Source organism: Paenibacillus piri (genome assembly GCF_004354045.1).
Taxonomy (GTDB): domain Bacteria; phylum Bacillota; class Bacilli; order Paenibacillales; family NBRC-103111; genus Paenibacillus_S; species Paenibacillus_S piri.
Map to the genome: position 1 here is coordinate 115,344 of NZ_SMRT01000006.1, position 115,343 is coordinate 230,686.

The following is a 115,343-nucleotide window of genomic DNA, read 5'->3' on the forward strand; positions in this document are numbered from 1 at the left end:
TAGGAGCAATTACAGGGAAGCCTGCATCAGCTTTTTGTTTATTCAGGTGCCTACGTGGGTGCTGGGATTGGTTGCCGTTCAGCTCGGACTTCTTCAATATCCGAGCCGGTTTCTTGCGTATGCCTCGGGCACCAGCTTTACATACGAATTTTTTGCGCTGCCGGTCGTTAGCGCTATATATAATTTGTATTATCCTTCCGGCAAAAAGCCGGCCTGGAGAGTCGGCTACATCTTCATCTTTGCAGGCTCCCTGACCGGAGCGGAGATGATCATTGAAAAGTATACGGACCTTGTCGAATATATTCATTGGCACTGGTCGATTAGTTTGATCTCCGTCACGGTCACGCTGCAATGTTCTCAATGGTTTTACAGCTGGTTTCTAAAGGGGCGCGCCCGGATTATTTAAGTTGAATAGCTGTTTTATTATTTCTGTCGTCTCAATACGTAATCTTTACAGTCCGGGTAGCGTCGACAAAGTCCACCCTGGCGCCGAGCACCTCGGCCAGCAGCCGGACAGGCACCATCGTATTTTCCCCGATCAGCTTCGCGGGAGTGTCCGTCTTCCGAAGCTCCCCGTTGATGTTAACCTCATTTTTCGTTGTATACAGCGTAACTTTCAAGCTGCCTTTCGTATAGAGGGCGGCACGCTCTTTTTCGTCCCATTCGACCGTTGCGCCCAAAGCTGCGGCCAGATCGCGGATATATAAATAGGAGAAGCCGTCAACGATCACGGGAGTTCGCTTCATCGGAAAGCTGATCCCGTCAATCTGGTAGCTGCTGTCGTCAAGACCGAAGCTGGCCGTCCGCTGGATGGGCACGGTTGAAACGAAATACTTCTTGTAAGCGGCAGAGTCCTTATGCAGCTTGGAGGTGCCGACCTTCGGCGCGGGCTCCGTCGTGAAATCCCATTCTTTAACCTCCGTTGTCGAGCTGCCGTCGCTTTTGGTCACCTGCAGGTTCAGCTTTACATGATAGCTGGCATCCGCCTCCAGCGGCTTTCGCGACATCACGATGACCGCGTGGGACAGATTGGGATCGTTATCGGGCGAATTGACCCAAGTATCGACGGGCCGCCCCTTGCCGTCCAGCAGTTCGGCCCCAAGCAATTTGATCTTCTCTACGGAAGAGCCGTAATATTGGGCCATAATCGGGTAGCCGACCGGGAATTTTCCGTCTGCATGGATACCCAGCGGGTCGGGAGTTTCGTTGCCGTTGAAGGCGGTAGGCACATGACGGTCGCCGGCGGCAGGCGAAACGACGAGCTGCGGCTCAGGGTCGGGTTGAAGGCCGAATTCCAGAATCGTATAATCGCGGACCTTGCCGATTCCGATTTCTTGAATATACGGGTTCAAAAACGGGTTCCGGTGATAAGGCGCATCGAATAAAGCGTCGATCGCCTCGCTGCTCGTGCCGGAAAAATATGCGGCGTCTTCTCCTACGGCCGATGTGTAGCCGAAATAAGCGGCTCGCTCTAACGGTGTTACACCGACAAATCCACTCTTTCCCGCCTCCTGGGTATGAAGGCTTTCCGTGCTCGTATCGCTTTGCTTCACTTTATTGATATCCAGGTAACGGGCATGGGCGGCCGCGCTGGCGTTTAACTGCTCATTCAGCTTGACGGAAGGCAGCCCATGAAGGATGCGGTAATCGTTAATCGCGGCAAGCGTGTCCAGTTGATCGGGACCGACGGACGGATATTGCTTGATCGCATCCTGGGCTACGGTGAAGCTCCACGATTTCTCCAACGGCTGGTAACCCGGAAATTTCAACGAAATTTTTACAAGATTGAGGCCGGGAGCCAAATCTCGGGTCGGAGTATAAGTGAAGGTTCCTTTCGCTTTGTCGTATACGGCCGGTACGCTTTCCCCGTTCACATACATCGCATAGGAAGTCGGTATATCGGCAGTATCGCTTTTGAAATAAAACGTAATCGTCGGCTTCGTAACACCGACTGTTTGTTTGGGGACACCCTCATAGCTATATGAAAACGCGTTGGCCTGCTGCGCCGGAAAGGCGAGACTGACACACCAGATCAATAGCGTCAGCGAAAGTGCTGCCATATAGCCGCGCAGCTTTCGGGACGGATTCATGTTTCGATCTCCTCCTTGAATAAGTTAGGCTAGCCTTGACTGCCGCCTTGTTCAAGTCGTTCGGCGGCATCACTATATTTCGGCAAGTACAGCCTGAATTCCTCTGAGAAAATGTTCCCAATAGTGGCGGAACATTGTCGAATAACCGATGGATGGCCGCGCATATTGCTCATTATGTCGAGAAATGTAATTCCAGAATCGCGTTTTTATGTAATATATATGTAACTTTACGTATAGAAAATCAATAATCGGGCTCAAAATCAATATTACATTGTCATTTATATTGACATTCACATAACATGAGTGTAAAGTGAATTCCAATTATCATCTGCAGGATCGGGGATTTATTGATGCGGCTGCGATAGCCGCCGACTATGAAGGAGGGGATTTCATGAACGCCCGGGAATTGGAGACAGCTGTGCGAAAAATGCCGAAGGTCGATCTTCACCTTCATTTGGACGGATGTGTGAAGCCGGGAACTATTGTGGCGCTTGCGTCAGAGCAGCGCATAACGCTGCCGGCTTCCGGCAAGGAGAAGCTGCTGTCGTACATGCAGGTCGACGCGCATTGCGACAGCCTCCGCCACTATTTGCAAAAGTTTGACTTTACGCTTCGATTCCTGCAAACGGCCGGCGCACTGCGGCGGATTGCCCGCGAAGCTGTGGAACAATCGGCCGAGCATCATTGCCGTTATATCGAGGTCCGATTTGCTCCGCAGCTTCACCGGAGAGGCGGGCTCACCGTGGATGAGGCGATACATTGGGCGCTTGAAGGCTTGAAGGAAGGCGAAAGCCGGTTCGGCGTGAAAGCCCGGCTGATCGCGATTTGCATGAGGCATCATTCGGAGGCGGACAACCGGGAGGTCATTGAAGCGGCGGCACGATTCCGCGACAAAGGAGTTGTTGCCGTCGATCTCGCCGGCGATGAAGCGTCGTATCCGGCCGAGCGCTTCCGCGGTACGTTTGCGCTGGCGCAAAAGCTGGGCGTTCCCGTTACGATTCATGCCGGAGAAGCGGCGGGCCCCGACAATGTATATGAAGCGATCACACGGCTCGGTGCCGTTCGTATCGGTCATGGCGTAAGAGTGCAGGAGGATCCTTCCGTTATGGAGCTGGTCAGGCAGCGAAATATCCCGCTGGAGCTTTGTCCGGTCAGCAATATTCAGACGAAGGCGGTACAGGATTGGCCGTCGTATCCGATCCGCCGCTATTTCGACCAGGGCTTGCTGCTCACGATCAATACCGACAATCCGACGGTATCCGGCACAACCATTACTGCGGAGTATATGGCCATCGCGGAAAAATTCGGCTTTACGCTGTCCGAGCTCGTCAGGCTCGTGATGAACGGCGTAGAGGCGGCTTTCCTGGAGGAGTCGGAGAAGCGGTCATTGCGACTGGAAATGGAGCGGCTGTTCCTCGAAATATAACAGCGTCGTAAAGCCCGGTTCCTTTTATTTTCCCGGAAGGCGTGGTATGATGAATTTTTGTATGACTCGGCAGTATAATCCGTCATAAGTTCATGTTGGCTGGGAGTGCATCATGTGGTCAAGTCAGAAAAAATCATTTACATCATACTAGCTTTGGTTGTCGTTTCATGGGGCTTGAATATTGTGATGGTAAAATATTTGACCGCCTTTATTCCGCCGATGCTGGTGGCCGCCATAAGGATGCCGCTGGCCGGCATCGCGCTGCTTCCGTTCGTTTTTAAAAAATACGGCTTGTACAAGCCAAACGCGAAGGAATGGCTGCTGCTTGGCTTGATCGGGGCGATGTCGATTTTTTTTTCACCAATTGTTTTTGGCATACGGGGTGGTGACTACTTCGGCGACGAATGCTTCCCTCATACTCGGATTAAACCCGCTGACGACCGCCTTGCTGGCGTCCGTTTTTGTCGGAGAGAAGCTTAATTTGAAGTTGGGGATCGGCATTTTGATCGGTTTTGCGGGAGTCGTACTGGTCGTAACGTCCAAATCGGCCGGAGCGTCCGTCGTGGCTTCGGGCTGGGGCGATATGATTATGCTCCTGTCGATGCTTGCTTATGTCATCGGCGGTCTGCTGATTAAGAAGCTATCCGCTTTTCCGATCCCTACCCTTGTCGTAACGGCGTATTCGACCATCATCGGAGGCGTGATGCTGAATGCCGCAACGATCGTTATGATGGGACCTTCCTCCTATACGGACGTTCATGTTACGGCTTTGGCCTGGATCATTATGCTGCTGTCCGCGTGGGGCGCATCGTCGCTCGGCACTTTGGGCTGGAATCACGGAATCAAGCGTCTCGGCGCCAATCGTACGGCTATGTTTATTAATGCAATGCCATTTGCCAGTATGGTTGGCGGCATATTGTTTCTGAACGAAAGGATCGGTTGGATTCATGCTGCGGCATTCGTCATGACTACGCTCGGCATCGTGGTGGGTATGATGAAAACGGGGGATCGCGGACGGCTGCCGCTCAAGACGGCGAAATCGGCCCAGTCCTAATTCCGGTATCAAGCTTTCGCCGGCTTGCTGCAAAATGAATAAAAATACGTTCGTTTTCTGCGGTCGTCATTTGTGGTACACTGGAGTCAATTGGGGCTAATGACCCATGTCGCTCTTAGGTCTCGTCGGATAAAAGGAGGCAGTACCCATGAGTTTCGGCCGTGTCGCAGGTCCGGCGGCAGCCATTATGGCCCCGTTCCTTTTGTTTTTTTATTTGAAAGCGCATCCTCGGATCGACATACTGTTCGTCGCGCCAAGCGGCCACTTTTATATCGTCAGCTCCGTTGCGCTCTTATCGACCGTTATTGCGATTGCGGTCGGCATAGCCGGGGGCCGCGTCAGAAACGTCAAGGTAAGCTTCTTGTCGTTGGCGTTTATTTCTTTGGCCGAGGTATTTGCGGTTCACGGTCTGTCGACGCCCAACTTTCTTATTCATGCGTCCCATCTGCCGGGCGTCGCTTCGCAGCTAAGCATTTTATTGGCCAGCTTTTGGCTGTGGATGTCCTCCTTATCGTCCGATTCGCAGTTAACCTTGTGGTTTTCGCGCGGGAAGGGCGGCCTTATCCCATTCTGGACCGTCGCTCTCGGACTGATCGGCCTCGCAGGGCTGCTGTTCCCTCATATGCTCGACCTCATTCCATTGGATCGCGATCCGCTGAAATGGGTTGCTACGGGCCTGATCGTTACCCTTAATGCAATGACGATGTTCCGCTATTTTCAATCTTACCGGTATTCGCGATTTCCGCTTCAATCGTCAATTTTTTACAGCTGCGGGTGGCTGGTTGTCGCTCAGTTCATTATGGTGCTGGGTGAAACCTGGAAGCTTAGCTGGTGGACGTACCATTTTTTACTGCTGGCCTCGATGGTAGTCATGCTGGCCGGTTTATTCAAGCAATATGCGGCGTCCCGTTCGCTAAGCATGGCCGTCCGAATGCTGTTTACGAATGATCCGATCGAGCGGATTACCGACTGCCTTTCCCCCGGGGTGAAGGCGTTAATACTCGCCACGGAAGCGAAGGATACATATACGGCCGGGCATAATTTGCGGGTAACGCTGTATGCGTTAAGGCTCGGGGAAGAAATGCAGCTGACGCCGGAGCAGCTGCGGGCGCTGTCGCAAGGAACGATTATTCATGATGTCGGGAAAATCGATATCCCCGATGCGGTATTGAACAAGCCGGGACGGCTGACGCCGGAAGAGCGGCTTATCATCGAGCAGCATCCGGTCAAGGGCTATGACATGTGCAGGTCGCTGGGCTTCATGAAGGAGGAGCTTGCCATTATCCGCTCCCATCACGAGAAGTGGGATGGTACCGGTTATCCCGACCGGCTTCGCGGAGAGCAGATCCCACTGCTGGCCCGAATTGTTGCCGTCGCAGACGTATATGACGCGTTAACGTCAACCCGGTCCTACCGTAAAGCATGGACGCACCGCGATGCCATCCAGTTTCTTGCCGGGCATAAAGGGACGCATTTTGATGAGGTCTGCGTGGACGCCTGGATTCGGATATGCGAGCGGGACCCGCAAGTCTATGAATATCCGCTCCATCTTATAAGCGATAAGAAGAGCTATCATTCGCCGCAGACGGATCAGGACGCTATCGTCTCGTAATCGGCTGTATAACCTGTGACAAAACACTCCCGCCGCGGAGTTTTTTTTCTGGCTATTTGCTGCGGATAACCGTTATAATTTTCAGCATAGCTGAACGAATCCGGCTTTTAACCGACAGGACTTGGGTCCGATCGTTGAAATCATATGAAAGCGAGTGAAGCGTGATGAGTCGAGCAGATCGCTCTTTATCCGGCAAGCCGTTCAAACTGCTGAAAAACCGAGTTTGGCGGACATATTCCGGCGGCAAGTTTCTGGAGCAATGGCAGGGAGCGCAGCAGGCGGAGGATACCAGTTTTCCGGAGGAGTGGGTCGCCTCCACGGTCATAGCCAAAAACGTCGGCAGGGAGCATATACAGGAAGGGCTTAGCCTGGTCGCTTTGGATAATGGACAAACCGCCCCGCTGCTCGATCTTATTGCATCCGATCCCGAAGCTTATCTGGGAAAAGCCCACACGGATCGGTACGGTGCGCAGACGGCGGTGCTGGTCAAGGTGCTGGATGCGTCCGAGCGCTTGACCATTCAGGTGCATCCGGATCGGGCGTTCGCAGCGGACGTGTTTCAATCGCAATTCGGCAAAACCGAAGCCTGGTATGTGTTGGGCGGAAGAGCGATCGATGGCGAGGAGCCGTATGTGCTGTTCGGATTTAAATCGGGCGTAACGAAAGAACGATGGCGGGAGCTGTTCGTCCGACAGGATATCGCGGGAATGATCGATGCGCTTCACCGCATTCCCGTGCGGGAAGGGGACGTATTTCTGGTTGAAGGCGGTATTCCGCATGCGATCGGCAGCGGCTGCTTTTTGATCGAGATTCAGGAACCGACCGATCTTACGCTGCGGGTTGAGCGGACGACGCCTAAAGGCAACGCGGTGCCGGATTTGGCCTGCCATCAGGGCATCGGCTTCGAGCGGATGCTCGACTGCTTCCACTACGGGACGCATTCGATCGAAGAAGCCCGCGGCAGATGGCAGAAGACGCCGGTTCTGCTCCTGGAATGCGAGGGAGGCAAGCAGTTCGAGCTGATCGGCAAAGACAGTACGGACCGGTTCCGCATGCATACCATTGAGGTGACGGGCCGGCTGCCTATGGAGGCTGGCGGCAGCTTCGGCATCGCAATTGTCATTTCCGGGTCGGGAACCGTTGCATGGTCGGGCGGGGAGATGGAGATCGGCCAGTCGGACGAAGTGTTCATCCCTGCCGGAGCCGATGCGCTGGCTTGGAGCAGCAAGGGTGCCGGGCCGTTGAAGGTTGTATTATGTTACCCGCCGGCGTGACGAGTGCCCTTAAGTCTGGAATATTGCCCCAAAATTGGCGAAAACCGCCGATTCCGCTGGCGAGCGGGATTGACGGTTTTTTGGGTGTTTAGGAAAGTCAGTATATTTCCGTGTATAATTGGTGGCTCCCCCAAGAGTGAGGTCAGGAGTTGTTTGCACTCTTGGCGAAACCCGGTGGGTACGGGTAAGCGGAAGTCGCTACAGAGCTTTGCTTCACTTTTGGGGACTTAGTTTTAATTTGCCGCGGGCAATGGGGAATTCGCCGGGGCAGGGTTATCCTTGCTCAGTCTGACGGACAAGACGACGGAACCGCCTTTTTTCAACGGATTCGTGTCGCGCAGCTGCGTCCGCAGTCCGACCTCCTGCAGGCCGCTTACATTCAACGTCATCGGGAACGATTCCTGCTTCATCAACGTGCTGTTGCCGTCCTCGATGACATACAGGTCGACAAAATCGGTTTTGTCCTGGCTGACCAGCTCGATGGTCAAAAAGTTATAATCCATTGGCTTGACGGCAGTTTCGATCTCCCCGCTTTTGCGGATATTTTTCGTAATGGTTCCCGCATTAGCGGCAGTGCCCTGCGTTTTAAAATAATCGCGGACATTTGATGCGCTCTGTCCCCAGCCTGAGCCCGATCCAGAAGAGCCGCCCTCGGGTCCGTTGCCGGAGTTCCAGTTTGACCCTCCGGAGCCCCAGTTCGACCCTCCGGAACCCCAGCTTGAGCCGGTCCCCGCTCCTCCCGACCCGGACGATCCCCCGGTTCCCATAGCGGCCTGATCCAGATCAATGGTCGAATAATCGGCCAGCCAGAAGTTTTTCTTCAAATAATTGTAAATACGGTTCAAAATCGTTACGGCTTCCGCCCGCGTCACTTTATCCAACGGACGGAAGTAGCCTTCATTGGTTGCCGTCATAATGCCGGAAGAATGCAGGCTGGCAAGTACGCTGGCCTGGGCGTTGGAGAAGCCGTCCGTGCCGAACTGGCAGTCGGCTATCCCTGTCCCCATAAAGAGCGATGGGAGGACGCCGTTGCTGGTCGAAATTTGCGCATTGGCCGAATCGAGACGGCCGTCGGCATGAACCGCGCTATTATACTCGTCGTCGGTTTTAAATATTTTATAGGGAATATCCTTGAAGCCTGAGACGACGGAGCATACGTCATTCGGCGAGAGCCGGCGGTCGATCATCCGCGTGTCAAAAAACGAATACAGCATATTCGCCAGCTGCAGCCGGTTCAACTGCGTGTCGGGACGGAACGTAAGCTGGCCGTTCGAGCTTAATCCGTACACGCCCCATTGGAACGAAGTGTCAAAAAGCTCCGAGATTTGCTTATACGCCCAATGGTCCTGCGGCACATCCGCAAAGCCGTTTATTTTGGAAATACCCTGTGCATACAAATTGGGCCGATACGTATCGAACAGCTGGTACATCATTTTCGTCCATTCCGCTTTGCTGATCGGATTGCCGGGCCGGAAAGTCCCGTCCGGATAGCCGCTCAAAATCTGCCTCTCCGCCATCAGATTAATGGAACCGATCGACCAGCTGTCTTTTTGCGGGTTCACATCGCTGAACGTGACGGCCGCGCGGGCCGCTGATCCCGGAACCATCCAGACTGCCGCCAACAAAACAAGGACCCCTTTTTTGATCGTGCTGCGAATCTTGCTCATCTCAACAACCTCCAATCTCCCTTTTTATATCGGTCAAATGACGAAAAATGTTTACACGATACGCAAAACTTGCCGGAACTGGCCGCCATTTCAGTCAAAAAAATGCATTTTTCGGGTCAATCCGATTATTTTCCCGATAAAGATAAAATTTTTTGGCTGCAATACCGATATAAACGTTATGGTGAAATGCAGAAAAACGATCATGTTTTGGGGAAGTGTGAATAGGCGGTGATTTTAATTAAGTGATGGTTCGATGCAACGCTGGATGAAGTTGAAAATTGATGAATTAAGGAGCGATACCATTGACACCAATGAAAAAAATAATAAATTACATGCTGCTGTTCGCGCTGTTGTTTTCCTTTATACCGGCACCCTACGCCGCTGCAGCTCCGGCTCCGCCGTGCTTGGATACGGACACTTCCGTTGTCAGCTGTCCTCCGCTGGTGCCCAACTATTTTTTCCCGGATGACGGGGAATTAAAGGGAACGGCCAATATGAAGATTTCAACTCCCGAGTCGGCTGATAACCTAAGCCGCAGCACCGCCAAAATTATGAACTCCGGCAAAATATCGATCGGCGGTACGTTTCAACAGGTAGCGGGCTCGACGATTACGCTGAAGGTGGAGCAGCTCATCCGAACTGGTGACGCTTGGGTCGCACAGCCTAACAGAAGCTCCGTCACAACAGTCGGCGCGGTCAATCTGCGCTTCCAGGTCAGCGATGTCGAGCTGTTCCAGGGCTACAACCGTCTGACGTTTACGGGATCGCAGGGGTCGTCAACGAAAACAGACGTGTTCTATGTTCTCTACGATTCGGCGCCATTGATTAAAAAGATGCAGATCAATTCCAACGGCGAGCTGCTTGATTTGAATGAAGGCGCGAGTCTGGTACTGACGAGAAGCGTGGCATATATTCAAGGTACCCTTGAAAATGCAACGAATTTGACGATCAACGGGGAGAAAGCTTCCGTTCTGGATAACGGCCAATTTTACGGACCGGCGATGAACCTGAAGGCCGGCTTGAACAAATTCGAAATTACGCTATCCAACAACACCGACTCGGTTACGGTGAAGCGGCAAGCGTACTATTACGATAAGGATCACCCTTTTACGAATGTCGAGGTCACGCAGGATGGCGTTAAACAGAGCTTGATCGGCGCAGTGCCTACGTTTACGGGATCGTCCGATATAGCGACGCTGGATCTTGAATTTCTGGCTCCTTACGATACGAAGTCGTATAACGGGGCGAGCCTCGTCATCAACGCCGGTACGCCGTATTCGATTACCGGTGCTACGGAAACGGTTATTACCAACTCGTACGGCGCTCCTGCCTACAGATTGGTTAAAGTAAACGTTCCCGATACGGCGTATCCATTGCAAAAGGATTCGTCGTCGGTGCTTTTGCCAGGCCAACCGGTGAACATTGCGATCAACTTTACTCCGTCGACAGGCGGTACGCCATGGACGGTTATCGACAAGTTTGAGTTCAAGCTCGCTGCCGGCCAAAAGCTGGTCAGGGGCGCGCGTCTGCTGCCGAGCTATGACGGCGTCTCCGCAATTGACAATAATACGCCAAGCATGCCGTTAAACGGAGCGGAAGTGAAGACGGACAGCTTCTATATTGTGGTGGATGCGACGCAGGATTTGGCGGCCGGAGAGCTTAAGGCGGCTTTGCAGCCTGTAGGCGCGCCGATAACCGTAGGCGAGGTCATTGATCCTGCCACGAGTGCGATCAGGAAAGTGGTTGGAACGACTAACAATAACGGACAAGTGTTTAAAATTTCCGGTGTGCCGGAAGGCGCCCAAACGATCGCCTTTTCGGTCGGCGCGAACCCGCCTTCCTATACGGCGAGAGTAACTTATGTATCGAAGCTGTACGTGGAGCTTGACAACTTGTACGACGGGCAGGTCGTTGAAATCGATTCTTCGGTGACCTCGAATAAGATCGTATTGAGCGGCCGGTATATCGGCTTCGGCAGCGATACAAGGGTTAAAGACGAGAATTTGTACGTCAATAACGTCAATAAAACGCCATCGCCATTTGCAACTTATGACCCGACCACCAATGAGTACAATATCAACTCGATGGATTTGAACATCACGCCGTCCGGCCCGCTGTTTATCGGCGAAAACCGGATTAAGATCACAGTGAATTATACCGATGGCGGGACGACGATTTTACGGAATTATGTGAAGGAAGTCAAATTTTATATCGTCGATAAAAATTTGCCGGCGGTTATCGATATCAGGCCGTTGACACCGCCGAAGTCGACAAGGGCGCCGCTGACGGATCCGGTTCGCGCCAACTATTTGCCGCCTTCACCGGAGCTGCAGCTGATCAACGGCGCGTACGTTACGACGCTTGATAAATTCGACTTGTTTATCGAAGGCTCGGGGGCTGACGATGTGACGGTCCGCGAGGGCGCGACCGAGATTTTCAAAATGAACCCGTCCTCAACCGTGCCTGCGCCTAACGCTTATTATTCCAGAGCCGATTTTGACGGAAGCCGCAACGGGTTCAAGATTCGTCTTGACGACGTACTGATTCCGGCCGGTACGCACACGTACACGATCGTGTTTACGAATAATACGAACGGTGCGACGGCTACCGCGACCTTAACGGTACAAAGCCAGAACGTTCCGTACCGCATCCTTTCGCCGGTTGCGAATACGGGCAGCAAAATTATTGTGAACAAAAACTTCGTATTGTTTGATATCGAAGCGGCCGGTGCGAAGGACGTGCAAATTAACGGGAACTCGGCCAATAAGCGCACCGACTTTACGGACCGATTCGTATACACGTTAACAGGGCTTAAACCGGATACGGATAATAAAATTAATGTCGTTATTAAGGGTGCGAGCGCGGATGTGAAGGAAACGATCACAGTCACCTATATGTCCAACCCGGATAAGGGTACGATGTTTATGGAGCCGATGGGCGACAAGCATAACGTATTCAACAAAGCGATACAGCTCACTTTCCCGAAAAACAACGCGCTTCGCCGCAAGTTTGACGGCAAGATCGAGCCGAAGGTCAATTTGTTGTTCGGCATCGCCGATCCCGAGAACGGCAACACCGAGCTCGTCAACGATTACAATCAGGTCGTCGGAACGGATATCGACTCGAGAACGCCGAATACGCCGACACAGTCGCGAATACCGATCGACAGCTCGCTATCCAGCAAATTCGACCCTGATCTGACGAGACATTTTATTCGCGTATCCGATTATTACTGGATATCGGCGGGGATGGGCGAGGCGTCCAAAGTCGGCGCTTCCGACTATAAAGAAGTGACGGGCGGATTGGCGCCGTACTCCACCGAAGGCACCTTCACGCGTTACGACGACCGGAGAAAAGTAGTTCCCAGCGAGCGCGGCGTGCTTACGTTGAAGTACGACGACAGCGTAGTTACGACGGCCGCGGCGGAAGTTACCGTGTTCCTGCTCGATTCGAAAGGCGAATGGAAGAATATCGGCGGTAAAGTCGATGCCAAAGCCAAAACCGTCACCGTGCCGTTCGACGAATTCGGCTATTATATGGTAGCCAAACTGAAATACGGCTATAACGATATTTCCAATCACGGATGGGCACGCGACATTTTACAGGCGCTTCTATCCAAAGGCTATATGCCGGCTTTATCCGGAAACGAGTTTGGGGCTGACGACGATATAACCCGCGGCGAGTTTGCAGGTCTCATCGTTCGTTCGCTCGGTATGAGAATCAACTCGGACGATAACAACACGTTCGGCGATATTTTGCCGGGCAGCAACTCGGCGGCGTGGCGTTACGAGGAGATCGAAACGGCGGCACGCGCCGGAATTATTCAAGGCTTCGACGGCCAAATCTTCGGCGCCGACAGACCGTTGACACGCGAGCAGGCGGCGGTTATGCTGTCGCGGGCGATGAGCCTCACGCTGCCGATGAACGACGACAAGCTGAAGGCGAAGATTGAGAAAGCATTCGCGGACAGCGCTAAAATGGACGTATACGCGCTGCCGTCGATCGATGCGATGAATTCCGCCAAGGTTATGGTAGGCAGCCCGGTCATTTCGCCGATTCCTACCCAGAACAAGCCGCTGATCAACTTCGATCCGAAAAATAAAATGACGAGAGCGCAAGCGGCTCAAATCGCGGTGCGGCTGCTGCAAAAATATGTAAAAGGCAGCCTGCCGGCTAACTTGTCCTAATCGCTGAACGTAACAATCAAGAGGCAGCCCCGGGGTCATGAAATTGACTTGGGGCTGCCTCTTTTTTTGTTTCGAAATGATGCACAGCAAACAGCCCGACTCTGCCTTGCGGCGCAAGGAGAGGTTGGGCTGCCGCTGCAACAGCCCTTCAAGCGGTATCGCTTCAAAGGCTTGCAGTATGTGGGGAGGAACAGCGGCTGTCGCGTTTAAGCTTTTTTCGTGCTGCCTCTGATGATCAGCTCAGGTTTCTGAATCAGCGCGGTCGGGGCGTTATCGCGGCCGTTGATGCGCTGCAGCAGCATATTGACGAGCGTATTGCCCTGCCATATCGTATCTTGTCCGACGGTAGTCAGGCTGGGCCGCGTATTGCGGAAAAAATCCGGATAACCGAACGCAATTAGCGATACGTCGTCAGGTATTTGAATCCCTTTATCGGTTAAAGCGTTTAATGCGGCAATCGACGTAACCTCGTTGGAGAGCAGCAGCGCACTTGGCGATTCGCGTAAAAATAAATCGTTAATAAAATTATAGCTGTTCTCCATATCGCCGGGCGTTCGCAATACCATCGATTCCTCGAATGGAATCCGGTATTCTTCGAGAGCTTTCTTGAAGCCGCTGATCCGCTGCAAATTGAAGGAAAGCACCTTGCCTTTAACGTCCCCGACAACAAGCTTGATGTGCCTGTGGCCCAGGTCGAGCAAATATTTGGCGGCGATGTAGCCCCCTTCAAAATCGTCGAACGTAACATAACAATCGCTGCGTTTCTCGGAATATCTCATGTTGAACACGTATGGGATGCCGGCATTGTCCAACACTTCGTGCAGCGGGTCGTCAATCGTAGCGCCGAGCACAATAAACCCGTCCACCGCATGCCGCATCAAAATATTATCGTACGATTTGTACTCGACACCGGCAGAGGTGATCAGCAGGATGTGATAGCCTTCGCTTTGCGCTTTTTCGGAAATCGCCTTAATGATAGCGGGATAGTTCGGGTTCATGATGACTTCGCTGATTTGCTGTTGAGATACGACCAGACCGAGGATATGGCTTTTCCCGGATTTTAAGGAACGGGCGGAATTGCTCGGGGTATACCCCAATACCCGAATCGCTTCAAGCACCTTATCTTTCGTTTTTGGGCTGACAAGGGGCGAATTGTTAATGACGCGTGAAACCGTAGATTTGGTTGTGTTCGCATATTTGGCGACGTCGATTATCGTAACTCGATTCAATAGTTCACCACCCCTATGTTTTGAAACCGTTCCCAATATGTCAATTATAAAGGGGTGGAATTGACAAATCAATTGCTTTTTACAAACAGGCTTTCACGACTTTTTTGAAAAAATAGTATTGACAATGCAATTTATTATTTATAAAATCGGAAATGTAATCGGTTTCTTGGTACCGTTCCCATCAATGTTTAATAATTAATATTTTATTATAATGCTGTATTTACATATAATCGACTTTAAATTACATAAATCGTGTTTATATTTATCGATTTTAATGGTACCGTTCCCATTAATGTCGAGATGAGGTCGCCATGATCCGCCATGCAGGACTTTGGGCCCGACTCGTGTGGAGAAAGTGTAAGCAATTATAACCCAAGCCAAACTTGGTGCTTATAGTACGTCTGCGTAACGGACGAAGGGCGGATAGAGGAGGGTCCGCGGAGAACTGGCACGTTATGCAGCACATTATCAAGATAATAAGGGAGGTTTACGAATGCATACAAAAGTATTCAAACGTACATGCATTATCTTGACTTCTTTATTCGCTTTAACCGCTTGCTCGCTTCCAGCCAATAAAGACAGCGCTTCACGGAACAAAGGCGAGGACCCGAAGTCCGGCGTTGCCGAAATTACGTTTTGGCATAATTGGTCCACAGGTCCGTCCGGCGATTCCATAACGAAATCGGTCGAAGCGTTCAACAAGTCTCATCCGAACATCAAGGTGAAGCCGGTATATGTAGCGACCGACGGCGGCGATTCGGTTACCTCCAAATTGCTGACCGCCGTTGCAGGAGGGAATCCGCCCGATGTCATGCTGGCAAGCCGCTACGGCGTTGCGGAATATATGGATGCGGTGACCCTGTTGAACGAGCGGGCCGAAAAGGACAAAATTACGGAATCGATGTTCTACAAATGGGCCTGGGACGAATCGATTTACGACGGGAAGCTGCTCGGCATTCCGTATGACGGAACGGCGAGAGCGCTTTTTTACAATAAAGACCACTTCAAGGAAGCGGGCCTGGACCCGGAAAAACCGCCGACTACGATTGCCGAATTGGAGGAAGCGGCCAAAAAATTGACCAAAAAAGAAGGCAATAAGTTTACCCGCTTCGGGTTGATTCCGTGGTACGGGGAAGGCTGGGTATATTCATGGGGCTGGGCGTTCGGCGGCTCGTTCCTGGACGGGAAGGCCGGCAAAGTGACGGCGAACGATCCCAATATTGTAAAAGCGCTTGAGTGGGAAACGAATTTTGCCAAGCAGTATGGCATTCAGGATGTGACAAGCTTCACGAGCTCAGCCGGCACGAATGCGACCAATCCGTTTATTACCGGACAGCTGTCGATGATGGTGAACGGCAACTGGATGATTTCCCAGATCGACCAGTACAACCCCAAGCTCAATTACGGAATCAGCTACATCCCGACGCCAACCGGCAAAGATTTCAACACGTTCGTGGGCGGCCGCGTGCTGATTATTCCGAAGGGCGTAAAAAACCAGGATGCTGCATGGGAGTTTATTAAATGGATGTGCACCAGCGAGGAAGGACAAAGCTTGAAGAAAATTACCGGCGAATTTGCCGCCATTCCGGCCATTAATAAAAAAATGTACGCCGATGACCGGAGACAGGATAAATTTTTGGAGGTGCTGCCTAACGGAAAAAACCGCCCTGTTGTGCTGGCTGGCAACATGATGTGGGATGAGCTGGCCAAAGCGCCTGACCTGGTCAATAACGGCAAGGGAACAGCCAAAGAAGTGCTCGATCAAATAACGAAAAAGGTCAATGACGAAATCGATAAGAAAAAAGCTCAGCAGAAATGACGAACGGGAGGAATGAAGCGGTATGTCGCCAAAGTCAGCGGTGAGCGGAAACATCGAAAGAAGCAGAGCTAAATACGCGTATCTGTTCATTGCCCCCTGGGTAGTCGGGCTGCTGTTATTTTACGCTTACCCCTTGCTCGGCTCCGTCTATTACAGTTTCACCAACTATAATATCGTCAGCGAAACGACCTGGGTCGGTCTCGCCAACTATCGCGATCTTTTGAAAGATCATCTGTTTTGGACCGGCATCAAGAACACCTTGATTTACGCTGCAATCGAAGTGCCGCTGAGCGTACTCATCGGTGTGCTGCTTGCGCTTCTGCTGAACGTGCCTATTCGGTGCCGCGGGTTATTCAGGACTGTGTTTTTCCTCCCTACTCTGGTCCCGATTGTCGCTACATCCATTGTGTGGGAATGGCTGCTGAATCCGCAGTTCGGCCTCGTCAATTCGAAGCTTGACCTGCTCGGCATCAAAGGACCGGGCTGGTTGGGCGACCCGCTCTGGTCGAAGCCGTCTCTCATTCTGATGTCCTTATGGGGAATCGGCAATGCAGTGATCATTTATTTGGCGGGGCTGCAGGATATTTCCAAAGATTATTACGAAGCCGCGGACATCGACGGCGCCAGCGCGTTGAAAAAAGCCCGGCACATTACGCTGCCTTTGTTGACGCCGGTTATCTTTTTCAACATGGTGATGGGCATTATTAACGCTTTGCAGGTGTTTACGCTGCCCTACGCGATCACGTACGGAACCGGGAAGCCGGCCGATTCGCTCCTGTTCTACAGCATGTATCTGTACAACAACGCATTCTTATATATGAAGATGGGCTATGCTTCGGCGATGGCATGGATCATGTTCGTCATCATTATAGCTATCACCTTGTGGGTGTTCAAGCTATCCAGCAAATGGGTTTATTACCAAGGGGACGATTGAAAAAGGAGGGGACGACGCTGTGAAGAAGTCGATTGTAGCTGTGCCTTCGCTGGTTGTTTATGCGCTGCTTCTCGTTTCCGGCTTTCTGTTCCTGCTCCCTTTCTTGTGGATGGTGTCCACCTCCTTGAAGCCGAGCACCCAATTGTTCGTGTATCCGCCTGTTTGGCTGCCGGAGCCGTTCGAATGGTCGAATTATTATAAGGCAGTGACGACCGTACCGTTTTTCGCTTATTTGCAAAATACGGTCATCGTCGCCTGCTGCGCTACTTTAGGGGTTGTCATCTCCTGCCCGTTGGCCGGGTACAGCTTTGCCAGATTGCAGTGGAGAGGCCGGGACACGCTATTCCTCGTCACGTTGGCCGTATTGATGGTGCCGAGCCAGGTCACGATGGTGTCCTTGTTCATCATATTTTCAAAGCTTAATTTGGTAGGGACGTTTTATCCGTTGATTTTGCCCAGCTTCTTTGGGGCTCCGTTCTTTATATTCCTTATGAGACAGTTTTTTAAGCAGCTGCCGAAAAGCCTGGAGGATGCGGCGAGAATCGACGGATGCTCCGAAATCCGGATTTATACGCGCGTTATGCTGCCCTTATGCCAGCCGGCGATATTGACGATTGCGTTGTTCCAGTTCATGCACTCGTGGAACGACTTCGTAGGCCCGCTCATTTATTTGAGCGATGAAAGACTGTATACGCTTCAGCTCGGCTTGCAGCAATTCAAGCAGGCCTACCATACGGAATGGAGCCAACTGATGGCCGCCTCCGTATTGGTCGCGGTTCCGATCATCGTGTTTTACTTTTTTGTCCAGAGGTCCTTTATCCAAGGGATTACCTTCGGGGGCATAAAAGGATAACGATAAAAAGGATGGAGGAAGTAACATGACAAAAGTAAGCTTGAGAGAAAAGATGTACGGGTGTCTGGTCGGCGCCCATGTGGGTTCCGCGATGGGAGCTGCGGTGGAAGGCTGGAGCTATCAGGAAATTGAAGAAAAGTACGGGACGCTGGAGCAGCTGCTTCCTTATCACCATTACAACAACGGCTGGATTCGCGAGCCCGGCACGACGGAAGACGGCATCGAAAGACAGAAGCTGATGATTACAGCCATTATTGAAAAGCAGGACAGAGTGGGCGCCGAGGATGTCAGACAAATTTGGCTTCGCGATATTAAACCGATTTCCGCGGGAAAAGTGTCGGAGCCGTTCGAGGCGACGCTGCTGGCTATGGCCAAGAGCGGAATTCCGGCGAGAGATCTCGGCAAATATTGCGATTACGCGGGCTTGAACAGCTTCTCCCGTTCATGCCATCCGATCGGCCTTATTAATGCGGGTGACGAGCAAGGGGCGGTGGCCGACGTTATGGAAGTCGGACAGTTATACCAAACCTCCAACAGCCGCGGTCTGAAATGGGCGTGCGTAACAGCTGTAGCCATTGCCGCGGCAGCCAAACCGAAGGCGACGGTCGATACGGTTCTCGGTTCGATATTCGACTATTGCGATAAAGATCAAGTGGTCAAGGAAATTGACAGGGAGCTGAAAAGAACGCAGTCCTGCCAAGATTTCCGCGAATTGCGCGCAGCTTTTGACAGCGTGTACAGCGGGTGCGGGATCCCTTACGCGTTCAGCTCGGCGAACGAAGTCGTAACGAAGGCGGTCTGCATTTTCCGGATGGTCGGCGGCAATTTGAAAGACGCCATGGTAGCCGCAGTCAACATGGGCCGGGATGTCGATTGCATCACGGCGGTTTCGTCGGGCATTTCCGGCGCATTAACCGGAGCGGACAGCGTCCCCAAGGAATGGATCGGGCAGACCGATTATGCGACAAGCATTAATGTGTACACCAATTCGCAGCGAACGATCCGGGAGCATGCGGACGGCTTGTACCAGGCTTATATTGCCAGATACGAAAAAATAAAGAAAGTTTACGAAGGAATGGCCATTTAAGGGAACGAATGCCCCGAGCGCGGTACATGGCTTGGGGCAATTTCATTATAGTAAAAAATTCCATTACGGTACGTTTGCTTTTTGGATGGAGGCGTGGTAAGATGAGTGTAATCAAATACGTGAGACCTGAATTCACATATTGTTAAGGGTTATCATTAGTTGATGGAACCTTTTACAATATGTGAATTTTTATTTTGACAATAAAAGGATCATGTTAAATTTAATTTTGGAGGTATGTAACATGCAAACAGGAACAGTAAAATGGTTTAACGCAGAGAAAGGCTTTGGCTTTATCGAAGTGGAAGGCGGCAACGATGTATTCGTTCACTTCAGCGCGATCACAGGCGAAGGCTTCAAAACTTTGGAAGAAGGCCAACGCGTTGAATTCAACGTGGTTCAAGGCAACCGCGGCCCTCAAGCCGAAAACGTTGTAAAACTGTAATTACTTGGAACAAAACACGAACTGCCCTTAACATCGGTTAAGGGCAGTTTTTTATTTGTCCGGCCATAGCTAACGATAAGGTAACTTATAGACAAAGCCCCGGCAGTTCATTAGTATGGTAATTGTAAGCCGTTACGGAAAATGACGGCATCCCCAATTTAAACCGCAGTCAGGAGAGAGAATCCATGTCCCAAGATTGTATTTACTGTGCAAAAGATGAAAGACAGGAAAAGCTGATGATTGAGATCGGCCAGCTTCGCGTGTCCACGTTGTTTTTGTTCCGCGAGCAGACGTACAGAGGCCGCTGCATCGTCGCGTTGAACGAGCATCAGACGGAGTTTTTCCATTTGTCCCAGGACAAGCAGGACGCTTATATGCGCGATGTAGCGCAGGTGGCGAAAGCGATCGAGCAGGCGTTTAATCCCGGCAAAATCAACTACGGCGCATTCGGCGATACCATGCCTCACGTTCATTTCCATATCGTGCCGAAATACAAGGACGGAGCGGCCTGGGGGAAAATGTTCGAGATGAACCCTGCGGAAAACAAGCAGCTCACGGATGAAGAATACGAAGAAATGATCGGCAAAATTAAACAGCACCTGTAAGTCGAGGCAAAACTCAATACGCTTACGAAGTAACTTTCCGTTAGGAGGAAAATAACCCATGGTCTATACGGCAAACAACCAAAGATACGAGACTATGAAGTACCGCCGCTGCGGCAGAAGCGGGCTGAAGCTTCCGGCGATTTCGCTCGGGCTGTGGCATAATTTCGGCGGCGTGGACGTGTATGAAAATGGACGGGCGATGCTGAGACGAGCTTTCGACCTCGGGATTACGCATTTTGATTTGGCGAACAATTACGGTCCGCCTCCCGGCAGCGCGGAGGAAATGTTCGGCAAGGTGCTTCAGAGCGACTTCGCTCCTTACCGCGATGAAATCATTATTTCGTCAAAAGCCGGCTACTACATGTGGCCGGGGCCTTACGGCGAATGGGGATCGAAGAAATATTTAATTTCAAGTCTGGATCAAAGCCTGAAGCGGATGAAGCTGGATTACGTCGATATTTTTTACCATCACCGTCCGGATCCGGATACGCCGCTGGAAGAGACGATGGGCGCGCTCGATTTGGCCGTTCGGCAAGGTAAGGCGCTCTATGTCGGGCTTTCCAATTATAATGCGGAGCAGACGAAAGCTGCTGTACGCATCTTGAAAGAGCTGGGGACCCCTTGCTTAATACATCAGCCGCGATATTCCATGCTCGACAGATGGGTTGAAAACGGATTGCTGGATGCGCTCGAAGAGGATGGCGTAGGAAGCATTGCATTTTCGCCGCTGGCCAAAGGCATGCTCACCGACCGTTACCTGCACGGCATTCCGAAAGATTCCCGCGCGGGTGGACAGAGCGTGTTTTTGAAGCCTGAGGATTTGACCGATGAAGTGATGAATAAAATTCGCAGTCTGACCGTCGTCGCGGAAAAACGGGGGCAAAAGCTGTCGCAGATGGCGTTGGCCTGGGTGCTGCGCGGCGGCGGGGTAACCTCTGCATTGATCGGCGCAAGCCGGATCAGCCAGATTGAAGATGCGGTAAACGCTCTGAACGGATTGGAATTCAGCGCGGACGAGCTGGCTGCCATTGAAGCGATCCTTAAAGCATAACGCCCGGTTAAATACATGACTATATAAACAAGAAGTTAATATTCAATCGAAATCGCAGGCGTGCCGATCGTCATCCGCGGCCGCTCCGTTTTCGAATCCCGATGAACCGCCGTTTGGAGGTTCATTTTTTGTTCGCCGCGGCCGGCCGTTTCGCGGATTTGCGGGGAATAATAGGAGACGCTCACACTGCCGGCGTCCTCATAACGTCCAATCTCCCGCACATGCAGCTGCCGGGCGAGCGGGGCTTGCAGCCACGATCCCGGAGCTTCGTAAGCTGTAGCCGGCGTTCCCTGGATCATCACATTCCAATAGGGGGTTATACCGATCGCCTCGAGCTCGCGGCTCAGCCGTTTTTGAACCTGCGCGATCCCGGCTGTATTGTGCCCGCCGGCGGCTTCCGCGCTTATGACAAGCTCGGTGGTGCCATCGGCAAACCCGATCCATAAAAGCGTCGTCCCGATTCCGTCCGCTTGGACGGCCGAAGCTTTATACAGCAGCTGTCCTTGAGCCGCAGATATTTCCGCCGGGCGGCTGCCGGAACGGTCCAGCTCCAGCTGTGCGCGAAGCTGCTTGCCGATCCGCTCGAAATCGGACGAATCCGTATAGCTGCGGTAGCTGCCGGTATGCTTGATGATGACCTTCCGGTCGGCGGCGAGAAGCTGGTCCGCCAAGGGCAGGAGCAGCTCGATATCGTTATTTGCAGCTGTGGCGTGCACTGCCCATAAGCCGCCGGCAATTCCGGCAGCAAGACATACCGCCACACCATATTCCAGCAACCGCTTCATCGCATTCAACCCCCGGCATCAAATCTATGAATCTATTAAAACAGCATTCACAGAATTGTGCGGATATATACCCGTACCGGAGAAACGTGTACATTTTCTGCAATGGCGACAACAGCGCCAACCGGATAGGTTGGCGCTGTTTGGGGAAGACCGCGCTCAAACGGCGCGATCAGGTTACTTTTTGGTGATTTAATAGCAAAGGCAGCATCTTCGTATGTTTAACCATCTCGGACTGGCAGAGCGGGCAGAGCGGGCTTTCCACAAGGGAGAAGTTTTCCCGCATCCAGCATGAACAGCCTTCATTACTGCACATCCAAACTGATGTTTGTTCTTCCTGAATCGGTTCCGTAGCTTTTTTAGAGAAGTACAAGACGAACCCTCCTTCGGTTTGTGCGGTGCGAATTCCAATATGGGGACGTTGGCGATGGTCAAGAGCCGGAAATCGATCGGCCCGGTCCTTGAATGGATGTCCGTGTTGGACGTGATGCGTAGCCTTTTATATATACGTTTGTAATTACTGAAAAAGAACTGCCCGGATGAGCAGTTCTCTTCCTCGGATGAAACTGAATTACAGTTTCACAACGTTTTCAGCCTGGGGTCCGCGATTGCCCTGGACCACGTCAAATTGCACGCGTTGTCCTTCATCAAGGGATTTGTAGCCTTCCCCTGTAATTGCGCTAAAATGAACGAATACATCTTTGCCGCCTTCGACTTCAATGAATCCGAATCCTTTTTCCGCGTTGAACCACTTGACTGTACCTGTTTCCATCTTCCTAAAAACCTCCAATAATTGTCTTCATTTGATTATGTATGAACAGCAAATTCACACATTAGAAAGAGTGCCCAAAAATCCGGAAGGATAACCCTTTCTAATCTCTAAATTCGTATTTCGGAGGTGTTAACCAAACCATACCACATTTTAGAAAATAGCACAATTAATTAGCAGCATTTGAAAATTCATCCGAACCTTTGTGCGGCCAGGGGACATCGGTATGCAGACGGCTTCGCGAACTCGATCCCGATGTAAAGGAGCGGCCGCGGATCACTCGGCCGGCTTCTCCTCTTTCTTGCGGTCGCTCAGTTGAATGCATCCCAGGAACGGGGTTAATACCGCCCCCAAAACGACGAACACCAGACCGATACGAAATACGCTGTGCAGCGAATCGACCAAAGAAAATTTCAGAATCGGGACGATCTGTCCCACGATTGCCCCGGGCAGCTGGGCCAATGATTCGGGATTCAATAGCATGGAATATAAACCTTGCGGATCGGTATGGATTTTGGCAATCATCTGTTCGGCGAAACCGCCGGCTTGGGCAGGCAGCTGCTGCAGAACCGGCACCAGCTTGTTGGTCAGCTCGAGATCGGAACGGTAGTTCATGACGGCGCCGAGCACGGTCATGCCGAAGGTGCCGCCGATTTGCCGGAAAAATTGGCTGGATGATGTCACGACGCCGAGCTCCGACTTGGGGAAGCTTTCCTGCAGCGCCAACGTCAGTATGGGCATGACTAACCCGATGCCGAATCCGATCACCATCATATAGATGGAGGCGGTCAATTTGGACGTATCGATGTTCAAATTGCCCAGCAATAAAAAGCCTGACGCCATAATGATCATGCCGACGGACATTTGCAGACGAACGCCGACTTTTTGCACGATTTGTCCGCCGAGGACGCTGGCGACAATCATCGTGACCATCATCGGCGTCATCACGGTGCCGGAGGCGGAGGCGCTGATCCCGACGATGCCCTGCATAAACAGGGGAACAAACATGATCGCGCCAAACATCCCGACGGACATGAGGAAGCCGATGCCGTTAATGATCGAGAATGTCCGGCTTTTGAACAGCCGCATCGGCAAAATCGGTTCGTCCGCTCTGGATTCAATATAGACAAAGGCTACGAGCGAGACGAGGGAGACGCCGATCATGCCAAGCACCTGCCACGAGCCCCAAGCGTACTGTTTGCCTCCGAAGGTAAGCGCGAGCAGCAAAGGTACGACCCCGATAATCATCGTGATCATCCCAATGTAGTCGAAGCGAATGGGACCGGTCGAACGTACGCTTTTTAAGCCGAGAGCGATGAAAATGACGGCCAGCAAACCTACGGGCAGATTGATGTAGAACACCCAGCGCCAATTCAGGGAGTCGACGATCCAACCGCCTACCTGAGGGCCGATGACGGAGGCGAGACCGTAGATCGCACCGAAGACGCCCTGCCATTTGGCGCGCTGCTTGCCGGTAAACAAGTCGCCAATAATAATCATCGCCATCGGCATCATAATGCCGCCGCCGATACCCTGCAGCGTACGGTACCATATGAGCTGGGTCATCGATTGCGACATGCCGCAAAGAGCGGAGGCGAGCATGAAAACGATAAGCCCTGTAACATAAATGGCTCTTCGCCCCAATAAATCGGCCAGCTTGCCGGCAATAGGGACGACAGTCGTGGAACTGAGCATATAAGCGGTCGTCAGCCAGGCCATAACGCTCAAGCCGCCCAGTTCGCCGACGATCCGAGGCATTGCCGTGCCGACGATGGTGCCGTCCAATGCGGCGAACAGCATGGCGATAATCAAGCCTGTAATCAAAAGGGAGCGGTTGGTTTCGGATCCTTTCGTCATAGGTTCCGATGGTTGCGAAGCTTCCGTATCCATAGGCAGTAACCTCCTGTTCTGCATCATTATGGTTTCCCGGTTCCACTGCCGCCATTCAGCCCGTAAAATAGCGCAAAGAGGCAGATGTTGGAAAACCGCCGCGGGAGCTGTCTTCTCTGCCGTAACAATGTTTGGTAAGATGGGATAAAAGGATTCCGACAGTGAGGCAAACATGACAAGATGAAATGCAGGTGGGGGGCAAATGATGTACGGCGGACGAGGGAATGGACAGATCCGGGCGGAGGACGAGCAGCGTTGGGATCAGGAAGGTTATGCCAGCAGCTGGGAGCATTATGCGGATGAGCTGCGCCTGTTCGATTGCAGGCTGGAGCGGCTGTATGAGAGCAGAAAGAGCCGGATGGAGGCTTGGCAGCATGACCCTTACCAGGGCATGTTCGTATCGGAGGACGAATTTATCGGACTTATCCACGAGACATCGGACGGCTGGACGGATGATCCGGAGGCGAGGGTCCGGCTTGGGCGGTTGGAGGCGGCGGTAGCCCGCAGGCTGGCGCTTAGCGAGCGGGCCGGCACGGAGCTGCCGTTATTGACGGCCGCCCGTGTGTTCGGCCTGCAAAGTCTGGAGCGCGAGCTGCTTGTCGCCGCCTTGGTGGTCGAGCTGGATCGCAAATACGAGCGGATATTCGGGTATTTGCTCGACGATTTGACCTGCAAGCAGCCGAATGTCGGCCTGCTGCTTCAGCTGCACTGCCGGGACGCGGCCGCATGGAGCCGCGCCCGGACGGCATTGTCGCCGTCGGGGCCGTTGGCGACCTATTTTTTCAGCGGCGACGAGGCGGATGCCGCCCGCTCGCTGCTGTCCAGGCCGGTCAGGCTGGACCGGCGGATGGCGCAGTTCCTGCTCGACGGGTACGCCGCCGAGCCGTCGGAAGCGGCAGCGCGCGTAACGCAGCGCTGCGGGATGGATGCGCGGCTGGAACCGCTGCGCATCGATCTGGAGCTGCAGCGGCAGCTCCGGACATTCGTCGGCGGCGTATATGCGCCGGAGCGGCAGGCCGCACGCAAGCGGCTCGCCCTCCAGCTCTGGGGGCCGCCGGGCGCCGGCAAAAAGCTGCAGGTGAAGCACTGCTGCCGCTCCTTCGGCAAGCCGGTGCTGTTCGCCGATGCCGCCGGCCTGCTGCTGGAGGAGCAGCCGTTCGCCGAGCTGCTCGCCGACGTGCTTCGCGAAGCGATTCTCCAGCAGGCCGTGCTTTGCTTCACGCATGTGGAGGCGCTGTTTCCGGAGGAGCCGGATGCGGCGGCGCGTCAGCGTCAACGCGTGTTTTTTCGCGGCTTGAACGGCTACGGAGGGCTGCTCTTTTTGCTCGCCGATAAGCAGCTGAAGCTCGCCGCCGAGATGAAGGACCGGTGGGTCGTCGATATCGAGCTGAAGGTGCCGGAAGGCGATGCGCGCGAAGCGCTGTGGTCGGCCCTCGGCTCCGAAGCCGGCCTCGACGGAACCGGGGCGGATTGGCGGCTGATCGCCGACAAGTTCCGGTTCACGCCGGGCCAGATCGGACAGGCCTTTTCCCAGGCGCAGGGCTTTGCGGAATGGAGCGGCGGAGGGCAGGCCGGCAGCGCCGGCGGCGTCGACGAGCAGGCGCTGTACAAAGCCTGCGCCATGCAGGTGCAGCACAGGCTGGAGAAGAAGGCGACGCGCATACAGCCGAAGTACGCCTGGGACGATATTATACTGCCCGCCGAGCAAAAAGAGCAGCTGCGGCAGGCCTGCAATCAGATGAAATACCGCGGCATCGTGTACGGGCAGTGGGGGTTCGAACGCAAGCTGGCTTACGGCAAAGGCTTGAGCATGCTGTTCGCCGGGCCTCCGGGGACGGGCAAGACGATGTCGGCGCAGGTTGTCGCCCGCGAGCTGCAGCTGGAGCTGTACAAGATTGATTTATCGCAAGTGATAAGCAAATATATCGGGGAAACGGAAAAAAACCTGCATGAAATTTTTCAAGAGGCCCGCCTCAGCAATGCGATTTTGTTCTTCGACGAGACCGACGCGCTGTTCGGCAAACGGTCCGAGGTTAAAGATTCTCACGATAAGTATGCCAACATCGAAACGGCCTATTTGCTGCAAAAGATGGAGGAATACGACGGCATTTCGGTGCTTGCGACCAATCTGCTCGGCAATATCGACGAAGCGTTCATTCGCCGCATCAATTATATTATCAAGTTTCCGTTTCCGGATGCCGATTACCGCGAAATGATATGGCGCTCCATGTTTCCGCAGGAGGCTCCGATCTCGGCGGATGTCGATTTCCGGCTCATCGCCGGAAAATTCGCAATCGCGGGGGGCAGTATTAAAAATATCGCCGTATCCGCCGCCTTTTTGGCCGCCGATGCAGGCACGCCTATCGGGATGCAGCATTTGCTGCAGGCGATCAAGCATGAGCTGATGAAAACGGGGCGGCTGCTGACCAAAGAAGAGCTGGCCGTGTTTTAATGGCGGAGCGGGGCAGGACCGCGATCAATCAACGGACCAGCGCGGCATCCGTCCGCTGCTTGGCGGCGAAGGCGGGAACCGCCTCCTCCGACAGCGGCTTGCTCAACAAATAGCCCTGCACGATATCGCATTTCCATGCAGCGAGCCGGTGCAGCTGATCATACGATTCGACGCCTTCGGCGACGACGTGAATGTCGAGATCTTGAAGCAGCCGGATAATCGATTGGGTAATGCGTCCTTCGTTATTTTTGCAAATATCGCGGATAAACGATTTGTCCAGCTTGACGAGATGAAGCGGCAGCCGGCTCAAATAATGGAGCGACGAGTAGCCTGTACCGAAATCATCCAGTGCAATGCGGATGCCGAGCCGGCTCAGCTCCTCCAGCCGGTCGTTGGCTGAATCGATCGATGCAATCAGCATGCTTTCCGTAATTTCCAGTTCGAGCAGCCGGGGAGGCAGGCCGGTTTCCGACAAAATCTGCGAGACCAGCTCGGGGAAATGAGTCTCGTTGAGCTGTAGGGCCGAAATGTTGACGCATATGACCGCATCGGGGAACGCAGCCTTAAACAAGGTGCCGTGCAGCTCACAGGCACGCCGCAGCACCCACAACCCGATGGGCACAATCATACCGTTCTCCTCTGCGATCGGGATGAATTCGCCGGGCGGGACGGCTCCCAACTCCGGATGCCGCCAGCGGAGAAGCGCTTCAAAGCCGCGCACCCGGCCTGTCTGCATCTGGAATTGGGGCTGGAAATGGAGCTCTAGCTCATTGTTGGCCAAAGCCTGCTGCAGTCCCTGTTCCAGCTTAAACCGGTACAGCTGCTGCTGAAGCAGCTTTTCATGGTAGATCATCGTATGGGAGTGACCTTGCTCTTTCATATGGCGAAGGGCCGCATCCGCATGCTGGATCAGCATCTCCGCCGTCTCCTGTCCGTTGTAGGCGGCAATGCCTAACAGAGCGTTGATGTGAACGGGGCGATTTCGGACGATAACGGGCTCGGACAGCTTTTGTTGAATATGGGACGCCTGCGAGAGCAGCCGCTCCGGGTCGGGAGAGGCCGTCAGACTGCATATCAGTTCATTCTCCCGGATTCGGGCGACGAAGCCGCGGGGCAGCAGGCTTGTCAATCGCTGGTATACGCTCTTCATCAGATCGTCAGCGAACGGATAAGCGAGTTGAACATTGCTGATATGAACGATGCAGACCGCATCCGTCGTTCCCGAGTGGTCCAGATAATGCTGCAGCCGTTCGACGGATGCTTTGGCATTCCATGGGTGGGCGGCCAAATCCCGGAAGTACGAACCGGTGTTGTGCCATTCAACGATGAAATGGCGGAAACCTGCAGTAGCGAGGGACGATATGATCATCATCGGCAGAAGGAAATGACTGGCGATGGATACCGTAACGGGGACTGGGAGCATGAGGCTCCAGGCGAAGCTCGCCACCGCAATGGAGGCGCCGAACAGCAGGTCGGTTCCGAGGGTCGTGGGGATGATTCCGCGCTTCTCCAATTCCTTGTAAACAACGCCCAGGATCGCACAGGTTGCAATCCCGCCCAAGCCGGGCTCCCATCCGGCCCCGCCCAGCAGAACCCGGTAGCCCCCTGCGAACACGACCGCAAGCAGGGCCGAGCGCCACCCTCCGTAAGTACCGGCCGCCGCCACCGAGACGTTTCTCAAGTCAAGGATGACGCCGTCTGCCACGACAAGCGGAATTTGCATCGATATAATACTCGAGATTCCGAACGTCACCCCCAAAATCATATCCTGCAGTTTTTTGGAAAGTTTCATGGCATGTGGACGCAAGTGGTTAATTAACACAATGAAAATGGCGATATCCGTAAAATTGCGTATAAAGCTGGTAACAATTTGCAGCCAAGACACGGTTTCAGCCCCCCGGATTTATATGAAGCGTTCCTCTTCGATGTCTTTTCTTTCTTCCATTATGGATCAAGAGTATGAGGAAAATTACCCGGTAACCATTTAAGCGATGTTAAATTTTCACATAAATACCAGACCCGGACAAGAACGGGACGGTTCCCCTCCGCTATCTTACAAGGATCAACGGCTTCGCCGTCCTTAGGGACGAGCGCGTTTATCAATGTTGTGCGAAGCAAAATATATAATCTTGTGCTTTCAACAAAAAAAGCCCGGCCGCTTCCCTGCTTATCGCGAGAGAAGTTAAGGCCGGGCTTAAGACGAAGCGTTTTACATAATCTCGAACTTGTAGCCGACACCCCATACCGTCTTAATATGCTTGGGCTGCTTCGGATTAAGCTCAATCTTTTTCCGCAGGTTGGTCACATGAACATCGATGGAGCGGTCATTAACGAACGAATCGATGCCGCGGATGGCATTGATGAGCTCGTCGCGGCTGAACACTTTGCCCGGATAGCTGTAAAACAGCTTCATGATCTCAAACTCGGAGAAAGTTATGTCCACCGGCTGGTTTTGCACAATCAGCGTGCGGCGGTCCATATCGAGCTCCAGCCACGGCTCCGGGAGATGGGCCGCAGCTTCCCTTGCAGGCTTGGCGGCTTCTGCCGCGTCCGCGGGCAAATTTTCCCGGGACAGCCGCGTCTGGGAACGCCGAAGCTGGGCGATAATCCGGGCTTTCAGCTCCTGCATGCTGAAGGGCTTGCTTAAGTAATCGTCCGCACCGGAAGACAGTGCCTGAATACGATCGGTCACCTTGTTTTTCATGGAAACGATCAGGATCGGCACGGGAGTCCGGTTGCGGAGCAGCGAGCACAACTCGGCACCGTCGACGTCGGGCAAGATCAGATCAAGCAGAATGACATCCGGTTTGAATGCGTCCAGCGCATGAAAGCTGTCATGTCCCGTCTCCACCCGATGCACGACGAAATCTTCCTCACTCAAATAAAGCTTCAGCATTTCTCCAATAATCGTATCGTCTTCGATAATTAATACTCGCGGCATTTCAGACACCCCAATGATTGATATATTAAATTATTAATGGTCTGAAAGCTAATACTTTGCTAATATTTTCATACTTGCTTGACTAATTTTATTATATCTTGCCGAATTCCGTACGTCTATAAGCGGGAGTGTTAGAATGTTTGGATTTTGTTAGCGACAATCGCCGTATCAATCGTTGCACATACTTCCACCAAGGCCGATTCCAGACTTTGCGATAACGGTTCGCAAGCCGACAAACGTTGTTCCTCGACCGCCAGCTCGAACGCATAGGCCGCCTCAAAGACGCTTTTCATGCCGAGGTTGCCCGCCGCACCTTGCAGCGAATGGGCAAGACGTCTTGCTTCGGCGAATTGCTGAGCCGTTACAAGCTGTCTGAGCTCCTTCGCCGTATGTTCGTGCTGCTTGCGAAACAGCAGGAGGAGCCTGAAGACGATCTCGACTTTGCCGTCCAACCGCTGCAGCGCATCCTGCATATCAATGCCCGCCCAGGCAAATGCATCTGCCTGAGGCTTCAATTTCGACGGAATGCCGGCTTCGGAGGCGGCCGCCGCCTCGCTGCGAGGCAGCCATTTCGACAAGACGGCGAGCAGCAGCTCGGGCTCCAGCGGCTTGCTTAACAGATCGTTCATCCCCGCCTGCCGGCACTGGTCGTCCCGGACTGACGTCGCATCGGCGGTCAGCGCAATGATCGGGAGCTGCTGAAGCCGCGGATTCCGGCGAATTGCCGCCGTCGTTTCCAGACCGTCCAGTTCCGGCATATGAATATCCATCAGAATAAGATCGAATGTTTCGTTGCGCAGCAGCTCCAGCGCCTCCAGGCCGTGACGGGCTCCGGTTACGGAAAGCCCCAGCTTTTCCAGCATAGCTGTCGCTACCGTCTGATTAATCATTTGATCCTCCACCAATAATACATGTCCTTCAAGACTTCGAACATTCGTTCCCCGGCCGGATGGTTTGTCAGCGGAAGCTGGTTCGTTCAAACTGTGTTCCTGCAGTGCCGCTATTGTCTGGTACATCTCCAATCGGCTGACCGGCTTGACGAGGATCGCATCCGGCCTGTGAGCCTTAGGCAGCCGCTGCAGCGCGTCGCGCCCGGCCAGCGTCGTATATGCGATGGTGAGCGCTCCGCGTCCGTATGCCGCCTGCTTCATCTGCAGCCATATATCTTCACCGTACATATCTTCGGCTTCCATATCCAGCAGCAGCGCATGTACCGGCCGCTCCACGCCGTCCAGACGGCGCAGGGCGTCCGTCCAGCTTGGGGACACGTCCGTCTGTACGGACAAGCTGTTGATCATCATGGATAAATTTGAACGCACGAGCGGCGAATCCTCGACAACGAGAATCCGGAAATCGCCATGGCTTCTGGTCAAAGGAAACGCGCGTTTGCGCGAAGGATCCGGGCTTTCAAACCGGACCGTAAACGAAAAAGTGCTGCCGAGGCCCGGCTCGCTCTCGATCGTTAATGTGCCGCCCATCATTTCAATCATGCTTTTGGAAATGTTCAAGCCGAGGCCCGTCCCCCCGAATTTCCGGCTGGTTGACTCGTCGGCCTGCATAAACGGCTGAAACAGCCGGTTTAATTGCTCCGGCGTCATGCCGATTCCCGTATCCGTCACTGCAAAACGGACAGCCGCCATGCCGTCCTTATGATCGACGATCCGAATCAGCAAAGTCACCGCGCCTTGATCCGTAAATTTGATCGCATTGCTGGTCAGGTTCAGCAAGATTTGCTCAAGCCGCAGCGGATCTCCGATCAAAACGGCGGGGATGCCGCCCTCCATCCGGATCGCCATATCGATCGGTTTGTGGCCGAGCAGGACGCTCAACGTGCTGCTCAGCTTGCGGACGGATTCATCCAACTGGAAGTTGGCCCGCTCCAGAGTCAGCTTCTTTGCTTCGATTTTGGAAAAATCCAAAACATCGTTAATGACTTGAAGCAGCGTTTGGGCCGAGCCTGTAATCTTGCTCTGATAATCGCGCTGAATGTCGGTCAGCTTCGTCTGCTGCATCAAATAAGAAAGACCGGTAATCCCGTTAAGCGGCGTTCTGATTTCGTGGCTCATGCGGGCGAGAAACATGCTTTTAGCCAAGCTGGCGTTGTCGGCGTCTTCTTTGGCCTGCATCAATTCCGTCTGCGTCCGCTTCTGCTCCATAATGTCCCGGACAATGGTGGAAAAGAAAGGATCTCCGCCGTCCGAAGGCTTATGCGCGACAATGACCTGAGAGGTCACGATGCCCCCGCGGTCGGTCATAAATTCGGTTTCGCCCTCCCAGTGCCCGCATTGCTGGGCTATGGCAAGTCCTTCCGCCAGCTGAATAGCCGTATCGGCCCGCAAATATTTGCCGAGCCGGCGCGATTCGCTGTCCAGCGTATCGATGCCGAGCAGCCTTTTGCCCGCCGCATTGATGTAGAACATATTGCCCTTGAGGTCGAATGAAGCGATAAAATCTTGGGCTGCGTCCAAAATGTGCAGGAGCCGGTTGCTCGTCTCCGTCGCATGGAAAAACACGCTCATATCCCGGGCGAGCATGACGTAACCTTTGACCGAGCCGTCGGAGCGCGTCATCGGGCTGACATTCAAATTAATCGGCAGGCGCGTCCCGTTCGCGCGGATATAAATCCATTCCTGATCCATTTCCATATTTCGTAAAGGTTTCGCTACAAGCACGGAGCAATCCGGTTCGACCGGAATGCCGAGATCGACGGAGTAGGCGCTTGCCCGCTCGCTTAGCTGCACCGGATCATGCCACAGCAGCGGGGTTTCCGTGTGGATCACATCCCGTGCCCGGTAGCCGAGCATGGTTTCGGCCATCGGACTAAACTTGATGATCCGGTAGTCGCTATCGGTTATGATCATCGCCAGCTGGTTGGAATGGATAAAAGATTCGAAGGGCTCGAACAAATCGCGCAAATTTTGCGTCATATCGTTAACCGATACGGACAGCAAGCCGAGTTCATCACGGCTGTTCGTTTCTATGGCCGCCACGGACAGGTTGCCTCCGGCTACGGCTTTCGTTACAACCAGCAGCTTGTGAATGCGCCGAATGATCATCGTGTTGAAAACGAAATAAATCAAGCTTGCCAATACGAACTCCATCAGGGCGATCAATCCGACGGTGGAGTAGAGCAGCGAGTTAAGCGGCTTTTCCATACTTGCCTGCGGGATATAAAGCAAAAGATACCATTGCGTGTTAGGCACTTTGGCATAAAACAGCAGCAGTTGTTCCCCTTGAAAGCGCACCATTTGAAAACCGGAGCCATTCTCGATCATTTGCTGGTACACAGGCAGGAGATCGGGGAAATCTCTTAAATAATTGCGGTTCAAGATCGTTTCTATATTTTTGCTGTACAGGACGGTAGAGTCGGATTGTATCAGGATGACGCGGTCTTTTAAATCGGGATTGTCCGTTTTCAGCTGACTTTCAAATAAATTTCGGGCATCGTACACAATTTCCAGCAAGCATGATACGGTGCCGTCGTCATTCCAAACCGGCAAAATCAACGTTACGATATAACCCCCGTCTCTTTGTCCGAAGAAAGGATCGGAGATGCGGCCTTGCCCGGCAAGAGCGGCTTGGAAAGCCGGGTTATCCGATACGTTAAACATTTTTCCGTTCGTTAAGGTCAGGTTTCCGCTCAGATCGGCGATGCCCGCAGAGAGATAGGCGGTGCCGGCATATGCGGTTTCCTGACGCAAATAAGTCAGCTTTTCTTCAAGCGTGCCGGTCCGGATAATGGGGGTGCGGCTGATGACCTTGGCTTCCGCGTAGCGGACGGCAAACCAATCGCTCAGACGGCTGGACGTGTCCTGGACGGCCGAAAGGTTTTGCTGCTCGATGTACGAACGCATTTTGTCTTTTGCCATTGAATAGTTCACAGCCCCCACAACGCTTAAGCAGATTGTCGTAATGGCTACGAGCAGCAGCACCCATTTAATGCGCAAGGAGCTGGTCATATGGTACCTCCCGTAGTTCGGTATTTTGTTAGAAGGCACGGGCGCAATTGTTTATGAACTGTTAGAGAATCTTAACAAAACTAAATATATATATCGGAAAAGATTTAACGAATGCTTACTATAATTTAAAGAGCACGGTGAATTCATGCCCGCTGGAACCGAACTTTTATAAAGAACGCAGCTTCAATAAGTATAGCATGCGCATCGGCGCGAGGGGGAAACGGTTATGAAGTGGACGGTCGGCAAAAAGCTGTTTATGTCTTACATGGCGATTTTGGTTATTATGGCGCTGGTCGGAATATTGAATTTAAAGAGCATGAACCAGATGCAAAAAAATACGTCGGAAATTTCCCACGTCTGGTTGACGGGCACTGAAATCGCAAGCCAGGTCGATTTTTCGCTGGAGCATATCCTCGCTCTTACTTATCAAATGGGCATGGAGCCGGATGCGGCGAAAAAAGCGGCATTTTCCAAGCAAATGGAAGAAACGTTCGATACGATAGACGCGAAGCTGGCGGAATACAAGGAATCGTTGGCCGATGCGGAGGACGAACGCAATGCGGCCAAGCTGACCGAAAGCTGGAAAGCGTTCAGAGAAGCCAACGCATTGTCCAAAGGTCAGCAAGGAAACGCGAAAACCTCGGAACAAGTATCCAAGACGTTCCAGGAGGTCAGGAATGATGTCGCTGTGATCGTCAAATTCAATCATGAAGGCGCATCGGCAGCGGAAAAGAACGGTGAATCCCTCTATCGGAGCAGCTTGATCCAGTTTATCGGTCTGCTGATCGTATCGATCCTGTTCGTGGTCTTCACCGCTTATGCGGTTATACGAGTGGTTTCCAGGCCGATTCTGAAGGTTGCCGATGCGCTGGAAATGATCTCGCACGGCAATTTGACGGTTAAAGCCATACATACGGCATCCAAAGATGAAATCGGAAAGCTGGTCGCATCGGTAAACCGGGTAGCCGGCTCGTTGAAGGAATCCGTCCTGCACATGCAGGAAGCTTCCAATCAGGTGGCGGCTTCCGCGCAGCAGCTGACGGTAAGCTCGGAGCAAAATGCGCAGGCGGCGGAAAACGTGGCGCAATCAGTCATGGAAGTTGCCAACGGATCGGAAAATCAGGCGGTGAGCGCGCTGGAATGCGGCAGAGCTATGGATGAGATGACGATCGGGATTCAGCGGATCGCCGAAACGACGTCGGAAGTAGCGGAGCTGTCCGATGAAGCGGCCAAGCGCGCGGAGGAAGGCAGCAAAGTGATGAGGAACGCTTCCTCCAAAATTCAATCCGTCAGCTCGACCGTGGAAAAAGCAAGCGGCATTATTAGAAAGCTTGAAGAACATTCGCAAAATATCGGGCGCATCTCCCAGCTTATCGGAGAGATCGCAAATCAGACCAGTCTGTTATCGCTTAACGCCGCGATCGAAGCGGCGCGCGCCGGAGAACACGGAAGCGGCTTTGCGGTAGTCGCCGGCGAAATCCGCAAGCTGTCTACGCAAACGGCGAATTCGATTCAGGAAATTAATGAAGTCATCGGCGGGATCCAGGAAAACACGCAGCAGGCAGTGGCCACAATGGACGAAGGGTTGTCCGAAGTCGGCGGCGGGTTGAAGGCTGTGGCGCATGCGGAGGAAGCTTTCGGCCTGATCGTCAGGTCGACCGAGGAGGTCATGCGCAAAATTCAGGAGGCTGCGGCCTGCGCGCAGCAAATGTCGGCCAGCTCGGAGGAGGTCGCCGCAACGGTGACGAGCATGGGCGACATTGCCCGGCAAAGCGCCGGTCTGGCACAGACGGTTGCCGCAACGTCGGAAGAGCAGCTGGCCTCCACGCAGGAGATTACGGCTTCCGCCGGCATGCTGTCCAATATCTCGCTCGATTTGCAAAACCTCACGATTAAATTCCGTGTTACCTAACCGCATTTCATTCGCAGTTTCGCTGTTCAAAAGGCGGCCTATTCCCGGCAGGGAGGGGCCGCCTTTTCGATTAGGCGCACATAGAAGCGGGATTTTTGTGATCTTTTACACAAAACGCAATATTTTGTCCAAGATAGGAGGTAAGTCTTATATTAAAGTGTAGTCAACATGTGAAAATACAACTATAATAGAAAAAGATTCAAGAAATTACGACATAGTTAACACAAAGTCAACATGATTCGTCAATATAGCCGACAATAAGGCATTAGGAGGGATTACCTATTGGCGATTATACCGTTATTGCCGATGTCGGCGCTTCTCTGCTGAAGCTGCTGCGCGAGCAGATGACGCCGGATCCCATCCCGCAGCCGGAGTTGATCGGGCTCGCATCGCCTGCCGACAAGGGCGATCTCTACCTTTCCTTATATTTGTACAGCATTAAAGAAAGCGGAGACAACCGACAGACGCGCATGATAGCCCGGGGAACCGGCGAGATTCAATATCCGCCCGAGACCGTGGACCTTTATTATTTGCTGACCGCATATTCGGCGGCGGAGCTGCAATCGCGCGTCATGGACGAACACCGGATACTCGGCAGAGCGATCCAGGTGTTGTACGATAACTCGATATTGCGCGGATCGTCACTTGTCGGGACGTTGGCTGATCAAGGCGAGGAAGTGCGCATCGTCATGGATGCGCTGTCGGGGGAGGCGCTGACCCGCATGTGGAATTTTGGAGACGTTCCTTACCGGCTCTCCGTCGGTTATGTGGCAGGCCCCGTCAATATTGACTCCACGCGGATTAAAACGACGAAGCGGGTAACCGAACGCGATTTTCGGATTCAAGGATAGGAGGATTCGAGTTGGAGCATGTCAGAATAGCGAGGCTGAGGACGAAGGTTTCGCTGGTCGTTTGTTTGGTGGATGCCTTTACCTCGGATCATCCGCATGGCGCGAACATCTCCGTCGTTCTCGAAGGGTCGCTGTCCAAGCCGATCGTCACTTCCAAAGGAACTTATATCTTTACAAACCTGCAAGCAGGCGCTTACGGGCTGCGCGTGAACGCGCAGCATTATTTCGAAGAGCGCCGTCCTATAGAAGTGGGCCTTGAGAATACGCTGGTTCATGTTACGCTGTCGCCCCGTCCGTCTTATCCGTTTAAAGAGAAGGATACCTTATTGCGCGTCAGCGTCGGCAATGAAGAAGGCCAGCCGTATGCCAAGGCTCTTCTGCATGCTTCTGTACAGACGGAGGATGAGGCTAAGGCAAGGCTGGCGCAGGACCGGGCGGAGCCGGGGGCGGACGAGCTGGTCGTCGGCTCGGTTACCGGAGTCATCAGCCCGGGAGACCGTTATTTGATTCGCGGCCGGGGCGCCGAAGCCGGGGAAGAGCTTTGCAGGATCGCTGAAGTACTGGAACACCGGCGGAGGCTGAAGCTGGACCGTCCGCTTGCCGGAAGCTACACGCGGGGGGCGCTGCTGCTCCCGGCGATGCAGACGCAGTCGGACGAGCAGGGCGAGGCGGTAGTCGCTTTTTCCAACTGCAGGGCGAGAAGCTTTAACGTGAAGCTTGACATTGTGCACGGCGGCCGTTCGCTTTCGAAGGAGGTGAATGTCGCGGAGGGCGGTACGACAGCTGCGGGCAGATTGCAATTCTAGCTTCGATGATCCGACATAACGGGCACAGCTCCTATCGAGCTTGCCGACCGGGAAGGGCAGAGCAGTACATAACTTTGTTAGTAGATCGGATTCATCCATCTTCTATAAACCATAAGCAGAAAGGAGAGAACTGGTTTTGTCGTTAGCCTGAACCTGTCCCGCAAGCGCGGGAAGGAAGCGGACGGACGAAACCGGGGAACAATGGCTGAGTATTTATCACCGGGAGTCTATGTAGAAGAATTCGACAGCGGCGCGCAACCGCTGGAAGGTGCAAGTACGAGCACGGCAGGCTTCATCGGTCTTGCACAAAGAGGGGAGATCGAGGGCGTTCCCCTGCTGATTACAAGCGTAGCCGATTTCCATCGCAATTTCGGCAGCTATTTATCCGAAAATGCGTTCGGGGACTATCGCTTTCTGTCCTATGCGATAGAGCATTTCTTTCTGAACGGGGGCTCGCGCGCATATGTGATGCGTGTGGCGCCATCCGATGCCAAACCGGCCTCGAACCAAGGCAGCGCGAACAAGGAAGCGGCTCTTCTGCAGATTGCTTCCAAAAACCCGGGCACATGGGGCAACCAGGTGCGGGTCGTGCTTGTTCCGGCCAGCAAAGCCAAGACGCAAATTCTCGACATTGTCGGAACACCGGGCGAATCGGTGCAGTACCGCGTCAAAAACAATGCGGGCTTCAACGTCGGGGACGTCGTCGCCTTCGAAAACGGCGGCAGCAAGCAGTACAACCGTGTAGTCTCTTCGCTTGACAACATCATCGAACTGGAATCCGTGCTGGAAGGCGAAGCGGATGTCATCGACACCAATCTATTGCCTGCAAAAGTGCTCACCACCTGCGAATTCACCATGCACGTATTTTACGGGGATGAAGCGGAAACTTTCGAGAGATTATCGCTTAACGTTTCCGCAGCCAACCACGTGGACAAGATCGTAAACCGCTCCAATATTATCAGCGTCAAAGATTTGAGCCTGGAAACCGATCTGGGCGCCGTGCCTCCGTTCGAGGCGCTTTCCGGCGAGAAGGAAGAAGCCGGCAAATTCCAGATTTCCCTGTTTAACGGCAGCGACGGCTCCATCGCGAATTTATCCGCCTCCGACTTTATGGGGGTTGACCGCGGTCCCGGCAAAAGAACCGGCATCCAGTCGTTTATCGACAACGACGTGGTGAGCCTGATGGCTATCCCGGGCGTGACCGACCCGAATGTGCAGCTGTCGCTGGTGGCGCATTGCGAAAATCTCGGCAGCCGGTTCGCGATTCTCGATATTCCGCGCGAGAAAACGAAAGTGGCCGACGTGATGACGCACCGCAACATTTTTGACAGCAACTATGCGGCGATGTACAACCCTTGGCTGCAAGTGTTCGATCCGCTCGACAAACGCAATATTTATATTCCGCCGTCAGGCTCCATGGCAGGCATTTACTCCCGTTCCGACCAAACCCGCGGCGTGCAAAAGGCGCCAGCCAACGAAGTCGTCCGCGGCTGCGTAGGCTTGGACTGCCAGTACAACAAGGGCGAGCAGGATATTTTGAACCCGCAGGGCGTTAACCTGATCCGTCATTTTGCAGGCCAGGGCATTCGCGTATGGGGCGCGCGCACTTGCTCCTCTAACGGTTTGTGGAAATACGTCAACGTTAGACGGCTGTTCATTTTCATCGAGGAATCGATCAAGAACGGCACCAACTGGGTCGTGTTCGAGCCGAATGACGAGCAGCTGTGGGCCCGCGTACAACGTACCATCGAAGCATTCCTGACCCGCGTGTGGAGAGACGGCGCGCTGATGGGCAGCAGCCCTGGCGAAGCATTCTACGTGAATATCGGCCGCAGCACCATGACGCAGGACGATATCGATAACGGCCGGCTGATTTGTATTATCGGCGTTGCGCCTGTAAAACCGGCAGAATTCGTCATCTTCCGGATCACTCAGAAAACTAGAGAGGAATAGGTCCTCTCTAGTCGTCCGTGCCATAGACGGGTAACGATCAGAACGAAAGGGGAAGCGGTAAATTATGCCTGGCGAGCGTAAAGATCCATACAGAAATTTTCGATTTAGGGTTGAGGTAGAAGGAATACAACAAGCGGGCTTCAGCGAGGTGTCCGGATTCGACGCATCGTTGGCCGTGATTGAATACCGTGAAGGCAATGAAACGATTACGCCCCGCAAGCTGCCGGGGCTGGCGAAATACGGTAACATTACCTTGAAATGGGGCGTTACCGATTCATTGGATATGTACAACTGGATGCAGGAATCGATTCAAGGAAAAATAGCGCGCAAAACCGTCACGATCATCGCGATCGACGAAGAAGGCGCCGACGTGGCGACGTGGCAGGTTATCGAAGCGTGGCCATCCAAATACACGGCTCCGAATTTTAACGGAACAGGCTCGGAAGTGGCCATCGAATTCCTGGAGCTGGCGCATGAAGGCATGACCCGCACGAAGTAACAATTGCATCGGGGAACAAGAGAAGGAATGAAGCGGTCATCGCTCTTCTTATCTCTTGTTTTCCTGCTTATGCGATAGGATTGACAATGGCCGTCGGCTATCCTTTTCGGGCCAAGCTGATGTTGACTTTATACAGGCGAGATGGAAGGCCGAAGCCGTTTCGCATGGATGCGGTGGAGGCATAACGAAAAAAAGATTTTAGGAGGGTGCGCGAGTGGCTTTTAAAACGGAATACGAATTTGAGCTTCCCAGAGGCTATGTCGACGATAACGGCACATTGCACAAAAGGGGCATTATGCGGCTGGCGACGGCGGCAGACGAAATTTTACCGATGCGCGATCAGCGGGTACAGCAAAATCCGGGTTATTTGACGATTATACTTTTGACCCGCGTCATTACGACGCTTGGCGAATTGAGAGCGATCGACACCCGTGTCATCGAGAAATTGTTTACGGCGGACTTGGCGTTTTTGCAAAATTTTTACCGGGAGATCAACGAAATGGAAGTGCCGAAGGTTCACACCGCATGTCCGAAGTGCGAGCATGAATTCGAGGTCGATGTATCTTTTATCGCAGGGATGGAGGAGGCATAGCGGGTTATCCCATTGACAAGATTTACGAGGAGGCCGGGTTTATCGCTTATTACTTTCACTGGCCGCATGATGAAATCATGTCGATGGAGCACCGGGAGCGGCGGAAGTGGTGCGAGGAAATTTCGCGGATTAACCGCAGCATGAACGAGGACAAGCCCAAAGATAACCCGTTTGACGTATTTAATAAGAGGTGAGCAAGCAGATGAGCATTCCGTCTAAAACATACGATGTCAGTGCTGCGTTTCGATTTGTGGTGGAGCTGGACGGGTTGTTGGTCGGCGGCTTTTCGGAGGTGACCGGGCTTCAGGCAGAGACGGAAGTGATGGAATACAGCGAGGGCGGCGTGAACGATTACGTTCATTACTTGCCGAAGCAGACCAAATACCAGCGCATCGTGCTGAAGCGGGGAATCACTCAGGCAAGCGAGCTGTGGGATTGGTATGAAGGAGTCATCGGCGGCAAAATAAAGCGGAAAAGCGGCTCCGTCATTTTAAATAACCCGGCGGGAAAAGAGATTTGCCGGTGGAATTTTTTTGAGTCGTACCCGGTTAAATGGATCGGTCCGAAAATGGATGCCGCCAGCACGGGCGTCGCCATTGAAACGATCGAAATTGTGCATAACGGATTGAAGACGATTTTCAAGAAATAATCGGGCAGGGGGGGCATTCATGAAATCACGGCAAACGTATAACCCCCGGAAACAAGCCCGGAAAGCAAAGGATGCTTCTGCCCGACCTGAAGCTCGAAAGAGTAAAGTTCAAGCCGAAGAGGACAATAATTCCACGGTTAAAACAGCCGGACCGGATGCGGGCGGCGGTGCGCTGCTCAGACGGCGGTTCGCGGACGGGATAATCGGTAAATACGGTTTTGCGCGGAGCGACTATTTAGGGCGCTTGTCGCTCACCTTCCGTGAGCGGGAAGCGGCTCGGGCGGGAGTCCGGGGCAATCGAGACACCGAATGGCGTTCGATCGTCGCCCGGCTCCAGCAGCAGTTGGATCAGCTGCAGCGCTCGGGTGCGCAGCATACCGTCACGTATCGGGAGACGGTGCATCGGCTCGAGCGGTGGATTCGCCAATATGGCGGTGAGCCGGAGGAACGGATGCGTCCGCGCTATCGAGCCGAAGCCGCTTATATGGAAGCCGGCAGTCATGGCACGCTTGCGCAGCGTAAGCAATTGAACGAGACTACGGCGGATAGCGTGCTGCCCGGACAAACGATAAAACCTGTGCAAGGGCGGCGCATTCTCAGTCAGGATCAAGAACCGGAGCGGGCCTATGAACAGCGGTCGATTCATGGAGAGCTGCAGCCGCAAGGCCCGATGCAAGAACCTGCACAGCAGAAGCAGCGGGGGTACGGCGAGGATCGGACATCAGAACAGCCGCAGCCGGAGAAAAGGCGAGGCCGGCCCAGGAAGCAGCCGCAAAGCGAAGAACCGGTGCAGAGGCAAGCTAGGGGTCCGGAGCAAGGACAGGCCTGGAGTCAGGAACAAGCTCAAATTCGGAATCAACAAGATCAGAACCTGGATCGGGATCAAGGATCGGTTCCAAGACAAAAGCGAGTGCAGGATCATGAGCGCGATCATCAACAAGGAAGTCCGGCACAAGCTCAAGAGCAAGGGCAAAAACAGGGACGAGGGCGTAAGCGGGAGTCCGAACAAGCGCGGGGCGCGGAGAACAATCGCCGTCCCATGCAAAGTCAGATGCCGGACAAGGCTCCGGTAAATGAGCAAGCAAAGGAAATAAAGGTTAAGGACGTAAACGATGAACGGGTTAAAGGAATATTGCGGTGGCCCTTAAATCCGGAAGACGGCCGACCGATGGTACGGCATCGCAGCGGGCAATTGAGTCCTGGCGGACAAACAACCGCAGAGACAGCGCTCGTCCATGCAGGGATCAAGTCGGCACGCGGGGGTATCGCAGCGGGCGTTTTACGATGGGAGTCAAGCCGAGTTGACGATAGCGGGCAGGATACATCCGTTCGTTTCGCAACGGGACGAATAAATTGGCGCCCTGTACCTTCTTCCTTCCCAAACAACAACCGGCTTCCCGCATTGCGTCGGCGCACAGCCGATGGCGATGAAATGTCTCAACTCGCCGGAGAGGCGTTAAATGACTCCGGGCAGTCAGCAGTCGGACGAAGGCCAACGGCATTGATAAAGCACCAGCATCGTGCGGGAAAGGTTGGGATCAACCAGCAGCCATGGGAGGAAAGCCGCGCTTTCCGGGGCGGGCCGCTTTCAGGACAACACGGGTTGATCCCGTCGAACCGGCTTGCATATAGCAAACTAGGGATTGCGCGCTTGCCGGACCGGGATGGACGCGTGGGCAAGCGGTCATTGTCAAATCGCCGTTCCAAAGACGGCGCCTATGGCGGGCAAGCGGCTATTCTTGAACAGAGGCCGATGTTTACGGGCTTGCGGAAGCCGGCGGTCGTCGGAGCGGATTGGCAAATTCGCCGGCAGCACGGAAATGAACCCGGACAACCGGGGAATAGAGCCCGGAGGCTCGCATACAACGGTAGCGGCGCCAAGGAAGAGCAGAACAGGTCCGGGATGTTGGATCCGAATGATGGCATCGTACCTAAGCGGCACGAACCGCTCTTATCCGGGACTTATCGCGACTTATGGATTGAACGCCGGACAGAAGCCCGGAGACGGACAACCTTCCGCGGCAATCAAGCTTATTTTGGGATGAAGGCTGCCCCCGGGATGCGCGCAGCGCAAGCGGCAGAAGCTGTGCGACCGAGGATACCGCAAGGCACCGAAGGAAGCGGCTTGATTCAACGGAACGCAGCAGGCGCTGAGCGGCCGACGGATAACGATCCGACAAGAGCGCTGTACATGGCCGTTATTGGCGAAAGCAGCGGCTCAAGCGCCGGGTCGCCAACGGCGTATCGCTTAGCAGACGATGCGGCAGTACTGAGGCTGCCTAAGCGAGGCGGGACGAGTCCGGGAGCGGGTCTCCTCCGCCTGCTGTCGGAGGAAGGCGTGGCTCCCGCAGGGTCCGGTTTGGCGCTGATGCTGCATCGGACATGGCAGCATGATGCAGCATCGGCAAATCGGCCGCAGAGCATGCTGCGGCCGGATGAAGGCGGCAGCGGCGCAAACGCTGCCGGAGACGGCATCGTCCGGCGGCGTAAAGCGGCCGGACGGCGGGAAACGCAGCCCCGGTGGGACGAGGGGCTGCACAAGCGGCAAGCGGCTGCACAGCGACCGCAGCCGCTTGCCCGGGCGGAACAGGCGCTGCTGCGGCGCCTGCCGGCAGGACTGCCGGCCATGGAGCGCTCGCGCTTTGCGGCGGAGCGGATTTCGGCCGGCACGGCACTGCAGCGGGCCGGGCATCGAGCCGGCCCGGCTGTTCAACGCAGCGCTTCGGCTGCCGGATTTGAGCGGCCCGCTGCGGGTGCAGCCAGCCTTGTGCGGCGCACAGCCCCATCAGCCGAAGCGGGTCGTTACGGCCTGCATGGCGATGGCGCTTCGTTCAATCCGGCCTCCGCGCTGCGTGATTGGAACAGGCAGTCGGCCCGGTCGATAAAGACAGCTGCAGATGCAAGCGAGCCATTACGCCGGCAGAGGCCGACGTCCCCGATGGCAGGCAGTAACTTAACCGCATTCGGTTGGGCTGGACGGACGTCACCGATTTCCGAGAAGGCCCCGTATCCGATGTCGTTCGGGAATGCGGCGCGAATTGTACAGCGGTTTATCGGACAGCCGGCCCCGCTGTATACGGGCTCTGTCTTCCGGACAAGCGTCCTTATGGAAGGAAGTCAGGCGCAGCAACGCGACGTATGGTTCGCCGATCGTCCGGGAGCATCTCGTGCGTCAGCCGGCGTTGAACCGACGGGAAGTATCGCTGCGGCGCAGATAATGATTAATCGGGCGGCATTATCCGATAACCGCCCATCGTTCGCCGGGAGCCGGTTTGCGGGCTCCACATCGGCCACATGGAGAGATACAGGCGGCCGTCCTGTCAGTCGCTCCGTTGAGCTTAGTGCCAATGGACTTGGAAGCTTGATAAGCCGATCAGCGGCTTTGCCTGCAATACGAACGACCAACGGCCCATTGTCCGTATCCGGCCGGCGAGCGTCAGCTGCCTCTGACGCCGGGGGGGATGCAGCGGCATTATCGGCTGCGCGGCAATCGGTCGGTCCGGGATCAAAATCGCCGATAACCGGAACCTTCGGGGGCGGCGGTCGGATGGCAAACGTGACATCACGTGCTGGATATGACATAGGCGGATTGAATGTCCCCACATCGGCTATTATTTTGCCGAAACGGCTTGGTTGGACCCGCGAGCAGTTGGGCTCGAATGGAGCCGCATTGCGGACGCTCTCACGGGTTGCACGGGCTGCACTACCAGAGGTATCACAGCGAGCCTTGGGGGTAACATTGACCGGGGCTTCGCCGCGAGCGCGGCTGCTGCGATCGCCGCCGGCGATTGCGCATCGAAACGAGGCGCTGCCAGTGGCGACGCCTACGGCAGCAGCGCATCAGCAGCAGCCGACATCGCCGTCATCGGTATTGCGGCGATCCGGCCAATCGGCGGCGCCGGCGGCAATGACAAGGCAAGCGCAGCCGCAGTCATCGCCGTCATCGGTATTGCGACGATCCGACCAATCGGCGGCGCCGGCGGCAATGACAAGGCAAGTGCAGCCGCAGTCATCGCCGTCATCGGTGTTGCGGCGATCCGGCCAATCGGCGCCGGCGGCAATGACAAGGCAAGCGCAGCCGCAGTCATCGCCGTCATCGGTGTTGCGGCGATCCGACCAATCGGCAGCGCCGGCGGCAATGGCAAGGCAAGCGCAGCAGCCGACATCGCCATTATCGGTGTTGCGACGATCCGAACAATCGGCGGCGCCGGCGGCAATGGCAAGGCAAGCACAGCAGCCGACATCACCGTCATCGGTACTGCGGCGATCCAACCAATCGGCGGCGCCATCGGCAATGGCAAGGCAAGCGCAGCAGCCGACATCACCGTCATCGGTGCTGCGGCGATCCGAACAATCGGCAGCACCATCAATTACAAGGCAAGCACAGCAGTTGCCAGCATCATCTGCGGCACTGCAGCGGACGCAGCGGTTAGCCTCGACACCGATGGATTCGCCGCTTGCAGGTACCCTCGTGCAGAAGGGACGGGCACTGTACGGAGGGGGCAACATTGCACTGCGAAGAAACGACGGACTTGCGAAAACTCCGGGACATATCGCCGCAATGCCGGTTTTGACGGCTTCGGTGACCGGCAGTACCACGCCGCTTTCCCGTAAGCCGATGGTGCTGCAGGCTGCCGGGACGGGTGAAGCAGGTCCAGGCGGCCGGACAGGCTTGCGCGCGGCATTGCACTGGCAGGCGGAGCAGGCACGCATGGACCGCCTGCGGCAGTCCGCGGCCGGCGCAGCGGCGGCTCCCGCTTTGCCGCTGCAGCGGAGCGCCACGGGCTCCCCGCTGCGGCTTACGGCGGCGAGCCTGGCTCCTGCCGCCGGATCAACCATCGCGGCCCGCACGGCAGGCCGCGCCGCTCCCGTAGCGGCGGAACGCGCTGCGAGCCTCCTTGCCGCGGGCAGCGCCTCGCGGCAGCCGGCAGAGGGCCCGTTGGACCCGGGCCCCGGCTTGCTCCAACGGCAGGCCGCTCAGCCGTCGCCGCTGCTCGAGCACAAACTGCTGCCCGAAGCAGGCAGGGACGGCTACGAAGACGAGACGCTGTCGCCGAGCATGGACGTGCTGAGGACGCATCGGACGCCCGAGGAACGTCTTGCACAGCCTCAGTCCATGACGGAACAGCCGATCCAGCCAAATGAGCTGAGCAAAGAGCAGATCAAGGAACTGATCAAGCAAATTCCGCAGCTTGATGTGAACAAAATCGCCGATAAGGTCGCCCGTGAGCTGGAGCGGCGGATGCGGTTCGAACGTCAGCGGCGGGGCATGTAAGCCTGAGGGAACGGATGAGGTACCGCATAATCGCCTGTTCGTGCGAAGGCTGTGCTTCGCCGGGATGAGAGTACAAGCTTTTTCACCACAAGCTTTGCACAGGGAAGCATCCATATTTCAAGCGGCATTTCAACAAGAGGGGAATCCTGTGTACACTGCAGCGGACGAAGAAGCTGCTTACCGCGGCATCGCCGTGTGATAAATCGCGAAGGAGAGGTGAACCGCCGATGGCACTCAAAAAAGCAATGATCATCGTAGATAAAGGGAGCAGCAAAGAAACGGTCGAAGTGCTGTTTAACCCGAACGAATACTCGCTCGATACGAGCAACAGCTATTCCTGGGACAACGTTCCCGGTCTTTCGATGCCGATCGGCCAATTTGTCAGCGGCGGTACGACTTCGTTGTCGATGGACATTTTTTTCGATACGTATGAGAAAGGCACGGACGTCCGTGAGTATACCCGGAAAATTTCCGGGCTGCTCGATGTGGATAAAGATTTGCACGCCCCGCCGATTTGCCGGTTTGTATGGGGTTCGCTTGATTTCAAAGGCGTTGTGCAGAAGGTCAACCAGCGCTTTACGATGTTTCTCGATTCGGGGATTCCGGTGCGCGCGACCTTGAAGGTGACGTTTCTCTCTTGGTACAGCAAGACGGAGCAGCTGCAGCAAATTCCCCGTCAATCCGCCGACCGTACGAAGCAGAAGCTCTTGAAGCAAGGGGAGCAGCTATGGATGATTGCCTCCCATGAATACGAGGACCCGGGGCTGTGGCGGGAAATTGCCGATGCCAACGGGATCGATAACCCGCTGAAATTGCAGTCAGGACGCAGAATAACCGTGCCAAGGCTGGAGTGATTGTATGGCAGAGCTGAAGCTTGATTCCGCCTCGTTTACGATGGGCGATTTGGAAACGAAATACAAACTCTTTTTTGCGCCGAGCTTTGAAATTGCGGTTGACGGGAGCAAAATCCCGGATGCCGTCGCCATTTCCGAAATCCGCGTCGAGAACAGCTTGCAGGGCGTCGCCGATTCGTTCTCGTTTCGGGTGACCAATGCGTTCGATATCGTCAAACGCGATTTTTTATGGGATAACATCTTTTCTTTGGGCAAAGCCATCGACATTAAGCTCGGATACGTCGACAAGCTGACGCCGGTGTTTCAAGGATACATTACATCTGTGACCGCCGAGTTTACGGAGGACGGCACCCCCAGCCTGATCGTTCGGGGAATGGACGCTTCTTATTTAATGATGAAAGGCGCCAAGTCCAAGTCGTGGGCAAAAAAAAAGTATAGCGATATCGTGACCGAGATCGCTCAGGCGCACGGACTTAAAGTGCAGGTGGACGCAACAACTATGCAATATGAAACCGTGTCGCAAAATCAGATCGACGACTATCATTTTATTCAATATTTGGCCGATCTGGTCAATTACGATTTCTTTTTAGTAGGCAAGACGCTGCATTTCCGCAAGCCGCTGACGGAGATGACGCCGGTCGTTACGCTGGACTGGGGCACTACGCTGCGAAATCTATCGATCGATATGAACATTGCCGAGCAGATTACGGGAGTGACCGTACGGGGATGGGACAATAAAGAATTGAAAGTCATAGAAAGCAAAGCCACTACGGTAACGAAGCTGGGCTCGAATTCGAAGACCGGCAAAGACATTATGAAAGCTCAGGGCGATTATATCGAGCATGTGTATACGAATATCGACTCCGTGTCGGAGGCGAAATCGCATGCCGAGGCCCTTTTTAATAAACGTTCGATGAAGCTGATCAGCGGTCAGGGGGAAAGTGTGGGCATTCCCGAAATCCGCTCCGGCCGCTACTTGAAACTGGACGGTGTCGGCAAACGGCTGAATCAGCCTTACTATATTATAGCGGTAACCCATATTTTGGACGAAGGCGGTTATGTGACCCGATTCCAGCTGGGAGGCAATGCGGTATGATGAATTACCCTGATTATATGCTGCGAGGGATGTCGGAGCCCGTATTTCCGAAAATCGACGGTGTCATGGTCGCGGTCGTGACGAACAATAAAGATCCCGAAGGGCTTGCCCGGGTCAAGCTGAAGCTGCCTCTGCGCGAGGCGGAAACAGAGACCGATTGGGTGCGGATCGCTACCTTAATGGCCGGCAAAGACCGGGGCAGTCTGTTTATCCCGGAGGTCGGGGATGAAGTGCTGGTCGCTTTCCATTTGGGCGAAATACGCCAGCCATTCGTGATCGGCACGCTTTGGAGCAAGACGCAGCCGTCGCCCAAAGGCAACGATAAAAACAATCTTCGCAAATTCAAGTCGCGTGCCGGACATGAGCTGGAATTTGACGATGACGATGCGGACGCGAAGGTTACGATCAAGACAAAGAAGGGCCAGACGATTGTTTTTTCGGACAAGCAGGATACGATCGATATTCATGAGCAGAGCGGCAACAATGCAATACAGATCAAAGGCGCTTCGGCCAATGAAATTACGATCAAAAGCAGTACGTCGGTCATCAAGCTGAACGCCACGGGCGATGTCAGCATCGAAAGCTCCAAGGCTATAACGTTAAAATCGACGCAGGTCCAGATCGAAGCCTCCGCGACGATGGCCTTGAAGGCGGGCGCCTCGCTCGATATTAAGTCGGACGGAATCATAACGATGAAGGGCAGCATGGTCAAAATTAATTGATGCCGGGAAAACGGCGGAGGGGGATCAACGCATGTCGGAAGCTTTTCTCGGAAGGGGCTGGAAATTTCCGATACAAGTCGACAAGGCGACGGGACGTATACGCATGTCGGAATATGAGGAGGATATCGCCGAGGCGATCCGAATCATTCTCGGCACCTCCCATGGCGAACGCGCAATGCGCCCGAATTTTGGCTGCGAGGTGAACGAGTTTGTGTTCGGACAGACGGACGACACAACGCTTCGATTGTTGGAAAGCAGTATCAAAGAGGCGATCCGGGCCTGGGAGCCCCGGGTGCACGAGGTCGATGTCACCGCTGTCCCCGACCGGCAGGAGCATGGCAGAGTCAATATCGGAATCCGTTATTTGGTGCGGACGACGAATAACTTGTTCAATCAGGTATACCCGTTCTATATTCACGAAGGCTCGAACTAAATGGGATAGCTCTAAAAGTCAGGCGAATAATCTTGACTGCGCAGCAGGCAGTTATTCATCGGACTCCTAAAAGTCCGGTGAACTATTTAAGTTGAACCAAAGAACATCCGAGATAAACCTAATGAAATGGAAAAAGGGAATGGTCTTGCAGGCGAGTTTTGGCTTTGAGTTTTTTCTAGCCGGAGGCCTATAAGATCAAGGAAACTCAAAACAAGATGCCTGAAGCTGCAAGACTATCCCTTTTGGAATGCAATGGACACGCTTTATTGGTTCAACTTATATAGTAATGCGGTGAAAAAATTTCATTATTTCGTAAAAGGGACGAGGCACGATCATGACAATGCGGACAGAGAGGGGGTGGATGCATGCAGCCTCCCAAAATTGATTCAAACGGGATTCAGGATCTGATTGCCCGGATGAAGGAAATGGCGCCATATTATACGCCCGAATGGCGCTTCTCGCCGGAGGACCCGGATCCGGGCACGGCGCTGTTTCTGCTGTTTGCCGAAATGTTCCAGGAGAACGTAAAGCGGCTCAACCGGGTGCCGATGAAAAATTTTATCGCCTTCATGAATTTGCTGGACGTTATTCTGCTTCCTGCCCGTCCGGCCAGCGCTTTCTTGACGTTCCGGCTGAATGCGGGCATGGCCGATCCGATTATGCTTCCGGCCGGAACGCGGGCGTCGGCCGCAGCGGCTGACGGCGACGTGCTGTTTGAAACCGAGCGTGCGCTGCTGTTAACGCCGGCGATGCTTACGGCAGCCTATTTATCGAGTCAAAAACACGACATGATCGTGCGGATACCGGAATCGTTTACTGCTGCATCCAACGCGGGAACGGCTTCCCCGACCGCTCTGTTCGAACTGCGTGAAGCGGATAATTTGCAGGAGCATGCGTTGTTTTTGGAGCACGGGCAGTTGTTTCTGCTGCAGGAGACGGCAAGCATCGAGTTGGAGATCGGCCACTCGCTGCGCAAGCATGATGAAACTTCGCTTGGCCGCCAACTGGCCGATTCGCGACAGGTGGAATGGCTGTATGCTGCGGCTGACGGATGGAAGCTGTTTGACCGCGTGGAGTTGAAGGGGGATCGGCTGCTGCTGCTGAAATCGCAGGCGGGCGAGCTGGTGGAAAGCGAAGTCGACGGCCATGCGGGCCGCTGGATCCAATGCCGGATGAAGCGGGGCGCGCAGCACAGCGGCCTTCCGACATTGGCCGACCAGCAGCTGGAGCTGGATCGTATCGCGGTAAAAACCGATTACGCGGACAGCTTGGATCATGGCGGCATTTCACCCGATGTGATGTTTTATAACGATGTGCAGGCGGACCCGGACGGCTTTTATCCGTTCGGCGATTTGTTCGCGCCATACGGAACATTTTATATAGCCAGCCGTGAGGCGTTAAGCAAGCTGGACGGGTTCATCACCCTATCCTTCGGGCTGAAGGCCATTCCGAACCGGTTCCAACCGGAGACCGTACAGCCGGTGGACTGGAAATTGATTATGAAAAAGTCCAAGTTCGACAAGCGTGACGTACCGCTTGTTTCCGTTGCCGAGGTGCTGTGGGAATATTGGAACGGCAGTACATGGGCCCGGCTCAATACCGGTAAAGAAGCGGAGCGGCTGTTTTATCATCCGGGAGAAGAGCTCAAGCGAATGGAGGTTACCTTCCGCTGTCCGCAAAATTTGCAGGAGGTATACGTCAATTCGCAATTGAGCTACTGGATTCGGGTTCGCATTCTGCATATCGAAAATATGTATGCGGCAGAGCCGGTCTATTTATCCCCATGGATGGAGGATGTGAAGCTGACCTATCGGTATGTCGATCGGAACTATTCGCTTCGGCGCTGTCTGACCTTAAACAACACCGCATTTGTCGACAGAACCGCACAAAGCCGCGGACATGGCGAAGCCTTTGCGCCTTTTACCCATTTGGAGAGCGATTGTCCGAGCCTGTATGTAAGCTTTAACGCTCCGCCCGTCAAAGGGCCGATCTCCATGTACGTGTCCGTGCAGCAGCAACGGCTGACCGAAGACGATATTCCGTTATTGGAATGGCAGTATTTGAGAACGGGTTACGGCCACGGAGGCAGTTCTGCTGAATGGTCGCCTCTCAAAGTTATTGACGATACGAACGGGCTAACGCGCAGCGGGACGGTTCAGTTTGCCGGCCCGGCTGATTTTGCTCATGCGCGGCGATTCGGGACGGAAGGCTATTGGGTGCGCATCGTGAACCGAGACGGCAAGTATGACGACCGCACCGGCGCCTATGCGCTGCCTGTTGTGAACGGTATGTATATCAATACGGTTGCTGCGCTTCAGCAGGAAACGGTTGTCGGTGAATATCCGGACCCGCGGCCCGGGGATATCGTTTCCGAGTTTCAGTTGAGTCGTATGCCGGTCGTATCGGAAACGGTTTGGGTGGATGAAACGGGTGTGATGACGGAGGAGGAAGTGCTGCGGCATGCGGAACAAGGAACGCTGGATATGGATGTCGTCCGCGACTCAGAAGGCCACATTCAGCGACTGTGGGTGAAATGGCTCCCTGTCGGACATTTGGCCGATTCCGGAGATAAAGATAGACATTACACAATAGACCGTGTGTATGGGCGCATCGGCTTCGGCGACGGCATTCATGGTATGGTTCCGCCCAAAGGCGGTCTGGAACAGATTAAAGTCCATTATAAAGTGACACGCGGCCGAGCGGGCAACGTAGAGGCCGGACATATCGTTCAATTGCAAAATACGATCGCTTTTGTGGAAGGAGTGGCCAATCCGGAGGCAGCGGCCGGCGGATGCGATGCTGAGCACCAAGAATCGGCCCTGCGCCGCGGTCCGTGGCAGCTGAAGCATCGGGGGCGCGCCGTTACCGCCGAGGATTTCGAGTGGCTGGCGCGTGAGGCGTATCCGAACATTGCACGTGTGAAGTGCCTCGCCAATTACAATGCTCTTGTTAAACCGGATATCGGCTGTATTACACTCGTCATTTTGCCGCAGGAGGGCGTCGGCGGCTTGGCCGCTTTCTCCGAGCTGAAAAAGCAGGTGGAGAAATACATCCTGCAGCGCGCATCCAATCTGGTCGCTTTGCCGGAACGCATTCAAGTCATTCAGCCGGCCTTCCTCGAAGTGTCCGTCATCGCGAATGTCGCCGTACAGGGGCTGGAGGCTGTTGTTCCTACGGAATTGGAGGCAATTGAGAAGCTGCAGAGGTTTCTTGATCCGCTAAACGGCAATTACGACGGAACCGGCTGGCAAATTGGCCAGGAGATTCATATGTCGATGTTTTACTCGCTGCTGAAATCGATTCGTTCCATCAACCATGTCGAGAAGCTGTATATGACCGTTGAGAAAGTTGAGGATGGCGTCCGTACCGAGCTTGACGTGAATCGCCTCGAGCCGCTGCTGCATGGCATCGTCATCAGCGGCAGCCATAAGGTGATCGTCAATGCGATATAGACGGTAAACAGCATATACCCGCAATTGCCGGCGGACGGCACAAGCTAAAAGGTTGTCCAAGCAATCAGACGGCTGTCTTCGGCCGGAAAGCCGCAAATCGGCGAAACGTGTGATAAGGAGGTGAAGTCCGATGCTGCCTGTTCCGAATTTAGACGACCGTTATTTTGAACAGATTGTCCAGGAAGCGCGCAAGGCGATACCGAAGCTGATGCCCCAGTGGACCGATGAAAACGCGCATGATCCCGGGATTACGCTGGTTGAGCTGATGTCATGGATGACTGAAGTGCAGCAATATTATTTGAACCGGATTACGGAGAAAAATGAACGCAAGTTTCTCAAGCTGCTGGGCATCCGGTTGCGGGAAGCGGAGTCCGCTATAGCGGAGGTCGCCTTTACCGGCATTACCCGGCAGAAGGCGCTGCCCAAAGGAACGAAGCTGATGGCGATGGACCAGCCTTTTGAAACGGCGGAGACGGTACAGCTGATTCCGGCCCGGCTGGAAAAGATCATCGTCCGCACCGATGCGGCGGCAAGCGATTACACCTCCTCGAACCATAACGCCGGCATTGCCTACTACGCGTTCGGGAACGAAGCGAAAAGCGGCAGCAAGCTGTATATCGGCTTCGATCAGGCGCTTCCGCAGCATACGGATATTTCGTTGGCTTGCAAGCTGTTCGACGATTATCCGGTCCGCGTAGGACGAGCGGCAACCGGAACGACCCGGCTTACTTCATCCGCACAGGTGTCCTGGAAATATTTTGGCGCCGGGGAGGGAGAGAGTTGGCTTCCGGTGGAGCTCGTCAGCGATACAACAGTGCAGCTGTCGCAGAGCGGAAGGCTCGTGTTTCGCATCCCCGCGTCCATGCAGCCGATGCTCGTTCATCCCGCGAATGACCGGAGACGCTATTGGATTTGCTGCACGCTGGAGCGGGAAGGCTACGAGCTGTCTCCCAAAATCGAGCAGCTGCATATAAACGCCGTAACCGCAGTACAGCGGGAAACCTGGAGCGAAGCGTTCGTCTTCCCAAGCTCGGGAGAGGCCGGCATGCGGTTGGAAATCGCGGCGAGCTTGCCGTTTTATGGGTTAACGACGGTGCAAGTTCGAAACGATGACGGCGATTGGCACGATTGGGTGCCGGTTATGGGATTGTCAAGCTGCGGCCCGCAGGACCGCTGCTACGAGCTGCATAGGGATTCGGCAAGCTACACCGTCACGCTTGTATTCGGAGACGGAATTCACGGCCAAATTCCGGCAGCAGGCGAGCAGCGCGTCAGGTTGATTGCCCATGCAGCCGAATTTGAACTGGACCGTTGGATCGGCCGCAGCAACGGGCTGCCGAATCAGGAGTTCGAGGTAGAGCGTTTGCGCAGCTGTCTGAGCGAAGGGCTGCAGCTGCAGGTCGGACGGCCCGTCCCCGGCAATGCGGAGCTCATATGGGAAGATTGGACAAAAGTCGATGACTTCGACCATTCAGGCTCCGAGGAACGGCATTATGTGCTGGATGTCGCTAACGGTATCATCCGGTTCGGCAATAACGAAGAAGGGCTCGTCCCTTTTGCGGCGGATACCGACAATGTGCGGATCATTGCGCTGCAAACGGGCGGAGGCCTCAGGGGCAATGTGAAGGACGGGCTTATATCCGAGCTCGTGACGAATGATCCGGAGCTGCTGGCCGCGCAGGTGACCAATCCGTTTCCGGCTGCGGGAGGAGCCGAGCGGGAATCACTGGAGGAGGCCAAGCTCCGCGTAAGAAAAGAACTGCATACGCCTTACCGCGCCGTGACCGGCGAAGATTATGAGGCGATTGCCCGCTCGACGCCGGGAGTTCGCGTCGCCCGCGTAAAGGCGATCCCCCTTTACCGTCCGGGGATGAAGGATGAGCCGCATAGCAAAGCGCCCGCCCAAATGACGGTCGTGGTCGTCCCGTACAGCGAAGCGGCACAGCCCAGGGCGAGCGATGGCTTTTTGCAGACGGTTCGCGAGCATCTCCAGCTTCACCGGCTGCTGACAACGGAGCTGCATGTCATTCCCGCGGAGTACATTAAAATTACGGTGCACGCCGTAGTTGTCATGGAGCCGCATATGAAGGGGGAGACAAGGCGGATCGTTCGCGAGCTTGAAAGGCTGCTGCATCCGCTCGATCAAGGGAACGGAGCGCAAGGATGGGCGTTCGGACGCGCCGTGTATAAGGGCGACATTTATGGTGCGATCAGCCGGATCAAAGGCGTCGTCTACGTACAGGATCTATGGATCGATTATGAGGGAGCCGAGGCCCGTAAAGACGCCAGCGGCGACATTATGATCCCGCCTTACGGCTTGGTCATGTCCGGCGAGCATGAAATTGAATTAATTAGCAAGACGGATATTTAATGTGATGAACCATAGAGCCGGGAGGCCGGCAGGGATAAGGGGGTGATCACCGTGCAGGAGCCTTTCCAATTTTTCTCCTTTAATAAACGGTTGGACTGGGACAAAGGAAGCCTCTATAATCTTCGGATAATGGAGGGAGGCATGGCCATTCATCAAACCGAGAAATACGCCGTGTACAAGGTAGTTCGTTCCGCGGACATGAACGGGCCCGAAGAGGTGATGGATTTTACGGTCGGGCAGGGCGGCAAGCTGATCGTATTGGATGGCGAAGCGGCCGTCTGGTCCTACGATGCGGAAAATCGCCACACGGAGCTGCTGCTCGGCAGAAACCACCAGTTGTTTACCGGGGATGGGCTGCTGGCCGCAAGAGGTGATACGCTGTTTGTAGCTGATCCGGTCAGCGAGCGTCGCGTGGCGGCCTACTCCGTCTCGAACAGCCAGCTGCTGTGGGCGGTGGAAGCCTGGAAAGATCGCCCGTTGTATCCGTTGGCCGTTGCGGCTGACTCGCACAAACATCTGTATACGGTCATTCCGCTGGATATAATTATTGGAATGAATGGAAAAGAAGAGGTTCCGGAAGGAGGGAGGATCGGGCTTGTGCAGTGGGATGCGTCGGGCGAAGCGGTTCGCATATTCCAGCACGACTCATTCAGGCTCGACGAACGGGCGAATGCGGAGCAGCTGCGCAGGAGATTTTATACAGCGGTATCCGAAAAGGGCGGGGTCCATTTGTTCGATGCCGAGCGCAGGCGGTATATCGCGTTTGACGGCGAAGGAGCGGTTACGGCCCAATTCGGTATCGATCCGGAGGGGACGTACGCCGGGCTTTCCATTGATACGAATAATTATATTTATATCGGAGACAGCCGGCATATCGGAGCGGACGAAGAGGACGAGCGGTTTATTTTGAAGCTCGGGTCGCAAGGCGGCATCGAGACCAGAGTGCCGGGCTATCGCGGGCGCACCGATAAGCTTCTGACGGATTCAAGAAACCGGATGTACGTATTGAACGGCGAAACGGCGGAAATTACGCTGCTGGAGCTGCAGCAGCGAACACTGGAGCTGGAGCATACCAGGCTGCCCGAGGGAATTTATTTATCGGCGGCGCTGGATACGACGGCTGCGGAGACCGAATGGCATCGTTTCCGGCTGGACGCGCAAATTCCCGAGGAGACGCAGGTCCGTATTTCCTATTACGCTTCGGACCGGAAGGAGCTGCTGCTTCACGGGGAGTACGTCGATTTCAGCCAATATTTGACCGATCCCGGCATACCGCTTGCAGACAAGCTGGGAGCGACCCGGGAGCTGTGGTCGGAGCCGATCGTCAATCCCCGGGATGCGCTGCTGATGAACGCACGGGGCAGGTATTTATGGTTCAAGCTGGACGTAGTGGGCAGCGAACGGCAGTCGCCGGTGCTGCATAAGCTGCGAATTTATTTTCCGAGACAATCGCTGTTGGCCTACTTGCCCCCCATATACCAGGAGATGCAGGACGATAGCCGGTTTCTGGAACGGTTTTTATCGTTGTTCGGCACGTTCTTTCAGGATATGGAGGAGCAAATCGATCATATTTCCCGATATTTCGATCCCGATGCCGTTCATGGTCATTATCTGGAATGGCTCGGCACGTGGCTGGCCGTCTCCGAGGACGAATCGTGGGGCGAAGCCAAGCTGCGTCAATTGATCAAGCAAGCGCCGGAGCTTTACAAGCTGCGCGGCACCCGCCAAGGCTTGTCGCGGATGCTCCGTCTTTATACCGGCTCGGAGCCTTATATCATCGAATATTTTCAAATGAAGCAAATGCAGGAAAGATCCGAGCTCAAAGAGCTGCTTTCCCATCTGTATGGCGACAACCCGTATGTCTTTTGCGTCATGCTGCCGCAGGAATGCATTCAAACCGATAAACAGCGGTTGATTATCGAGTCGATCATTAACGATCAGAAGCCGGCGTTTACCGACGGCAAGCTGACGCTGCTGCAGCCGTGGATGTACATGGATATGCATACGTATCTGGGAATCAACACGTATTTGTCGGAGCCGACGCTGCTTACTTTGGACCAACGCTCGTCGATGCCATACAATACGGTGCTGATCGATGTCGAGCGGGATAAACGGATGGATATTCATACGCGGCTCGGGCTGGATTCGGAACTAGAATAATCGCGACGTTGGAGAATATGAATCAAAGTAAAGGAAGGCGAGGGATTTCGATGAAAAAAACACGCTATTATCCGTTTGAACGAAACCGTTATTTTTACGGCAAGCTGCTGACTGTCCGCGATTTTGAGTCGGAGCAAAAATATTTTAACGACAAGCGTCGGATGATGAACCGGCTGCTGCATGGCGTAGGGGTCATTACGGGACTGCAGGTAATCGCCGTCGACGATAAATCGGTTTCGGTGGAGATGGGGGCGGCGATCGATGCGCTGGGGCGGGAAATTATCGTTTCCTCGCCGGTTACCCTGAAGCTGTCCATGATGGACGGCTTTACGAATAATGAATACGCGAAAAACGTATACCTTTGTATCGCCTATGATGAAAAAGGCAAGGAACCGGTCCATTCCGTAGCGAACGCTGCCGTCCGCTCCGATGAGATCAGCGAATACAACCGCGTGCTTGAAAGCTACCGGCTGTTTATCCGCGAGGAAGCGCCCGACCCGTCCTTGTTCGCGCTGGATAGCGTGATGGAGCAGACGAGCGTACTGTATCAGGATTCGCAGGTCCGCGTGCTGCAAACGACGCCCCGCTACGTCAATCCGGGCCAATTGTTCGAAATGATTCTGAAAGTGGAAAAAACGCTTCAGGCCCCTAAGGTGGTTTTGCAATGCGAGGCGGCCGGAGATCAGGTGGAGCCGGAAGACAGCTCGCCGGTGACGTTCAGCGAGCCGCAGGACCGGCAGGAAACGGAATATGAAATCAAGGTGCCGCTGCGGGCCGGGCGTGTGTCCAAAGGCAAAAGCAGAGTCGGCATCAGGCGGGATACCGCGGTGCTGCGCATCGGCGACAAGCAGGTCAGTCTGTCTGCGGCGAGCATGAACGAACTGAGCATCATCAGCGGCTCCGTGCAGGAGCAGTGGCTGGACGATTATGTTAACCGTTCCTTGGAGGATTCCCTGGAGTCTCCTTCCGAGCCGTGCATTTATTTGGCCAAAATCAACCTGCTGCAGATGGGTCCGACCTATATTATCGAGAAGGTGGAGCCGGTTCCGTTCGGAGAGTATGTGTACAACGCTACCGCCCTGCATAAGCTGGGACTCCATGAAGGAACATCCTCTTCGGCAGCCGGTCCTATCGTAACGAAATCGACGGTAAGAAGCGTCCCGGCCGATCGCGAGCCCGAACTGACGGTGACCTACAACCGGAACGACAACGAGCTTTCGTTCGACCTCGGTTTGCCGGAAGTACGGACAGGCGAAGAGCTGAGGACAGGCGTTGTCGATATCCCGGTCTCTTCTTTCAATAAATTCGCCGTCTCGCCATTCGGAAAAGGCGGCAAAAGCTATGTCTCTGCCGAAATCGAGCACGGCTTTGGCGCGGGGAATACGTATATCGTAACCGGTCTCGAGGAAGTATCCGACGATTACATTTCCGATATTCTCAGCAACAGCGAGCGCGTATACTACGGCGCCGCAGACGTGTTTAAGGGCAGTGAATATGAGCAGCACGGGCCCGATGTGAAAATCGGCACGATCGTGTACCCGCGCAAAGGAACTTTCCGCATCGGGGTGCGGCTGCAGCAGCCGACGGAAGCGACGAATATCCGGGTTCGATGGTGGGCGTACCAAAAGCCGTCCGAAGCGGAAGACGCCGGCGCGAGCGTCGAGCATTCTGTGTTGGAGGCGGCCATCGGCAGGGAGGAATAACTTTGTCGTCGGCTTGCAGTCTGCTTTCGAAAATGGTTAGGCCAAACGATAGAAATTTCGAAAATCGGAATTGATCTAAACCTTCTCATGTGCCTGCAGCTAGATAATAAGCCATTCTGAAGAGGGGCTTTCCATTGGCAGAAATGCCGATCATGGGAAGGCCCTCTCTTTTTCGAATTGATTCGCGCCTTTTACGAAAACATTCGAGGATGGCTTCCGAAATTCCAAGCGAGATAACAACATTGTCATACTCCCTCCCCAACATCGCGCGAGCGTCATGTATGTACGGGATACCTGCTTGCAAAACCGGGTTCTTGCGATATACCGGAAGGGACGGTGAAGCGTCATTTCCGCGCGTTCCGAATTCCTCTGCCATCGTCGTCCTGCCCGGCTGCCGGGCATCGACGATCCCAGTCGGCCAGCAGCTCTTTGACGCGGGGCGCCGTCTTAAGGATGAACGATTCTGCGATAGCATTGGTAATGTAAGCGGGTTCTACGCGCGGTTCCTCGCACAGCAGGTCGAACCAATGGATCGTCCTTAGCCGCCAGAAGTTGACCTCATCTGCAGAAAGAAAAGGAGCAAACGCGAATACAGGGGTGGATATGAGCTTTTCCCATACACGAGGCGTCCATAGCTTTGTTTTATAAAGCGTAAAGTCGATCTGGTCCGTGTCTTTATAATAAGTCCGCCTGATTTCCTGTTCCGGAACCCCGTCGCGCTCCGCCGTCTCCTTAAATGGTTTGTACACGTCATGAAGCCAAAAGTAATCGGTAAGCAGGTGGGCAAAATACCCGCGCACAAACCATTTCCACTCGCCCGTGTCGTTACGCAACATGTGATCATTGTAAATTTCCTGTACGGATTCGAAAGACTTACCACTGCTTTCAATGCTGAGATGGGTTTGTTTTTTATGCTCCCGGGTAGTGCCTTTTCGCATATGAATGGCGTCGGGCGCAATGCTTCCGAGTAAAAATGAGGCCGGGACGTCTTCGTCGTCAACATAGTTTACTGCTACATGAAAATGAATCATTGGCAATGGCATGAATGCTTCACCTCGTCATTATAATTAAGCAAAACCGGCGCTGCACGGGGTTAACGATTAATCCTGTGTACCGTTAATAGGCTTGAGTATTTTATTTTCCTCTATTTATGATCGCAAAACGCACTCGCCCATACAATGACGGCATGCTGACGGTTAACTGTGAGCCGGATGACATACATTTAGAGTGCTTGTCATAAAACAACCCGGTCATTATTCGCATTGGGCAATGAAATAACGAGAAACTCGAGGTCAAAACTGCTTTTATTAAATACTTGATGCAACTGCAAGGGGGCGATTTCGATGCCTTCATGCTGTTGAAGAATATGCTCAACGCCTTCAATCTCCATGTGCATAATTCCGGATAAAATAAAGAAGAATTGACGGGCTTTATGATGAAAATGCCTGACTTCGCTAGTGCCGGGAGGCATTCGCTCATGGATAATACTTTGCTTTTCATCGTTGACAAGCCGCCATCCGTCGCATTGCGTTCCCCAAGTATAATGCTCCGCATTCGCTCTACTGATCATTTTACTCCCGCCTTTACATGAATTATAGGGATCTTGGAATATCGTGCGGATAATTTTTCTTCACTTCCGATACAGCTTTGGAGGAGCGATATTTTAACGCAGCAAGAACATGTTCCGGGCAGGTCGGATAGGAGCCGTTCATTGCGATCATCTCCGTTCATTAATAGGTATATGATCTTTTTTCTGGTAAACCTATCATAGCTTATACTGGAAAAAATTACATCTTTTGTTTCGGATGACGGACCGTTCCAGGCCGTTGAAATAAAGGCTGCATAAACCGTATACCGAAGCTGTAGCTTCCCGGCGAATTACAAGGTAAAATATAAATAAATGTCGAAATGCGGGGGGAGAACGGATGGAGGGGAGCAGGCTGAACCGGAAACGGACGAGATCGCGTTATGGACAGGCTCTATTGGGGATTATTTTGGCGGTGGCGCTGCTTCAGCCGTCTTCCACTGCAGAGGCCGGACTGTGGGATCGGATGCAGGATATTTATCAGCTGCCGGAGCAAATGAACACGCTGCAAAAGGAGTACGATGCGGCCAGGCAGCAATTGGACGAGCAGAGGGACAAGCTGAGCGAAGCGGTCCGGCAGTCCGCGCAAATGCAGGAGCGGCTGCTGGCCCAAAATCAACAGCTGCAGCAGCAGAACGAAGCGCTGCAGCTGAGACTTCGGATCATGGAGCAAACCGCTGCAGACAAGGCCGCGAGTACGCGGAAAATGACGACGATCGCCGTCACGGCGGTCATTTTGGTGGCAGGGTACTTTTTAGCCGGCCGTTTCATCCGGGTTACCGTATGGAAGCGGCGCAAACGCGAGCTGCGGCGGTAAGCTCCAGTTCCCAAACCATACCCATACCATAAGCATGCAGCCGGAGATTAGAGAGGGAGCGTGGAGCGTATGGAAATTACTTACGAGCAGGCCGGACAAATAACAAGGCTGGCTGTACTGGCCTTGGGTGCGGAGGAGTCGGTGCATGTCCTGCATCCGAATCAGATTGTCGCCTTCCAGGGCGAGCCCTCCCTGCGGGAAGATTCGCTGATGAAGCTGTCGGGCATGTACAGGAAGAAGCGCATGCTCCAATCGCGCATCCGCGGTCCGGCTCGCTTCATGCTGGGATTGCCGGAAGGCTATTGCTTGGGAACGGTTGACATACAAGCGGAGGACGATCTGCTGTTCGAATTCCGCCACGTCCTGTTTTATACGGAAGGCATGAGCTTCCGGACGCATGTGCAAACCGTTCGCAATGCCATCATGACGCGCGATTTGATTAAAATGCGGTTTCAAGGCCCGGGGACGCTCGGTCTGCTGACGGCAGGCCCCATATATCCGGTCGAACTCGATCCCGAGCAGCCGCTTTATGTCGATGTCGGCTGTCTTGTCGCGTATCCGCAGCATGTCCGTTTAACCCCCTGTGTGTACGGAAATGCCTTGGCGAGCCAATATATGAATTATCACTGGGAGATAAAAGGCTCCGGGACGGTGCTGCTTCAGCCCTGCAAGCCCGACAGACAATTGGATGCCCACATGGAGAGCGACAGTATGATGCGGCGCATATTAAGAGAAGTGATTCCATTCGGCGGCATCTTTATTAAATAAGGCGGCGGAGTGCCGGCCTCAAATGAGAGTGAACTCGTTCAGCTTTGCTGAACATCGGGGAATCAGATGGGGACTCTACCCCACCTGCTTCAAGGCCTACCTTAGAGGTGGGGGTCTTAACCCGATAAAGTCGTAATCGGATAAACAGAACCTTCCCGCCAGCAGGCCGGAAGGTTCTGTTGTTTACTGTAAAGAAAATGTAAATATGCTGCTGCTTTGCACAGCCTTGCCAAACGCGATCGTTCTCGATTGGGGGCGGCAAAGCCTTGTGCCCTTTCGGATGAACCATTGCGCCCGCTTAAAAAAACTGCATGTTACCGATAGCTATAAGATTAAGGCTTGATCGGAATGATTTCCAGCTGCGTTACCGCATTTCCATTGCTGCGATGGGTGAGAGTAAACAGGAAGTCGTCCTTGTAGTAGCTGTTTGTATAGCCTCCGGCAAGCGAGGGCTGCTTAAGCTCGAGAATGTGGTATCCCGCAGCATTCGGTTTGGCCGGATCGGCGAACGTCTCAACAACCGGCTGAATAAGCGACAGCGGCTTGCTTCCCCACAGCGTAACTGTCGTAACGATGGCTTCCTTCGGATTCATCGGGGTCGTTTCCACGTTAAACGACATCTGATAGTTCGGATAGCTCAGCAGCAGCTTGGCGGTTTCCGTATTGGCCGCCAAGGCGGAGGCGTCCGCGCCGGATGCAGGCTGAGCCGTCGACGCTCCGGGCGTGCCTGCTGCGGAAGCGCCCGCAGCAGGCTGGGCGGTCGGCGCCCCGGCAGCGGCAGTCCCGGCAGCGCCAGCTGCGCCAATTCCGGCAGCAGCGTTTGCCGCCCCGGCGGCGAAGCCGCCTGCAGCAGCGGAGCCGCCGCCAGCTGAGCCGGTTGCACCGCCAGCGGCGGCACCATCCGACGTAGCCGGCAGCCCAAGCGGATCGGGTTGGCCCAGCATCGTAACCTCGCCGGGCTTGCCGAGCAGGTCCTCCAGCTTTTTGCTGGATAGCCCGATAAAGCCCTGCAGATGAACGGTGCCGCCTGCGAAGAACGTCTTCAGCAGCGGAGCGCCGTCGGCATCGAACAATGTGCCGACACCGTCGTAGGCGCCATTTTTGAAATCGCCCTTGTAGACGAGCTTGCCTGTCTCATCCATCGCTTCCCCGGCTCCCTGATAAGCGCCGTTCAGGAAGGAACCTTTGTATAATGACGTGCCTTTGGCGCTGAAGGCCGTACCTTCGCCATTGTACATTCCTGCCGCAAAAAAACCTTTATACTTCAATAAGCCGTTGTCGTAAAACTCGGATCCTTCGCCCGAAAACCGGCCGTTTTTAAACTGGCCGTCGTACAGAAGTATCCCTTGGCTCGTAAACAGCTTCCCTGTTCCGTTGTACTCCCCAGCGGCAAACTCTCCCTCGTACAGCAGCGTACCTTTCGCATCGAACAGCTTGCCCGCCCCGCTGTAGCGGCCTGCGTTGAAGGCGCCCTCGTATTGCAGCGCTCCGTTCGGGTAAAACAGTTTGCCTGCGCCGCCGAACAGGCCGTTTTGAAATTCGCCGATGTAGGCTACCTTTTGATCCGGTGCATATAAAGTGCCTTGACCGTTGTACGCATCGCCGACGAACTGGCCTTTGTACAGCAGCCGTCCCTGCTCGTCGTTTAACGTGCCGTTCCCGTTTTTTTGCCCCTTGTCGAACTCGCCCTCATACAGCAAGGCGCCCTGGCTGCCGTACAGCTTCCCTTGTCCGGTGTACAGCCCGTCGGCCAAATCGCCGACATATCGGGAGCTGCGTTGTTCGTCGACGATTTTTGCCTTTCCCGAGAAAGCCGTCGTTTTAGGCGTGTTTTCCTGAAGCACGGGTATACGGCCGAGCCATTTATTTAGCGTCGCGGGCGGTCTAATAAAAATAAAATAGATGAGCACGAGCAGAGCGAGGGAGATAAACAACAGCAGTCGTTTGGAAACGTAATATTGGCCAATCAGCACATAATGACGGAGCGAGGTTTCCCGGGTGCCGAGTATCGCTTTCAGCAATTCCTGGAACTTCTTGATGAGAATGCCGGGAAGCTTTTGCGCTTCGCGCACCGGCTTGAGCAGCTTGGTAATAATGGGGTTTACGACCGGCTTGAAAACCGATTCAAGATTTTTCACTAGGCCATTCATTAACGATTCACTCCCGCTACCGAAATCGCCTGCCTGAGGCAGGACAGGGGACACTTCATGGAACAAACAGAAAGCCGCAGCAGCAGCTTACGGCACCTGGATCGTAGCTTGTCCCGGATTAACAATCTGGATGACGCCGCCCCAATTGCACATGCACTTGGAACTGTTGTTCAATGCCGGCATATTGGCGATCTGGACGGTCGGGGAGCCGGGCGCCCACGGCGCTGCAATCACCGGCACGCAGGGCATTTGCACCAGCACGCCCTTGTTGGCAGCCGTCGCCGCCGCAACAGTCGGATTGGCCATCGATTTGCACATGCCGAACGGCGTAATATTCATGATCGGCTTGTTATCCATAATGTTCGCGATCGGCATCGAGGTCATGACGCGGTTTGCCGGAAGCACCATTAACGTGCCGGGAGCCGCTCCAAAGCTGCACTGGGTCGAAGCGCCGCCACAGACGAGAATACCCACGGGATGCACCGCCTTCGGGGAAATATTTCAACTTCATTATAAGGGCAGGAGGACGCTGAATTGGCTGGCTGAAAAACGGACATATAATTGAAACGTTAATTCAATAGTACTAAAAAATGCCCCTTGCGGCAATAAAATCCTTTTTAGGACTAAATTCGTTCTTTTTCGTCGTTATTTTCCAAAAAGAGGGTGCGGTATCCCTGTAAGTATTGTACTATTAAACTATGTAAAGTCAGGTTTCGGAGGGATCTATTTTGAATGTCGCAAAAGGGGTCGGACGCTTCCTCGCGCTGCTGCTCCTGCTGAATCAGCTGTTTGTCGTCCCGGTATCCGCGGCGCCCGGCGATAAGGGCAAGGAGCTGCCGCAGCAAGAAGCGGTCCGATTAGGCGTCAAAAGCAGTCAGGATCTTCGCGACGCGAAAGCGGAAGTGACGAAGAAAAAGGCCGAGCTCGTCCAGGCGCAGTATGCGGTAAAAAGCGCGGAAGCGAAAGATGCGGGCCTGTTTGCCAAACCGAGAAATTTGAGCCAGGACCTGCAGCTCCGGATGAAAATTCCCGAGGCGCGCAAGCAGCTGCTCATTGCGGAAGAGACGGTGAGGAGCAAGACGATTTCGGTGCAGTTTGAGATGGAGAAGCTGTATTGGAGCGCTGTGCAGAGCATGCTTGCCGAAGCGGCGGCGCGCAAGCAGTTGGACGGAGCCATGAGATCGCTCGACGGCATCAGAACGATGCAGAAGCTGGGCTTGGCCGATCAAGCGGCCCGGGAGCAGGCGGATAAGGCGGTGGAGCAAGCGGCTTCAGAGCTGAAGAAGTCGCAGCTGGCGTATAAATCGGTCCGGCTGGCTTTGGGGGAAAAGACGGGTCTCGATCTGGAAATGGGCGTGACGCTTTCCTATGAGCAGGACTATGCCAATCTCAATCAAGCGATGCTGGAGAAGTACACCTCCCGTGCGGAACAAACGAACCTCGGCTTGCTGCAGGACCGCGAAGAACGGCGGCTGGCGGACGAGAAATTCAACGTGAACCGAAAGCTGTACAGCGCCAAGTTCGGCGATGCGCGGATGAGGGTGATCGAGAGCATGTACCAGATGAAGGATATGGATTACGACCTGTTTATGGCAAGCTACGACGAGACGTTGGAGAAGATCCGCGAGGATTGGGAAGGCTGGGTATGGCTCGGCATTATCCCGGTTCCAAAATCGCTGATTCAGGGGGAATATGACGGGCTGCGTTATTTCGACGATTTGCGGCAGTCGCTGCCGATTTCAATGATGGACCGGAATAAAGCGATATTGAAGGAGAAAGAAAGCCGGCAAAACGTTATTTTGGAAATCCGCCAGTCATATTTGGATGCCAAAGGGGCGGAAGAAGCTTACGCCCAGTCATTGCGGGCTCGCGACAAGGCGGTGGACGAGGCGGCCGCGGCTTCTAACAAAATAAAGCTGGGGCTATTGAAGCAGGATGAGCTGCAGAAGCTGAACGAGGTGCGGGAAAAAGCGGAGCAGGCCGTTACGGCAAGCTGGCTCGGCTATAAGCTGGCGTTGGGCAAGCTGAATGTCGATTCGGGCGGCGAGGTGGAGCGGACTTATAAAAAAGGCGTGCTGCCGTATCGCGAGATTGATGACGGATTGGCCAAGATCAAGCCTCCGCAGCCGGAAAAGAAGGGGCCCTCCCTAAAATGGGAGCTGAAGCCGTCCGTCGGCGATCTTTTGAGCGATTTCTCGGTGCAGGCGGATAAGAAGCTCGGGGCGACCGACTATGCATTGTTTACGGCCGAGGGCAAGCCGATCGGTCGGAAGAAACCGATCCATAAGCCGCTGCGGCATTTGAGCGTCATGTTCAGTCAGCCGGACAGTTTAAACATCGCGCTGTTTAAGAAGAACGAGATCGTCGCGGAAGGGGCGCTGTCAGGCTACGGAACGTCCGGAACCGCGACGCTGGATAAGTCGGGCGGGCTTGCCGCTATGCCTGCGGTGAAGGAAGCGGCAGCGGCGCAGGCTTCGTCTGCACCGCAGAACGGGGCGGGCGGTACCTTGATCATCGGTACGTACCGCATACCGCTGGAGGCGTTGACGCCGGAATTGTACAATACCGCCAAAGCAACGATGACAGCGTCGGGGCAAGGTGTTTTTTATAAATCGGAATTATCCGGAGGCGCGTGGATTTCCGCCGACAGCGTGCTGGACCTGAAAGCGTTGGAGGACGCGAACGGTCCGGCGGCCGCAGCGTCGGACAAAATCGCGGCGCTGAAGCTGACCGTCGAGATCAACCCGGCCGGAACGATATCGCCGCTGCTGACGGCGGCGCAGCTGACGCAGGAAATTGAGGCATTGACGAAAGAAGCGGAACGGTTGAAGCAGGCGAAGGAAGAGGCCGAAGCGGCGAATAAAGCCGCGGATATCGCCCGGTTGTCTGTTGAATGGGAAGATGCGAAGGCGCAGCTGGCGCTAATGCAGGCGCTGCAGAGCGGAGACCAGCAGGCGGCGCTGAAGCAGATCGCACTGGTGCATAACCCTGACGCGCTGGTGCGGCAGCTAGAGGCTGAGGCAGCCGCTGGCTCAGCCGGCGGAGCGGGAGGCAGCACAAGCGGCGGCGCAGCGGGAGGCAGCACAAGCGGCGGCGCAGCAGGAGGCAGCACGAGCGGCGGCGCACCGGGCGCAGCAGGAGGCAGCGCAAGCGGCGGCGCACCGGGCGCAGCAGGAGGCAGCGCAAACGGCGGCGCAGCGGGCGCAGCAGGAGGCAGCGCAAGCGGCGGCGCAGCGGGAGGCAGTGCGAGCGGCAGCGTGAGCGCCGCCGTGTACGAGCAGCGCCAGCAGGAGCTGCAGGCGAAGCTGCAGCAAGCGCTCGCTGCAGGCGACGCCGCGGCAGCAGCGGCACAAGCCGGTCCGCTGGCCGAAGCGGCGCTGCGGCTCGCGCAGCAGCAGAGCGGCGCAGCCGACAGCGTCGCTGCGCTGCAGCAGGCGAAGGGCAAGCTGCAGGCTGCGCTTGCAGAGGCGCAGCAGCGGGAGGATGCCGAGCGGGTTGCGCAGCTGCAGAACTCGATCGCGGCTCTCGACGATACAGTGCTGACCGTACAGAAGCAAGAGCTGTTTATGCAGCTGGATGCGCTGCAGCTGCTGCCCGCTCAATTGCTCGGCGATGCAGCGTCGGATGGCGCGAGCCTGCCGGAAGGAGTGAGCGGCGCGATAGCCGACAAGAGCCGGCAGCTGCTGGAGCAGCTCAAGCAAAAGGAATTGGAGAAATATACGCCGGAGCAGCAGGCGCAGTTGGCTGAAGCCGCAAGTGAGATCAAGCAGGCTTACGGCGCTGCGGCGCAAATCATTCCGGTTGAACAGGTGCTGTCTCCGGACCTGCCGATTCGATTCGAGGCGCCGCCCGTGCTTATTGGCGGAAATGCGTTTTTGCCGATAAGGCCGGTTTCCGAAGCGTTCGGCGCTGCGGTTATCTGGGACGAAGCGGCGCGGACCGTTACGGTCAGCCATGAAGGCGGGACGGTTGTATGCACGATCGACAGCCCTGCCGCTTATGCGGACGGGGAGGAAGTAACGCTGGATGCGTTGCCCGCGTTGATAGCGGGGAGGACCTATGTACCGCTCCGGTTTATAGCAGAGACGATAGGACTCCAGGTGGAGTGGAATGAGACAGCCAAGACCATACTGATTTCCTCGCATTAATCCAATGTAAAGAGCTTTCGAAAACGAGGCGATAAGAAACCGATGAAAAAGTATATTGCGGCTTTGCTGCTCGTGGTGATATTGGCAACGGCGGCAGGATATTACGTATACGATAACCGCGACGTCGTCGCGAGCTCCCCCTTCCGTCGGGATTTGCCCTTCGGGAGCATGTCCAATGCGCTTACCGATAAAGAAAACAATCTGTACGTGATCGACAACTCGAAGAAAACGCTGGTTAAGCTGGGTCCCGACGGCAATGTCGTCTATACAGTGGGGGTGAGCGACGGGGCAGGGGAAATTTACCAGTTCAATGAACTGGCGGCTGATAACGAGGGTAACTTGTACACGGTCAAAACAACTCTCGATTCTTATGGCCTCACTGTCAAGGCGGAGGAGATTATCCGCTTTACCCCGGAGGGGGAGCAGGATCAATCCTTTTTCCGCAAAGATTACGCGAATAAATCCGAGCGCAAACGATACAGGCTGGGCAGCTTGAAATCGTTGAAGGTGAGCGACGGAATGCTGTCCTTTTTTGTGGACGACTTTAACCAGGTAACGCTATATAAAATGGCTGTCGGCGGTACGGAGCCCGCGCCGGTATTTGCCGCCAAGCTGCCCGAAGGGAAGTATGTGGCGGGAGCGACGGGCACGAAGCTGGGACAAATTTATGTTACCGCTCGGAGCGGCGAAATTTTCCGCATGCTGGAGGACGGGCGTCCGGAACTGATTTACCCGTTGCCCGGGATTGACCGCACCAACAGAAACTTTCCGGAAAAGCTTTTGCTGGACGGTATGGGTCGCCTGGTTTACATCGACTATTACGGTGAAACGATCAGCAGAATTGACCCGGCCCATCCTTATATTGTAGAGGCTCTGCTGACGAAAGAGACTGCAAAGCAGCATGACATGCAAATTTCATCCGATAACATGCCGGCGGTCTCGATCGGTGCCGACAACAGCCTGACCGTGGTGCAGGAAGGGAAAATATTGCGTCAGCGCTCCGACGGATCATTGATCGGGAGCGTGACCAACGGGACCTACTCCGCACAGACGATGCGGCACAAATGGTTCGTATGGGCAATGGCGGCTGCTGCGCTGCTGCTTGTTGCCTTTGCAGTCAAGCTGCTCTATTTCAACATCATGAAACGAAGAGCCTCGCTTATTTTGAAGCAAATGATCGTGTTCGTTCCGGTTATTGTAGGCTCCATGATAGTGCTGTCCTACTTTATTTACACGAACTTTTCGCAAAAGCTGGAGGACGAAACGATTCATGAGCTTTCATTGCTCGCGCGGAACGGCCGCAATTTAATCGACGGCAACAAGCTGGAGAAGATGAATTCCCCGCTCGATTACATGACCAATGACTATAAAACGTTTCGCGAAAAAATGGACTCGGTCTTCGAGGAAGTCGAGGACTCCGGGAGCAGAGGCTTCTACAGGGCGCTATATAAGGTTGAGGGCGGCTCCATTTACCGGATAATCGAAGATGCGGACGATGTGAACATGTTTAACCCGTTCCCGTCGACGGACAAAAACCGGGAGGTCGTTCAGCAGGGCAAAATTGTAACGGACCAATGGCAGGATGAAACCGGCTTCTGGATTTATGCGCTCGGACCGATTTATAACAGCTCCGGGAAAATCGTCGGGATTTTTGAAACGAGTAAAAATATGGAGGGCATTCTCCAGCACAGGCGCGAGCTGCTCCACAACATTATTCAAAATATAGCGGTCATTACGCTCATTCTGCTTTGTATTTTTATGCTGATGACCTATGTGATGCTGTCGTCGATTCGTAAGCTGCGCAGCAGCGCTGTCGCCATTTCCAAAGGAAACTGGGATACGGTGGTCGATATCCGTACCCGCGACGAGGTGTCCGACCTCGGAGACAGCTTCAATGTGATGGCGGAGCATATCCGGGGCTATATCGAGAAGGTTACCCGCGTCAGCGAGGCCTATTACCGCTTTGTGCCGCAGCAATTTTTGCAATATTTGGAGAAGGACAGCATTCTCGATGTTCAGCTGGGCGATCAGGTCGAGCAGGAAATGAGCATTTTAATCGTAAATATCCGCTCGTTTTACTCCATGTCCAAGAGGCTGACACCCGAAGAAAATTTTAATTTTATCAATTCGTTTTTGAATCGCTTCGGCCCCTATGTCCGTAATCATGACGGTTTGATCAATAAATATGCCGGTGCCGGCTTTATGGCTTTGTTTCCGAATGAAGCGGAGCAAGCGCTGCTGTCCTGCCTCGGGATGAGGAAGGAGCTGGAGTTGTATAACGTGCACCGCGCCAGATCGGGATACCTTCCTATCGATATCGGTATCGGGCTCCACAAAGGACCTCTGCGGCTCGGCATTATCGGGGAGGAGCTGCGGCTTGAGGGCAACGTCATTTCCGACGATGTCAATCTGGCCAATGAATTGGAGAAGCTCACCGAGCCGCTGGGCGCGTCGATCCTTGTTTCCGATTTTATTATCCGTTCGCTTCAGGATCGTGAGCTGTTTCAATACCGCAGTCTCGGCATGATCCGGGTGGAGGGGAAGGAGGAACCGCTGCAGCTGTTCGACGTATATCACGGCGAGCCGGACACGACCCGAGCGTTGAAAGAAAAGACCAAAGCGTTATTCGAGCAGGCTGTACTGCTCTACCAGGTCGGCCGCTTTTACGATGCCAGGGAAGCGTTCGTGCAGGTCATCAAGATCAACCGGCAGGATAAAGCCGCCAAGCTGTATTTTTATTTATGCGATGAATATTTCCAGAACGGTACCACAGAAGATTGGAACGGCACCTTGTCGGTTTCATAGCTTGAGGTAAAACGGGGGAGAACCATGGAAAGTATTAACGTTGTTCTTATGGAAAAGGAAGAAGAAGCGCGGAAGGTGAGCGAATTTTTCTTGTCGGAGCAATCGTTCGACGATCAAAGGCATACGCCCGGAGAAATCGATCATTTTCACAACAAGCCATTGGAAAGCTTGAAATCGGACAATCATCAGCATTGGTATGCGGCTATTCCGACAGGCGAAATTGTCGGAGCAATCAGCGTGACCGAGAATGAGCATCGAACCGGCGGTTACTTATGGGATTATATCGTGGTGCGCAAAGATTACCGGAAGCTCGGCATTGCAACGCGGCTTTACGAGACGATGCTCGCTTTCGTGAAAGAGCGGCGCGGGCGCTATATTTTGACTTACACTTGCGATTTGCAGGAGTACAGCACCATCCGGCGTATTTTCAAAGAGCGGGGATTTGAGCATATTGGCAGTTATCCCGACTATTATTATGAAGGGGAGGGCCGGATGGCCTTTCTGAAAAAGCTGTAGGATGCTGCAGCCGGTTATGCTTCGGGGGATATTTTACATAGATAGGACTTGATGAAGGATGGGGACCCTGTTTCGATGGCTCGGACTGCGGGCGGAGGATTCACGTAAGCTGTGGGTGATGCTGCCGGTGTTTTATTGCGGCGGGATTGCCGAGCTGCTCAATTATACGGCTTTTATGGCGCTATTCAATCAACGCTTCGGGGTGCAGTTTATCCCGTTCGTTTATATCGCGGAAGCGGTCATTATGCCGCTGGAAGGCTGGTTGTTGGCGAAACTGGCCGACAGACTGCCCAAGGCGAAGCTGATGCGCACCTTGTATTTGATGATGACCGGCCTGCTGCTGGTGAACGGGCTCATCCTGCTGGCGTTCAAGCTGGGAGGAGTCGATTACAGGTTTTATTATCCGATTTTGTTTATATGCTCGAATTTCGTTGTACGTCAGCTTACGCTGCTGCTGTGGAGCACGGCATTCGACTTATGCCCGACACAGCAAGCCAAGCGGCTGATGCCGATCTTTGTCGGTTCGGCGATGGTCGGCGGCATTACGGCCGGCTTTATTGCGCAGCAGGTGACCCGCTATTGGGGTACAGAAGCCGTTTATTTGCTGGCGCCCTTCTTCCTGCTGCTCGGGTTATGGAATTTCCGCAAAGCGATCGCCCGATATTTGGCCCCGCTCGCGATCAGGGACGATGCAAGAGTTGGCGCCCCGGAAGCGGGTGCGGGGGTGGCTGCGGAACAAACCTCCGGAGCGCATTTCAGGCAGATGCTCCGCAATCCGTTTCTGATTTGCGCGGTGGCGCTTATGACGCTGATGCCGGCGCTCTACTTTTTGATGGAGTACCAGTATTTCAGCACGACACAGCGCATTTTTCATGAGGAGCGCGATTTGACTGCCTACTACGGCATGATTATTACGCTGCAGTTTACGATGGCGCTAGTGTTTCAAACATTCGCCGGCCGGCTGATGAACTGGCTTGGGGCGAGCAACATGCTGTTGGCCATAGCCCTTGTATTTATGGGCGGTTTCGGGCTTACCGCGCTTTTTTCGGATACGCCGTTCGGGCTTGCCGTCGTATCGGGAGCTTATGCCGTCATTTACATTCTGCTGTATTATACCGCAGAGCCGTGCTACCAGCTGTTTTTCAAAATGCTGCCCATTTCGCAAAGGGACGGCGTCCGTTATGTTGCGCAGGGGATCGCGGCATCCGGTGGAATTTTGTTAGGCGCGCTGCTGTCTTTGCTTCATTCGCAGGGCCTGCTGGACATTCGGCCCCAGGCTATCGCCGGAGTCGGCTTTGCCGTGCTGCTGGTGGCTGTCGCTTGGTTCGGCCGCAATCTGTACATTAAGGAGCTGGTCAAAAGCGTCCAGTCGTTCCGTTCCGATCTTTCGGAAACGGTCGCTTCTTTTCTCGGGGGGATGCGCAGCACGAAGGCGCTGCAGGGCGTGCTGGAATACCTTGACGATCCGAAGGACGATGTGCGCGAGGTGGCGCTGGAGATGATCGGCCGGGCGAAAGATTCCTCGTTTCTGCCCAAGCTGATCGAGCTTATCCGCGACAAAAATCCGCGCATCCGGATTGCGGCGCTGCGCGCGATGAATTTGCAGGGAGCAGCGCTTCAGGAGCTCGTGCAGGTCGCTTCCCTGCTGGAGGACGAGGAGCCCGGCGTACGGGTGGAATGCGTCAAGCTCATCGCAAAGGCGCAGCATTTGAAAAGCCAGGCGCATTATTTTATCCGCATGAAGCTGCTGGACCCGCATCCGCAGGTTATTGCGGAAGGGATTAAAGCGATCTATGCGCTGCAAAGCGAGGAAAGCTACCCGGCCTGCGACGAAGCGGTCGTGAAGCTGCTCGATACGGGCGGCGAATGGGCCGTGCAGGGCTGCCATACCATTGCGGATCTGAAGCTGTACGCGTATACCGATTGGATACTGTCGCTGCTGGACGATCATCGTCCCGCCGTCAAGGTAGCTGCCGCCCACTGCCTGGGGAGGCTGCAGGTCGAGGAGGCGGTCGGCTCTCTGCTGCTCATGTATCCGGCGGCGGATCAGGAGCTGCGCAAGACGATTGTCCAAAGCTTGATCGCCATGGGAGACAAGGCGGTTCCTGCACTTATGGAAGGGCTGCAGGATCCGCATCCGTTCATCTGGGATGCCAGTGTCGCCGCCTTGTCCGATCTGCTGTCCGATTCGCAAATCCGCGATACGCTGGTTGAGGCGTGCGTGCAGCGGATGCAAGGTTCGAGCCGGGAAAAGGCGCTCTCCGCCGCAATCCGCCGGCTCGGGATGGATGGGCTGGCCGATTTGGCCGCACAGCGCTACAAGGAAATACGGCTGGCGCTCAGCAGCGCCGCCTGGTCGGTTTTATCGAAGCTGGCGGATGAGCGCGTAGTCGCAAGCGTGCGGGAAACGGTGCAGGACGATAACGAAGAAATCCGCGAGAACGGTCTGGAGGTGCTGGCGGAAGGGCTGGGCGACCGGAGAATCGCTTATGCGCTGCTCGATATGCTGAAGGAAGGCAGCGAAGCGGGCGACGGCGAGCAGGACGACCCGAAAGCCGTCCTGGAGCATGCACGGCGCTGGTCGGATCATTGGCTGCGCGAAATCGCGGTATATGCCATAAAAAGAGAGGAGCAGGACGGATTGGCCAGTGAGCAAAAATTGTTGACGATCCTCGATAAAGTAATGTTTCTCAAGCAGGTATCGCTATTCACCGACGTTTCGGTTGATGAGCTGGGGCTGATCGCCGGCATAACACAGGAGGAGGTGTACCCGGACCAGACGTATTTGCTGCGGCAGGGGGAAACCAATTCCAGCATGTATTTGATTGTAGAGGGTACGGTGGAGCTGAGCAGCGTCTCCTCCGGCGGCTTGGAGAGCACGCTTGGCGTGCTGGGGCCAAAGCAGGCGATCGGCGATACGACGGCGTTGGATCAGGCGAAATCGTCCGTTACGGCCCAAGTTATTTTTGACGAAATCAGGGTGCTGTCTGTACGCGGGGATAGCTTGGAACGGCTGGTGCGGCTGTATCCGGAAATTGGCATCGGCCTGCTGCATGCATCAAGCGCCCGGGTTCGCCTGCTGGAGTCGATGCTGACCAAGATGGGGTAATGCGAACAAGAAAGCGGGGGTCGCTGTGAGCAAGCAAGTCATGGTGGAATTGAAAAACGATCTGAACGAGCTCGTTCGTCTGCGTGAATGGTTCAGCGAGTGTGCCGGACCATTATCCATCGATCCGAAAACATTGTTTCATTTGAATCTCGTTTGCGATGAACTGATCACGAATACCATCGTGTATGGCTATAAAACGGCGGAGGAGCGTCAAATCCGGGTGTGTCTGACGGTTGGCGAACAGGCGATTGAGCTGGTGATTACGGATGACGGCATCGCTTTTGATCCGTTATCGATACCGGAAGCCGATACGAAAGAGGCTCTCGATGACCGGAAAATCGGCGGGCTCGGCATACATTTTGTCAGAGAAGTGATGGATGAAGTAACGTACGAACGGACCGGGGATCAAAATACGATTCGTTTAAAAAAATACGGGCAGCGTCCCGCAGAGGCGGAGGGTTCGGCATGAAGATAACAGAGCGTGCGGTTGGCGATGTGGTGGTACTGGATATTCAAGGGAGGCTTGATGCCAATACTTCCGGCACCTTGGAAGCCCAGTTTATGAATTTGATCGGACAGGGACATACGAAGTTCGTCTTCGGCCTCGCCGGGCTTGACTATGTAAGCAGCGCGGGGCTGCGCATCCTGCTTACGGCCGCCAAGAAGCTGAAAGCATTGAAGGGAAGTCTGGCGCTCGTACAGATGACAGACAATGTGAAGGAAGTATTCGATATGTCCGGATTCAGCGCCATTTTTACGATTTACGGAACTGAGGCTGAGGCGCTTGGCGCGATCGGTTAGTGTCGGAGAAAGGATGCCGAAAGGCGGTGACGGAAAATGAGTGATTTTCCCTATGGATGGCTGTTGGCGGTTATCGTGCTGCTGCTCGTATTGGCCGGTGCGGAGTGGAGGCGGCGCGAAGCGGTGTTGGAGCTGCGGCGGACGCATCAATTATTTGAAGTCAGCCTGGAAATCAACTCGACGATTTTGAAGCAGGATCTGTTGAAAAAGATCATGGACACAGCCTCCCTGGTCACCGATGCGGAAGCGTCGTCGATTATATTGGTCGACCCTGAAAAAGGGGATCTGTTCTTTGAAGTCGCGCTCGGAGAAAAGGGCGATGAAATCCGCGAGATCCGTCTGAACATGGGAGAAGGCATCGCCGGATGGGTAGCGCAAACGGGCGAATCGGTGAAAATCGACGATGCGGCCCGCGATTCGCGCTGGTCCTCGAAGGTAGCGAATCGGGTCGATTATCCGACGCGCAACCTGCTGTGCGTTCCGGTAATCAGCAAAGGAGCGATCATCGGCGTACTGCAGGTGCTGAACAAGCGGGACGGCAAGCATTTCAGCGATAAAGACTTGCGGCTGCTGCAGTCCGTTGCCTCTCCCACTGCGGTTTCCTTGGAAAATGCGATGCTGTACGATGCGTTGGAAAAATCGTTAAGGGCATTAAGCGATACGGTAGCGGCGAAGGAACGGATGGAAAGCGAGCTGCGCATTGCGCGTGACATCCAGATGGGCTTTTTGCCCCGCGGGGTTTCATCCGGTACTTATGCTCCTGTGAACGGTATAGATGAATCCGGCCGGCTCGGGTCCGAAGGCAGGACAGTGAATGGCGATGCTGTTGAGCGACTTTCCAGAGAAAACGCCGAAGCTGCTGCGGAAGCACCGGTTTGGGCGCCCGCAGCAGCAGGGCAGCAGACGATTCCGGCCAATGTGCGCTCCATCATCCGTCCAGCCCGGCAGGTGGGCGGTGATTTCTATGATTACTTCACGCTCGGCGGCTCGAAGCTTTTTTTCGCCTTGGGCGATGTATCGGATAAAGGGATTCCGGCGGCGCTCTTCATGGCTGTGACGATGACGCTGATCAAAGGAAAGATGACGCCTGACATGACGCCGGGTCAGCTGCTGACCGAGGTGAATGCCGAGCTGTACAAGGAGGAATCGTCGATGTTTGCGACGATTTTTTGCGGCGTGCTGGACATGCAGTCCGGCCAGCTCCAATTCAGCGACGGCGGACATTGTACGCCGTACATCATCCGCAGCAGTGGTGACGTCGAGCCGCTCAAGGGCAAGAAAGGGGTGCCGCTTGGCGTCATGGAGGATATGGAGTATGCCGATAACACGGCTATGCTGGAAACGGGCGAGCGCATCGTGCTTTATACGGACGGGATTACGGAAGCGGAAGATTCCGGGCTCATGCAGTACGGCAGCGCGAGGCTGCACGAGGTGCTGAACGGGTCGGGGGAGACAGCCGGAACAGACCGGTTGACGATACAGGAGCTGATGGAGCGAATACTGCAGGATGTCGACCGGTTTACGGCGGGTGCAGTCCAATCGGACGATATCGCGATGCTGCTGATTGAACATCAGGATCAGTGACAAAATCGTGTGAAAAAAGTGTCAAATGGCATATTCTGTATGCCGCCGATATGCTATAGTGGAGTTACTGGCAATCCGGATATTTACGAAGCTGGTCTTCATGAAAGCAAAGTGAAGGCATATGAAGCGAGTTTTGCTAAAGCAAAACCTTTAGGAGGTGCAACATGCCCATCCATCAACCGAGACAAAACGGGAAATTGTCCGCGGCGGCCCGTATCCAGCGAAAGGCAGAGACAACGAGGTCCGGGGCGGGTCAAGCGCATGCGCCGAATCATCCTCATCAGGTTACGGCCGCCGGTATTATGAACCTGCACGGATCGATAGGGAACCGCAGTGTGCAGCGGATGATCGCAAGCTCACAGACGCGTCTGCCGATTCAGGCGAAAATGTCAGTCGGACCGGTAGGCGACCAGTATGAGCAAGAAGCGGATAAAGTCGCCAGCCAAGTTGTACAGCAGCTGCAGATGAAGCCGACGGCGGAATCGATCCAGCGCATGGAGCAGCCGGAAGCAGAGGAGGAAGAGCTGCAAATGAAGCCGACTGCGGAGACGATTCAGCGCATGGAGCAGCCGGAAGCAGAGGGGGAAGAGCTGCAGATGAAGCCGGTGTCGGAATCGATCCAGCGCATGGAACAGCCKGAAGCAGAGGAAGAAGAGCTGCAGATGAAGCCGGCGGCGGAGACGATCCAGCGCATGGAGCAGCCGGAAGCAGAGGAAAAAGAGCTGCAGATGAAGCCGGCGGCGGAGACGATCCAGCGCATGGAGCAGCCGGAAGCAGAGGAAGAAGAGCTGCAGATGAAGCCGGCGGCGGGATCGATCCAGCGCATGGAACAGCCGGAAGTAGAGGAAGAAGAGCTGCAGATGAAGCCGATGGCGGAGACGATTCAGCGGATGTCGAATCCGGATGAAGAGCAGCTGCAGATGAAGCCGTCCGACGGCAGCGGGTTTGACGTGACATCCTCTTTCGAGCAGCGTATTCAGGCGAAAAGCGGTGGCGGTGCCAAGATGGATTCGACTACACGATCCGGAATGGAGCAAGCATTCGGAGCTGACTTCAGCAACGTATCGATACATAACGATTCGGAATCGAATGAGCTTAACCAGGACATCGGAGCGCAAGCATTTACACAGGGGCAGGATGTATTTTTTTCAAGCGGCAAATACGAGCCTTCAAGCCCTCAAGGTCAGGAGCTGCTGGCTCACGAGCTGACCCATGTCGTGCAGCAGCGAGGCGGATAATTTAACCATATTCAGCACTATTGTGCATAACGAAAAGAGACGCTTACACGGCGTCTCTTTTCGCGTCATGGTACTCTACTGCACTGCTTGCAGACGATGTGGTTAGCTTACCCTACCGTGCAAGCTTGTTTATAGCCGTGCTATCGGTCGCCTTAATTTTGCGGATAGTAGTTCGCGGTCTGACGCGGCATGGGCTGTGCTTGCGATTGCTGAACGAATCCGTTCATTTGTTGGACCACTTGCTCAATGCGCTGCTGCGTTTCGCTAAGGCGGCGCTTTTGCGCATCCATCTGCATATCAATTTGCGCTTGCGCCTGCTGAAGATCCTGCTGCACCTGCATCAGCTGCTGCTGAGCTTGGCGGACATTTTGCGTGAAGGTGCTGAGACCTGAGGCGGTTAAAGCCTGTTGCGCCATCTGAGCCTGCTGATTTTGGTACATTTGCTGCTCTTGAAGAAACTGCTGGTACGACGTATTCATCGACGACATGGACGTAAACCTCCTGAATTATGTATCGTGGTCAGTACATTGGGCCAACCGTATTACCTTGTGAAAAGCCGGCCTTCTTTATGCATCGCTTGCGTTTTTGAGCGAATCTCCGCTGAATCTTGTTTCCAGCAGAGGAAGCTAAACGACCGACAGACTTCCGCTTGAGCATCAGTCATTCACGAAAGCTTTTAGCATAAAAAAAGGTACTGCGGCTCATATTACTTGTAAATGGATGGGCAAGGGAGTGAGCAGCATGGAAGAAAACGAAAACAATACGCATCAAAACGAAAATTTGACAGATGAGCAGCAGTCCGAATCCGCCCGCAATCGGGCGAAGTTCAACGCAGCGAACGAAAAGCTGTTAGAGGACCAGCTGCAGGTTAGTGAGGACAAGCTGTTCGATTATGTTCCCGGCGAAGAATAAATAAACTGAAACATAAAGGAGCCTGCTCCAATGGAGCAAGCTCCTTTATGTTTTTATGCCGTTGCATACTTTAAAAGGCGGCGGCTATATCCTGCGCTCTGCGAATCGCATCCTGCTTAATTTGCTCCTTACGATCCGGATACTGGTTGTGTCCTTCAACGAAAATCCCTTCGAACGACGGAACCCCGAAAAATTTCATAATCATGCTCAAGTGCCTATGCCCAACCTCCATCTCGGCTGTCGGTCCTTCGGAATATACGCCGCCGCGCGCTTGAATGTGCAGCGCTTTTTTGTCGGTCAGCAAGCCGACGGCCCCCGTGTCCGTATATTTGAATGTTTTGCCCGCGGTGCAGATCGAATCGATATAAGCTTTCATAATCGGCGGATACGAAAAATTCCACATCGGTGTGACGAATACGTATTTATCTCCCGCCACAAACTGATCGGTCAGCTCGGCGATCTGCGTCACCTTCGCCTTTTCCTCGCTTGAAAGCTGCTCCAGGCTTTGACCCGACCGAAGCTTCCCCCAACCGCTGAATACATCGGCATCAATATGCGGAATATTCAGGCTGTATAAATCCAAAGTCGTAATTTCATCGCCTGGATGAGAAGAGCGGTAAGCGTCGATAAAAGCTTTGCCGACCGCCATGCTGTATGACGCGGTTTCATCATGAGGATGAGCGGTAATGTAAAGTAATTTGGCCACTTTTGGTTGTACCTCCCGTAACGAATGAATAAATAATGAATTATTGAAGCAAGCCCATGACCCGGAAGAACACATATTCGCCGATGTGATCGGACCTCCGGCTTATGACCTTCAAACAAAGTATGTCCAAATCGGATCGTCCCATTAAGAATAAACAGCCTATTAATATTGGCAAATGCATAAAGTGTTCGGCAGACAGGAGTCGTATTTCGGAATCTATGATAATAACATGTAAGGAGTGGGTAAAAAAAGATAAGCGTGCCGGAATAAAAATTGACATCGCATGGAGGAGGTTAGACAGTTATGATTGAATTTCGCAACGTAAACAAACATTACGGACAGTTTCACGTGCTTAAACAAATTAATCTAACCATCCGGCAGGGCGAGGTTGTTGTTGTTGTGGGACCGTCCGGCTCCGGTAAAAGCACGCTGCTTCGCTGCATCAACCGGCTGGAAACGATCACGGATGGCGAATTGACGGTGCATGGCGTCGAGCTGCATAACAAAAAAACGAACTTCAACGAGCTGCGGCGCAACATCGGGATGGTGTTTCAGCATTTTAATTTGTATCCGCACATGTCGGTGTTGGACAATATTACGCTGGCGCCGATAAAAGTGGGCGGGGTGCAGAAGCAGGAAGCGGTGCAAATCGCCATGTATTATTTGGAAAAGGTCGGCATTCCCGAAAAGGCGGGCGCTTATCCGTCCGAATTGTCAGGCGGTCAGCAGCAGAGGGTGGCGATTGCAAGAGGATTGGCCATGAAGCCGAAAATTATGCTGTTCGATGAACCGACCTCCGCACTCGACCCGGAAATGATCGGCGAAGTGCTCGAGGTTATGAAAGCATTGGCGCATGAAGGCATGACGATGGTGGTCGTAACGCATGAAATGGGGTTTGCGCGCGAGGTGGCGGACCGCGTGGTGTTTATGGATCAAGGGCAAATTGTTGAGGAAGCGGCGCCTGTCGAATTTTTTAACAATCCGCAGGAAGAACGGGCCAAACTGTTTCTCAGCCGTTTGCTGCAGCATTAAAAATATATCGGAATCGGAAGGAGCTTGAGCAATGATGAAAAAGAACAGGCGGATCGGCATATCGTTCGCACTGACGATCATGATGATCGTACTCGTATTGGCCGGCTGCGGCAGTACCGCGCCAGCCCCCGGACCGGGAACGGACGCCTCCAAATCCAACGGCGGGGCGGATTCATCCGGCCAAGCGGCGGCCAGTACGCTGGATGCAATCAAAAAACGGGGAAAGCTGATCGCCGGCGTGAAATTTGATACGAAGCTGTTCGGCTTGAAGGACCCCGGGTCGGGTAAAGTAGAAGGCTTCGATATCGATTTGGCCAAAGCTTTGGCCAAGCAAATATTGGGCGACGAATCCAAGATCGAACTGAAGGAGGTCACTTCGAAAACGCGCATCCCGATGCTGAATAACGGCGATATCGATATAATTATCGCTACCATGACGATTACGGAGGAGCGCAAGAAGGAAGTCGAATTTACCGACGTTTATTTTAAAGCCGGGCAATCGCTTCTCGTGAAAAAAGGAAGTCCGATCAAATCCGTTGCCGATGTGAAAAAGGGCGTTAAGGTGCTGGCGGTCAAAGGCTCGACCTCGACGACCAACATCCGGGCGAAATCTCCGGAAGCGACCGTTTTGGAGTTTGAAAACTATCAGGAGGCTTTTACCGCTCTGAAGGCAGGGCAAGGCGATACGCTGACGACGGACAATGCCATTTTATACGGAATGGTGAAGCAGGATCCGAATTATGAGGTAGTCGGCGGAACGTTCACCGATGAGCCCTACGGTATGGCGATCAAGAAAGGCGATACGACGTTTGCCTCTTACGTGAATGATTTCTTGAAATCGCTCCAGTCCAACGGACAGTATGAGAAGCTGTATGAGCAGTGGATTGGGGAAAAGCCGACCAAATAATGCGCATTCACGAAAGATGCGAGAGGAGCCGCCTCGCCGCGGCTCCTCTCGTTTCCTAAGCGAGGGAGGTGCCGCTTCGATATGGATAAGTTGAAGTTCGAGATTTTATTTAAATACGGGGATATGTACTTGGAAGGCTTCTGGAATACATTGCAGGTCAGCCTGATCGCGCTCGCGGGGAGCTTTATACTCGGCACGCTTATCGCCATTATGCGGATAGCGCCGCTAAGACCGCTCAATTGGCTCGGTACCGCATTCGTCGAGTTTATTCGCAACATACCGCTGATTCTGATCGTCTTTTTCTTTTTTCTGGGCCCTTCCGTACTGGGCGTTCCGTTGAGCGGCTTTACCGCGGGGACGCTGGGGTTGACCATTTATACGGCGGCTTTCATAGCGGAGGCCGTGCGTGCGGGCATCCAAACCGTACCGAAAGGACAAACCGAGGCGGCGCGCGCATCGGGGCTGACCTACAACCAGGCGATGCGGTTCGTCGTACTGCCGCAGGCGCTCAAAATCGTCATCCCGCCGATCGGCAATCAATTTTTGAATCTTGTCAAAAATTCATCGGTGCTGAGCGTCGTGGCCGGACTCGATCTGATGTATTACGCCGATCTGATTTCGACCAAGTCGTTCGTGACGTTCAGCGTCTACATTTTTGTGGCGATGTTTTATTTGGTTATTACGATTCCGCTAAGTATCGGGCTGTCGTATTTGGAGAAGCGGATGGCGCGGGCTTAACACAGCCGTATGCAGAGCGGTATGGTTCGGCTGTTGGTGAAGCTGCAGCAACCGATTGAATGCGTAACGGGAAACTTTACTTGCGGACGCGGTATCCCGACTCGATGAGGAGGTGGCACGATGGATTTTGCAGGCGCATATACCGGCGATCATTTGTGGTTTATGCTGCAAGGATTGGGAGTGACGTTGAAGGTTGCGCTTATCGCGATTTTGTTCAGCTTTATTATAGGCTGCTTGCTCGGAACGATCCGCTATACGAAAATTCCGGTTTTATCCCAGCTTACGGCTCTTGCGGTGGAAACGATACGGAACCTGCCGCTGCTGCTGATCATTTTCTTTACGTTTTTTGCGCTGCCGGAGGTTGGAATCAAGCTGAGTGTCGTCAACGCGGCGATCGTTGCGCTAACCGTGTTTGAGGCGGCCATGATATCGGAAATCGTAAGAAGCGGCTTAAAGTCGATTGAAAAGGGCCAGATTGAAGCTGCACGCTCATCGGGTCTCACCTATCTGCAGACGCTCTGGCATATTATACTGCCGCAGGCGCTGCGGCGGATGGTTCCGCCGATGGTAAGCCAGTTCATCTCGCTATTAAAGGACACTTCCTTGGCGGTCGTCATTTCCTTGGGAGAACTCATGCACAATGCGCAAATTATTAACGGGCAAAATGTAAATTTTGTCATCCCGATATTATTGCTCGCTGCGGTGATGTACTTTATCGTCAACTATTCCCTGTCATTGGTGGCGCGGCGTCTGGAGGCGCGGCAAGTATAAATATGAGCCTCGGCGGGAACAGTCAAAGAACCTGGCGGATAGCGCGGCGGCCGCCCGTAAGCGAGTCGGGGCAGACGGTTAAAACAGCGTCAGCTGCACCGGCTTTTCATTAGCATCGGCCTTGCCGGAAGTGCTGTCGATTGTCATCTGTGGGGCTCTGGCGGCACCTTTCCTCGACTGCAGGCCATGCCGGTGAAGCAGAGTCTCGATTCGCCGCATGACGGGATCGCGGAATTCGGCCGGCGCGGAGCCAGACGCCTGGTACAGCCTGGCGTAATCCCCGATAAGCCGGGGATAATGGCGCTGCAGCGTTTGAAAAAACCAAACTTTGACGGCTTGAGTGCTTAACCGCAAATAGGATGGCATAACGAACTGGGCGCCCGCGGCCGATACGGCCCGAATCAAATCCTCCAGTGCCGCTTGATCGTCCGTGATATATGGCAGGATGGGAGCTGCGAATACCCCGGCGTCCACACCCGCATTCCGCAGCTGCTCGACCATGTCCAGGCGCTTGGCCGGAGAAGGAGTCGAAGGCTCGAACTGCCGCCAAATGACCGGGTTTAACGTGCTGATGCTTACGTTTACCGTAATGGAAGACAAGCGTTGGAGAATGTCCAGATCCCGCAATATAAGCGGGGAACGGGTGGTGATCGTTACCGGAATTTGAAACTCCGCCAATACCTCCAGACATCCCCGCGTAAGCCTGGCCTTGCCCTCGATCTGCTGGTAAGGATCGGTTGCGGTGCCAATCGCAACTTGCCCCAAGTCGGAAATGCCCTTCCTGCCGCGGAGCCGCTTCAAGATCTGCGCGCGCAGTACCTCCGGAGCCTGCTGTTTCAGAAAAATATGATGTTGAAACGTATCGTCCGTATCCACCCCGAGGAACGAATGGGTGGAGCGCGCATAACAAAAACTGCAGCCATGCTGACAGCCGCGGTAAGGATTAATGGACCAGTCGAACGGCATAGAGGGTGCTTTCACAGAATTCAGAATCGTTTTGGCTGTCATCGGCTCGTACCGGACGGCCGGGCGTTTGTTCAGAGACATGAGAAGGGGTCTCCTTTAATGGATGGGAATGTATGTTCGTATTTTTAGTGTACCAAATGAGCATCATGAAATCAACCTTGCATCGGCTGCTTTAATTTTTGCGCATCGCCGTTGAATGCGGTCCGGTTGGGCCAGGCCCCCTATAGGCCTTCGTCAGCAGCCTGCTGACGGATGTGAATTTATGCATGTTGCGCCCGCCGCGTATCGGCCGCCCCCCTGTTGACGTTAAAGTCGCGATAATGATCCTTGTGTTATAATGGAGGCAATCGCTTGTGACTGCAGCAGGGGGGAGATCATTGGAATTCTCTAAAGTATTTATCATGAATATTTGCATTTTGACGACGCTGACCTATACCGCGATGCTCGTTCATAAATATGTACTGTCGCAGGCTTCAGGCCTTTTGAAATACGTATTTTCGGTTGTGCTTGCCATAGGCGCCGGATGGTTAACGATGTATTTCAGTTTTAATCTCGGCCCGGATATTAAATTTGATCTGCGGTTTGTCCCTTTGATCATTTGTACGCTGGCTTATTCGAATCCGCTCACGCTGCTCGTGATCGGGGCCGGAATTGGCGCAGCTCGCCTGACGTTCGGGCTGCAGAGCGCCGCTTGGGCGGGCTGTTGGAATCTGGTGCTGCTCGGTGTGCTTTGCATGATTTTAAATATTGTGCTGAAGCGGGTCGGCTGGCGCTTTTGGGAAAAAATGACGGTCATCATTGTCTCGGTCAATTTGATGAATTGCTTGAATGTCGCCATGCTCGGCACGATTCCTTTTCATTTATTTGTAACGGACATCGCGCCGATTATTTTGCCGATCAGCATTGTTCTAAGCGGCTTTTTCGTTTTTATGCTGAGAGATTTTCAGATCGAGCGGCTGCGGGTGGCCGAGCTTCAATTCGCCCACGATTCGCTGCAAAAGCAAACCGATCAACTGATGGAAGCGCGTCAAGCATTGGAGGAGAAGGCCGGCCAATTAATGCTCTCCTCTCAGTACAAGTCGGAGTTTTTGGCCAATATGTCGCATGAGCTCAGAACACCGCTCAACAGCATTATCGCGCTTTCGCAGTTTATTAGCGATCAGGAGAAGCCAACGGGAGAGCAGTCGGAAACGTCCGAATACGCGGCGATCATCCACGCTTCCGGACAAGAGCTGCTGCGGTTGATCGACGATATACTCGATTTGTCGAAGGTCGAAGCCGGACGGATGGAAATATTGAATGAAGAGGTCATTATCAGCGAGGTGACCTACGTACTGCAATACCACTTTCGCCATATGGCCGAACAGAAGGGGCTTCAGTTTACGGTACAGCTCGAACCGGAGCTGCCCGCTTTCATTTATACGGATGCGCTGCGGCTGCAGCAAATTTTGCGCAACTTGCTGTCCAATGCATTCAAGTTCACGGCAACCGGCAGCGTCAAGCTGCATGTGTGGAAGCCGGAGCGGGAGCAAACAGGGCATCCGGGCAGCTGGATTGCCTTCTCCGTTCGCGATACCGGAATCGGAATAGCGGAGCCTATGCAGGAGCCGATCTTCGAGGCATTCCAGCAGGCGGACGGCTCTATTAGCCGTAAGTACGGCGGAACCGGGCTCGGGCTGTCGATCAGCCGCGCATTGGCGGAGCTGCTCGGCGGGTATTTAGAGCTAAGCAGCGCGGCCGGAGAGGGGAGCACCTTTACGTTATTTTTGCCTTACCGTTAACGGCAGTCATACGCGCCAATTAACCCTCGTTCTGCTGCAATCCGAGAGCAAATATACGCTTCCGCTGTGGCTTGCGATTTTAGCGCAGGAGAGTGTAGCCGTTCCGTGGTCGAGGATATTAGCGGCAAATGTACTTCCATCGGTGAGACAATCCCAAAAAATATGTAAAGCCGCTTCCAACTCCATTATATCAATGGGGATGGAAGCGGCTTTTCACATGCAATTTGCAGCGACAGCGTAGTTCACTTTATGGATCCGGCTGCCTCTTGCAGGTTGTGGATGAGCCGGTTCATTTGCAGAAGAAGCTGTTCATATTGTTCTTTGGAGAGGCTGAAATGCGGAATGCAGGTTTCCGGGATGCACACGGCTTTTTCTTTCAGCTCCCGGCCTGCCTCCGTTAACCGGATCTCGACCCTGCGTTCATCCGATTTGGACCGCTGCCGCGTTAGTAAGCCGGCATCCTCCATTCTTTTGAGCATAGGCGTTAGCGTTCCCGAATCCAAATATAACCGGTCTCCGATTTCTTTAACGGTACATGTCTGCTGTTCCCATAAAACCATGAGAACCAAATATTGAGGATACGTAATCCCTAATTCGTTCAAAAACGGACGGTACAAATTCGTAATTTCTCTGGAACACGCATAGATCGAGAAGCAAAGCTGGTTATCTAGCTTGAGCAGCTCTTCCCGGTTCATGCCAACGGCTTGCCGTCCAGCAATGTTTGAATATCGGACTCGATCTCCGCAGGTTCCATTTTGGCGGGGTACTGCTTGACGACGCGGCCTTCCCGGTCGACCAGAAATTTGACGAAGTTCCATTCAATATCGCCCGTATAATATGGGGCCGGTACGTTCTGAACGAGATATTGAAACAGAGGATGGGCCGTGTCCCCTTTGACGTCGATTTTCGCGAAGAGAGGGAACGAAACCTGATAGTTCAGCTCGCAGAAGCTTTTAATTTCTTCATTGCTGCCGGGCTCCTGATTCATAAACTGGTTACAGGGAAAGCCCAGTACGGCAAAGCCCGCATCCTTATGAGCTTCGTACAGCTGCTGCAGCCCTTTATATTGCGGGGTTAAGCCGCAGCCGCTGGCCGTGTTTACAATAAGCAGAATGTTTCCTTTGTAATCGGAAAGGGACGCTTCGGCGGAGTCGATCGTTTTCACAGAGTAATCATATACGGACATCGTAATACCTCCCAAATGTTTGATTAGCGCGGTTGATAATTAATGCTGTAAAATTAAATTGTGCACAATCTATTTATCCGTGATTAATATACCACCTGCTTCCTTGTGCGTCAAATTTATTTTGGAAAACCCGTCCGACCCTTGCTATACTAGTCATAAGGACAATTGGAATGGGGGAGCATACTTGGACTATATTCGCATAACAGACATTAATGATCCGTATTTCCGGCAAATGCACGACCTGATGAAGGCCGTTTTTCCGCCGGAGGAAGTGCTTGAATTCAGCCTCTGGGCCGGTCCGTTGAAGGATCCGGGAATCCGCGTATTCGTCGCTGTGCATGATGGAGAGGTCGTCGGCGCAACCGAATACCGCTACTATGAAGACATGCAGGTCGCCATGACCGACTTTACGATCATCGGGCGCGAGGGGCTGGGCATCGGACCGTTTTTGGCCAAAAAACGGATGGACGAAATACAGCAGCTGGCGGCAGCCGGAAACGGCGCACCGCTCGGGATGTTTGCCGAAATTTATAATCCGTATTTGGCGCAGGATCACAGCTTCGGCGGGGTAAAGCCGATGAACCCGTATGTACGCAGGGAGGTGCTTGCCCATCTCGGTTACCGGAAGCTGGATTTTCCGTATGTCCATCCGTCCTGGCATAATGACGGCGCTGCGGTGCAGGAGCTGGATCTATGCTTTATGCCGTTTGGCGACGATGCTTTTGAAACGGAATCGATTGCGGCCGAGCTCATTACGGACTTTCTGGAACGGTATTACTCGGTACTGCCGAACAAGCCGGACGCATGGTACAAGATGGTCGATGAGCTGAAGCCGCGCGGCCCGGTACGTCTGCTGCCGCTGTAGCGGCCCATACGCTAAATATTGCCGACGATACAAAAAAAGGCGTCCCGCATGGAAATTCCATGGCAGGGCGCCTTTTCAGCCTTATGGTTACCGCACGTTATTGATAAAGGGCGTCTTTTCCTTCAGGACATACGTCATTTTGGAAGGAACGGTTTGCAGCAGCCATTGGTCGAACGCATCCTTGTACATGTCCGCCGTAACTTCGTATACGACCGTTTCCGCAGGCGATATCGTAATGCCTTTATCGTTTTTCACCGCTTTGGATACGGTAATATCCGCGTCGAATTTTACTTTGGCCGTTTTGCCGGATGCGGCGATCGTATTTTCCTTGACATTGATGCTGTTCAGCTTGATGCCGTCGCCGCCGGTGACCGACATTGCGGCTTGGGTAAAGCTTCCGCTGCGAACGACATTGTCGATCAGCCGGCGAATTCGCTTTTGCGGGTCGTTCTCGAATTGAATTTGAATCGAGCGGTCCGCATCGTTCCAGAGCACCTCGGCGCCCGCCGCTTCGCTGACGAACCGGAGAGGCATGTACGTATTGCCGTTCTCGAGCGATGGCGTTACGTCCAAATAATACATGACATCGTTGACCAGAGCGGTTCCGCGGTTAATCGAAAGCGAGATCGTCAAGCCGCCCTTGACGGCCGTAGCCATTTGTTTCTCCGCATCCCACGCTACATGAAAGCCTAATTTTTCAAATAAGGCCCGCATCGGAACCATCGTAAACCCGTCTTTGATAAAAGGCTGCTGTTCCCATTGCTGCAGCTCTTGCTGCACATATATGTGAACGGATGATGCTTCCTCGGCGCCGGCGCGCGAAGGAAGCACTGTGATCGCCATAGACCATAACATCAAACCTGTAAATAACAAACGGAATTTGTTTAATTTAAGCATGTCGGCACTCCTCCTGATTAAATCCATTCAATTCAGCCGAAGAACGGCAATCGATCTCCGGTTACTCATGCAGACAAGACAAACACCTAACCATTCCCATGCTCTTTACAAGCCAAAATTAACAATTCCACAGCGGCAGCCGAAATCCTTCTTTCGGGTATCGTCCAAAATATGCCAACTGCCGGCTTCGTTCAAAAAATCGGGTGCAGCGACGGGAAGACCAGGTTGACGGTTTCCCTTTTGCCGAATTTTTGGTATCTTGTCAATAGCAGCTTGTGCGGCAGCAGGTAAAGAGCGAAAGGAGCATGTAAGATGGAAGCACCTTTAGTGTCGGTCATCATTCCGACCTATAACAGGCTCGGGTACGTTTCCGAGCTGATCGAATCGCTGTGGAGACAGACTTACCGCCGTCTGCAGATCATTGTCGTGAACGACGCAGGCGAACCGGTCGACGCGCTTACGGAGCTGTATCCCGAGCTGAACATCACGGTCGTCGAGATGGAACGAAACCGGAAGCATGTCCACGCCAGAAATCGGGGATTGCAGTATGTGCAGGGCGACTGCATCCTGCTGTGCGACGATGACGACCTGCTCGTGCCGACGCACATCGAACGGATGCTGCATGAATTAGCCGATGCGGATCTCGTTTATTCGGATGTCGAAATTTTCGACTTTATCCTACAAAATAATACGCGGCAGGCGACGAATCGTTTCGTCTTCGCTTATGAACATGACGTGGCGGCGATGCGCAAATTTTCCACCTTCGTTTCCTCCGGCTGCTTGTACCGGCGGGAGCTGCATGATCATCTCGGTCCGTTTGACACGGAAATGTACCATTACTGGGACTGGGATTTTTTCCTCCGATCGGTTGAGCATTTCAGAGTGAAGCGTGTTCCGGTGGCAAGCGCTCTGTACGCATTTTCCCAGCAGGGGGGCAATATGTCGGGACAGCACGAGGATATGCGTCCTTATTTGGATAAGCTGTCCGCCAAGCATCGGCTCGGCGAGCTGCCGACGAAAAATTTTTTCGTCCTGCTCGAGGAGCCGGAAGTCAGCAGCCGCAAGGCGGCTACGGAAATCGTATGGGACGGCGAGCCCGTCGTTTCGAGGCTTGCGTTAAAGCTCATGCGCGAGCAGGCGGAGGAACACGGCTAGCTTGGACGAGTTGGTTGCAATGTTTTTCAGGGAGGGAGCTTATGAGTTTGGTAGGTACGATGGAGCAGGCGGAAACGCTGCTTAAAACATATTATGGCTACGATACATTCAGGGACGGACAAAAGAAAGTCATTGCCAGCGTGCTGGACGGGCGCGATACGCTCGGGATTATGCCGACAGGCGGAGGAAAATCGATCTGCTACCAGGTGCCGGCGATGATGCTTGCCGGCACGACCATTGTCGTCTCGCCGCTGATTTCGCTGATGAAGGATCAGGTGGACGGACTCGACAGCATCGGTGTCCCGGCCACCTACATCAACAGCTCGCTGTCGTATGCGCAGGTCGAGCTGCGCATACGCAAGGCGAGCCAGGGCGAATACAAGCTGCTCTACATCGCGCCCGAGCGGCTGGAGTCGGAGCGGTTCGTCGAGCTGCTGGCCAATCTCGCCGTGCCGATGGTGGCGATCGACGAGGCTCACTGCGTTTCGCAGTGGGGCCATGACTTCCGCCCGAGCTACCTGGCGATCAGCCGGCTCGTCAGCAGCCTGCCGCAGCGGCCGATCGTCGCCGCGTTCACAGCGACAGCGACGGACCAGGTGCGCGAGGATGTCGTCAAGCATTTGCAGCTGCGGGAGCCACAGCAGTTCGTCACCGGCTTCGCGCGTGAAAATCTCGCCTTCACGGTCATCAAAGGCGAGAACAAGCGGGACGTGATGCTCGACTATATTCGCTCGCATCAGGATGAGGTCGGTATCGTCTACGCGGCCACCCGCAAAGAGGTGGACAACTTGTACGAGCTGCTGCGCAAGCAGAAGGTGCCGGTCGGCAAATACCATGCGGGCTTGACTGACAAGGAGCGGGCGGTGGCGCAGGAGCAGTTTCTGTACGACGAAGTGCGGGTCATGGTCGCCAGCAACGCCTTCGGCATGGGGATCGACAAGTCCAACGTGCGTTATGTGATTCACTACAATATGCCGAAAAATATGGAAGCCTACTACCAGGAAGCGGGGCGCGCGGGGCGTGACGGGGAGCCAAGCGAGTGCATGCTGCTGTTCAGCCCGCAGGATATTCATATTCAGAAGTTTCTGATTGAGCAGTCGATCGGCGATCCTGAGCGGCAGGCCCAGGAATACCGCCGCCTGCAGCAGATGGCCGATTACTGCCATACGTCGCAGTGCTTGCAGCGCTATATCGTGCGCTATTTCGGCGACGACGGCGAGGACTGCGGCCGCTGCAGCAGCTGCAGCAGCGAGCGGCAGCTGACGGACATTACGCTCGAGGCGCAAAAAATTTTCTCCTGCGTGCGGCGGATGCGCGAGCGGTTCGGCGCTACGACCGTCGCCTCGGTGCTGAAGGGCTCCCGCAACAAAAAGGTGCTGGAAATGGGCTTCGACGAGCTAAGCACATACGGTCTGCTGAAGGACCGGACGGAGAAGGAAATCGTCGATCTGATCCAGCTGCTCGTCGCCGAAGGGTACCTGCTGATCACCGAGGGCAAATACCCGGTGCTCCGGCTGCAGGCCAAAGCGCAGGCGGTGCTCGCAGGCAGCGAGAGGGTAGAGCAAAAGCTGCGCATCCGGCCGGAGCCGGCGGCACGCGAGGTCGAAGCGGACTTGTTCGACGAGTTGCGCAGGCTGCGTTCGGAAATCGCGAAGCGCGAGGGCATTCCGCCGTATATCGTGTTCCCCGACAGCACACTGCGGGAAATGTGCGGCGTCAAGCCGACCAATCCGGCGGCGATGCTCAAAATCAAAGGCGTCGGAGAAGCGAAGTTTTTCAAATACGGCGCGTATTTCATCGAGTTTTTCAAAAACTATAACGGATAGAGGTGCGCAAGGCCGTGGCCAAGCAAAAATATTACGTCGTATGGGAAGGTAAAAAGCCCGGCATCTACACTTCGTGGGCTGAATGCCAAGCGCAAACGAACGGCTATCCGCAGGCGCGGTTCAAAGCGTATGAGAGCGAGGCCGATGCGAAGGCCGCGCTGGCGCGGGGCTGGAAGGCTTCCTTCGCCGGCGCGGCCAAAGCGTCCGCAGCTCCCGGTACGGCTGCCAAAGCTAAAGGAGCCGCGGCGAAAGCCGCAGCAAGCGGCGTATTGCCGCCGCAGGTTGTGCTCGACAGCATTTCTGTCGATGTGGGCAGCAAGGGCAACCCGGGCATCGTCGAATACAAAGGTGTCGACACCCGAACCGGCGAAGTTATTTTTCAACATCCGCCGATTGCGAAAGGAACGAACAACCTGGGGGAGTTTCTGGCGATCGTTCATGGGCTGGCTTATTTGAAGAAGCAGGACAGTTCGAAAACAATTTACAGCGATTCGGTCACCGCTATCAGTTGGGTACGCAAGAAGGAAGTGGCCACCAATCTGCCGCGCGATGCGTCGACGCAGGAAATATGGATGCTCGTCGATCGTGCGCTGGCTTGGCTGCACGCGAACAGCTACAGCAATAAAATCATCAAGTGGGACACGAAAGCATGGGGTGAAATTAAAGCCGATTACGGCAGAAAATAGCCGGATCTTGATCCGATTACGACTTTATCGGGTTAAGACCCCCACCTCTAAGGTGGGCCTTGAATCAGGTGGGGGAGAGTCCCTATCTGATTCCCCGATGTTCAGCAAAGCTGAACGAGTTAACTATGACTAAATTCGTGCAAGAGAAACAGAGCATTCACAAGGAAAACGAAGAAATCCCGGCTTTGTCTTAGCCTATTGTGCTTACAACCCTGTCAAAGGGCGAGAAAAACCGTCTCAAACCGTTTATAATCGAGGTCAGTGAGCATCGGCCCCGGCAATCCTGAGAGTGGAGCGCCAACAGATAAAAACGGAATAGGAGAGGGTTTTTCTTGTTTTTTCAGTACATGAAGCAAGGTTTCTTCGGCAATGTCCGAAACGATGTCTTGTCGGGCATTACGGTAGCTTTGGCGCTTATTCCCGAAGCTATCGCATTTTCGATTATGGCCGGTGTCGATCCGATGGTAGGCCTGTACGCTTCCTTCACCATCGCCATCACCATCTCCATTGTGGGCGGCCGGCCGGGGATGATCTCCGCGGCGACCGGTGCGATGGCTTCCTTGATGGGACCGATCATCGCCAAGTACGGACTCGATTATTTGTTTGCGACGACCGTATTGACCGGTGTGCTGCAGTGGATTTTAGGCGTGTTCAAGGTCGGGCGGTTTATTACGTTCGTGCCGCATTCGGTGATCGTCGGCTTCGTGAATGCGCTGGCCATTATTATTTTTATGGCGCAGCTGCCGAATTTTATTGGCCAGTCGTGGCCGATGTATGCGATGGTTGCGGGAACGCTGGCGATTATTTACCTGCTGCCGCTGGTAACGAGGGCTATTCCTTCCGCACTAACGGCGATTATCGTGATCACAATTATCGCGATGGCAACCGGAGCCGATGTGCGAACCGTAGGCGATATGGGAGAGATTAAGCAGGCGCTGCCGCTGTTCCATATTCCGCAAATCGCCTGGACTTGGGAGACGTTGATCCATTTGCTGCCCTATTCGTTGGCCTTGGCGATCGTCGGCTTGACCGAATCGCTGTTGACCGCCACCATCGTCGACGAGATGACGGAGACGAAAAGCAATAAAAACCGCGAGGTGCGCGGTCAGGGCATCGCCAATATCATCACCGGCTTTTTCGGCGGAATGGCTGGCTGCGCGATGATCGGCCAAACCGTGATCAACGTGAAATCGGGCGGCAGAACCCGGCTGTCAACGCTGGTGGCGGGGGTGTTTCTGCTGTTTTTGATTATGGTACTCGGCAATATTGTCAAGCAGATCCCGATGGCCGCTTTGGTAGGCGTTATGTTCATGGTGTCGATCGGGACGTTCGATTGGAGCTCTTTGCGGATATTGGGCAAAATTCCGCGTGGCGACGCTGTCGTCATGGTGCTGACGGTTGCGATCGTGGTTGCGACATCCGATTTGGCCATCGGCGTCGTCGCGGGCGTCATTCTGAGCGCGCTGAACTTCGGGTGGAAAATGGCGCAGCTTCACTGCTATAACGAAACGGACGAGCAGGGACGCAAAATTTACCGCATTTCCAGCCAGCTGTTTTTCGGTACGATGGCGCATTTTATCGAGCTGTTTCGTTATTCGGCGGACCCGGACCACGTTGTCATTGACCTGAGCGCTTCGCATATTTGGGATCATTCAGGCGTGACGGCAATCTCCAAGGTAAGGCAAAAGTATGAAGCCCAAGGAAAAACCGTAACGATTACAGGGTTGAACCATGAAAGTCAACGCATCATGGACAAGGTCGGAATAACCGGTACGACTTCGAATCATTAAATGATGAAAAAGCAGCTCCACAACCGTTGCCGACGGGAGGGACGCTGCTTTTTGGCGGCACACTTAGCTTATTTATCGTGACGGTCAATATGCAGCCGGGGCTCCGTATTGGCCGTTGTATCCTTATAAATCTCCTGCTCCTGGCTTTCCAAGGGCAGGCTGACCAGCTTCCATTCCGTCTGTCCGTTAGTCGGATCGAAAGGAAACTCGTCGCCGCGCTTCAGCGTCTCCTCGCGGCCCCATTCATTTTCATAAACGCCGGTTGTTTCGACTTCTTCACCGGATACCGGCTGCATACGTTTGTCCTCTGCCATCGAATGCCCTACCTCCTTCTTTTTTAACGAAAATAGTATGCCCTCCTTTTCAAGGAACTATGAAGTGAAGTATGATAACGAGTATATGAATCATAGGCGTTTATTTTGGAAGCCCGTTGAATTAGCGGCCAAAGAAGCGGGGACGCGCCAAGATTAAGGAGCGCAGCCCGGCAGGCTTGATTGACCGGATTTTCACAAGCAGCTATGAACTGCAGATGGAGGAATTGAAGCAAATGGCATTATGGGGGACGATCGTAAACGCGGCGGCGATCATTGCCGGGGGACTGCTCGGGCTAATGCTGCATCGGATGCGCGAGGGGATACGAACGACGGTCGTTCAAGGCATCGGCATTGCGCTTATGGTGCTCGGCATCTCGATGGCTTTGAAGTCGGCGAATTTTTTGCTGGTCGCCGCGAGCTTGGTCGTAGGCGGAATTGCAGGCGAGCTGCTGCAGGTGGAGCGCGGGTTGGAGCGGCTTGGCGGCCGGCTGGAGCAGGCCGTACAAGCTTTGTCCGTGCTGCTGCATAAGCGGGGCACAACGCCGAACGAGCAGGGACAACCGGCTGACGGACAGCGGATTGGAAGGAACAAGCAGGGACGGATTGCGACGGGCTTCGTCCATACAACGCTAATTTTTTGCGTTGGCGCCATGGCGATTTTGGGCGCGTTGGACGGCGGACTTCGCGGACAGCACGACATTCTGTATACAAAGGCGCTGTTGGACGGATTTTTGTCCATTATATTCGCTTCGGCTTTGGGTGTCGGCGTGCTGTTTTCGGCGCTTCCGGTTTTTCTGTATCAAGGCGCGATCGCCTTGTCCGCATCGGGAATTACCGGGCTGATCGAGCCGTCGCTGCTGAGTGAAATCATTTCCCAGCTCACGGCGGTCGGCGGCATTCTTATTATCGGTCTCGGCATCAATTTATTAGAGCTGCGAAAAATTAACGTAGCTAACCTGCTGCCTTCGCTGCCGGCAGCGGCAGTAGCCGTACCTCTCGTTCATTGGACGATGGCGTGGTGGACAGGGGGTTAGGTTGCTTTGCGGCGCGGCTTTCAAGGCATCTGGCTAGGAAGCGTTCCAACTTGTGACAAAATGACGTTCGCCCAGCATAATATAGGGGTAGAACGTTTTTTGCGGTTACGCGTTTAGTTTTGCGGCGGCGGATCATCGCCGCTTTGGATTACGAGCAGCAGTCCGCCGCTAATCGTGATCGTGCCCTCGGGCTCCAGCAGCACGTTGCTGATACCAAGCGACTGCCCGAGCGACAGTGCAGCATCTTTTAACGGATATTGGAAGCCTTCCAGTGTAATGCCAGTCACCTCAAGGCTGAGAGGCAGCAGCGAAACATGCGGGTACCGGCCGCGTTTAAGACGCCATGGCGCCCAGCCGTCGATCGCCGCAATTTCATTATGCTCGTCCACGATGGTGCAGCGGACGCCGGCCTCAACGCCCTTGCGCAGCAGGTGGAGATTGGCCAGCGAATGATCCCAGCGTGTGCCGAGGACGCCGCACATCACAATTTCCGAAGGCCGGCGGTCCAGCGCATATTGAAAAGCCATTTCCGTGTCCGTCCAATCCTTCATTACCGGATCGCAATCGATATATTGCTTGCTGGCGGCTTTAATTGCTGCCGCTTCGGCGCTCGTTACAGAATCGAAATCGCCCAATGCCACATCCGGCGATAATCCTTGGCGAATGAGGAAAAGCGCTCCGGCATCGGCACCGATTAAGAAGTCTTCGGGCTTAAGCATCCGCAGCGCCCAGACGCCAAGGCGGCCTCCGGAAAAAATGACGATTCGGGAAGAGGCGTCCATGTTTGATCAACCGTCCTTTCATAAATATATGCGGCAAACTCTGATCGGAACGCGCATGAAGTGATTTGATTATAGCAGGTTTATGCGGGAAGAAACCAACTTTTGTTCCGGTTGGAGCAGGACGATTGTTTGAGTTGTTGAATAATGGGGCAATAGATATTAGAAACGAGCGTTGGGCAAACTTAGATAGAGCGGTATTCAAGGGAACAGGTAAAGTGGAGGGGAATATGAAGCAGCGATTTACTAATTTGGATAACGTCGCGAACAAGCAGTCGGTTATGCACGTGTACAAATGGATGAAAAAGAAGAAAAAGATGTCCCGCGCTTATTGCATCGAGCATCATTCCGAAATTAAGCAGCATTTTTTGAAGGAAAACAGTTCAGCAACAACGATCACATGGATCGGTCATTCAACGTTCTTGATTCAAGTGGGGAAGTTGAACATTATAACCGACCCGGTTTATGCCAAAACGATGGGGATCCGCAAAAGGCTGACCGAACCGGGTATCCCGATTACCGAATTGCCGCCTATCGATATCGTCCTCATTTCACATGCTCATTACGATCATCTTGATTTTGCCACTTTGAAGCGAATAGGCCGCAACGCCGAGTACTTGCTTCCCATGGGGTTAAAGCGGTTGTTTAAACGGAAAGGCTACCATCATGCCACGGAGCTGTCCTGGTGGGACAGCAAGCGGATTGGCGGAGTCGAGTTCACGTTTGTTCCGGCGCAGCATTGGACAAGACGGACGCTGTTCGATACGAATACTTCCCACTGGGGCGGATGGATCATCCAGAACGGGGCGAACGGGGAAACGATTTATTTTGCCGGGGACAGCGGATATTTTAAAGGATTCGAGCTGATTGGAAAAAGATTCTCCATCGATTATGCGCTTCTGCCGATCGGCGCCTATGAGCCGGTATCTATTATGAAAACAGCGCATATGTCGCCGGAGGAAGCGGTAAAATCGTATGTGGATTTAAAGGCGTCATCCTTTATACCGATGCATTACGGCACGTTCAAGCTGGCTGACGATACGCCGGAGGAAGCTTTGGCCAAGCTGCAAGCCGAGTGGAGGCGGCGGGGATTGAATCGGGAGCAGCTGAAGGTGCTGCTGCTGGGGGAAACCTTGATCCTCTAGCCCGGACTGCGCATTACCGAAGCTGCAAAGGGGGCTGTTCCATAAGGGTATCAACCGGTGAGGCAGTCCCCCCAAATATGCAAAGCCGCCTCCAGCACCACTATATCAGTGAGTGGGGATGGATGCGGCTTTTGACATGCATATTCATATCATAGTGGGCGGGCTGAAAATTCAAGAAAGGCTTTTGGGACATAGCTTGACCGAAGCTGCAAAATCCCGAGCCGCGCACTTATGCGCGGTTCGGGATTTTTGACGGATGCGAAGCGCGTTATTGTTTACTTCGGTTTCGTTCCTCGGTCATTTGCTTCCAGACCGATCCCGCCGCTTCCTCACCGCGTTCGATCCGCTCCAGCGCGATTTGCGCCTGCAGCTGAACCTCAAACTCAGGATCGCTCGCAGCCTCGCGCAGCGCATCTACGGCAGTTTCATCGCCCGCTTCATACAAAAACCGGGCGGCGCGCCAGCGAACAATTTTGTTCTTGTCGCGCAGCGCTTCGATCATCGGGCCGATCGCTCCCGGATCGCCCAGGTCGGATAAGGTGTCGCCGGATGTACGGCGAACCGCCGGCGACGAATCCTTCAGCGCTTCATACAGATAAGGCAGTGCCTCCGGATGCTTCAGGTCACCCAAGTAAACGACTGCCAGCCGACGGATGGACACATTGCTGTCGGAAAGAGCTTTGGCCAGCAGCGGCAGCGCCTGCAGGTCGGGCTCCCAACTCTCCAGAGCGGCATAGCGGATTTTCCAGTCGGGCGAAGCGAACTGTTCTTCAACCTCGCTGGCGGACAGCGGAATCGACCTCGCCGTAGGGGATTTCCCGTCCTGCGGCGCGCCACCTTGCTCGATAGCCGACTTAACCAGCTCATCGAGCCGTTCCTGCGGATAAGACGCCTCCAATTCGCTGACGATCTCGGCGGCGATCTCCTCCGGCTCGCCGTAGCGCACCCCGAATTCCTCCAGCTTGCGCTCGCGGATCATAGTCGATCCTGCGGCGCTTTGCACGGCATTCGTAAAGCCGGCGGGCAGGCCCAAGCGAACTTCCTGATCGCCGCTGCGGACACGAACCTGTATCGGGATGCCCCGATACATTTGGACGAGCACCTGCGCCTCGCCGAAGCCGGCCGCCGGGGTTATAGCCTGCGCTGCCGTCGGATCGGCGCCGCGATCGGCTTGGAGCAGCTGCCGGGCCGCAGCCAAAATCGCGGCCCAGTCGGCACCGGGCTTGCGATCCAGGGCGATAAAGTCGGCCGTGCGAAATACGCTGCGCACGCCTTCGATAGCCAGCAAGCCGTTCAACGGCTCCGGTGCGCGGCCGGTTTCGTCCGCTTTGAAGGTTTGTCTGACTCCCCGCGGGAGCATCTCGTCGACAGTAAGCTTCATGGAGTTGGGACTCGGCGTCGGTTCTATAGAAATAAGCTTCATAAGGAAACCTCCAACACAATATTCACACGAAAGTGGCGGTCAATAGAGTACGGAATCGTATTTAGCTTATCATATTTCCATTCAGGAGGAAAATGGCCGGGAATGCAGCTTTACGCTCAGCACCATTCCCATCGCCAGCATGTTCGTCATCAGCGAGCTGCCCCCATAGCTGACGAAAGGCAGCGCAATGCCCGTCAACGGCATAAGGCCGACATGCATGGCGATGTTTTCAAATATTTGCAGGGTGAACATCGAAATGACGCCGATAATTAAATATCTTCCTTCGACATCCTCGGTATACATGGAAATTCGCACCATCCGGTAAAGGAAAAAAAAGTACAACAGCAGCAGCAGCGAACAGCCAAGAAATCCGAATTCTTCTCCGATCACGACAAATATCGAATCCGCATAGCTGTACGGGATATATCCGCCGCGAATAAACACCCCGCTCAAAAAACCTTCGCCGCTTAACTGACCGGTTCCAATGGCGCGGATCGAATTGACGACATGCCAGCTCCGGTCCGGGTCGGCCAAAGGATCGAGAAACGTCTGAATGCGCTGCAGCTGATGAGGTTTAACGATGGCCGAAAACAGCTCGAATTGAAAAAAATAGAGCAGCGTCATCCCCGTGATGAATGAAGCAACGGCAGTGACACCTATCAAAATATGCTTCCATTGCAAATTTCCAATCCAGAGTACGCCTATAAAAATACATAAAAATACGATCGAGGTGCCTAAATCCGGCTGCTTCAGCACCAGATAAAAAGGGATGGCGGTCAGTATAGCGGCGGGAATTAGTTCAGGCCATAGGCGAATCGGCAGTCCGCCGCGAGGCTTCAGCCATTTGGACAAAGCCATAATAAGGAACAGCTTCATCAGCTCCGACGGTTGAAATGCGAAGCCTCCCAATGAAATCCAACGCTGGGAGCCGTTCAGATTCACGCCCTTGAAGGAGACAAGCAGCAGCAGCAAGATGCCGACGCCATATAAAATATAGGAGAAATAGTTAATAAGGACACGGTAATCCAATAAACTTAAACCGATCATGGGGATAAACAAGACGCCGAAGGTAATCAAATTGGTTTTATGCAAGCCTTCATAGCTCGTTTGAAAGGTAGCGCTGTATATAACAATCGTGCTGAAAGATAAGAAGATGATTAGTATGAACAGGATCGGAACATCCAGTAGTTTAAGCTTGTTAAGCATCGTTTTCAACTCCGCTCCTATTGATGTTATTTCTGGAAAAAGACGAGGGCCCAAATAAAAACTCCCCGCGGCGCAAGCAGGGAGACGGAGCAAACGCTGTAGAACTAATACTTCGGCCTTCAAGCGGAAACGAAAAGTCCTGCTTGCGCGCAGCGCTACAAGCCGAGCAATATTTTGGCGATCGTGAAATATATAATAAGACCGGTGCCGTCCACCAGCGTCGTAATAAAAGGTCCCGAGATGACGGCGGGGTCCGCTTTCAGCTTGTGCAAAATCAAAGGCAGTACGGCAGCGACGAAGGATGCCCAGATGACGATGGCCAGCGCGGTTACACCGACGACAAGTCCGATGTTCGATTCAACCCCGAGAATGAGAGCCCGAATATAGGCGATCAGCGAGATCGTGGCGCCTGTCATGAGTCCCGTCGTGACTTCTTTTCGAATCACCCTGAAAATGTCGCGGAATTGCACCTCGCCGACGGCCAGCGCCCGTACAAGCGTAGATACGGTTTGAGTGCCCGTATTTCCACCGGTACCGATGAGCAGCGGAATGAAGAACGACAGCGCGATCACCTCGGACAGCGTATCCTCGTAATGTCTGAGCACGGTTCCGGTATACGTTTCCGCCACAAATAAAATCAACAGCCAAATAATACGTTTTCTATAGAAATGAAATACCGATGATTTGAAATACGTACCCGTCAACGGCTGACTGCCGCCCAGCTTTTGTATGTCCTCCGTCGCTTCCTCGTGAATGACATCAATTAAATCGTCTACTGTAATGACACCGATTAAACGGTTTTTGGCATCGATGACGGGGAGGGCAACCAGATCGTAGCGGGACAGCAGCTCGGCCGCTTCCTCCTGCTCCATCGACGCGGGCACCGAAATGACATCACCGCTTACAATGTCGGATAACAAAGTTTTGGGCTCCGCTAAAATGATGTTTTTTAAAGAAACGACGCCGACAAGCTCGCCCTTGTTGCCCGTAACATATACATAGGACGTAATTTCGGCTTCATGCCCGATTTTTCGGATATGCTGCAGCGTTCGCTCGATCGTCCACATGCTGCGGGCAGCGATATAATCGATCGTCGCCAAGCTTCCTGCCGTATGCTCGGGGAATGTCATCAAGGTTTGCAGCTTGCGCCGGTAATCCTCCGGGAGCAGAGCCAGCAGCTTCTCCGCCTGATTGCGGTGGATGGCCAGCATCATATCGGCAACCACATCACTTGACATCTCGTTCAGCACCAATGAGGTCTGCTTTTCCTCCAGTTGATTCAATATGCGATACTGCAGCACCGGCTCCAAATATTCGACGATTTCGGCCGATATGTCAGGGGGCAATAAACCAAGCAGCTGGAGCTGTTCCGCCGGATCGAGTTTTTCTACGCAATTGGCCAAATCAAACGGTTGAAACGATTCGACGAAAGCGATCACGGAAGCTGGATCGGATTGCGCCAGTAACTGTTTCATTTCGTCGATGGAGATCATTCGGCTCGACTCCCTCGTGATTGTTTTTCTATATATAAGAATGGTATTCCTTCGGAATGATTATGCATGTCTTATTTGGTTAACTGCCGAGGATTTTTACGAATGCGTGTGTGTATCCGCTGCTCCAACCGTTCATAAAAACGAACGATGGAGAGCAGTGTCCGGTTGACCCGGGACCATCTGGTCGCTGCATAATGGATGATAAATGCGCACAACATGCCGTTGACCATACCGCCGATTATATCCAATGGATAGTGCACCCCAACCCATACCCGGGAAAACCCGACGCAGACGGCCAACATGAAAAACACCCATCCGATCGGTCTGCGATTCAACAGTATGACTGCTGCAATGACAAAAACGCCGGTTGCATGATTGCTCGGAAACGATGAGGTCGCTTTATGGGCAATCAGTTGAACAACGTCATGCCCGATAAACGGACGATCGCGGAAATAAAGGAGCGACCACATTTTACTGACGCCAAACGCTGCGCAGGCGGCAATAGCCGTCTCCAATACCATCAGCCGGTTTCTTTCCGAACGGGTACATCCATAGATCAGCAGGGCAAGAACGAACAAGTAAACGGCTTGCTCCGCGAAAAAACGCATCAGCAGGTCCATGAAGCCGCCTTGTCCCGCAGCTGTATTAATAAATTGAAACAGTTTGTAGTCGAATTCGGTTAGCATGAATCTGTACTCCTTCAAGCCGGGCATGATCATGGACATCGCTTCATCCAATCGCAGCAAGCGGTCGAATGCGGGCAAAAGTCACGGCTGACGATCCCGGGAAATACTTAATAACATACCGGTGCTTACCATACAAAGAATCAACGAAGAACCGCCATAGCTGACAAACGGGAGAGGCACGCCAGTAATAGGCAGGCTGCCGGTCACGGCGCCGAGATTAAGCAGCGCCTGAATGGAAATCATCGCGACGATGCCCATGCCGAGCAGCATTCCGAACGGCTGCTGGCACCGGGCGGCCGCCAAACAGCCCCGCCATATAAACAAAATAAAGACGAGAATGAACAACGTCCCCCCGATGAATCCCCATTCCTCGCCAATGACGGCAAAAATAAAATCGGTATGGGCTTCCGGCAAATAAAGAAACTTTTGCACGCTTCCGCCGAGTCCCGCACCGGTAAGCCCTCCGTGCCCTAATGCATAGAAAGACTGAATCAGCTGATACCCGGATTCGGTCGGATTTTCGAAAGGATCTAAAAACGAAATGAGCCGCTTCAGCCTGTAGCTTTTGCTGACGGCCAAATAGATAAACAGCGGGATCAGCCCCAGGCTGAGCATGAAAAGGTGGCGCCAATCAAAACCGCCGATCGATATGATCGTCGCCGTTATAAAAAGCAGGATCAGCACAGTCCCGAAATCCGGCTGCAGCATAATGAGCAGGAAAATAAACCCGACTACGATCAGGATGGGGAGCAAGCCTTTTTTAAACAGGCGGGTTTTATCGCCTTTTTTGCTGATGAGCGCGGCCAGGTAGACGATGACCGACAATTTGGTGAATTCCGCCGGCTGGAGAGCGATTCCTCCTACAATAAACCATCTTCTCGCTCCGTTGGCCGAGGCGCCGGCGATGAGTACGAGGATGAGCATAAGCAGTGACGCTAACAATAAATACGGCGCGGTTTTTTGCCAAAACGAGTACGGTATCCCGGTAAACAACAGCATCAAGCCTAATCCGATAAAAGCAAACAGACCTTGCTTATAGACGTAATACGAAGCGCTGCTGTGCTTGTAGACCGCCATGGGCGAGCTGGCGCTAAATATCATGATCAGACCGAAGCCGACAAGCAGAACCGTTATAATCAGCAGCAAAAAATCCAAGCGGCCCCTGTTGCCGTTCATCTTGTGAAGCACCTCCCAAAAGCAGCGTCACAGAATGGCTTAGGCCGCTTTGCCGCCGGTTGCTGCCCGTAGGCGAATCCCGTCATTGAGTTGACTGATTTCGGACGGCGTCCCCGTCGGGCGGGCTGCCGTATCCTTTTTTACCCGTTAAGGTCAAGACGTTGTTTTTCCATTCATAGGTGTCCATTCCGGTGCCTCCCGCGCCCAGTGACCAACCGAGCATAATCTCGGAAATGCCGTCTCCGTTGTCGTCGGCCACCCGGACATAATCAATTCCGTATCCGATTCCTTTCGCGTCGCCAACGATCCTCCATGCCGCATCATGCTGTTTCAGCACGGAGGCTCTCAAGCTTTTTTCAGGGCGGGAGCTTTCTTCATATACAACGACAGCCTCGTCAACCCCATCGCCGTCCACGTCACCGAATGAAACGGCTTGGAACTTATCGCCTTGGCGCGGGATCAGCAGCCGTGCTCCTTCAGGAAGCAAGGCTTGGAGTGCGGTATGGAAGCTGTCCTTCGGGACGCTTTCATGCGATACGGGGGGCTTGATCAAATCGATGGGAGCCGCGGGCATTCCGCATCCGCCGGTCAACCAGATTACTGATATGATAATTCCCGCCTTAAGCGGCCTGCTGAGCATAAGTTTCGCCTCGCTTGTCACAAACCTGTATTTATTTTATAAGGTTAAGAGACGGAAAGGGTTATGAAAAAGTTAAATTGTTCCCAGCCTCACGCGGGGATCACAATTTCGACCTTTGTTCCTTTTCCCGACTGGCTGATCAGCTTCAACTGTCCGCCATGCAGCTTGATAATTTGCTCGGATATGGAGAGCCCCAGCCCGCTTCCCGCTGTATGGCTGGCGCCTTTGTAAAACTTTTGGAATACATGCTCCAAATCCTGTTCCGCGATGCCTGCTCCTGTGTCCTCAACGGTCAGAACAACATGCTCCGGGGTCGAACGGGCATCCATCGTGATCGTCCCGCCGGGCTCGGTAAATTTAAGCGCGTTATCGATCAAATTAATGAGCACCTGCTTCAACCGGTTTTCGTCGGCATGAAGAAGTGGGAGCGGCTCTTCCGCCCGCACCTCCATGGCAATGCCCTGCCGCGCAGCTCTCGGAGCGAGCTGCTTGCCGATGTGATGCAGCAGCGGTCCGAGCTGAAGGGGGGCGAGGTTCAACGTTATGCGCCCGTTAACCAATTTGGAAAAGTCCAGCAGCTCATCGACGAGCTCTGTCAGCCTGTCCGCTTCGGCTTCGATAATGTCGAGCCCTTCGGCGAAGTCGCTCTTGCCATGTTCCGCATCGGCTTTCAACGTTACCGCCCATCCTTTGATCGACGTTAGCGGTGTCCGCAGTTCATGGGAGACGGATGAAATAAAATCATTTTTCATACGTTCGTTGCGCCGTATTTTAGCTGCCATCATCGTTAATATATCGGCCAGCGTACCCAACTCGTCCTGATACCTTTTCTTTACGGTCACTGTAAAATCGCCTTCGCTCATTTTGACGGCGGCCAGCTTCAGCTCGGTAATCGGACCGGTTATTGTTTTTGAAACAAGGACGCCGAGCACGGCGACGATGGCGACAACGCCAAGGCCGGCGGCGATAAAGATGACGGAAATTTGGCCGATGGCAGCGTTCGTCCCGGTGAGCGAGGTTACGAAGCGGACAGCGCCAATAACGGTTTGGTTGGCCCGCAGCGGGTAGGCGACGGCCAGAACGGGTTCATGCGTGCGCGGATCATGTCCGGTCCAGGATCCCGCTAACCCGCCGAACGCTTCCCGCACATCCTCAAAATCGGCCGCATTGACGCCGGCACGCAGTCCTGCGGAATCCTGAAGCAGCCTGCCGTCCGCGCCGATAATTTGCACTTGAGCCGACGAATGCTGCGAAAATCCTTTTAATAACCGTTCCGACTGCTTCTCCAAGTCTTCATCCGCAAAATATTGATTGAAAAAAGTGGCGGACAGCTCAGCCTGGTTCATCAAGGTTCGTTCGATATTGGAATAGTAATAATACTTGACGAAAAAAATAAGAAAAAGCTCCAGGATCAGCACAGTGATCAAAATAACGACAATATAGCTGCCGACCAATCGTTTTTGGATTCCGGGCAATTCAATCGTCCTTTCTCCAGCGGTATCCGAGCCCCCAGACGGTTTCAATCAGCTGCGGATTGGAATCATCGTCTTCCAGCTTTTCCCGCAGCTTGCGGATATGAACATCGACTGTTTTCGTATCGCCGATAAAATCTTCTCCCCATACAAGATTCATCAGCTCGTTGCGGGTTAGCGCCTTGTTCGGATTTTGCACAAAAATTTTGACCAGCTGGTATTCCTTCGGTGTCGCTTCAATTAATATATCATGCTTAAACAGCTTGTTCGCATCCAGATCAATCCGGATCGGACCGGATCGGAGCACATTCATTTGCCGTTTCACCACAGACTGCGTGCGGCGCAGCACCGTACGGATGCGGGCCACCAGCTCCAGCGGGTTAAACGGCTTTACAATATAATCGTCGGCGCCGAGCTCTAGCCCTTTGATTTTGTCCAGATCTTGGCCGCGCGCCGTTAGCATAATAATGACCATATCGGGATCGGTTTCCCTGAGCCTGCGGCAAATGTCAAAGCCGTCCATATCCGGAAGCATAAGATCCAGCACGATCACGTCAGGACGTTCGAAGGCGATCTGCCGCAATGCCTCCCTGCCTAAAGCGGCTTCAGACACTTTAAAGCCGTTTCTGTCCAAATTAATCGCCACAAAACGTCTAATGTGGTCGTCATCTTCAATGATCAGCACTTGATTGCGGTATGACGTTTCCATAGCATCCTCCTTAAAGCCTTGGCCGATATAACCCGTTTCTTCGTGATCATACCATACGAAGCGCCGCAGCGCATAACAAGCCTCTTTTGTTTAGCCGAGCAGGCTTTGCGCCGGAACGGCAAAAAAATCTCTCCATTATATAGAGAGATTTTTTAAAAATATCCGGAACGACAAACGTTGCGGCTAGTCTTTATCAACCAAATTGCGGTGAAGGTAATTGTCGTCCAATGTTTTCGTAAGATCAAAAACGGTATGCGCCAAATCGAGGTTTTCAAAAACATGCTCGCACTGATCTTTATAAGCCATTTCTTCTTCAAAATGGGACATATAGCGTTCGATGAGCTCGGGCGAATCGCCTCGTTCTTCTTCGCGCTTCAGGATCGTTTTCTTGTCGGCATAAATAAAAATGCGTACGGCATTCGTGTCATACAGCTTCTTCACGGCCTCGGCGCCAAACCGGTTAAGGATCAAATAAACGGCGCCATGCTTGTGCAGCGTGTTGGCGATGTCCTGTCCTTTAACCCCGTAATAATTGCCGTCGATTTCGATAACCTCGATAAATTCGTTGTTCTTTTGTGCTTCGGCGAAAACATCGCGCGTTACAAAGTGATAGTCCTGACCGTCTACTTCCGCCGATCGGGGTGTTCTTGTCGTGTACGATATTACCTGTTTCATGCCAAGCGTATCGCCTGACATTTGGGCTACCGTTTTGCGGCCTGCTCCATTGGGACCGGTAAAAATAAAAATAACGTCATGTTCTTTTAATTCGTACATGGATACCCCTCCTTGGTTTTGGTAGGTTGATACATAAGCGGCGTGTACTTCATTTTACCTGTTTTGGTTCTGCAGGTAAAGGTACTTTACACGATATTCGCACCGGCAGCTCTGAACGCCGTAAAGCGTACGAAGCGGAAGGAGGGGAACTGCCGGTGCGGGCGGCAATTACCGCCCGCGGCGACCGCGCCGGCCGGCGTCGCCGCCCTTGCCGGGGCGAGGCTTGCCGCCGGTGTCAGGGCCTGCGCTGCGCCCGTCGTTCCGGCCGCGCCCGCCGCCGGCTGCTCCGCCGCCGCGACCGGCTTCGCCGGAAGCGGATCGCGCGATCCGCTGCGCTTCGCGCTTCGTTGTCCACACGCCTGCGTCGCGCCCGCGGCGAGCGCCTGCTTGCGCGCCTGAAGCGCCGCGCTGGCCTGCGTCGGAGCGCCGCTCGGCCGAGAAGCCGGCGTCGCGGTCGGCTTCCGCGCCGTCGCGCCCGCGGCGAGCGCCTGCTTGCGCGCCTGAAGCGCCGCGCTGGCCTGCGTCGGAGCGCCGCTCGGCCGAGAAGCCGGCGTCGCGGTCGGCTTCCGCGCCGTTGCGCCCGCGGCGAGCGCCTGCTTGCGCGCCTGAAGCGCCGCGCTGGCCCGCGTCGGAGCGCCGCCCGGCCGGGAAGCCGGCGTCGCGATCGGCGGTCGCGCCGTTGCGCCCGCGGCGAGCGCCTGCTTGCGCGCCTGAGGCGCCGCGCTGGCCCGCGTCGGAACGCCGCCCGGCCGGGAAGCCGGCGTCGCGATCGGCGGTCGCGCCGTTGCGCCCGCGGCGAGCGCCTGCTTGCGCGCCTGAGGCGCCGCGCTGGCCCGCTTCGGAGCGCCGCTCGGCCGGGAAGCCGGCGTCACGATCGGCTGCCGCGCTGTTGCGCCCGCGTCGAGCGCCTGCTTGGGCGCCGGAAGCGCCGCGCTGGCCCGCGTCGGAGCGCCGCCCGGCCGGGAAGCCGGCGTCGCGATCGGCAGCCGCGCCGTTGCGCCCGCGTCGAGCGTCTGCTTGCGCGCCTGAGGCGCCGCGCTGGCCCGCGTCGGAACGCCGCCCGGCAGGGAAGCCGCCGTCGCGGTCGGCAGCCGCGCTGTTGCGCCCGCGCCGAGCGCCTGCTTGCGCGCCGCGGCGTCCGCGTACTGCTGCGCTATGCTCGCCGCGCGTGCTCAAATCAATCGGGTCGTCGCTTTCTGCGGCCCGCCGCCCAGCCACGGCTCTGCGTCCGCTCGTCCGGGCTTCGCTCAGTTCGCCGTCGGCTTTGACCGTCCGCCGCGGCAGCTCCGCGTTAATGCCCCGCTCGATTGCCTCGAGCGTCCCCTGGTCGCGCTGGGCGACCATTGTGACGGCCATTCCGCGCTGCCCGGCTCTGCCGGTCCGCCCGATGCGGTGAATGTAGCCTTCCACATCTTGCGGCATATCGTAGTTGAACACATGGGTGATTCCTTCGACATCCAGACCCCGGGCTGCAATATCGGTTGCAACGAGCAGCTGGATTTTCGCTTCGCGGAAACGTTTCATCACCTGTTCGCGCTTGGCTTGCGTCAAATCGCCGTGCAGCTCATCCGATGCGTAGCCCATTTCCTGCAGCGCCTGGTTTAATTTGGTTGCACGCAGCTTCGTACGGCAAAATATCATCGCTAAATACGGCTTGTATTCGTCGATCAAACGGACGAGCGCCTCCTGCTTGCCGCGGTCGGTCGTTTTAACGGCGATTTGCTCGATTTCCGTCAAAGTAACCTGCTTTGTTTTTACTTTAATTTCCTGCGGCGTCCGCATGTAGCTTTTAGCCAAATTGCGGATAGGTCCGGGCATCGTCGCCGAGAACAGCAGCGTCTGCCGTTTGGGTGAGGTTTGCACGATAATTTCTTCGACTTCATTTAAAAAGCCCATGTGCAGCATTTGATCCGCTTCATCCAATACGAGGGTGGACAAACGCTGAAGCTGAACCGTACCTCTCCGCAGGTGATCGAGAAGTCTGCCGGGCGTGGCGATAATCAGATGGATGGCGCCCTCCAGCTTTTTAAGCTGACGCTCCACATCCTGGCCGCCGTAAGCGGCCAGCACGCTGACGTCTTTGAGCGGCGCCCATCGATTGATCTCGCCGGTTATTTGGATTGCCAATTCACGAGTCGGCGTCACGATCAGCGCCTGCGTGTAATTTTTTTTGGCGTCGATAGTTTCCAGAATGGGCAGCACGAATGCCAATGTTTTCCCGGTTCCCGTCTGCGCCTGGGCGATGACGTCGTCGCCGGAGAGCACGACAGGGATCGCTTCCTTCTGGATCGGAGTCGGCTCCGAATAGCCTTGCCGGTGCAAAGCCTCGGCAAGCTCCGGACTGATACCGAGTGAGGCAAATGCATTTTTCATAATGGTATTCTCCTTATCTTCCGTTCATTCCATTCGATGTATTGCATGAATAAAATTTACGTGCTATTTCCAGGCTGCTTCGCTGGGAAGCGGCGTGGTTCTACCTGCATTCTACAGGAAGCCGGAGGAAAAAGAAACCAACAGATCCACAAGAAAACCCTCTGCGTTTCTTCATATATAATATGAAGGAAAACAGAGGGGCGGCAGAGCCGGACTTGGCTGCATCGGGAGGCGAATGTTTATGAAATCGACAGCATCTACTCCGAACGGGTAGGCAGCGTAGGCTGCGTGCCGAAAATATGCTCGGACATCGCATCGAATTCCGGGATAAAAGGCTTGAGATCGTTGCCCTTCCAAGCTTCCTGCGCGATCGTATTCAACGTGTTAATGTAATCGCGGTTGGCCGAAATGTACACATCGGATACGGTAGGCTGCAAGGAACGGATTTTCTCGGCGATTTTCTGCTTGAACAAATGCGTAATGTTGGCATGATGCTGAACGGTTTCATAGGAATTGACGCCGGTCGCGAGCTGTCGGGGATCGGCCTTGTCGTTAAAAGGCTGGGTCGCATTGTACAAGCCGCGAACCGTACCCCCGTTGTTCGTTTCCCGCGGGGAGCTTTTGGTGCCGGCCGCCGTATTGTCGATCGTGATCGCGACGTATGCCGTATTATCCGCCAGCATCACGATCGCGCTGTTGACGCCATTCATCGCGGCGACTTGATCCGACAAAAACTGGCTCATATCGAGGTTGGAATGCTTATGGGACACGATGGTGTACTGCTGCGCCGTTTGATAGGCTCTCGAGCTGTCCTGCGGGTGAGCGCCGCGCTGGCTGCCGTAGTTGTTGGCGCTGTTGTAGTCGTACCAGCTGAAGCATCCGCTTAGAGCGGCCGCCGAGCTTGCACATACAAGCGCAAGACCTATCCGCTTATACCGCATAAAAAAACCTCCTTACTCTGATCGCTCCGAATGTGCTTCGCTGCCTGCTTTCAGCCGAGGATCGGCCGTTGGCAGATGAGAAGTTCTACTGTGTAGGATTCATCAAAACGGGGTAAATATACGCGCCGTCCAAATGTCTTTTTCGTGCATAAAAGTCATTGTTTATGGAAATAAAATACGAGAGGCAGAGTTAAAAAAACCAATGGGGGCGCAGGATTGAGAACAATTTGTGAACTTCTCCAGATTCATTGACAAAAAAGGGGTACGTATTTATAGTTAATTATGGTGATTAGGTTCATTGACAATATATGACCTTTTGTTCGAAAAATATTAGCTTTGAGGTGGGATTGATAAGATGAATCGATGGCAAAATCTGTGGCGTTTCATCCCTCTTTTCGGGTTGATGATGTTACTGTTGACAGGGTGTGGAAGCGATACGATTTCCGCCTTAAGGCCAAGAGGACCAGTAGCCAGAGATCAGCTGTTCTTAATGAAGCTGAGCCTGGGGATCATGGTCTTGGTTGTGTTGGTCGTGTTCGTTATTTACATTTATGTGCTTGTACGCTTCCGGAAGAAAAAGGGCGATAAAGATATTGTTCCGAAGCAGGTGGAAGGCAGTCACACGCTGGAAATCATCTGGACGGTTATTCCGATTATTTTGCTGCTCATCCTGGCAGTCCCAACGGTCAGCTACACAGTCAAGCTTTCGGAGAACCACATCGAGAACAAAGATGCCGTACATGTAAAGGTAACCGCGCATCAGTTCTGGTGGCAGTTTGATTATCCGGAACTGGGGATTGCAACGGCTCAGGATCTCGTAATTCCAACAAATAAAAAGATCGCTTTGGAAATTACGTCTGCGGATGTCGTTCACTCCTTTTGGGTTCCTTCACTGGGCGGCAAGCAGGATACGAACGTAGGGATGACCAACATCATGTATCTTGAAGCTGATGATGCCGCCGTGTTTTTAGGAAAATGCGCCGAGCTGTGCGGAGCTTCGCACGCCTTGATGGATTTCAAAGTCATATCCAAGAGCGATGCGGATTTCAATGCCTGGGTAGATAAATTGAAAAAGCCTGCCGCAATTCCTGCCGATGCGAAAGCCGGCGAGCAAGTATTTAAAGATAACTGCTTGTCCTGTCACGCGGTTAATGCGCAAGGGCTTGGATTCGGTCCTAACTTGAACGGGTTTGCATCACGTGAAATGATTGCCGGCGTTCTGCCTCGCGGTAAAAATAACGATCAGAACTTGCACGACTGGATTGTCGACCCGAATTCGGTGAAGCCGGGCACGAAAATGCCTGCGTTCGGTCCGACGGGTGCGAAGCATCTGGAAGAACAGCAAGTGAAGGATTTGATTAAATATTTGAACGCTCTACAATAATGAACATCTTGGAAAAAAGGAGGTAAATACGTTGGCTCACTCTCACGATAGAAAGCATTACACCGGACTCATGGACTGGCTCACTACCGTTGACCATAAAAAGATCGGTATTTTGTACTTGCTATTCGGAGGATTTTTCTTCCTGCTTGGCGGTATTGAGGCGGTATTGATCCGGATTCAGTTGATGTATCCTGATAATAAGATTTTTATCGGCGATACGTTCAACGCATTAACAACGATGCATGGCACAACGATGATTTTCTTTGCCGCCATGCCGATTATTTTTGCTTTTATGAACGCGGTCGTTCCGCTTCAGATCGGTGCGCGCGACGTTGCATTCCCGTTCGTGAATGCGCTTGGCTTATGGTTATTTTTCTTCGGTGGTGTCATGCTGAACGTCAGCTGGTTTCTGGGCGGAGCGCCTGCCGCCGGCTGGACGGCTTATGCGCCATTATCCACTATTGTTGACAGCTCGATTACATATCATGGTGTAGACTTCTATGTTCTCGGTCTTCAAATAGCGGGTCTGGGCACGTTAATCGGGGGGATTAACTTCCTCGTTACGATCATTAACATGCGTGCTCCAGGGATGACTTACATGAGAATGCCGCTTTTTACATGGACGGCGTTCATTACTTCCGCGCTCATTTTGTTCGCTTTCCCGGCGATTACTGTCGGATTGGTTCAGTTGATGTTCGATCGTTTGTTCGACGGAGCCTTTTTCGAAGTCAGCAGGGGCGGTAATCCGGTGCTCTGGGAGCATATTTTCTGGATCTTCGGTCATCCCGAGGTATACATTTTGATCCTGCCTGCCTTTGGTATCATTTCTGATATTGTAAGTACTTTCTCTAGAAAACGTTTGTTCGGATACAGCTCGATGGTATTTGCTACGGCGTTGATCGGATTTTTGGGCTTCATGGTTTGGGTTCACCATATGTTCACAACAGGGATCGGACCCGTCGGTAATGCGATCTTCGCGATTGCCACGATGGCGATAGCGGTTCCGACCGGGGTTAAAATTTTCAACTGGTTGTTTACGCTGTGGGGCGGTCAAATTACGTTCACAACGGCCAACACGTTTGCAACGGCATTTATTCCGACGTTCGTTATGGGCGGTACGACCGGGGTCATGCTTGCGGTTCCGCCAGCCGACTTCCAGTACCATGACACCTACTTCGTCGTAGCGCATTTCCACTACGTTATCGTAGGGGGCCTCGTACTCGGCTTGTTCGCCGGCATGTACTACTGGTGGCCGAAAATGTTCGGCCGTATGCTGAACGAGAAGCTGGGCAAGGTTCACTTCTGGACGTTCTTTATCGGTTTCCATATGACGTTCTTCCCTCAGCATTTCCTGGGCTTGATGGGTATGCCGCGCCGCGTATTTACTTATCAGCCGGGCGTCGGCCTGGAGCAAGGCAACCTGATCAGTACCTTCGGCGCTTTCCTGATGGGTATCGGTACGATTGCTTTCATCATCAACGTCATTGCAGCGGCGCGTTCGCCGAAGAATGCTCCTGCGGATCCGTGGGATGGCCGTTCCCTGGAGTGGTCGATTCCATCGCCTCCGCCTGAATATAACTTCAAGCAAACTCCGCTTGTTCGCGGATTGGACGCTTTCTGGAAGGAAAAAATGGCGGGCAACAAAGAGATGACGCCGGCCGAACCGATCGGCTCGATTCATATGCCTTCGCCATCGATTTTGCCGCTAACGTTTTCGATCGGATTTTTCATTGCAGGCTTCGGCTTTATGTACCATAACTATGTTGTGGTCGCTATCGGCGGCGTGATCATGCTGGGCAGCATGTTCCTCAGATCGGTTTACGATGATCCGGGATATCATATCGAGCCGGAAGAGCTTGAAGATAAGGGGGTTAAGGCATGAGTGCACATCATGAAGTAGGTGGCGCCCTGCCGCCTCATGCGGAAACTGCAACGATGGAAGGCAAAAATAAAGTGTTGGGCTTCTGGCTCTTCCTTGGCGGAGAGTGCGTATTGTTCGGTATGCTGTTTGCCTCATTCATCGCATTGCGCAATCAGGTGCCGGACGGTCCGACAGGACAGGAAATATTCCAATTAAGCATCGTAGCCCTGTCGACCTTCATTTTGTTAACAAGCTCCTTAACGAGCGTATTTGGAACTATGGCATTGCACCGCGGCAATTTGAAATTGCTGAACCTCTGGATGATCATTACCGTCGTGCTTGGCTTAGCGTTTCTGGGCTTGGAGATATATGAGTTCGTTCACTACGTGCATGAAGGCCATGTTTTCTCGAAGAGCGCTTTTGCCACCTCGTTCTATACATTGGTGGGCTTCCACGGGGCGCACGTGGCGTTCGGGGTACTGTGGATTTCGTTGTTGATTGTTTCATCCATGAAAAAAGGCCTCACGGTAGTAACGGCGCCTAAGTATTATGTAGCCGGCCTGTACTGGCACTTTATTGACGTGGTATGGGTATTTATCTTCACCGTAGTGTACTTGTTGGGGAAGGTGGGACCATAAATGAGCAGCCATCAGCATACATCGGATGCCGGAAAGCGGCATAAGCTGGAAGGACCTAGAAATCACTACTTGTCTTACATCGTTTCGATTTTGTTGACGATATTG

92 protein-coding genes (2 of these 92 cut by a window edge) are annotated in these 115,343 nt (G+C 54.0%); 59 read left to right on the forward strand and 33 right to left on the reverse strand.

Translation table 11 applies throughout. The features are described 5' to 3' along the window. A protein-coding gene (locus tag E1757_RS14755) for a CBO0543 family protein (RefSeq protein ID WP_133229337.1) crosses the window boundary here: on the forward strand, nucleotides 1-406 show its 3' portion. The gene continues 74 nt to the left of window position 1, outside the view; only the last 406 of its 480 coding nucleotides appear in the window; the start codon falls outside the window, past its left edge; its stop codon occupies nucleotides 404-406. Nucleotides 407-437: 31 nt separating this feature from the next. Here the strand turns inward: E1757_RS14755 and E1757_RS14760 are convergent, their stop codons facing one another. Then, nucleotides 438-2,090: a stalk domain-containing protein gene (locus E1757_RS14760; protein ID WP_133229339.1), complete on the reverse strand. Its 1,653-nt coding sequence runs from the start codon at nucleotides 2,088-2,090 to the stop codon at nucleotides 438-440. Nucleotides 2,091-2,400: 310 nt separating this feature from the next. Here E1757_RS14760 and add point away from each other — a divergent pair, with 310 nt between their 5' ends. The 5 genes from add (at nucleotide 2,401) to E1757_RS14780 (ending at nucleotide 7,456) form a co-directional block, all read left to right on the forward strand. Beyond that, a complete protein-coding gene (add, locus tag E1757_RS14765; protein ID WP_246079205.1) occupies nucleotides 2,401-3,516 on the forward strand; it encodes an adenosine deaminase in 1,116 nt (371 codons plus the stop codon). Nucleotides 3,517-3,630: 114 nt separating this feature from the next. Then, complete coding sequence (locus tag E1757_RS36210) at nucleotides 3,631-3,996, forward strand: DMT family transporter (RefSeq protein WP_220446504.1); 366 nt, start codon at nucleotides 3,631-3,633, stop codon at nucleotides 3,994-3,996. After that, nucleotides 3,902-4,570, forward strand: a complete 669-nt coding sequence (locus E1757_RS36215) for a DMT family transporter (RefSeq protein WP_425464843.1) — start codon at nucleotides 3,902-3,904, stop codon at nucleotides 4,568-4,570. The genes E1757_RS36210 and E1757_RS36215 overlap by 95 nt, the downstream gene beginning before the upstream one ends. Nucleotides 4,571-4,718: 148 nt before the next feature. Next, nucleotides 4,719-6,182, forward strand: a complete 1,464-nt coding sequence (locus E1757_RS14775; protein WP_133229341.1) for an HD-GYP domain-containing protein — start codon at nucleotides 4,719-4,721, stop codon at nucleotides 6,180-6,182. A 164-nt stretch (nucleotides 6,183-6,346) separates the two neighbouring features. Further along, complete coding sequence (locus tag E1757_RS14780) at nucleotides 6,347-7,456, forward strand: type I phosphomannose isomerase catalytic subunit (RefSeq protein ID WP_133229343.1); 1,110 nt, start codon at nucleotides 6,347-6,349, stop codon at nucleotides 7,454-7,456. A 233-nt stretch (nucleotides 7,457-7,689) separates the two neighbouring features. Here E1757_RS14780 and E1757_RS14785 read toward each other — a convergent pair whose 3' ends face one another. Further along, nucleotides 7,690-9,123: an S-layer homology domain-containing protein gene (locus tag E1757_RS14785; protein ID WP_133229345.1), complete on the reverse strand. Its 1,434-nt coding sequence runs from the start codon at nucleotides 9,121-9,123 to the stop codon at nucleotides 7,690-7,692. Nucleotides 9,124-9,434: 311 nt separating this feature from the next. On the opposite strand from E1757_RS14785, the gene E1757_RS14790 reads away from it, so the two are divergent. After that, nucleotides 9,435-13,310: an S-layer homology domain-containing protein gene (locus E1757_RS14790; RefSeq protein ID WP_246079217.1), complete on the forward strand. Its 3,876-nt coding sequence runs from the start codon at nucleotides 9,435-9,437 to the stop codon at nucleotides 13,308-13,310. 206 nt (nucleotides 13,311-13,516) lie between these two features. On the opposite strand, the gene E1757_RS14795 is transcribed toward E1757_RS14790, so the two are convergent. Then, complete coding sequence (locus tag E1757_RS14795) at nucleotides 13,517-14,539, reverse strand: LacI family DNA-binding transcriptional regulator (protein WP_165972125.1); 1,023 nt, start codon at nucleotides 14,537-14,539, stop codon at nucleotides 13,517-13,519. A 493-nt stretch (nucleotides 14,540-15,032) separates the two neighbouring features. On the opposite strand from E1757_RS14795, the gene E1757_RS14800 reads away from it, so the two are divergent. The 7 genes from E1757_RS14800 (at nucleotide 15,033) to mgrA (ending at nucleotide 21,330) form a co-directional block, all read left to right on the forward strand. Beyond that, complete coding sequence (locus E1757_RS14800; protein ID WP_133229351.1) at nucleotides 15,033-16,358, forward strand: ABC transporter substrate-binding protein; 1,326 nt, start codon at nucleotides 15,033-15,035, stop codon at nucleotides 16,356-16,358. A gap of 22 nt (nucleotides 16,359-16,380) precedes the next feature. Continuing rightward, nucleotides 16,381-17,292: a carbohydrate ABC transporter permease gene (locus E1757_RS14805; RefSeq protein WP_133229353.1), complete on the forward strand. Its 912-nt coding sequence runs from the start codon at nucleotides 16,381-16,383 to the stop codon at nucleotides 17,290-17,292. Between the two features lie 19 nt (nucleotides 17,293-17,311). Further along, nucleotides 17,312-18,145, forward strand: coding sequence for a carbohydrate ABC transporter permease (locus E1757_RS14810; protein WP_246079206.1), 834 nt, complete (start codon nucleotides 17,312-17,314; stop codon nucleotides 18,143-18,145). A 25-nt stretch (nucleotides 18,146-18,170) separates the two neighbouring features. Beyond that, complete coding sequence (locus tag E1757_RS14815; RefSeq protein WP_133229355.1) at nucleotides 18,171-19,232, forward strand: ADP-ribosylglycohydrolase family protein; 1,062 nt, start codon at nucleotides 18,171-18,173, stop codon at nucleotides 19,230-19,232. 241 nt (nucleotides 19,233-19,473) lie between these two features. Further along, a complete protein-coding gene (locus tag E1757_RS14820) occupies nucleotides 19,474-19,674 on the forward strand; it encodes a cold-shock protein (RefSeq protein WP_133229357.1) in 201 nt (66 codons plus the stop codon). A 185-nt stretch (nucleotides 19,675-19,859) separates the two neighbouring features. Then, nucleotides 19,860-20,279, forward strand: a complete 420-nt coding sequence (locus E1757_RS14825; protein ID WP_133229359.1) for an HIT family protein — start codon at nucleotides 19,860-19,862, stop codon at nucleotides 20,277-20,279. A gap of 58 nt (nucleotides 20,280-20,337) precedes the next feature. Beyond that, the gene (mgrA, locus tag E1757_RS14830) at nucleotides 20,338-21,330 is read left to right on the forward strand and encodes an L-glyceraldehyde 3-phosphate reductase (protein ID WP_133229361.1); all 993 of its coding nucleotides are present in this window, start codon (nucleotides 20,338-20,340) and stop codon (nucleotides 21,328-21,330) included. Nucleotides 21,331-21,365: 35 nt separating this feature from the next. Here the strand turns inward: mgrA and E1757_RS14835 are convergent, their stop codons facing one another. The 4 genes from E1757_RS14835 to E1757_RS14850 form a co-directional block, all read right to left on the reverse strand. Beyond that, nucleotides 21,366-22,115: a YwmB family TATA-box binding protein gene (locus tag E1757_RS14835; protein ID WP_133229363.1), complete on the reverse strand. Its 750-nt coding sequence runs from the start codon at nucleotides 22,113-22,115 to the stop codon at nucleotides 21,366-21,368. A 169-nt stretch (nucleotides 22,116-22,284) separates the two neighbouring features. Further along, on the reverse strand, nucleotides 22,285-22,485 hold the full coding sequence (locus tag E1757_RS14840) for a cold-shock protein (protein ID WP_133229365.1): 201 nt from the start codon (nucleotides 22,483-22,485) through the stop codon (nucleotides 22,285-22,287). A gap of 198 nt (nucleotides 22,486-22,683) precedes the next feature. Further along, nucleotides 22,684-22,884 (reverse strand): cold-shock protein, encoded by a 201-nt coding sequence (locus E1757_RS14845; RefSeq protein ID WP_133229367.1) that lies wholly within the window; start codon nucleotides 22,882-22,884, stop codon nucleotides 22,684-22,686. 273 nt (nucleotides 22,885-23,157) lie between these two features. After that, nucleotides 23,158-24,738, reverse strand: coding sequence for an MDR family MFS transporter (locus E1757_RS14850; RefSeq protein WP_133229680.1), 1,581 nt, complete (start codon nucleotides 24,736-24,738; stop codon nucleotides 23,158-23,160). 235 nt (nucleotides 24,739-24,973) lie between these two features. Between E1757_RS14850 and E1757_RS14855 the strand changes: the two genes are divergently transcribed. Then, nucleotides 24,974-27,223 (forward strand): ATP-binding protein, encoded by a 2,250-nt coding sequence (locus E1757_RS14855; RefSeq protein WP_133229369.1) that lies wholly within the window; start codon nucleotides 24,974-24,976, stop codon nucleotides 27,221-27,223. 28 nt (nucleotides 27,224-27,251) lie between these two features. Here E1757_RS14855 and E1757_RS14860 read toward each other — a convergent pair whose 3' ends face one another. The 3 genes from E1757_RS14860 to E1757_RS14870 form a co-directional block, all read right to left on the reverse strand. Continuing rightward, nucleotides 27,252-29,108 carry an EAL domain-containing protein gene (locus tag E1757_RS14860; protein ID WP_133229371.1) on the reverse strand — a complete coding sequence of 619 codons (1,857 nt, stop codon included), beginning with the start codon at nucleotides 29,106-29,108 and terminating at the stop codon, nucleotides 27,252-27,254. 324 nt (nucleotides 29,109-29,432) lie between these two features. Then, nucleotides 29,433-30,164, reverse strand: coding sequence for a response regulator transcription factor (locus E1757_RS14865; RefSeq protein ID WP_133229373.1), 732 nt, complete (start codon nucleotides 30,162-30,164; stop codon nucleotides 29,433-29,435). 131 nt (nucleotides 30,165-30,295) lie between these two features. Next, complete coding sequence (locus tag E1757_RS14870) at nucleotides 30,296-34,123, reverse strand: response regulator (RefSeq protein WP_133229375.1); 3,828 nt, start codon at nucleotides 34,121-34,123, stop codon at nucleotides 30,296-30,298. A gap of 226 nt (nucleotides 34,124-34,349) precedes the next feature. Between E1757_RS14870 and E1757_RS14875 the strand changes: the two genes are divergently transcribed. From E1757_RS14875 to E1757_RS14955, 17 genes are all read left to right on the forward strand, one after another. After that, nucleotides 34,350-36,035 carry a methyl-accepting chemotaxis protein gene (locus E1757_RS14875; protein ID WP_133229377.1) on the forward strand — a complete coding sequence of 562 codons (1,686 nt, stop codon included), beginning with the start codon at nucleotides 34,350-34,352 and terminating at the stop codon, nucleotides 36,033-36,035. 320 nt (nucleotides 36,036-36,355) lie between these two features. Then, nucleotides 36,356-36,886 (forward strand): Pvc16 family protein, encoded by a 531-nt coding sequence (locus tag E1757_RS14880; RefSeq protein WP_484217463.1) that lies wholly within the window; start codon nucleotides 36,356-36,358, stop codon nucleotides 36,884-36,886. Nucleotides 36,887-36,897: 11 nt separating this feature from the next. Then, a complete protein-coding gene (locus tag E1757_RS14885) occupies nucleotides 36,898-37,692 on the forward strand; it encodes a hypothetical protein (protein WP_133229381.1) in 795 nt (264 codons plus the stop codon). A gap of 201 nt (nucleotides 37,693-37,893) precedes the next feature. Then, nucleotides 37,894-39,645, forward strand: a complete 1,752-nt coding sequence (locus tag E1757_RS14890; RefSeq protein ID WP_133229383.1) for a phage tail sheath family protein — start codon at nucleotides 37,894-37,896, stop codon at nucleotides 39,643-39,645. A gap of 64 nt (nucleotides 39,646-39,709) precedes the next feature. Continuing rightward, a complete protein-coding gene (locus E1757_RS14895; protein ID WP_133229385.1) occupies nucleotides 39,710-40,144 on the forward strand; it encodes a phage tail protein in 435 nt (144 codons plus the stop codon). A 214-nt stretch (nucleotides 40,145-40,358) separates the two neighbouring features. Continuing rightward, nucleotides 40,359-40,736, forward strand: coding sequence for a phage tail assembly protein (locus E1757_RS14900; protein WP_133229387.1), 378 nt, complete (start codon nucleotides 40,359-40,361; stop codon nucleotides 40,734-40,736). A gap of 20 nt (nucleotides 40,737-40,756) precedes the next feature. Continuing rightward, complete coding sequence (locus tag E1757_RS37070) at nucleotides 40,757-40,930, forward strand: DUF6760 family protein (RefSeq protein ID WP_342774570.1); 174 nt, start codon at nucleotides 40,757-40,759, stop codon at nucleotides 40,928-40,930. Between the two features lie 8 nt (nucleotides 40,931-40,938). Further along, nucleotides 40,939-41,385, forward strand: coding sequence for a phage tail protein (locus E1757_RS14910; RefSeq protein WP_133229389.1), 447 nt, complete (start codon nucleotides 40,939-40,941; stop codon nucleotides 41,383-41,385). 19 nt (nucleotides 41,386-41,404) lie between these two features. Then, entirely contained in the window at nucleotides 41,405-46,660 is a 5,256-nt protein-coding gene (locus E1757_RS14915; protein ID WP_133229391.1) for a hypothetical protein, read from the forward strand. 227 nt (nucleotides 46,661-46,887) lie between these two features. Further along, the gene (locus tag E1757_RS14920) at nucleotides 46,888-47,514 is read left to right on the forward strand and encodes a CIS tube protein (RefSeq protein ID WP_133229393.1); all 627 of its coding nucleotides are present in this window, start codon (nucleotides 46,888-46,890) and stop codon (nucleotides 47,512-47,514) included. A gap of 4 nt (nucleotides 47,515-47,518) precedes the next feature. Further along, nucleotides 47,519-48,610 carry a phage late control D family protein gene (locus tag E1757_RS14925; RefSeq protein ID WP_246079208.1) on the forward strand — a complete coding sequence of 364 codons (1,092 nt, stop codon included), beginning with the start codon at nucleotides 47,519-47,521 and terminating at the stop codon, nucleotides 48,608-48,610. Further along, nucleotides 48,607-49,332 carry a phage baseplate assembly protein V gene (locus E1757_RS14930; protein WP_246079209.1) on the forward strand — a complete coding sequence of 242 codons (726 nt, stop codon included), beginning with the start codon at nucleotides 48,607-48,609 and terminating at the stop codon, nucleotides 49,330-49,332. Before E1757_RS14925 ends, E1757_RS14930 begins: the two co-directional genes overlap by 4 nt. A 31-nt stretch (nucleotides 49,333-49,363) precedes the next feature. After that, nucleotides 49,364-49,765 (forward strand): GPW/gp25 family protein, encoded by a 402-nt coding sequence (locus E1757_RS14935; protein ID WP_133229395.1) that lies wholly within the window; start codon nucleotides 49,364-49,366, stop codon nucleotides 49,763-49,765. Between the two features lie 365 nt (nucleotides 49,766-50,130). Then, a complete protein-coding gene (locus E1757_RS14940; protein ID WP_133229397.1) occupies nucleotides 50,131-53,217 on the forward strand; it encodes a baseplate J/gp47 family protein in 3,087 nt (1,028 codons plus the stop codon). A 130-nt stretch (nucleotides 53,218-53,347) separates the two neighbouring features. Further along, entirely contained in the window at nucleotides 53,348-55,588 is a 2,241-nt protein-coding gene (locus E1757_RS14945) for a putative baseplate assembly protein (protein WP_133229399.1), read from the forward strand. Nucleotides 55,589-55,729: 141 nt separating this feature from the next. Continuing rightward, nucleotides 55,730-57,748, forward strand: a complete 2,019-nt coding sequence (locus E1757_RS14950; RefSeq protein WP_165972126.1) for a phage tail protein — start codon at nucleotides 55,730-55,732, stop codon at nucleotides 57,746-57,748. 50 nt (nucleotides 57,749-57,798) lie between these two features. Continuing rightward, on the forward strand, nucleotides 57,799-59,451 hold the full coding sequence (locus E1757_RS14955) for a hypothetical protein (RefSeq protein ID WP_133229403.1): 1,653 nt from the start codon (nucleotides 57,799-57,801) through the stop codon (nucleotides 59,449-59,451). A 344-nt stretch (nucleotides 59,452-59,795) separates the two neighbouring features. Here E1757_RS14955 and E1757_RS14960 read toward each other — a convergent pair whose 3' ends face one another. After that, nucleotides 59,796-60,494, reverse strand: coding sequence for a zinc dependent phospholipase C family protein (locus tag E1757_RS14960; RefSeq protein WP_133229405.1), 699 nt, complete (start codon nucleotides 60,492-60,494; stop codon nucleotides 59,796-59,798). A gap of 191 nt (nucleotides 60,495-60,685) precedes the next feature. Further along, complete coding sequence (locus E1757_RS14965; RefSeq protein WP_133229407.1) at nucleotides 60,686-61,021, reverse strand: cupin domain-containing protein; 336 nt, start codon at nucleotides 61,019-61,021, stop codon at nucleotides 60,686-60,688. 355 nt (nucleotides 61,022-61,376) lie between these two features. On the opposite strand from E1757_RS14965, the gene E1757_RS14970 reads away from it, so the two are divergent. Together E1757_RS14970 and E1757_RS14975 are read left to right on the forward strand one after the other, a co-directional pair. Beyond that, nucleotides 61,377-61,853 carry a hypothetical protein gene (locus tag E1757_RS14970; RefSeq protein ID WP_133229409.1) on the forward strand — a complete coding sequence of 159 codons (477 nt, stop codon included), beginning with the start codon at nucleotides 61,377-61,379 and terminating at the stop codon, nucleotides 61,851-61,853. A 69-nt stretch (nucleotides 61,854-61,922) separates the two neighbouring features. Continuing rightward, nucleotides 61,923-62,621, forward strand: a complete 699-nt coding sequence (locus E1757_RS14975) for an AIM24 family protein (protein ID WP_133229411.1) — start codon at nucleotides 61,923-61,925, stop codon at nucleotides 62,619-62,621. Nucleotides 62,622-62,953: 332 nt separating this feature from the next. Here E1757_RS14975 and E1757_RS14980 read toward each other — a convergent pair whose 3' ends face one another. Together E1757_RS14980 and E1757_RS14985 are read right to left on the reverse strand one after the other, a co-directional pair. Beyond that, nucleotides 62,954-64,771: an MORN repeat-containing protein gene (locus E1757_RS14980; RefSeq protein WP_133229413.1), complete on the reverse strand. Its 1,818-nt coding sequence runs from the start codon at nucleotides 64,769-64,771 to the stop codon at nucleotides 62,954-62,956. An 87-nt stretch (nucleotides 64,772-64,858) separates the two neighbouring features. Beyond that, the gene (locus tag E1757_RS14985) at nucleotides 64,859-65,245 is read right to left on the reverse strand and encodes a DUF4280 domain-containing protein (RefSeq protein WP_133229415.1); all 387 of its coding nucleotides are present in this window, start codon (nucleotides 65,243-65,245) and stop codon (nucleotides 64,859-64,861) included. Between the two features lie 254 nt (nucleotides 65,246-65,499). On the opposite strand from E1757_RS14985, the gene E1757_RS14990 reads away from it, so the two are divergent. From E1757_RS14990 to E1757_RS15025, 8 genes are all read left to right on the forward strand, one after another. After that, on the forward strand, nucleotides 65,500-68,919 hold the full coding sequence (locus E1757_RS14990; protein ID WP_133229417.1) for a stalk domain-containing protein: 3,420 nt from the start codon (nucleotides 65,500-65,502) through the stop codon (nucleotides 68,917-68,919). A 42-nt stretch (nucleotides 68,920-68,961) separates the two neighbouring features. Further along, the gene (locus E1757_RS14995) at nucleotides 68,962-71,724 is read left to right on the forward strand and encodes an adenylate/guanylate cyclase domain-containing protein (protein ID WP_133229419.1); all 2,763 of its coding nucleotides are present in this window, start codon (nucleotides 68,962-68,964) and stop codon (nucleotides 71,722-71,724) included. Nucleotides 71,725-71,748: 24 nt separating this feature from the next. Beyond that, entirely contained in the window at nucleotides 71,749-72,240 is a 492-nt protein-coding gene (locus E1757_RS15000; RefSeq protein ID WP_133229421.1) for a GNAT family N-acetyltransferase, read from the forward strand. 58 nt (nucleotides 72,241-72,298) lie between these two features. Further along, nucleotides 72,299-75,349 carry a HEAT repeat domain-containing protein gene (locus E1757_RS15005; RefSeq protein WP_133229423.1) on the forward strand — a complete coding sequence of 1,017 codons (3,051 nt, stop codon included), beginning with the start codon at nucleotides 72,299-72,301 and terminating at the stop codon, nucleotides 75,347-75,349. A 25-nt stretch (nucleotides 75,350-75,374) separates the two neighbouring features. Beyond that, nucleotides 75,375-75,818 carry an ATP-binding protein gene (locus E1757_RS15010; protein WP_133229425.1) on the forward strand — a complete coding sequence of 148 codons (444 nt, stop codon included), beginning with the start codon at nucleotides 75,375-75,377 and terminating at the stop codon, nucleotides 75,816-75,818. After that, nucleotides 75,815-76,150, forward strand: a complete 336-nt coding sequence (locus E1757_RS15015) for an STAS domain-containing protein (protein ID WP_133229427.1) — start codon at nucleotides 75,815-75,817, stop codon at nucleotides 76,148-76,150. The genes E1757_RS15010 and E1757_RS15015 overlap by 4 nt, the downstream gene beginning before the upstream one ends. A gap of 36 nt (nucleotides 76,151-76,186) precedes the next feature. Further along, entirely contained in the window at nucleotides 76,187-77,734 is a 1,548-nt protein-coding gene (locus E1757_RS15020; RefSeq protein WP_133229429.1) for a PP2C family protein-serine/threonine phosphatase, read from the forward strand. A 164-nt stretch (nucleotides 77,735-77,898) separates the two neighbouring features. After that, entirely contained in the window at nucleotides 77,899-78,972 is a 1,074-nt protein-coding gene (locus E1757_RS15025; protein ID WP_133229431.1) for an eCIS core domain-containing protein, read from the forward strand. Between the two features lie 152 nt (nucleotides 78,973-79,124). Here E1757_RS15025 and E1757_RS15030 read toward each other — a convergent pair whose 3' ends face one another. Then, a complete protein-coding gene (locus E1757_RS15030; protein ID WP_133229433.1) occupies nucleotides 79,125-79,460 on the reverse strand; it encodes a hypothetical protein in 336 nt (111 codons plus the stop codon). Nucleotides 79,461-79,713: 253 nt separating this feature from the next. Here E1757_RS15030 and E1757_RS35815 point away from each other — a divergent pair, with 253 nt between their 5' ends. Beyond that, nucleotides 79,714-79,884, forward strand: a complete 171-nt coding sequence (locus E1757_RS35815) for a hypothetical protein (RefSeq protein WP_165972127.1) — start codon at nucleotides 79,714-79,716, stop codon at nucleotides 79,882-79,884. Between the two features lie 70 nt (nucleotides 79,885-79,954). Here the strand turns inward: E1757_RS35815 and E1757_RS15035 are convergent, their stop codons facing one another. Beyond that, nucleotides 79,955-80,590 carry an FMN-dependent NADH-azoreductase gene (locus E1757_RS15035; RefSeq protein ID WP_133229435.1) on the reverse strand — a complete coding sequence of 212 codons (636 nt, stop codon included), beginning with the start codon at nucleotides 80,588-80,590 and terminating at the stop codon, nucleotides 79,955-79,957. Nucleotides 80,591-80,893: 303 nt separating this feature from the next. Here E1757_RS15035 and E1757_RS15040 point away from each other — a divergent pair, with 303 nt between their 5' ends. The 4 genes from E1757_RS15040 (at nucleotide 80,894) to E1757_RS15055 (ending at nucleotide 84,038) form a co-directional block, all read left to right on the forward strand. Continuing rightward, on the forward strand, nucleotides 80,894-81,622 hold the full coding sequence (locus tag E1757_RS15040) for an amino acid ABC transporter ATP-binding protein (RefSeq protein ID WP_133229437.1): 729 nt from the start codon (nucleotides 80,894-80,896) through the stop codon (nucleotides 81,620-81,622). A gap of 34 nt (nucleotides 81,623-81,656) precedes the next feature. Next, complete coding sequence (locus tag E1757_RS15045; RefSeq protein ID WP_133229688.1) at nucleotides 81,657-82,529, forward strand: transporter substrate-binding domain-containing protein; 873 nt, start codon at nucleotides 81,657-81,659, stop codon at nucleotides 82,527-82,529. 81 nt (nucleotides 82,530-82,610) lie between these two features. Beyond that, nucleotides 82,611-83,267 carry an amino acid ABC transporter permease gene (locus E1757_RS15050; RefSeq protein ID WP_133229439.1) on the forward strand — a complete coding sequence of 219 codons (657 nt, stop codon included), beginning with the start codon at nucleotides 82,611-82,613 and terminating at the stop codon, nucleotides 83,265-83,267. A 120-nt stretch (nucleotides 83,268-83,387) separates the two neighbouring features. Beyond that, nucleotides 83,388-84,038, forward strand: a complete 651-nt coding sequence (locus tag E1757_RS15055; RefSeq protein WP_133229441.1) for an amino acid ABC transporter permease — start codon at nucleotides 83,388-83,390, stop codon at nucleotides 84,036-84,038. A gap of 78 nt (nucleotides 84,039-84,116) precedes the next feature. On the opposite strand, the gene E1757_RS15060 is transcribed toward E1757_RS15055, so the two are convergent. Next, a complete protein-coding gene (locus tag E1757_RS15060; RefSeq protein WP_133229443.1) occupies nucleotides 84,117-85,085 on the reverse strand; it encodes an SPL family radical SAM protein in 969 nt (322 codons plus the stop codon). Between the two features lie 296 nt (nucleotides 85,086-85,381). On the opposite strand from E1757_RS15060, the gene E1757_RS15065 reads away from it, so the two are divergent. Continuing rightward, nucleotides 85,382-86,785, forward strand: coding sequence for a sensor histidine kinase (locus tag E1757_RS15065; protein ID WP_133229445.1), 1,404 nt, complete (start codon nucleotides 85,382-85,384; stop codon nucleotides 86,783-86,785). A gap of 242 nt (nucleotides 86,786-87,027) precedes the next feature. On the opposite strand, the gene E1757_RS15070 is transcribed toward E1757_RS15065, so the two are convergent. Then, nucleotides 87,028-87,480: a MarR family winged helix-turn-helix transcriptional regulator gene (locus tag E1757_RS15070; protein ID WP_133229447.1), complete on the reverse strand. Its 453-nt coding sequence runs from the start codon at nucleotides 87,478-87,480 to the stop codon at nucleotides 87,028-87,030. Then, nucleotides 87,477-87,971: a glutathione peroxidase gene (locus tag E1757_RS15075; protein WP_133229449.1), complete on the reverse strand. Its 495-nt coding sequence runs from the start codon at nucleotides 87,969-87,971 to the stop codon at nucleotides 87,477-87,479. The genes E1757_RS15070 and E1757_RS15075 overlap by 4 nt, the downstream gene beginning before the upstream one ends. 184 nt (nucleotides 87,972-88,155) lie before the next feature. Here E1757_RS15075 and E1757_RS15080 point away from each other — a divergent pair, with 184 nt between their 5' ends. After that, nucleotides 88,156-88,836 (forward strand): GNAT family N-acetyltransferase, encoded by a 681-nt coding sequence (locus E1757_RS15080; protein WP_133229451.1) that lies wholly within the window; start codon nucleotides 88,156-88,158, stop codon nucleotides 88,834-88,836. Between the two features lie 87 nt (nucleotides 88,837-88,923). On the opposite strand, the gene E1757_RS15085 is transcribed toward E1757_RS15080, so the two are convergent. Further along, nucleotides 88,924-89,733 (reverse strand): copper amine oxidase N-terminal domain-containing protein, encoded by an 810-nt coding sequence (locus tag E1757_RS15085; protein WP_165972128.1) that lies wholly within the window; start codon nucleotides 89,731-89,733, stop codon nucleotides 88,924-88,926. Nucleotides 89,734-90,045: 312 nt separating this feature from the next. Between E1757_RS15085 and E1757_RS15090 the strand changes: the two genes are divergently transcribed. The 4 genes from E1757_RS15090 to E1757_RS15105 all read left to right on the forward strand — a co-directional run bounded on the left by E1757_RS15090 (nucleotide 90,046) and on the right by E1757_RS15105 (nucleotide 95,190). Then, on the forward strand, nucleotides 90,046-90,888 hold the full coding sequence (locus E1757_RS15090; RefSeq protein WP_133229455.1) for a glycosyltransferase family 2 protein: 843 nt from the start codon (nucleotides 90,046-90,048) through the stop codon (nucleotides 90,886-90,888). Between the two features lie 41 nt (nucleotides 90,889-90,929). Then, on the forward strand, nucleotides 90,930-92,714 hold the full coding sequence (gene recQ / locus E1757_RS15095; RefSeq protein ID WP_181956649.1) for a DNA helicase RecQ: 1,785 nt from the start codon (nucleotides 90,930-90,932) through the stop codon (nucleotides 92,712-92,714). A 14-nt stretch (nucleotides 92,715-92,728) separates the two neighbouring features. Beyond that, nucleotides 92,729-93,400, forward strand: coding sequence for a ribonuclease H (gene rnhA / locus E1757_RS15100; protein ID WP_133229457.1), 672 nt, complete (start codon nucleotides 92,729-92,731; stop codon nucleotides 93,398-93,400). A 347-nt stretch (nucleotides 93,401-93,747) separates the two neighbouring features. After that, nucleotides 93,748-95,190 (forward strand): SulP family inorganic anion transporter, encoded by a 1,443-nt coding sequence (locus E1757_RS15105; RefSeq protein WP_133229692.1) that lies wholly within the window; start codon nucleotides 93,748-93,750, stop codon nucleotides 95,188-95,190. 68 nt (nucleotides 95,191-95,258) lie between these two features. Here the strand turns inward: E1757_RS15105 and E1757_RS15110 are convergent, their stop codons facing one another. Beyond that, on the reverse strand, nucleotides 95,259-95,504 hold the full coding sequence (locus E1757_RS15110; protein WP_133229459.1) for a hypothetical protein: 246 nt from the start codon (nucleotides 95,502-95,504) through the stop codon (nucleotides 95,259-95,261). 233 nt (nucleotides 95,505-95,737) lie between these two features. Here E1757_RS15110 and E1757_RS15115 point away from each other — a divergent pair, with 233 nt between their 5' ends. After that, the gene (locus E1757_RS15115; RefSeq protein ID WP_133229694.1) at nucleotides 95,738-96,538 is read left to right on the forward strand and encodes a DUF554 domain-containing protein; all 801 of its coding nucleotides are present in this window, start codon (nucleotides 95,738-95,740) and stop codon (nucleotides 96,536-96,538) included. Between the two features lie 113 nt (nucleotides 96,539-96,651). Here E1757_RS15115 and E1757_RS15120 read toward each other — a convergent pair whose 3' ends face one another. Next, nucleotides 96,652-97,320 carry a thiamine diphosphokinase gene (locus tag E1757_RS15120; protein WP_133229461.1) on the reverse strand — a complete coding sequence of 223 codons (669 nt, stop codon included), beginning with the start codon at nucleotides 97,318-97,320 and terminating at the stop codon, nucleotides 96,652-96,654. A 227-nt stretch (nucleotides 97,321-97,547) separates the two neighbouring features. On the opposite strand from E1757_RS15120, the gene E1757_RS15125 reads away from it, so the two are divergent. Beyond that, nucleotides 97,548-98,462 (forward strand): MBL fold metallo-hydrolase, encoded by a 915-nt coding sequence (locus E1757_RS15125; RefSeq protein WP_133229463.1) that lies wholly within the window; start codon nucleotides 97,548-97,550, stop codon nucleotides 98,460-98,462. A gap of 268 nt (nucleotides 98,463-98,730) precedes the next feature. On the opposite strand, the gene E1757_RS15130 is transcribed toward E1757_RS15125, so the two are convergent. The 11 genes from E1757_RS15130 to E1757_RS15180 form a co-directional block, all read right to left on the reverse strand. Continuing rightward, nucleotides 98,731-99,885: a virulence factor gene (locus E1757_RS15130; protein WP_133229465.1), complete on the reverse strand. Its 1,155-nt coding sequence runs from the start codon at nucleotides 99,883-99,885 to the stop codon at nucleotides 98,731-98,733. Nucleotides 99,886-99,966: 81 nt separating this feature from the next. Beyond that, entirely contained in the window at nucleotides 99,967-101,091 is a 1,125-nt protein-coding gene (locus E1757_RS15135; RefSeq protein ID WP_133229467.1) for an FtsW/RodA/SpoVE family cell cycle protein, read from the reverse strand. 155 nt (nucleotides 101,092-101,246) lie between these two features. Further along, the gene (gene mgtE / locus E1757_RS15140; protein WP_133229469.1) at nucleotides 101,247-102,584 is read right to left on the reverse strand and encodes a magnesium transporter; all 1,338 of its coding nucleotides are present in this window, start codon (nucleotides 102,582-102,584) and stop codon (nucleotides 101,247-101,249) included. 71 nt (nucleotides 102,585-102,655) lie between these two features. Further along, nucleotides 102,656-103,270, reverse strand: coding sequence for an undecaprenyl-diphosphatase (locus tag E1757_RS15145; protein WP_165972129.1), 615 nt, complete (start codon nucleotides 103,268-103,270; stop codon nucleotides 102,656-102,658). 81 nt (nucleotides 103,271-103,351) lie between these two features. After that, entirely contained in the window at nucleotides 103,352-104,446 is a 1,095-nt protein-coding gene (gene ftsW, locus E1757_RS15150; RefSeq protein WP_133229473.1) for a putative lipid II flippase FtsW, read from the reverse strand. Between the two features lie 82 nt (nucleotides 104,447-104,528). After that, nucleotides 104,529-105,086: a hypothetical protein gene (locus E1757_RS15155; RefSeq protein WP_133229475.1), complete on the reverse strand. Its 558-nt coding sequence runs from the start codon at nucleotides 105,084-105,086 to the stop codon at nucleotides 104,529-104,531. An 89-nt stretch (nucleotides 105,087-105,175) separates the two neighbouring features. Continuing rightward, nucleotides 105,176-106,561: a sensor histidine kinase gene (locus E1757_RS15160; RefSeq protein WP_133229477.1), complete on the reverse strand. Its 1,386-nt coding sequence runs from the start codon at nucleotides 106,559-106,561 to the stop codon at nucleotides 105,176-105,178. Between the two features lies 1 nt (nucleotide 106,562). Continuing rightward, entirely contained in the window at nucleotides 106,563-107,267 is a 705-nt protein-coding gene (locus E1757_RS15165) for a response regulator transcription factor (protein WP_133229479.1), read from the reverse strand. 183 nt (nucleotides 107,268-107,450) lie between these two features. After that, nucleotides 107,451-108,041 carry a guanylate kinase gene (locus tag E1757_RS15170; protein ID WP_133229481.1) on the reverse strand — a complete coding sequence of 197 codons (591 nt, stop codon included), beginning with the start codon at nucleotides 108,039-108,041 and terminating at the stop codon, nucleotides 107,451-107,453. Nucleotides 108,042-108,209: 168 nt separating this feature from the next. Then, complete coding sequence (locus E1757_RS37075) at nucleotides 108,210-110,414, reverse strand: DEAD/DEAH box helicase (RefSeq protein WP_133229483.1); 2,205 nt, start codon at nucleotides 110,412-110,414, stop codon at nucleotides 108,210-108,212. A 257-nt stretch (nucleotides 110,415-110,671) separates the two neighbouring features. After that, on the reverse strand, nucleotides 110,672-111,355 hold the full coding sequence (locus tag E1757_RS15180) for a YhcN/YlaJ family sporulation lipoprotein (RefSeq protein WP_133229485.1): 684 nt from the start codon (nucleotides 111,353-111,355) through the stop codon (nucleotides 110,672-110,674). A gap of 355 nt (nucleotides 111,356-111,710) precedes the next feature. Between E1757_RS15180 and coxB the strand changes: the two genes are divergently transcribed. From coxB to E1757_RS15200, 4 genes are all read left to right on the forward strand, one after another. Then, a complete protein-coding gene (gene coxB / locus E1757_RS15185; protein ID WP_133229487.1) occupies nucleotides 111,711-112,739 on the forward strand; it encodes a cytochrome c oxidase subunit II in 1,029 nt (342 codons plus the stop codon). 70 nt (nucleotides 112,740-112,809) lie between these two features. Continuing rightward, complete coding sequence (gene ctaD / locus E1757_RS15190; RefSeq protein ID WP_133229696.1) at nucleotides 112,810-114,621, forward strand: cytochrome c oxidase subunit I; 1,812 nt, start codon at nucleotides 112,810-112,812, stop codon at nucleotides 114,619-114,621. Continuing rightward, nucleotides 114,618-115,238, forward strand: a complete 621-nt coding sequence (locus E1757_RS15195) for a cytochrome (ubi)quinol oxidase subunit III (protein ID WP_133229489.1) — start codon at nucleotides 114,618-114,620, stop codon at nucleotides 115,236-115,238. The genes ctaD and E1757_RS15195 overlap by 4 nt, the downstream gene beginning before the upstream one ends. Further along, a protein-coding gene (locus E1757_RS15200) for a cytochrome C oxidase subunit IV family protein (RefSeq protein ID WP_133229491.1) crosses the window boundary here: on the forward strand, nucleotides 115,239-115,343 show its 5' end (the start). It continues 210 nt past the right edge of the window; the window shows 105 of its 315 coding nt (coding positions 1-105); it begins with the start codon at nucleotides 115,239-115,241; the stop codon falls past the right edge of the window. It begins immediately after the preceding gene.

Excerpts from the sequence above, each read along its gene's own strand:
- E1757_RS15155 (WP_133229475.1), bottom strand. The coding sequence starts at position 105,086 with ATGCTCAGCAGGCCGCTTAAGGCGGGAATTATCATATCAGTAATCTGG.
- E1757_RS14825 (WP_133229359.1), top strand. The coding sequence starts at position 19,860 with ATGTCCCAAGATTGTATTTACTGTGCAAAAGATGAAAGACAGGAAAAG.
- E1757_RS15195 (WP_133229489.1), top strand. The coding sequence starts at position 114,618 with ATGAGTGCACATCATGAAGTAGGTGGCGCCCTGCCGCCTCATGCGGAA.
- E1757_RS15050 (WP_133229439.1), top strand. The coding sequence starts at position 82,611 with ATGGATAAGTTGAAGTTCGAGATTTTATTTAAATACGGGGATATGTAC.
- E1757_RS15070 (WP_133229447.1), bottom strand. The coding sequence starts at position 87,480 with ATGAACCGGGAAGAGCTGCTCAAGCTAGATAACCAGCTTTGCTTCTCG.
- E1757_RS14920 (WP_133229393.1), top strand. The coding sequence starts at position 46,888 with ATGGCACTCAAAAAAGCAATGATCATCGTAGATAAAGGGAGCAGCAAA.
- E1757_RS15120 (WP_133229461.1), bottom strand. The coding sequence starts at position 97,320 with ATGGACGCCTCTTCCCGAATCGTCATTTTTTCCGGAGGCCGCCTTGGC.
- E1757_RS14980 (WP_133229413.1), bottom strand. The coding sequence starts at position 64,771 with ATGAATGGCCTAGTGAAAAATCTTGAATCGGTTTTCAAGCCGGTCGTA.
- E1757_RS15105 (WP_133229692.1), top strand. The coding sequence starts at position 93,748 with ATGAAGCAAGGTTTCTTCGGCAATGTCCGAAACGATGTCTTGTCGGGC.
- E1757_RS14865 (WP_133229373.1), bottom strand. The coding sequence starts at position 30,164 with ATGCCGCGAGTATTAATTATCGAAGACGATACGATTATTGGAGAAATG.
- E1757_RS14815 (WP_133229355.1), top strand. The coding sequence starts at position 18,171 with ATGACAAAAGTAAGCTTGAGAGAAAAGATGTACGGGTGTCTGGTCGGC.
- E1757_RS15115 (WP_133229694.1), top strand. The coding sequence starts at position 95,738 with ATGGCATTATGGGGGACGATCGTAAACGCGGCGGCGATCATTGCCGGG.
- E1757_RS15000 (WP_133229421.1), top strand. The coding sequence starts at position 71,749 with ATGGAAAGTATTAACGTTGTTCTTATGGAAAAGGAAGAAGAAGCGCGG.
- E1757_RS35815 (WP_165972127.1), top strand. The coding sequence starts at position 79,714 with ATGGAAGAAAACGAAAACAATACGCATCAAAACGAAAATTTGACAGAT.
- E1757_RS14845 (WP_133229367.1), bottom strand. The coding sequence starts at position 22,884 with ATGGAAACAGGTACAGTCAAGTGGTTCAACGCGGAAAAAGGATTCGGA.
- E1757_RS14975 (WP_133229411.1), top strand. The coding sequence starts at position 61,923 with ATGGAAATTACTTACGAGCAGGCCGGACAAATAACAAGGCTGGCTGTA.
- E1757_RS14915 (WP_133229391.1), top strand. The coding sequence starts at position 41,405 with ATGAAATCACGGCAAACGTATAACCCCCGGAAACAAGCCCGGAAAGCA.
- E1757_RS15125 (WP_133229463.1), top strand. The coding sequence starts at position 97,548 with ATGAAGCAGCGATTTACTAATTTGGATAACGTCGCGAACAAGCAGTCG.
- E1757_RS14925 (WP_246079208.1), top strand. The coding sequence starts at position 47,519 with ATGGCAGAGCTGAAGCTTGATTCCGCCTCGTTTACGATGGGCGATTTG.
- E1757_RS15110 (WP_133229459.1), bottom strand. The coding sequence starts at position 95,504 with ATGGCAGAGGACAAACGTATGCAGCCGGTATCCGGTGAAGAAGTCGAA.
- E1757_RS14930 (WP_246079209.1), top strand. The coding sequence starts at position 48,607 with ATGATGAATTACCCTGATTATATGCTGCGAGGGATGTCGGAGCCCGTA.
- mgtE (WP_133229469.1), bottom strand. The coding sequence starts at position 102,584 with ATGATCTCCATCGACGAAATGAAACAGTTACTGGCGCAATCCGATCCA.
- E1757_RS14995 (WP_133229419.1), top strand. The coding sequence starts at position 68,962 with ATGAAAAAGTATATTGCGGCTTTGCTGCTCGTGGTGATATTGGCAACG.
- E1757_RS14790 (WP_246079217.1), top strand. The coding sequence starts at position 9,435 with ATGAAAAAAATAATAAATTACATGCTGCTGTTCGCGCTGTTGTTTTCC.
- E1757_RS15015 (WP_133229427.1), top strand. The coding sequence starts at position 75,815 with ATGAAGATAACAGAGCGTGCGGTTGGCGATGTGGTGGTACTGGATATT.
- E1757_RS14850 (WP_133229680.1), bottom strand. The coding sequence starts at position 24,738 with ATGACGAAAGGATCCGAAACCAACCGCTCCCTTTTGATTACAGGCTTG.
- E1757_RS14960 (WP_133229405.1), bottom strand. The coding sequence starts at position 60,494 with ATGCCATTGCCAATGATTCATTTTCATGTAGCAGTAAACTATGTTGAC.
- E1757_RS14785 (WP_133229345.1), bottom strand. The coding sequence starts at position 9,123 with ATGAGCAAGATTCGCAGCACGATCAAAAAAGGGGTCCTTGTTTTGTTG.
- E1757_RS15045 (WP_133229688.1), top strand. The coding sequence starts at position 81,657 with ATGAAAAAGAACAGGCGGATCGGCATATCGTTCGCACTGACGATCATG.
- E1757_RS14760 (WP_133229339.1), bottom strand. The coding sequence starts at position 2,090 with ATGAATCCGTCCCGAAAGCTGCGCGGCTATATGGCAGCACTTTCGCTG.
- E1757_RS14835 (WP_133229363.1), bottom strand. The coding sequence starts at position 22,115 with ATGAAGCGGTTGCTGGAATATGGTGTGGCGGTATGTCTTGCTGCCGGA.
- E1757_RS14970 (WP_133229409.1), top strand. The coding sequence starts at position 61,377 with ATGGAGGGGAGCAGGCTGAACCGGAAACGGACGAGATCGCGTTATGGA.
- E1757_RS14955 (WP_133229403.1), top strand. The coding sequence starts at position 57,799 with ATGAAAAAAACACGCTATTATCCGTTTGAACGAAACCGTTATTTTTAC.
- E1757_RS14965 (WP_133229407.1), bottom strand. The coding sequence starts at position 61,021 with ATGATCAGTAGAGCGAATGCGGAGCATTATACTTGGGGAACGCAATGC.
- E1757_RS14855 (WP_133229369.1), top strand. The coding sequence starts at position 24,974 with ATGATGTACGGCGGACGAGGGAATGGACAGATCCGGGCGGAGGACGAG.
- coxB (WP_133229487.1), top strand. The coding sequence starts at position 111,711 with ATGAATCGATGGCAAAATCTGTGGCGTTTCATCCCTCTTTTCGGGTTG.
- ftsW (WP_133229473.1), bottom strand. The coding sequence starts at position 104,446 with ATGAACGGCAACAGGGGCCGCTTGGATTTTTTGCTGCTGATTATAACG.
- E1757_RS14875 (WP_133229377.1), top strand. The coding sequence starts at position 34,350 with ATGAAGTGGACGGTCGGCAAAAAGCTGTTTATGTCTTACATGGCGATT.
- E1757_RS14935 (WP_133229395.1), top strand. The coding sequence starts at position 49,364 with ATGTCGGAAGCTTTTCTCGGAAGGGGCTGGAAATTTCCGATACAAGTC.
- E1757_RS15075 (WP_133229449.1), bottom strand. The coding sequence starts at position 87,971 with ATGTCCGTATATGATTACTCTGTGAAAACGATCGACTCCGCCGAAGCG.
- E1757_RS15090 (WP_133229455.1), top strand. The coding sequence starts at position 90,046 with ATGGAAGCACCTTTAGTGTCGGTCATCATTCCGACCTATAACAGGCTC.
- ctaD (WP_133229696.1), top strand. The coding sequence starts at position 112,810 with ATGGACTGGCTCACTACCGTTGACCATAAAAAGATCGGTATTTTGTAC.
- E1757_RS15145 (WP_165972129.1), bottom strand. The coding sequence starts at position 103,270 with ATGCTAACCGAATTCGACTACAAACTGTTTCAATTTATTAATACAGCT.
- E1757_RS14805 (WP_133229353.1), top strand. The coding sequence starts at position 16,381 with ATGTCGCCAAAGTCAGCGGTGAGCGGAAACATCGAAAGAAGCAGAGCT.
- E1757_RS37075 (WP_133229483.1), bottom strand. The coding sequence starts at position 110,414 with ATGAAAAATGCATTTGCCTCACTCGGTATCAGTCCGGAGCTTGCCGAG.
- E1757_RS15170 (WP_133229481.1), bottom strand. The coding sequence starts at position 108,041 with ATGTACGAATTAAAAGAACATGACGTTATTTTTATTTTTACCGGTCCC.
- E1757_RS15060 (WP_133229443.1), bottom strand. The coding sequence starts at position 85,085 with ATGTCTCTGAACAAACGCCCGGCCGTCCGGTACGAGCCGATGACAGCC.
- E1757_RS14780 (WP_133229343.1), top strand. The coding sequence starts at position 6,347 with ATGAGTCGAGCAGATCGCTCTTTATCCGGCAAGCCGTTCAAACTGCTG.
- E1757_RS14890 (WP_133229383.1), top strand. The coding sequence starts at position 37,894 with ATGGCTGAGTATTTATCACCGGGAGTCTATGTAGAAGAATTCGACAGC.
- E1757_RS15005 (WP_133229423.1), top strand. The coding sequence starts at position 72,299 with ATGGGGACCCTGTTTCGATGGCTCGGACTGCGGGCGGAGGATTCACGT.
- E1757_RS15030 (WP_133229433.1), bottom strand. The coding sequence starts at position 79,460 with ATGTCGTCGATGAATACGTCGTACCAGCAGTTTCTTCAAGAGCAGCAA.
- E1757_RS14940 (WP_133229397.1), top strand. The coding sequence starts at position 50,131 with ATGCAGCCTCCCAAAATTGATTCAAACGGGATTCAGGATCTGATTGCC.
- E1757_RS15165 (WP_133229479.1), bottom strand. The coding sequence starts at position 107,267 with ATGGAAACGTCATACCGCAATCAAGTGCTGATCATTGAAGATGACGAC.
- E1757_RS15040 (WP_133229437.1), top strand. The coding sequence starts at position 80,894 with ATGATTGAATTTCGCAACGTAAACAAACATTACGGACAGTTTCACGTG.
- E1757_RS14910 (WP_133229389.1), top strand. The coding sequence starts at position 40,939 with ATGAGCATTCCGTCTAAAACATACGATGTCAGTGCTGCGTTTCGATTT.
- E1757_RS14820 (WP_133229357.1), top strand. The coding sequence starts at position 19,474 with ATGCAAACAGGAACAGTAAAATGGTTTAACGCAGAGAAAGGCTTTGGC.
- E1757_RS14800 (WP_133229351.1), top strand. The coding sequence starts at position 15,033 with ATGCATACAAAAGTATTCAAACGTACATGCATTATCTTGACTTCTTTA.
- E1757_RS15135 (WP_133229467.1), bottom strand. The coding sequence starts at position 101,091 with ATGCTTAACAAGCTTAAACTACTGGATGTTCCGATCCTGTTCATACTA.
- E1757_RS14945 (WP_133229399.1), top strand. The coding sequence starts at position 53,348 with ATGCTGCCTGTTCCGAATTTAGACGACCGTTATTTTGAACAGATTGTC.
- E1757_RS15180 (WP_133229485.1), bottom strand. The coding sequence starts at position 111,355 with ATGCGGTATAAGCGGATAGGTCTTGCGCTTGTATGTGCAAGCTCGGCG.
- E1757_RS14895 (WP_133229385.1), top strand. The coding sequence starts at position 39,710 with ATGCCTGGCGAGCGTAAAGATCCATACAGAAATTTTCGATTTAGGGTT.
- E1757_RS15020 (WP_133229429.1), top strand. The coding sequence starts at position 76,187 with ATGAGTGATTTTCCCTATGGATGGCTGTTGGCGGTTATCGTGCTGCTG.
- E1757_RS15055 (WP_133229441.1), top strand. The coding sequence starts at position 83,388 with ATGGATTTTGCAGGCGCATATACCGGCGATCATTTGTGGTTTATGCTG.
- E1757_RS14775 (WP_133229341.1), top strand. The coding sequence starts at position 4,719 with ATGAGTTTCGGCCGTGTCGCAGGTCCGGCGGCAGCCATTATGGCCCCG.
- E1757_RS15130 (WP_133229465.1), bottom strand. The coding sequence starts at position 99,885 with ATGAAGCTTATTTCTATAGAACCGACGCCGAGTCCCAACTCCATGAAG.
- E1757_RS15085 (WP_165972128.1), bottom strand. The coding sequence starts at position 89,733 with ATGCTTAAATTAAACAAATTCCGTTTGTTATTTACAGGTTTGATGTTA.
- recQ (WP_181956649.1), top strand. The coding sequence starts at position 90,930 with ATGAGTTTGGTAGGTACGATGGAGCAGGCGGAAACGCTGCTTAAAACA.
- E1757_RS14950 (WP_165972126.1), top strand. The coding sequence starts at position 55,730 with ATGGCCATTCATCAAACCGAGAAATACGCCGTGTACAAGGTAGTTCGT.
- mgrA (WP_133229361.1), top strand. The coding sequence starts at position 20,338 with ATGGTCTATACGGCAAACAACCAAAGATACGAGACTATGAAGTACCGC.
- E1757_RS14870 (WP_133229375.1), bottom strand. The coding sequence starts at position 34,123 with ATGACCAGCTCCTTGCGCATTAAATGGGTGCTGCTGCTCGTAGCCATT.